This window comes from Mycobacterium sp. H4Y, from assembly GCF_000364405.1.
GTDB classification, from domain to species: Bacteria; Actinomycetota; Actinomycetes; order Mycobacteriales; family Mycobacteriaceae; genus Mycobacterium; species Mycobacterium intracellulare.
Window position 1 is genome coordinate 398,738 of the sequence record NZ_AKIG01000003.1, and the last position, 112,691, is coordinate 511,428.

A 112,691-nucleotide genomic window follows, 5' to 3' on the forward strand; every position below is an offset into this window, starting at 1 on the left:
GTCCAACATCGACGCCACCCTGATCCGGATGCTGGTCATCTTCGGGATCGTCACCGCGGTTGCGCTGGCGGCCGCGACGATCGCCGGGGTCGTGATCATCCGGCGGGCGCTGGCGCCGTTGCGCCGCGTCGCCCAAACCGCGGGCCAGGTCGCCGATCTGCCGCTGTCGCGCGGCGAGGTCGAATTGCCTGTGCGCGTACGCGAATCCGACGCGAACCCCTCCACCGAGGTGGGACAGCTCGGTGCCTCGCTCAACCGGATGCTCGACCACATCGCGGAAGCGCTGTCGGCGCGCCAGGCCAGCGAGACTCGCGTTCGCCAGTTCGTCGCCGACGCCAGCCATGAACTGCGCACGCCCCTGGCCGCGATCCGCGGTTATACCGAACTGACGCAACGGATGGGCGACGACCGCGAGGCGGTGGCGCAGGCGATGAGCCGAGTGGCGTCCGAGACCGAGCGGATGACGCGGCTCGTCGAGGACCTGCTGCTGCTGGCCCGGCTGGATTCCGGCCGGCCGCTGGAACGCGAATCGGTCGATCTGTCGCGGTTGGCGGTGGATGCGGTCAACGACGCGCACGTCGCGGGACCGGATCATCAGTGGGAACTCGACCTCCCCGAAGAACCGGTGGTCGTCACCGGCGACGCGGCGCGGCTCCACCAGGTCCTGACGAATCTGCTTGCCAACGCCCGCGTCCACACCGGCGCGGGCACCGTGGTGACGACGCGGTTGAGCACCGAGCCGTCGCACACCGTGCTACAGGTCATCGACAACGGGCCCGGCATTCCGGCGGCGCTGCAGTCGGAGGTCTTCGAACGGTTCGCCCGCGGTGATTCCTCGCGCTCGCGCAAGGGAGGCAGCACGGGGCTTGGACTGGCGATCGTCTCGGCCGTGGTGAGGGCGCACAACGGGACGATCGCGGTCGACAGCTCACCGGGCCGCACCGAGTTCACGGTGCGGTTGCCACCCAACGGATGGCAACCGCCCGCATCGGCCTAGTGTCGCGAGTCGTTAATTCGCTTGCAGTAGTTGGCGACGGATTCGAGGATTTGGTCGGCGGTTTTGGTCCAGACGTAGGGGCGCGGGTTGTCGTTCCAGTTTTGGATCCAGGCGCGGATGTCGGTGTTGAGTTGGCGTACCGAGGTGTGGGTGCCGCGGCGCAGTTTCTTGGTGGTCAGTTCGGCGAACCAGCGCTCGACGAGGTTGAGCCAGGACGAGCTGGTCGGGGTGAAGTGCAGGACGAACCGTGGATGGGCGGTCAGCCAGCGTTTGACCTGGGGCGTCTTGTGCGTGGAGGCGTTGTCCAGCACGACGTGGCAGTCGAGGTCGGCGGGGACTTCGGCGTCGATCTTTTTCAGGAAGGCCAGAAATTCCTGGGCGCGGTGACGCGAGTGCAGCGCGCCGATGACCTGGCCGGTGGCCAGATCCAGGGCGGCATACAGGCTCGATGTGCCGTGGCGCACATAGTCGTGGCTGGCCCGCGCCGGGGTGCCGGGCAGCATCGGGAACACCGGTGCGGTGCGGTTGAGCGCCTGGATCTGAGTCTTCTCGTCCACGCAGAGCACGACCGCACGTTCGGGCGGGTTCAGATACAACCCGACGACGTCACGCACCTTGTCGACAAATAACGGGTCCTTGGAAAGTTTCCACGAATCCTGTTTGTGCGGAGCCAATCCGAACGCCCGCCACACCCGCGACACCATCGACTGGCTCAACCCCAAATGTTGGGCCATCGACCGCGTCGACCAGTGCGTGGCATCGAGCGGCGCGGTCTCCAGCGTCGCGGTGATCAACGCTTCGATCCGCTCATCACCGACCACCCGGGGCCGACCCGGCCGCGGCTCGTCGAGCAACCCGTCGAGGCGATCGGTGGCGAATCGATTGCGCCACTTGGTCACCATTCCCCGCGTGATACCCAGATCGTGTGCTATCGCGGTATTACTCGAATCCCCTTCGCAGGCAAGCACGATCCGTGACCTCAGGGCCAGCGCCTGGGCGCTCTTCGGGCGGCGCGCCCATCCCCGCAACTGATCGCGTTCTTCATCGGACAACACCACAGGCACAGCAATCGGACCCGGCACAGGCCAAGTCTACTATCCGGATGCGGATTAACGACTCACGACACTAGCTAGCTGTTACAGGTCACATTGATTTCGAACGGCTTGTTCACCGGCTGCATGGGGTTGGCCATGTCCACCCCGGTGGCGGTGCCGCTGATCTTGTAGCTGTTGCCATCCTTGCTGGCGGTTGCATTGCCCTGCCCGGTGCCCGAGGTATAGCCCAGCGTCACGCCGTTGACATTGCCCAGCCCAACGGATTTCACCTGCGGGGGGTTGCCGTCGCTGAGCACGGCGGCGATGCCGGTCGCTGCGCCACCGATCGCGATGTTGATGGTGCCACCCGCATTTGTGCACACGACCGAACCGGACACGTTCTGGTCCTTGCCGTCGATCGTGACCTTCGTGCCGGCGGCGCCGCCGGTGCTAGCCGACGCGCTCGTACCCGAGCTACTGGCGGAACTGCTCGCGCTCGTTCCCGACTTGTTACCACCCGAACATCCGGAAATGCCCGCGGCGAGAATCGCCGCCCCGGCCACCGCGACCGTCAATTGACGCTTCACCTGTTCTCCTTTTTGCCCGATAGTTGCGGTCCTCGGCATTGAGGGCCGTCTGGGCAGTATGCGGGTTAACTGGACCGAGAATCCAGAACCCCGAGAAATTGTTGCTGTATTCATTATTCGTCGGTGAAATGCTTTCGGGGCCTGCAGCATCAATGGCAAGGTGGAGAAGGTGGATCACAAGCCTCCCACTCCCGTCATCGAGTCCGCCCACCGCGGACAGGTCCTGCCTTTCCAGGACGACGCCGATATCCGCGCCGCGGACCGCGGATTCATTGCGGCCTTGTCGCCGTGCGTGATTCGGGCGGCAGACGGCCGAATCGTCTGGGACAACGATGCCTACGCCTTCCTGGACGGACCCGCGCCGACGTCGGTGCATCCCAGCCTGTGGCGGCAGTCGACGCTGGCCGCCAAACAAGGCCTCTACGAAGTGGTGCCGGGCATCTACCAGGTCCGCGGGTTGGACATCTCCAACGTGACGTTCGTGGAAACCGACAACGGCATCATCGTCATCGACCCCCTGATTTCCACCGAGGTCGCCGCGGCGGCACTGGCGCTCTACCGCGAGCATCGCGGCGGCGACCGGCCCGTCGTCGCGGTGATCTACACCCACAGCCATGTCGATCACTTCGGCGGCGTCCTGGGCGTCACCTCGCAGGCCGACGTGGATGCGGGCACGGTGGCGGTGCTGGCGCCGGAAGGCTTCACCGAGCACGCGGTCTCCGAAAACGTCTACGCCGGACCGGCAATGACGCGGCGGGCAACCTACATGTACGGCACCCTGCTGCCGCGCGGGCCGATGGGTCAGGTCGGCTGCGGGCTCGGCCAGGCGCCGTCCACCGGCGAGGTCGCCGTCATCGTCCCCACCGTCGACATCGCAACTACCGGTGAAACACACACGATCGACGGCGTGGAGATCGAGTTCCAGATGGCGCCCGGCACCGAGGCGCCCGCCGAAATGCACTTCTATTTCCCGCGTTTCCGCGCGCTGTGCATGGCCGAGAACGCGACCCACAACCTGCACAACCTGCTGACCCTGCGCGGCGCGGTGGTGCGCGACCCGCACGCCTGGTCCGGTTATCTCACCGAGGCGATCGACGCCTTCGCCGGACCGCGCCGACGTCGTATTCGCCTCCCACCACTGGCCGACCTGGGGGCGCGACAGCATCGTCGAGTTCCTGTCCTTGCAGCGCGATCTGTATGCATATCTGCACGATCAGACGCTGAGGTTGCTGAACCAGGGTTACACCGGCGTCGAGATCGCCGAAATGTTCCAGATGCCACCGGCACTCGAGCGTGCCTGGCACACGCACGGCTACTACGGTTCGGTGAGCCACAACGTCAGGGCCGTCTATCAGCGCTACATGGGCTGGTTCGACGGCAACCCGGCCCGGCTGTGGCCCCACCCTCCCGAGGCGCTCGCGCCCCGGTATGTCGAGGCGATGGGCGGCATCGACCGGGTCGTCGACCTTGCGCAAAAGGCATTCGACTCCGGTGACTACCGTTGGGCCGCAACATTGTTGGATCATGCGGTCTTCACCGACAGCGCGCATGCCGGCGCCCGTGCGCTGTACTCGGACACGCTCGAGCAACTCGCCTACGGTGCCGAAAACGCGACCTGGCGCAATTTCTTCCTGAGCGGGGCGATGGAGCTGCGCGACGGCAACGTCGGCACGGCCACCACCACAACGTCGTCGTCCATGCTGACCCAGCTGACCCCGGAGCAGATCTTCGACAGCCTGTCCATCCGGGTCAACGGCCCGCGCAGCTGGGATCTCGACGTCGCCGTCGACGTCACCTTGGCCGACACGGCGGTCAACTATCGGCTCGCGCTGCGCAACGGGGTGCTCGTCCACCGCAAGGCGGCGCCCGACCCCGCGACGGCATCCGTTACGGTCAAGCTGCCCGGCAAGATTCGGCTCCTGAGCCTGGCGACGGGTGACTTCGCCTCAGCCGGTCTGGAGCTATCCGGTGACCGGGGCGCGCTGCAGGCCTTGGTGGATGTACTCGACGGGCCGGACCCGAGGTTCAACATCGTCACACCGTGACACGGCGTCACCCGACGTCGATCACCACCTTGCCCAGCACCTTGCGGTCGGCGACGTGCCGCAGCGCGGCGGCGGTCTCGGACAGCGGGAATCGCGCGCCGATGTATGGCCGGACCGTGCCGGCGGCGAACATCCGCGACAGCTCCTTGATGTCGCGGACGGCATTGTCGGGGTAATCGCTCATGAAGGTGCGGATCTCCATGCCCCGCACGCAGATGTCTTTGAGCAGAATGAGATTGAGCGGTATGGCCGGGATCGCGCCCGCCGCGTATCCCAGCGTGACGAAGGTGCCGCCACGCGCGAGCCCGCGCAGCGCCGGTTCCGAATACGATCCACCGACCGGGTCCAGGACGACCCGGGCGCTGTCGCCGGTGAGTTCACGGATCCGCGACTTCAGGTCCTCCCGGTCGTAGTCGACGGTCGCCTCGGCGCCGCGCTGCCGGCACAGCTCCAGCTTTTCCGGACTCGACGCCGCGGCCAGCACCCGCGCCTTCATCGCCACGGCCAGATCGACGGCGGCCAGGCCCACGCCGCCCGCGGCGCCGAGCACGACGACCCAATCTCCTTCCGCGACAGCGGCGGTCGAGCGCAGCGCGTGATAGGCGGTGCGGTAGGTCACCCCGAAGGCGGCGGCCGATGCGAAGTCGGCGTCGTCCGGCACGGGCTCGGCCTGGCTCGCATCGAGCAGCGCCAGCTCGGCGAACGCCCCGAAGGTGGTCCCGGACACGCGCTGTCCCGGACGGAACGGCGCGCCGTCGCCGGCGGCGATGACTTCGCCGGCGATCTCGTTGCCGGGGATGAACGGCGGGGGGATCTTCACCTGGTACTTGCCGGCGATGAACAGCACGTCGGGGAAGTTGACCGCGGCCGCGCGCACCCGCACCAGCAGCTGGCCCGGCCCGGGGGCGGGGTCGGGCACCTCGTCGATCACCAGGTCCTCGGGCGTGCCGTAGGAACGGCAGATCACCGCGCGCATCAATTGGCCCCCAGTCCACGCAAACAGAACCGCACCACATGTGCGATGTCGTCGGGCCCCGGCTCGTCGGCCGAGCCCACGTAGCGGCGCAGGGTCGCCGCCGTACAGCTGAACACCGCCTCGACGTCGCGTTCGACGTCGCTACTACCCAGCGCCGCAACGGGTTCGACGAGCAGCGCGCGAAGCGGCCGCATCATTTCCTGGTCGGCCGCGCGCCAACCCGTGCCGGCCGACATCTGTCCGGCCGCCGCTCGGGTCATGCTGATCAGATGCGGGTCGGCCACCTGCGCCAGCGTGCCCTCGATCCACCGCGCGACCTTGTTGCGGGGCTCGGACTCCTTGGACATCTGATGTTCGAGGTAGGACACGACGATGGCCACCCCGCGTTCCATGACGGCCAGGATGAGATCGTCCTTGCCGGCGAAATAGCGGTAGAACGCCTTGTTCGACGAACCCGCCTCGGCGACGATGTCGCTGACCCGGGGCGGCTCGGGCGCCACGCGTTCCATGACGCGCACCGCCGCCGCCAGGATGCGTTCCACCTCCTCGGTGGCTTCCCGCTGGCGGTCGTCCAGCGCCCGCTCGACGGCCGCGGCGACCCGGTTAGAGGTCAACGAGGTCACCGTATTTGGCGCGGGCGGCCGCCCGCCGCACGTCGAGCATCTCGCTGGGCCAGTCGCCTTCTTCGGCCTCGTACCCCTTGAGCAGCATCCGCGCCAGGTTGACCTTGTGCGCCTCGGTAGGGCCGTCCGCCAGGCCGAGCGCGATGCCGCCGAGCAACACGTTGACCAGGGGCAGCTGGTCGGTGAGCCCCAGCGCGCCGTGCACCTGGATGGCCCGCAGGGCAATCGATTTGAGCACCTGGGAGGCCAGGATCTTGCAGGCGGCGATCTCCGCTCGCGCGCCGCGCTCGTCGCCCTGGTCGATCAGCCAGGCGGCGTGCAACACCGTCAGCCGGAACGGGATCAACTCGGTGTAGGAATCGGCGATGAACTCCTGCACGAGTTGCTTGTCGGCCAGCAGACTGCCTTGCGTGAAGCGGCTTTTCGCCCGCCGCGACATGATCTCGACAGCACGCTGGGCCATCCCGATGGACCGCATCGCGTGATGCAGCCTCCCGCCGGCCAGCCGGGTCTGCAGGATCAGGAAGCCCTGACCGGGCTCGCCCAGCAGGGCGTCGGCGGGCACGCGCACGTCGTTGTAGTGCACCAGGGAATGCCCGGGCTCGTGCGGATCCGCGCCGACCAGGTGGTGGTTGGCTTCCAGGACCAGTCCCTCGGTGCCGGCCGGGATCAGGAACGTCGATGCGCCGGTGTGCACCGGCACGTCGGGATCGGTGATCGCGACGACGATGAAGAAGGAGGCGACGGAGGCGTTGGAGGAGAAGTACTTTCGGCCGGTGATGACCCAGTCGTCACCGTCTCGGACCGCGCGGGTGGTGAAGACCCGCGGGTCGGCGCCGCCTTGCGGCTCGGTCATCGAGAAGCAGGAGAAGATCTCACCCGACAGCAGCCCCGACAGGTAGCGGTCCTTCTGCTCCTGGGTTCCGAAGCGGGCGATGATTTCGGCGTTGCCGGTGTCGGGGGCCTGCGTTCCGAACACGATCGGGGCCCACGGGCTGCGGCCCAGGATCTCGTTGATCAGCGTCAGCTTGACCGCGCCGAAGCCCTGCCCGCCGAGCTCGGGCCCCAGATGCGGCGCCCACAGACCCTTGTCGCGGACCTGCTGCTTGAGCGGGTCGACGATCTTGCGCCGCTCGTCGTTCAGAGGCAGGAATTCGCAGCCGGGGAACAACACCTCCAGCGGCTCCACTTCCTCGCGCACGAACTCGCGGATCCACTCCAGCTTCTTTTCGAATTCCGGTTCGGTGGAAAAGTCCCAAGACATCGAATGCTCCTACTCGTTCGTTGGTGGCGACCCACTGCGCCCGGTCTCGCCGCGCTTGTGATCGCCACGTGTTAAGGAATGCCGCCGTCGGCGCGCAATATCGATCCGGTGGTGAAGCTCGAGGCGTCGGAGGCGAGAAACAGTGCGGCACCGACGATTTCGCGTGGATCGCCGGCGCGCTCCAACGCGAGATGCCTGAAGGGCTTCTCGGTCGCCTGGTCGAGATTCCACGCCTTGCTCACGTCGGTGAGAAACGGCCCGGCCATCAGCGTGTTGACTCGCACCGCCGGCCCGAAACCCTTCGCCAGCGCCTCGGTCATGGCGTTGAGCCCGGCCTTGGACGCGGCGTAGGGAATGATGTCCGGGGTCGGACGCAGCGATCCGGCCGTGCTCACGTTGATGATCGACCCCCGGCCCGCCGCCACCATGCGCTCACCGACCAACGCGGACAAGCGGAAGGGGCCCTTGAGATTCAGGTTGACCACGGCGTCGAACAGCTTCTCGGTCACGTCGGTGAGCTTGTCGTACAGCGGCGACATGCCCGCGTTGTTGATCAGCGTGTCGACCTTGCCGAAGCGCTCGTAGGTCGCGTCGACCAAGCCGTCGAGCTGGTCCCAGCGGCCCACGTGCACCTGATACGGCATCGCGGAACGGCCGGTCTCGGCCTCGATCTCCTTGGCCGTGGCGACGCAGTTGTCGATGTTGCGGCTGGCGATTACCACGTCCGCGCCGCAGCGGGCCGCGCCGAACGCCATCTCACGTCCCAGCCCGCGGCTGCCGCCTGTGATCAGGACGACCCGGCCGGTCAGATCGAAAAGCTGGTCGGCATAACCCATTTCAGCATCCCCTAGGTTGTCAGCGATCGGGCGAGGTCGGCCGCGGTGGCGATGAGCGAAAGGATCATCGGCCCGAACGCGTCGGTGATCTTGGGGTCGACCCCTCCTTTTTGGGGCTCGGTGCGCACGCCGGCCGCATACGTCTTCTCTAGCACGATGCCGAGCTTCCAGTTGGCCAGCACCAGGTAGTAGTCGATGTTCTCGGTCGACAACCCGCTGACGGTTTCGTAGCGCTCCAACAGCTCGCTGCGCGAGGGCATGCCGCGCATGTCGAGATAAAACCCGTCCTCGCGCGGGTTTTCACCGTCATAGCCCAGCAGGCACCACGCCAGGTCGAGCAGTGGGTCGCCGACCGTCGTCATCTCCCAGTCCACGATCGCCGCCAGGCGGGCCGGCGAACCGTGGGCGAACATCACGTTGGCGAACTGGTAGTCGCCGTGCATGATGCCCGCCCGGTAATGTGCCGGGCGGTTGCGGCGTAACCAGTCCGAGGCCTCGTCGAGGCCCGGCAGCTCGCGCACCTTGTAGGCGTCGAGGAACGCCAGCCAGCGATCGACCTGGCGCTCGTGGAATCCGTCGGGGCGGCCGAAGCCCTCGAGCCCTTGCGCGCGCCAGTCCACCCGCCCCAGCCTGGCGGCGCCCTCGACGAGTTGGAACGCCAGGCCGCGGCGGGCGGCGAGATCGGTGTCGAACGGCGGGGCCCAGCCGCCGTCCATCGGGCTCCACCCCTCGATCGCCTGCATGACGTAGAAGGGCATGCCGAGCACGGTGCCGGTGTCGTCGGCGGCGATCAGCGCCGCGTGCGGCACGTCGGTACCGGACAGCGCCCGCACCAGCCGGATCTCGCGCAGCAGGCCGTCGATGCGCGCGGCGTCGGCCCGGGCGCCGGGCATTCGCAGCACCATCCGGTGCCCGCCCCGCTCCACCAGACAGAGGGTGTTCTGCGAGCCGCCCTTCAGCTGGGTCAGCCGCGGCCGTTCGCCACCGCCGGGTGCGTCGTTCGCGTCCAGCCAGCGGGCGAGGACGTCCGCATCCAGCCCCGATTCAGTCACGCGCTCGGCCATCGCTGCACACCCCAATCTCCGTAGGGAGAATAGCATTCTCCACGGTGGCGGCAAGGCTTAGCCGGGCTTGTGAGCGCTCAGCAGGAAGCCGGGCGCCATAAAGTGGCCCTCGTCGTCGTGTTCGAGATGTGCCAGCGAGCCGTCCGAAGACTCGTCCTTGCCGTAGACCTTGGCCACGCGAATGTCATCGACCCGCCACAGCGTCGAGACGGCGTCGTGCAACTCGGTTTCGGTGAAGCCCGGCGGGCCCGGCCGGTCCGGGTGGGCCTGGTCCAACGCCCCCGCGGCGAAGGCCAGGATGTACAACGCCGCCCCGGGCGCCGCGGCCCGAAAGATCGACTGCACGTAATCCTGGCGCCGTTCCGGCGCCAGCGCGTGGAAAAGGCCGCTGTCCAGGATGGTGGAGAAGCGGCCGTCATAGCCACGAAAGGTGGTGACGTCGGCCTGCGCGAAGCTCGCGGTGTTCAGCCCCTGCTCGGCGGCCGCCGCGGCCGCCGCCTGGACCGCGGTCGCGCTCGCGTCGAGGCCGACGACGGTGTAGCCGCGCGCCGCGAGCGCCAGCGAAAGTGCGGCATGGCCGCAGCCGGAGTCCAGCACCTCGCTGCGGACGAGGCCCTGATCGATGAGGCGCGCCAGCTCCGGTTGGGGCCGGCCGATGCTCCACGGGGGCGGCGCCGCCTGCCGGTAGGCGGCGTCCCAATCCCGATCCGGTTGCGTCATAAAGAATCCTCCAGGGGATTGGCGGCACGCACGCGATGAGAAACTGGCGCTGCCACCTTCGAACGACAGGAAGAAATATGCAAGTGCTTCTGGTCCGGCACGCCCTGCCGCTGCGCAGCGAACACGGCCAAGGTTCCGATCCGGACCTGTCGGCGGAGGGGTTGGCCCAAATCGAGCGACTGCCCAAGGCGCTCGCGAGGTTTCCCATCTCGCGGGTGGTGAGCAGCCCGCAGCGCCGGGCCATCCAGACCGCCGAACCGGTCGCGGCGGATCGGGGGCTGACCGTCGAGATCGACGACCGCTTCGCCGAGTATGACCGCGACCTTCCCGTGTACATCCCCGTCGAGCAGATCCGCGCGGAGATGCCCGAGGAGTGGGCGCGCCTGGCCCAGGGGCATTTGCCCAGCGCGGTCGACGAGGATGCGTTTCGTGCCCGGGTGCGCGCAGCGGTCGACGGCCTCGTCGCGAGCGCCGAACCCGAAGACACCGTCGCGGTGTTCAGCCACGGCGGGGTGATCAACGTGCTGCTGCACGAGATCCTCGGGACGGCGCGACTGCTGTCCTTTCCCGTCGACTATGCGTCGGTCACGCGACTGTTGTTCTCCCGGTCCGGTCAGGCGACGGTCGCCGCGGTCAACACCACCGAGCACGTCTGGGATCTGTTGCCGCGAAACCAGCGGCTGCTCGACGATGACGCGAACCGCGGGACGGGCTGACCGGGACGCCGGCAAATCGCAGGTGGTGAACCGGGTCGTGGCCGGCGATGGTAGACAAGTTCGGTGACTTCAGCTGACCAACTCGAGGGGCTTGACCTGGCCTCGCTGGATTCCTACCTGCGTTCACTCGGGATCGGGCGCGACGGGGAGTTACGGGCGGAGTTCATTTCCGGTGGCCGCTCCAACCTGACGTTCCGCGTCTACGACGACGCGACCAGCTGGCTGGTGCGCCGACCGCCGCTGCACGGGTTGACGCCGTCGGCCCACGACATGGCCCGCGAGTACCGGGTAGTCGCTGCGCTGCAGGACACGCCGGTTCCGGTGGCGCGCACGATCGGGCTGTGCGAAGACGATTCGGTGCTGGGCGCCCCGTTCCAGATCGTCGAATTCGTTGCCGGCCAGGTGGTGCGCCGCCGCGCCCAACTCGAGTCGTTCAGCCACACCGTCATCGGCGGCTGCGTGGACTCGCTGATCCGGGTGCTCGTCGACCTCCACAATGTCGATCCCAACGCCGTCGGCCTGGCCGACTTCGGCAAGCCCAGCGGGTATCTTGAGCGACAGGTGCGGCGGTGGGGCTCGCAATGGGATCTGGTGCGGCTGCCCGAGGACCGTCGCGACTCCGATGTTCAGCGGCTGCATTCCGGTCTGGGCGAGGCGATTCCGCAGCAGAGCCGCACGTCGATCGTGCACGGCGACTACCGGATCGACAACACGATCCTGGATGCCGACGACCCGACAAAGGTTCGGGCCGTGGTGGACTGGGAGCTCTCGACACTGGGGGATCCGCTGTCCGACGCGGCCCTGATGTGCGTGTACCGCGACCCCGCGCTGGACCTGATCGTCAATGCGCAGGCCGCGTGGACCTCACCGCTGCTGCCGACGGTCGACGAGCTGGCCGACCGCTATTCGCTGGTGGCCGGTTTACCGCTGGCGCACTGGGAGTTCTACATGGCGCTGGCGTATTTCAAACTCGCGATCATCGCCGCCGGCATCGACTTCCGGCGCCGGATGTCGGATCAGGCTCGCGGCGCGGGCGACGCCGCCGAGCACACGCCCGAGGTGGTGGCGCCGCTGATCTCCCGCGGCCTGGCCGAACTGGCCAAGCTGCCCGGCTAGCGCGGTGGGGCCGTGTGGTGCTTTTTCGCCACGCGGCGCAGCTGCAAGATCCGAGCGGTGCCGACCGCCACCGTGATCAGACCGCCGACGACGGCGGCCAGCAAGATCGCCACACCCAGGGGCAGGGTCCAGTGCCAGCCCAAGAACCGAAAGTCCGTCGGCGCCGTGTTCTGGGTGATGAAAATCAGCAACAGAATCAGGATCACGAAGCCGGCGAACAGCGACGACCACAGCGCACCGGCGCGAGTGAATCCGATAGCGGGTTCCTTGGTGGATGCGCCGGTCTTGTCCCCGTGGGTGGGCTTGGGGGACGGCTGTCCGGGCGACGCAGGGTTGGGGCTGCTCATAATGTCATCTTTGCCCGATCCGGGCCAGAATGAAACCGATTCGGGCAACCGATCCTCGCAGGCCAGCGTGCGCCCGGTTGGGGCGTTAGGGTCGGCGGTATGACGCTAGCGCCGCGCCCGCACGGCGTGATCGTGCGCGCGGCAGCGCTGCTGACGGCGATGTGCGTTGTAGCGGCCTGCAGCAATTCCGACCCGCTGGGGGCGCAGGTCAAAAGCCCCTCGTCCATCGTTGTCGGTTCCGGGGACTTTCCGGAATCACAGATCATTGCCGAGATCTACGCACAAGCCCTGCAAGCCAACGGGTTTGACATCGGAAGGCGGATGGGGATCGGCAGCCGGGAGACGTATATCCCTGCGCTCAAGGACCATTCCATCGATCTGGTGCCCGAATACATCGGAAATCTGCTGCTGTATTTCGCACCGGACTCGGAGGCGACCACTCTCGATGTCGTCGAGCTGGAGCTCCGCCGCCGCCTCCCGGGCGATTTGTCGATCCTGACGCCCGCGCCCGCGACCGACACCGACACCGTCACCGTGACCAGTCAAACGGCGAACGCGTGGAACCTGAAGACCATCGCCGACTTGGCCGCGCATTCGGCCGAGGTGCGATTCGGGGCGCCGTCGGCGTTCGCGACCAGGCCGGCCGGGCTGCCCGGCCTGCGACAGAAATACGGGCTCGACATTCGGCCGGGAAACTTCGTCGCCATCGACGACGGCGGCGGCGCGGTCACCGTACGCGCCTTGCTCGACGGAAGGGTGAACGCCGCCAACGTTTTCACCACCTCACCGGCCATACCGCAGGGCCACCTGGTGGTGCTCGACGACCCGGAGCACAATTTCTTGGCGGGAAACATTGTGCCGCTGGTCAATTCGCAAAAGAACTCCGGCCTGCTCAAAGATGTACTGGACGCGGTGTCGGCGAAGCTGACGACCTCCGGGGTTGCCGGGCTCAACGCTGCGGTGTCGGGAAACTCGGGTATCGATCCCGACGAGGCGGCCCGAAACTGGATACGGGACAACGGCTTCAACCACCCGATCGGCGGATGACGTGATCACCTTCGATGAGGTCAGCAAGGTCTTCGGCGACGGGACCGCCGCGGTGGACCGCCTCAACCTGGACGTGCCCAGTGGAAAGCTGACCGTGTTCGTCGGGTCCTCCGGCAGCGGCAAGACCACGGCCCTGCGCATGATCAACCGGATGATCGAACCGACGTCGGGCACCATCGCGATCGACGGCGTCGACGTCGCCACCCGAGACCCGGTGAAACTGCGCCTCGGGATCGGCTACGTCATCCAGCACGCGGGCCTGATGCCCCACCAGCGGGTGATCGACAACGTGGCAACGGTTCCGGTGTTGCGGGGGCAGTCCCGCCGCGCCGCCCGCAAAGCCGGCTACGAGGTGCTCGAGCGGGTCGGGCTGGACGTCAAGCTCGCCCGCCGCTATCCCGCGCAGCTCTCGGGTGGTGAACAGCAACGGGTGGGCGTGGCCCGCGCCCTGGCCGCCGACCCGCCGATCCTGCTCATGGACGAGCCGTTCTCCGCCGTCGACCCGGTGGTCCGTCACGAGCTGCAGAACGAAATACTGCGCCTGCAAAGCGATCTGCACAAGACGATCGTTTTCGTCACGCACGACATCGACGAGGCGCTGCGGCTCGGCGAACGGGTGGCGGTATTCAAGGGCGGATCGTTACAGCAGTACGACGAACCGGCTCGGCTGCTGTCGCGACCCGCGAACGACTTCGTGTCGAGATTCATCGGTCTGGGCCGCGGCTATCGCTGGCTGCAACGCCTCGACGCGGCCGGACTGCCGCTGCACGACGTCGCGCGGATCACGCCCGAGACGCTTTCCGGGACGGGGCTTTCCGACGACTGGGCGGTGGTGGTCGACGGCGGGGGAGCGCCGCTGGGCTGGATCGACGCCGAAGGCGCGCGGCGACACCGCGACGGCGCACCGTTGTCGGACTGCATGAGCGGGGCGGGATCGCTGTTTCGGCCGCGGGGCAACCTGAGCCAGGCGCTCGACGCCGCGTTGTCGTCGCCGTCGGGGGTCGGCATCGCCGTCGACGACGGCGGCAAGGTGATCGGCGGGGTGCTGGCCGCCGACGTACTGGCCGCGGTGGAATCCCAACGGGGGAGCCGATAATGCACTATCTGCTCACCCATCTCGACGACGCCTGGTGGCTGACGATCGTGCACCTGCGGCTGTCGTTGGTGCCCGTGGTGATCGGGTTGGCGATCGCGCTGCCGCTGGGCCTGGCCGTGCAGCGCACGCGGATCGCCCGCACGCTCACGACCGCGGCCGCCAGCGTCGTGTTCACCATCCCGTCGCTGGCGCTGTTCGTGGTGTTGCCGATGATCATCGGAACGCGCATCCTCGACGAGGCGAACGTGATCGTCGCGCTGACCGCCTACACCGCCGCGCTGCTGGTGCGCGCGGTGCTCGAGGCGCTGGACGCGGTCCCCGCCCAGACCCGCGACGCCGCCGTCGCGGTCGGCTACCCGCCCATCACGCGGATCGTGAAAGTCGATCTCCCGCTTGCGGTTCCGGTCCTCATCGCCGGCCTGCGGGTAGTGGTGGTGACCAACATCGCGATGGTCTCGGTCGGCTCGGTCATCGGGATCGGCGGGCTGGGCAGCTGGTTCACGCAGGGGTATCAAACCGACAAGAGCGATCAGATCCTGGCCGGCATCATCGCGCTGTTCGCGCTGGCGGTCGTCATCGATGTGCTCATCGTGTGCGCCGGCCGGCTGGCCACACCCTGGGTCCGCGCCGTAGATACCGCCGGCCGCCGCTCGGTCGTCGCGCCCGTCGTGGGTGGCGCGCGATGAACTTCGTCGATCGGGCTATGTCGTATGTGTTGACCGTCGACAACTGGACCGGGCCGGTCGGACTCGCGGCCCGCATCCTCGAGCACCTCGAATACACCGCCATCGCGGTGGGCGCCTCGGCGCTGATCGCCGTTCCCGTCGGGCTCGTCATCGGGCACACCGGCCGCGGCACCCTGTTCGTGGTGGGCGCCGTCAACGGGCTGCGCTCCCTGCCGACGCTGGGCGTGCTGCTGTTCGGGACGTTGCTGTTCGGGTTGGGCCTGGGACCGTCGCTGGTGGCCCTGATGCTGCTGGGTGTGCCCGCGCTGCTGGCCGGCACGTACGCGGGGATCGCCAATGTCGACCCGACGGTCGTCGACGCCGCCCGGGCGATGGGCATGACCGAGGCCCAGGTGCTGCTGCGCGTCGAGGTGCCCAATGCGCTGCCGTTGATGCTCGGTGGGCTGCGCAACGCGACGCTGCAGGTGGTCGCCACCGCAACGGTGGCCGCGTATGCCAGCCTCGGCGGTTTGGGGCGGTACCTGATCGATGGGATCAAGGAACGCGAGTTTCACCTGGCCCTGGTCGGGGCGCTGATGGTGGCCGCATTGGCGCTGGTGCTCGACGGACTGCTGGCGTTGCTGGTGTGGGCGTCGGTGCCGGGCACCGGGCGCCTGCGACGCACTTACCGGACACTTCCGCAGCGGTTCGCGGGGACGTCTTACGGTAGATGAGTGAACGCAGCCCCCTCCGACCCGTCTCGCCGCGTGTGGCAGGCGATGCTCACCTGGCGCGCACAGGACGTCTCCCGGATGGAATCGGTACGACTCCAGGTGTCCGGCAAGAGAATCAAGGCCAACGGCCGCATCGTCGCGGCCGCCACCGAGGCCAATCCGGCGTTCGGCGCCTACTACGACCTGTTGACCGATGAAACCGGCGCCACCAAGCGGCTCGGGATGACCGTCACCCTGGCCGAGCGCGAACGCGTCTTCTCCTTCGCGCGCGACGAAGAGAACATGTGGTTGGTCACCGACCATCAGGGCGAGCACCGCGCGGCCTACAACGGCGCCCTGGACGTGGACGTGGAGTTCAGCCCCTTCTTCAACGCGCTGCCGATCCGGCGGCTCGGCCTGCACGAGCAGGCGGCGTCGGTCACGCTGCCCGTCGTCTACGTCAACGTGCCGGAGATGTCCATCATCGCGGACACGGTGAGCTACAGCAGCGCGGGCAGTCGCGGCGAGATCAAGGTGCACACGCCGATCGCCGACACCACGGTGAGCGTCGACGACGAAGGATTCATCGTCGACTATCCAGGCTTGGCAGAGCGGATCTGATCACCCCGCCCGCGCGGCCCGCGGCGGCCAATTCCTGGCGCCAGTTCTCCGCGCCGACGACGACGTGGAAGATGTCGCTGCGCGGGAAGCTGTCGTAACGCGTTCGCGCGGCGTGGCCCGCTTCGACGAGGTCGGCGACCGAGTTGTGGTGGGCCAGCGAATCGCGGGCGCGACTCAGCAGTTCGATGACGCGGTCGACCGTGGGCACCAGCTGGTCGCAGTTGCCCTCGCACATCGCCCGCACCAGATCCGGGGCGCTGGCCGCCACCCGGGTCCCGTCTCGGAATGACCCGGCGGCCAGCGCGAACGCCAACGGGACGTCCCCGGCGACGACCGCCAGCGCCTCGGCGAGCAGGTGGGGAAGATGCGAGATGGCGGCCGCGGCGGCGTCGTGTTCATCGGATCTGGCGGGCACCACCACCGCGCCGCAGTCCAGCGCCAACGTCATCACCATCGACCAGACCGTCGGGTCGACATGATCGTCGACGCTGACCACCCACGGCGCCCCGGCGAACAACCCGGCGTAGCCGGCGGTCCAACCCGAATGCGCGGTGCCCGCCATGGGGTGGCCCCCGACGAAGCGTTCCTGCAGACCCGCCGCGACGACCTCGTCGAGCACCGCCTTTTTGACGCTGGTGACGTCGGTCAACGGGCACGCCGGGGCCGTGTCCTTGATGTGCGCGAGCATGCCCGCCATCGCCGGCATCGGTACCGCGAGCACGATCAACGCGCCGGAGCCGGCGGCGCGGGTCAGGGTCTCGGTGAGCTCCGTGGAGGCGTCAAAGCCGTCGGCGGCCGCGGCCTGCGCGCCCTCCACGGAGCGGTTGTAGCCGAAGACTTCACGGCCCGCCGCCGTGGCGGCCCGCATGATCGAGCCACCGATCAGCCCCAGCCCGAGCACACACACCGGTGTCTTAGAAGGAGGGCTTGCCACATTCCAAGGTTGGCACATCCGTTCGGATAGGTCGCTGTCAGATGTCGCCGCTACCAGGCTCCATCTGGTCAGGGGCCTGGTCAGGGACTACCGTAAGCGGCCATGGGAGCACAACAACGGGCCTCCGCCCAGGGCCTGTCCGCAGATGTGCCGGACGGCTTCGGCGTCGCGGTCGTGCGTGAAGAGGGACAGTGGCGCTGTGCTCCAATGGCCCGCAAGTCGCTTACGAGCCTGGCGGCCGCCGAGACGGAGCTGCGTGAACTGCGCAGCGCCGGGGCTGTCTTCGGCCTGCTCGACGTCGATGACGAATTCTTCGTCATCGTGCGGCCCGCGCCGTCGGGGACGCGGCTGCTGCTCTCGGACGCCACCGCAGCGTTGGACTACGACATCGCCGCGGAAGTGCTCGACAAGCTCGACGCCGACATCGATCCCGACGACCTCGAGGATTCCGATCCCTTCGAAGAGGGCGACCTGGGGCTGCTGTCCGACATCGGGCTGCCCGAGGCGGTCTTGGGGGTCATCCTCGACGAGACCGACCTGTATGCCGACGAGCAGCTGGGCCGCATCGCCCGCGAGATGGGCTTCGCCGATCAGCTGTCGGCGGTGATCGACCGCCTCGGTCGGTGATCGCAAGCGCGGCGGAGCCGGGCGCAGCGGGTCGCCACCACTGATGGAGCCGGGCGCAGCGGGTCGCCGCCATCAGGATCGGTCGGTGATTCCTGACGAACAGCTGATCCGTTCCGCGCTGTCGGTCGCCGCGACGGCGGGTCCCCGCGATGTGCCCATCGGCGCGGTCGTGATCAGCGCCGACGGCACCGAGTTGGCCCGCGCCGTGAATGCCCGCGAGGCCCTGGGCGACCCGACCGCCCACGCCGAGATCCTCGCGCTGCGCGCGGCCGCCGAGGTGCTCGGCGACGGGTGGCGGCTCGAGGGCGCCACGTTGGCCGTGACTGTCGAACCGTGCACCATGTGCGCGGGTGCGCTGGTGCTGTCGCGCATCGGGCGGCTGGTGTTCGGCGCCTGGGAACCCAAGACGGGCGCGGTCGGATCGCTGTGGGACGTGGTCCGCGACCGGCGGCTCAATCACCGGCCGGAAGTGCGCGGCGGTGTCCTGGCACAGGAGTGCGCGGCGCCGCTGGAGGCGTTCTTCGCCCGCCAGCGATTGGGGTGAGAGGCATGCCGTTCGGTAAGCTGCTCGGCGGTGGCGTGTCCGAGCGGCCTAAGGAGCACGCCTCGAAAGCGTGTGACGGCTAAAACCGTCCGAGGGTTCAAATCCCTCCGCCACCGCCACAAACTACCGGCGCCCCGTCGCAGGTAGATCGTGCTCTCACGATGCACCGATCGTGCGCGCGCCGACCGGTCGCCACCCTCGTTGGCGCTCGATGGTTCGACCCACTAATTTTCCTGAGGTGACGTTCTCAGTTGCTCGTGCAGTCGCACGATGGATCACCCCGTTCCTGACGATCACCGCCGTCGCCGGCATCGGCCTTGTCTGCGACCCGGTGCCGGTCCGTCCCGCCCCGACGGTGCGTTTGGCCTCCGATGGCAACCCACTGGACGGGGCGCCGTTCTACGTCAACCCCACGTCGGCGGCCATGCGCGCCGCCCAGAGCGCCGATCCGCCGAGTGCCGAGTTGACCGCGATCGCCAATACGCCGCAGGCGTACTGGATCGTCCCGGGCGGTTCCGCAGCAACGGTCGGGAAGTACGTCGGCGACGCGGCCGCCGCCGGCGCCATCCCGGTGCTGGCGATCTACGGAATCCCCCATCGCGACTGCGGCAGCTTCGCCGCGGGCGGCATGGGGTCGGGCGCCGACTACCGGAGCTGGATCGATGGGATCGCCGGCGGCGTGGGCACCTCGCGGGTGGCGATCATCGTCGAGCCCGATGCGCTCGCCATGGCCGACTGCCTCTCGGGTGATCAGCGCCAAGAACGGTTCGATCTGGTTCATTACGCCGTCGACACGCTGACGAAGGATCCGAACGCGGCCGTGTACATCGATGCGGGTCACCTGCGTTGGCACAGTGCCGAGGACATGGCCGCCAGGCTGAATCAGGCCGGCGTCGGTCACGCGCGGGGCTTCAGCGTCAACACCGCGAACTTCTTCACCACCGAGGACGAAATCGGTTACGGCGAAGCGATTTCGGGACTCACCAACGGTTCGCACTACGTGATCGACACGTCGCGCAACGGTGCCGGACCGGCGCCTGATTCCGAGCTCAACTGGTGCAATCCCAGCGGCCGAGCGTTGGGCACCCCGCCCACCGCCTCGACCGCGGGTGCGCACGCCGACGCCTACCTGTGGATCAAACGTCCCGGCGAATCCGACGGGACGTGCGGCAAGGGTGATCCGCCGGCGGGCCACTTCGTGAATCAGTACGCCATCGATCTGGCCCACAACACCGGCCACTAGCAGGACCTTTGGCTTAGCCTCGCCGTCGGCGGCTGCCGAACGGATCTGTTATTCGCGACCGCCGATGGTTGCAAGTGGGTAACATTTTGTTATCTGAAACAGATAAAGCCAGTATGCGGTACGAGGCAAACATGACGAGGAAAGTTGCGTTCTACGCAATCTTCTCGATCTGCACTGCCTTCATTACTGTTTCCGGTGCAGACGGGTTCGTTGCGCACGCCGACGATGCGGGGAGCGCGGTGTACAGCGGCGTCAACCAGCTTCGCCAGGGATGCGGACCGATCACCGACGACCCGCGTCTGACGGAAGCCGCCCAGCGGCATGCCGACGACATGCTGCGCAGCGGGGTCAGCGGACACATCGGCTCGGACGGCTCGTCGCCGCAGGCACGGATCGCGCAGGCGGGCTATCGGAGCCGCTCCACGGGTGAAATCGTCTTCTGGGGCACCGGATCCGCCGCGAATCCCCGTGAGGCCCTGGACATGTGGATGCAAAGTCCCCCGCACCGGGCGATCATCCTGAATTGCGCATTCAACGCAGGCGGCTTCGCCACCGCACGGGACGGCAACAAAATGACCGTCGTCGGCGACTTCGCGGCTTCGTAAACCCTTTTGGGTCAAGCGGTTTCGGATCGCCGCCGTGGGCAAACCGGTTTAGTTGTGCCCTAAAAAGCCACGCTGCCAGAGGGTTTGAGCACAAATCCGTGCTCGCCGCTGCTGGTGTCCAGGCAGGCGACGAGGCGGTCAGGACCCACTACGCACGTCGCGTCGCGGAAGTTCACCTTCTGTCCGATGTTTAACAATGTCCCGTGGGTATACGGCACACCACATTTGTTACCTGTCATGCTGATCGCATATGTGGGTGCTGATCGTACGCCCGTTGCTTTGCCGACCATGCAGGGATTCGCGTCCGGCATGTCCCCTAGGCAATTGATGTCTTGCGATTGCCACACCGGTACGGGCTCGCCGGCCTCAAACCAACATTGGATGTTGTAAGGGGTCGAAAAGTAGGCGTACCGCAATCCTTTCGGCGGAATTTCGATGTAGTTATCGATTGATACCGGGGTGAACTCGTCGAGCTTAGGGAAGCCGGGCGGCTGTGCGACGGCGTGTTGCGACGGCGACGTACAGGACACGGACACCAAGACGAAGATTAAGGCAAACGATCGAGTAGTCAGGCGTGCGACGGTAGGCATTCGAAACCTCCTCCGAATCATGGTCGGACGCTGAAGCGGTCGCCTACCGCCTGATTGACAGTCACACGTGAGGCAGCCAACCAGAACCATGTGGCGACAGGACGAAGCCACGGCCTTGGGGGTCTTTGCATGCGGTCGTGCCTGAGTTATCGACCCCGCAAATGATGCCGTCGACGGTGATGGAATGCAGTGGGGGCAACGTCTTGAGTGGATGGCCATAGACCTGGCCGTTAGGCGCGATCGGGTCGCCGGATTGAGCCAGTCCAGAGGCGGTCCCAATCGCGTTCACCGTGCCGGCCCCGCTGGCTGGCGGGACCGCGGGAAAATTATTGCCTGTGCATTGTGCTTCCCCGGAGAAGAAATCGCACGTGATTCCATCCGGGGTAAGGAAATAGACCATGTTGAGCGGTGCACGCCCCGTGTTGGGAAGCCCAATCGTGTAGTCCGCAACCGTCACGGGTGAATACCCGCTGATGTCCGGAAATGCAGGCGCGTCGGCGCGAGCGTTGCAACTAGTCATAAACGCGGTGAGAACCCCGGCAGCGACAGCGAGCGTCCTACTGATCATTTCTGGTCCTATCGGCGGGTAGATTAGCGGTTTGCGTTTACCTGGAATTGCCGAGTGTTGTACGGGGTGTTGGTCGTTGTGTTCCATTGACTTACGAACAGATTCAGCTTATCCAGCGTGGATCCAGGCAGGATATACCCACCGTAGTTCTGGGGTACAAAGTTTGGCCCCTGCGGATTGCTCTGCTGTGCAACAACTGTCGGCCCGACGCTCAACACTTTAGTGGGTTCATCCACCACCCGAACTTCGACATTTCCAGTGCCCTGATTGAAACCCGACAGCACCGCCTTGCCGTCGACCTCCCTGAAACTGAGTTCGCCGAAGGGTGTGCGGCTTATCGGAGCGGTGGCGACTCCGCCGGCTTGGCCCCAGCCGGTTCCGTTCCAGGGCTGCCAACTGCCGCGATTGAACACTTTGTCAGGATCCGCGCGGTACATGGTGATGCCTCGGCTGCGGTCGAAGGAATCAGCGGCGATGTAGACTTTGCCGTCCGAGCCCTTATAGCCGCTGATCTGGGTGGGCGCCTCTCCCGCGGCGCGATACGAGCCTGGCACCATTGTCCACCCTTTGCCCGGGTCACCGTTGACTTCGACCAGCCACGAAGCCGCCGGCTTAAGGTTCCCCGTCGTGCCGGTCACCATCATGTACGTTTTGTCGCCCAGGGTGACCGTTCCGGCTGGCAACGTGTCGCTGATTCCGGCCTTGACCGCCTCCGACGGCATTGTGAAGAGCTCGCGGCCACTATTCTCGGGGCCCGTTAGTGGCGCACCAAAATGCGGACGTCCGTCGGCGTCGAAGGTCACCGGTACGGCCACAGATCGATAGTGTTCGTCCTCACCGACTTTGTTGCCGGAGAACGAATCCCCAAAAATCGCGAGATATTTTCCCGGCTGTCCGGGGATCTCGACCACTTCTCCTAAGTCCGCCGCCCCGATACCCGGGATGCCGGGAATGCCGCCGGTACCGGCGATCGGCCCGAGGTCTCTCACCTCACCCGGTTTCAGCGGGCTTTCGATCCACTCGTCTACAGCTTTCGGTGGGTCGTAACCGTCGGTATGCAGGGCACCCATGGCTCTACGGAGAGTGTCGGAGTACCCGTTGCGAATTGACGTCATTTGTTTGACGGCATCGCGGACGTCGTCCACGGCATCGGCGTGCGCGTCGTCGTACAGTCTCAACAGCTTCTGGCGTTCCGACTCGGGCAGATGGGAGGCCAATTCCTTCTTGATCGCGGTCATGAGGCTGTCGAGGCCTCGGAGCTCACTGTCCAGCAGGGCGATCTCTCGAGCTCCTTGTTTCTGCGCGTCGGCCAACGCGGCGGCGATCGTTTCCAATTCAGCACCGATCTTCGGCAGCTGCTCGGACTGCGCACCGAGCATTTTGGTCACCCGCTGCACTTCGTCAGAATCGTTGATGGGGTGGCCACCATCCTGATGGTTCCAGGCGGCGGCGAACCGTTTTCGCGCTTGCTCGAATGCATGGTCGGCTTCGGCGGTGTGTCGACCCGCGCCATGAAAGGCCTCCGCCAACTGCGAAATCTGTAACGGGCTACCCGCCTGCAAGTTCTGATTGATCGCCCACGGATCGCCGCCGGCCGACGCGATCAGTTCCGCTTCGCTCAGGTTCGCCAGCGTCATGGCGTCGCGGGCAGATGGCCAACACCGACGATCATCGCCGCCCCCTTCTGAGCTGGCATAAACGCTACTACTGGCAGCGCGACGGCGATCGTTGAATGGTCAAAGCCCAGGCGGGCCGGTTGGCCCGCCTCTGCTTGTCAGGCCTGGCTTCCGGCCAGCTTCCGGACGGTCAAAACCTCGATGTCTTGGAACGGACGTCCCTCGGGCCGGATCAAGTCGTGGAACCACACCTTCGGAACCGTCGTGGCCGGGTGATCCCACGTTTCCCAGGGGAAGTAGGTCTGGGTCTTGCCGGCAACCAGGCCCCAGTTGATCGCGCCGACGTTGAGGCGTTTGGCGACGGGCAGGATGCTCTGTACGGTGCTGCCCCGGGGCCGAGCCATGTATTCCGTGCACAGGATCGGCCGGCCCATCGGCGTCAGCTCGTTGATGCGCGACTCGAACCCGGCGGGCTCAGCGTAGGAATGGAAGGTGACCACGTCGGAGTTGGCGAGCTGGATGTCGCTGATTGCGCTGCGGCCCTGGGGTTGTCCCCAGTCGCCCCGCCACACTCCACTCGTGAGCGGCTGGCTCGGATCCACCGCGCGCGCCCACCGAAACACCTGGGGGAGCAGGTCGGCGACGAGTTGCTCCTTATCGCTTCTTTCGGTGTTGCGGTATTGGCGTGCCGGGTTGTCGGGTTCATTCCAGAGGTCCCAGCCCAAAACCCGGTTGTCGTTACGGAATTGGGTCATCACCGCGGTGACGTAGTCGCGCATCACCGGGACGTAGCGGGGGTCGCCGAGGCGCTCGGCACCCGGGCTCTGCGCCCAGCCCGAGTTGTGCACACCGGGGCGCGGCGCGCGCTGTCGACCCGCGCGGGGTTGCGGATCCCAGCAGGAGTCGAAGAAGACAAACAGCGGTTTGATGTGATGACGGGCCGCGATGTCGACGAATTGCCCTAGGCGCGTTTGGAACCCGCGCTGGTCGGCGGCCCACAGCTGATCATGGAGGAAGACCCGCGCGGTGTTGTGGCCATAGAACTGAGCCCAGCCGAGCTCGGTGTCGATGCGCCGCGGGTCGAAGGTATCGGCCTGAAACATCTCGAACTGGTTGATGGCGCTCGCGGGAATGTAGTTTGCTCCGACGAGCCAGCCCTGCGCCTGATACCACCGGTTGGCGCGATCGGGGGACCACCGGCCCGCCTCCTCCGCGGAGGCCCTGGGTACCCGGGTAACTGCGGCGCCCGCCGCCAACAGCAGAGGGAGTTTCAGGGCCGTTCGTCGTTCCACGATGTGACGATAAGTTTCCGGGGCGATTTCCCTGGGATTTGCTCAGCGCGTCGCGAGAGCTTGAGATAACAATTGTTCCCGCACCGTAATCGGGGTCGCCGAAAGTCGGCACCCACCCGCCATCGTGACCAATCCGTAACCATCGACTCCGGCGCGCCCCGGGCCGTCGTGCATGCCGGCCGGGTTAAAATGTCCCCGACTGTGCGCCAAAACCGTTGCAGGCCAACCGAACCCGATAGCCCTCTTATATGGAGGGCCTAGCGCAGCTTGCGGCCGTGGTTGTCTTTGACGCTGCCGGTGAAGATCAGGATCGCGTCGACGATCGCCCAGATGATCCCGCCGAGCAGGACCGGGAATCCCAGAAAACAGAACAGGCTGAAGACAATTCCGAACAGCCCCACGCACAGCTGGGCCACGGCGATCTGAGTCGAGTCGATGTAAAAGCGGCCGACACCGAACAGGCCGAGGAAGAGCTGAAGTAAGCCGGCGGTGGTGGCGGACTTATCCGACAGGGGCAGCCCGGTAACGGGATCACGGCCGAACGGCGCCTGCGGGTCGACGTAGCCCGGGTACCCGCCATAGCCCGGATAGCCCGGGTACCCGGGGTAACCCTGCGGCGACGGATACCCCGGCGGTGGCGGAGGCGGGCCCTGCGGATTCGGCTGCGGACCGTAACCGGGCGGCTGCCATCCCCACGGTGGTTCATCGGCGGGATTTCCGGGCGGGTTGGGCGGCGTCGACATCGATTCGAGTTAACACGCCCGCCGTTCGGCCGTCCACATCGGGCTCCAAGGCGCCGGCGCGGAAAATCCTTGGGCGCAGTCGGCAAATTGCTTCAAACTTCACCACCGCGAGAGCAATACTGGACGGGTGCCTGATCGAAATGTGCTGGGCGGTCCGCTGGAACCGTGCGGCACAGACCCGCTGACCGGTTTCTACCGCGACGGCTGTTGCTCAACCGGGCCTCAGGACCTTGGACGGCACACCATTTGCGCGGTGATGACCGCCGAGTTCCTGGAGCACCAGCGCTCCATTGGCAACGACCTGTTGACGCCGGTTCCCGAGTATCGGTTCCCGGGCCTGCTGCCCGGCGACCGCTGGTGCGTGACCGCGCTGAATTGGCTGCGGGCTCACCACGACGGGTGTGCGGCGCCGGTGGTGCTGGCATCCACGCACGAGAGCACCCTCGAGGTGGTCCCCCTGGAGGCGCTGCAGGCGCACAAGATCGACGTGCCCGACGATCTGGCCAACCTGTAGCTGGGTGACCGCTGGCCGGGATGGTGGGTGAACCACGGAATAGCGCCGCGTCTAGCCTCGGTGTCATCTTTCTCACCTGACGCGTCGAAGAGGGGTTGCGGTGGGTTCTGCGGTTGACGACATCGACTTCGACGACCTGACCGCGCCCCGGCTGACCGACGTCCAGCGCCAGATCCTGGAGTTCACCGAGGCCAAGCGCGTCGACCTCGACGTCGACCGGATGCTCGCGGAGGTCGTCGAACAGACCGGCCTAAAGACCGCAGCCGCCGATCTTGACGACGCCGACGGCTTCGCTGACCGGCTGCGCGCGCACGTCGCGGCGATCGAAGCCGACGATGGCCTGCGCCAGCTCACCCGCGGTTCGCTGCGGCAGCGGATCGTCCGCCTGCTGCGTAACCGGTTGTCGCTCACCGAGCTGATCACGCGGTACCCCGAGATCGAATCCATCCCGATCGAGAGGCCTTTCATCGTGGTCGGGATGCCGCGGTCGGGCACCACGCACCTGGTGAATCTCATTGCCGCCGACCCGCGCAGGCGCGCGCTGCCGTACTGGGAGAGCCAGGATCCCATCCCCGCTCGTGGGCAGGGGCCCGACGTGTTCGGCGTGGACCCCCGTTACGCGCGAGCCAAAGCAGAACACGAAGCGCTGATGGCCAGCGCGCCCGTGGTGGCCGCCATGCATGACCGCTTCCCCGAGGCGATCGAGGAGGAGGTGGAACTCCTCGACCTCGATCTGGCCTCCTATGTCCTGGAATGGCATGCGCGGGTGCCGGATTGGCGCGACTACTACCTGAGCCTCGACCAAACCCGCCACTATGCCTACATGCGCAAGGTGCTGCAGGCGCTCACCTTTCTGCGGGGTCCGCGCACCTGGGTCCTCAAGAGTCCGCAGCACTGCGAGCAGCTCGGCCCGTTGATGGCGACGTTCCCCGACGCGACGGTGGCTTTCACGCACCGCGACCCGGTCGCGGTGATCCAATCGGCGATCACGATGATGGCCTACTCGGATCGGCTGCGCCGCAACAGCATTGATCCGCAGTGGCTGCTGGAATATTGGAGCGATCGCGTGCATCGTCTGCTGAGCGCATGCGTGCGTGACCGCGACCTGGTGGACACCGAACGCAGCATCGACGTCAACTTTCATCAGCTGGGTGGCAACGAGATGCCGGTGCTCGAGCGGCTGTATCACTGCGGCGGTGTCGAATTGCCGCAGCAAGTGCGCGACGGCTTCCAGCGCTACCTGGACGGCAATCCACGAGGCAAGCACGGCCGCATCCATTACGAACTGCAACGGCACTTCGGCGTCTCCGCCGACGAACTCCGCGGCCGGTTCGGCTTCTATTTCGACAAGTTCGACGTCCGACCCGAATAAAGGAGTCAGCAGCGATGACCGAACCCGTCTATCGCGGCAGGCCCGGAGCCGACGCGATGCGCCCGGCGTCCGCGGAGAAGGCGGATGAGATCGCCCCGGGATTGTGGTGCTCGCCCGGGCTGTCCAACTCGTACCTGCTCACCACCGCGCAGGGCCGGGTGATCGTCAACACCGGCATGGGTTTCGAGGGGCCGGTGCATCGCGCCAACTTCGACGCCGTGGACTCCTCGCCGGTGCGCTACATCATCTTCACCCAGGGCCACGTCGACCATGTCGGCGGCCTGGACAGCGTGCGCGACCCCGACACGACCGTTGTCGCGCAAGCGAACTGGACGGCGTGGCGAGACGACAACGAACGACTGATCCCCTACCGCGCCAGCCGCAGCGCGTTCGCGTTCAAAGACACGCTGGCCGACGGCATCCAAGCCATCCAACGGCGCCTGGGGACCGCGCAGCTGGCGGGCCAGAGCGTGCCCGTCGTCGACCTCGACTTCGAGGACACGCTGACGCTGGAGCTCGGCGGCCGGCGGATGGAACTGATCTCGGTGCAAGGTGGGGAGACCACCGACTCGCTGGTGGTCTGGCTCCCCGACGAACGAATCTGCCTGTGCGGAAACACCTTCGGCCCCCTGTTCGGGCACATCCCCAACCTCGTCACCATGCGGGGCGACCGCTACCGGGACGCGTTGACGGCCATTGCCTCGGTGGAACGGGTCCGCGACCTGCACCCCGAGCTGCTCGTGACGGGTCACTTCGCGCCCGTCGCGGGGGCCGAGCGCATCAACGCCGAGCTGACCCGGCTGCGCAACGCCATCCAGTACATCCACGATCAGACGGTCGCCGGAATGAATGCCGGAAAGGATGTCCGCACCCTGATGCGCGAGATCACGTTGCCCGCGGAATACGAAGTGGGCCAGGGCTATGGGAAGGTCGCCTGGGACGTGCGGGCCGTCTGGGAGAACTACTCGGGCTGGTTCCACCACGAGTCGACCACCGAGCTGTACCCGGTCGGATTCGACGCCGTCGCGGCCGACGTGGTCGAGTTGGCCGGCGCCGATGCGCTCCTGGATCGCGCCCGGGCGCACCTGGCCGCCGATCGGGCACTGCACGCCATCCACCTCGCCCAGCTCGTGCCCGCCGAGCATTCGGGGGCTCGCGATGTGCTCCGGCAGGCGCATGAAAAGCTTCTCGCAAGCAGCACGAACTTCTGGGAAAGCGCGTGGCTGCGCAACCAGATTGCGAGGAACTCATAGCATGTTGCTGACGGTCCTGCGCTTCAATTTCGCCTCGCCGCAGGGGGATCCGCGCGTGCAGGGCGAACTGCTGTCCGCAGCGCTCGAACTGGCGCAGTGGGGTGAGTCGCACGGCATCACGTCGATCAGTGTCGACGAGCATCACGCGACCGGGCACGGGTGGAGCTGCAACCCGATCATGGCCGCGGCGATGTTCTTGGCCCGCACCTCGACACTGATCGCCAGCGTCGATTGCGCGTTGGGCCCGCTGTGGAACCCCGTCCGCCTTGCCGAAGACATCGCGCTCGTCGACAACATGAGCCGCGGCCGGCTGCACACCACGGTGGGCCTGGGATACCGCACGGTCGAATACGATGCGCTGGGAGCCGATTTCACGCGACGTGGCGCGCTGATGGACGGCCTGCTCGAGCGGATGCTGGCGGTGTGGTCCGACATTGGCACGTGGACCCGGCCGCATCCACCGCTGTACGTCGGCGGTGGCGCGCGTGCCACCGCGCGCCGCGCCGCCCGGTTCCGGCTGCCGCTCAGCCTGGCCGATCACCTGCCCGAGATCGCCGCCTACTACCGCGAGCTGTGCGCCGAGGCCGGCATGGCGCCGTTCATTCTCATGCCGGGACCGATCAACCGCGGAATGATCTACCTGCACGAGGACCCCGAGCGGGCGTGGGCGGAACTGGGCGACCACATCCTGTGGGAGGCAGTCACTTACGGCGGATGGTCCACCGATCAACGCTCGCTCATGCACCTTCCGGGTGTGCAGACCCTGGATCAGGTCAGGGCATCGGGGCGATACCGCTTCCTGACTCCAGATCAGCTGATCTCGGAGGTGCGCGAGGCGCAGAACTACGGGCCGCTCGTCATGCACCCCCTGGTCGGTGGCATGCCGGTCGACGAAGCGTGGAAATCGGTGCAATTGCTCACCGACAAGGTGCTGCCCGCGCTGGCGGGCTAGACGTCGCGGCGCTGCTCGAGCCAGTCGGCCAGCGAGCGGCCGGCATCCAAGACGTGCCGTTCGGCGATCGCACGGGCGCGTTCGGCGTCCTTGTCGCCCAGCGCATCGAGGAGCTGTTGATGTTCGTCGAGCGAATGCTTTTCGTGCTCGGGGAAAAGCGTGAGGAAGTTGCTCGGCACCACGCGCGCGACCTGCTTGATCTGGTTCAGCAGGCGAGGGGAGTGCGCCGCGCGATGGATCATCTGATGGAAATGCCAGTTGGCCTCTCCGATGGAGTCGTCACCGGATCGCGCGACCACGTCGGCGGCGAGTTCCCTGAGCGTGGCGAGTTCGGCGGGCTCGATCCGCTCGGCGGCCCACGCCGCGGCCTGCCCGGTCAGCACGCCGAGAATCGTGAAGCTGTCCAGGACGTCGCCCGGGCTGATGCCGACCACCGTCACCCCGCTGCGCGGGGCGACCTGAACCAGGCCCTCGAACGACAGCTCCAGCAACGCCTCGCGCACCGGCGTGCGGCTGGTCGCGAATTCCTCGGTGATGGCGTCGAGATCGACCCGGGAGCCGGCCGGCAGCACGCCGGTCAGAATGCGGTCGCGAAGCTCCCGGGCGGCGCGCTCTCGGACCGTCCCGGAGATGTCGATCCCTGAGGTCGAAGCCACCTGGGCATAATACCAAACGACAGATCTAGCATTTGATATCTGAAATATCAGATGTTACGTTTCAAGCATGCGCACCGACAAAATGGCCCTCGTGGCCTTCATGCAGGCCGGCAGCACCTCGGTCTACGCGGGCTCGTGGCGGCACCCCGCGACCGAACACCGGTACCTGGACGCGTCCTACTACGCGAAGATCGGCCGCCAGCTCGAAGAGGGTTGCTTCGACCTGATGTTCTTCGACGACCGCTTGGCCATGCCCGGCGTCTACGGCGGATCGGTAGGCGAGGCCGTGCATTACGGCGCCCGCCCGGTCAAGCTGGACCTCAGTGTGATTCTCGGGGTGCTGGCGCAGGCCACGTCGAAGATCGGGCTGGGCGCCACCTACTCGACCACCTACTACCAGCCGTTCCACGTGGCGCGCACGTTCGCCTCGCTCGACCACCTGTCGGGCGGCCGCGCGGCGTGGAACGTGGTCACCTCCGTCAACGACAGCGAGGCGCAGAACTTCGGGGTCGACGCCCACCTCGGTCACGACGAACGGTACGACCGCGCCGACGAATTCATGGACGTGGTGACCGGCCTGTGGGACACCTGGGAGGACGAAGCCGTCCTGCACGACCGGGCTTCCGGGCAGTTCGCCGACCCCAACAAGGTGCACGAGCTGGGACACGTCGGCCAGTTCTTCTCCGCCCGTGGACCGTTGACGGTGCCGCGGACCCCGCAGGGCCGCCCGGTCATCATCCAGGCCGGATCGTCGGGCCGCGGCCGCGAATTCGCTTCTCGGTGGGCCGAATTGATCTTCACCGGCGACCCGGGCATCGAGGTCGCACGCAACCACTACGCCGATCAAAAGGACCGCATCGCCGACGCGGGCCGCGATCCGGCCGCCGTGCGCATCTGCCCCATGGCCTACGCGGTGGTGGGCGAATCCGAGGCCCACGCCAAGGATCGCGAGGCCATGTTCCTCAACGACCTCGTGCATCCGATGGCGTCGCTGACGCTGCTGTCCGAGCTGATGAACTACGACTTCGCGCAACACGATCTCGACGACCCGGTGACCGACGAACTGCTCGCCTCGGTCTCCGGCATCCGCGGCCTGGTGCAGAACCTGCGCACCCATATCGGCGGGGACACGGTCACCTTGCGCGACCTCGCCAACCATCGCGCCACACTGCTGCAGGGGCCGCGCTTCGTCGGCACCGGCGAACAGGTCGCCGATCAGATGGCCGACTGGTTCGAAAGCGGCGCGTGTGACGGATTCGTCTTGGCCGCAACGCATCTGCCCGGTGCATTCGAGGACGTCGTGCGCATGGTGGTGCCGGAGCTGCAGCGCCGCGGCCTGTTCCGCACGGAATACGAATCCTCCACGCTGCGCGGCCATCTCGGGCTGCAGCGTCCGTCGAACAGCCGGGTGGCCGCCGGTGCCCATGCTTGACGGGCTGCGGGTGCTCGACCTCGCCACGTTGGCCGCCGCGCCGCTGGTGGCCACCTATCTCGGGGAGTTCGGCGCCGACGTGATCAAGGTCGAAGAACCGCGCCACGGCGACCCGATCCGCGGCTGGGGCAACCAGCGCGACGGTGTCGGCCTGATGTGGAAGTCGATCGCGCGCAACAAGCGGTCGATCACGCTCGACTTGCGGTGCGCCGAAGGGCAGGAGCTGGTGCGCCGCCTGGTGGAGCACGCCGATGTCGCCATCTTCAACACCCGCCCCCAGACCTTGCGCAAGTGGGGCCTCGACTACGAGAGCCTGCGCGCGGTCAACGAGCGGATCGTGATGCTGCACATCACCGGGTACGGGCTGAGCGGGCCGAAGAGCGAGCGCCCCGGGTTCGGCACGCTGGGCGAGGCGATGAGCGGGTTCGCGCACATCACGGGTCAGGCCGGCGCGCCGCCGACGCTGCCGCCGTTCATGTTGGCCGACGGCGTCGCGTCGCTGAACGCCGCGTACGCGGTGATGATGGCGCTGTATCACCGCGACGTGCACGGCGGGCCCGGACAACTGATCGACGTCAACCTGATCGACCCGCTGGCCCGGCTGCTGGAACAGACGCTGCTGGGCTATGACCAGTTGGGCCTGGTGCCCGAGCGGGCCGGCAACCGGTGGGACATTTCGGCGCCGCGCAACACCTATCGCACCGCGGACGGCAAGTGGCTGGCCATGTCCGGCAGTTCGCCGGCGTTGGCGCTGCGGGTGTTCCGGGCGATCGGCCGCCACGATCTGCTGGACGACGCCGACTTCTCCGACCCGCAGCGACGGTTGGCGCGCGCCCGCGAGGTCGACGCCGTGGTCGCCGATTGGGTTGCCACCAAAACACTTTCGGAGGCGATGGACGCCTTCGAAGCGCACGAGGTGGCCGCCGCGCCGGTCTATGACATCAGCGACCTGGTCGCCGACGAACAGCTGGCGCATCGTGGGGTGTTCATTTCCGTCGACGACCCACAACTCGGCCCCATGACGGTGCAGGCCCCCGTGCCGCGGTTCTCGTCGGCCCCCGGCACGGTCGGGCATCTGGGGCCGTGCCTCGGCGAGCACAACACCGAGGTATACGGGGATCTGCTCGGCATGAGCCACGACGAAATCGACGACCTGCGCGCCCGTGGCGTGTTGTGACACAAGGACACTGAAGGAAAGGCAACGATGACGAATCTTCTCCGCCGCTCCGAGCTCGCGGTGCCCGCCTGCAGCGACAACATGTTCGACAAGGCGGCCGGGTGCGGTGCCGACCTGGTGTTCCTCGACCTCGAGGACGCCACGCCCGCCGCGTTCAAGGAGGAATCGCGCGGCAAGGCGATCAACGCGCTCAACGACCTGGACTGGGGCCGCACCGTGCGGGCGGTGCGGATCAACGGCCTGGACACCCGGTGGTGCCACGACGACGTCATCGAGGTGGTGACCAGGGCCGGCCGCAACCTCGACACCATCATCATCCCCAAGGCCCGCACCGCCCGCGACGTGTGGTGGGTGGACGTCCTGCTCACCCAGCTGGAATCAAAATTGAACCTGGACAGGCGGATCCGGCTCGAGGTGCTGATCGAAGAGGTCGAAGGTTTGGCCAACGCCGAAGAGATCGCGGCGGCGAGCGATCGCCTGGACGCCCTGATCTTCGGGGTGGGCGACTTCTCGCTGTCACAGGGCGCGCGGGTGGACACCAACTTCGTCCCGCTGGGCGAGTATCCGGGCGAGTTCTGGGCCTACGCGCGCAACAAGGTGATCGTCGCCGCGCGCATCGCGGGCATCGACGCGATCGACGCGCCGTACCCCGACTACCGCGACCTCGCCGGGTATGAGCGCGACGCCCGGCGCGCGTCGCTGCTCGGCTACACCGGGAAGTGGGCCATCCACCCCGACCAGGTTCCGGTCGCCAACGAGGTCTACGCCCCGACCGCCGACGAGATCGCCCGCGCCGAAGCCAACGTCGCCGCCTACCGGGAGGCCGAGGCCAAGGGCCGGGGAGCCGTCGGGGTGAACGGCGTCCTGGTCGACGCCGCCCACGTCAAGCAGGCGGAGCAGACGCTGGCGCGCGCGGCCCTGATCAAGGCCAGGCACGTTTGATGGCGGCGACCCGCTGCGCCCCGCTACGGCCTATAGCGGCGACCCGCTGCGCCCGGCTACGGCCTATAGCGGCGACCCGCTGCGCCCGGCTACGCCGCGCTTGCGATCGCCGCGGCCGCGCTTGCGATCGCCGCGGCCGCGCTTGCGATCGCCGCTAGTCGATCACCACCAGGAGGTCGCCGCCCTCGACTTGTGCGGTGCGCGACACCGCGATTCGCGCGACCTTGCCGGCCTTGGGGGCGGTGACGGCGGCCTCCATCTTCATGGCCTCGATCGTCGCGATCGTCTGGCCGGCCTCGACCTCCTCGCCGACCTCGGCGGTGACCGTGACGACGCCGGCAAAGGGGGCGGCGACGTGATCGGGATTGGCGCGGTCGGCCTTCTCGGCGGCCGGGACGTCGGTGGCGATGCTGCGGTCGCGCACCACGACGGGCCGCAGCTGACCGTTGAGGATGCACATCACGGTGCGCATGCCGCGTTCGTCGGGGTCGGAGATGGCCTCCAACCCGATCAGCAGCTCCACACCGCGCTCCAGCTCCACGCGATGCTCGTCCCCCTGGCGCAGCCCGTAGAAGAACTGGTTGGCGCTCAATCCGGAGGTGTCGCCGTAGGCCTCGCGGTGGTCCTCGAGCTCTTTGGCCGGCCCGGGGAACAGCAGCCGGTTCAGCGCCGCCTGCCGTTGGGCGCCCGGTGTGGCCAACGCCTTTTCATCGTCGGCCGTCAGCGGCTGCTCGGGCTTGGCCGGGCCGCGGCCGTCTAACGCCTTGGTACGCAACGGCTCCGGCCAGCCGCCGGGCGGATCGCCGAGTTCGCCGCGCAGGAACCCGATGACCGAATCCGGGATGTCATAGCGCGCGGGATCTTCGGCGAAGTCTTGCGCGCTGACGCCCGCCCCGACCAGCGCCAGCGCCAGGTCGCCGACCACCTTGCTCGACGGCGTGACCTTGACGAGGTGCCCGAGGATGGCGTCGGCGCCGGCGTAGGCGTTTTCGATGTCCTCGAACCGGTCGCCGAGACCCAGCGCGATGGCCTGCTGGCGCAGGTTCGACAGTTGGCCACCGGGGATCTCGTGGTGGTAGACGCGGCCCGTCGGGGACGGCAGCCCGGATTCGAACGGCGCGTACACCTTTCGCAGCGCCTCCCAGTACGGTTCCAGGTCGCACACCGCCGGCAGCGACAACCCGGTGTCGTAGTCGGTGTTGGCGGCGGCGGCCACGATCGATGACAGCGCGGGCTGGCTGGTGGTCCCCGCGAGCGGGGCAGCGGCACCGTCGACGGCGTCGGCCCCCGCGTGCCAGGCCGCCACGTAACTCGCGAGTTGTCCGCCCGGGGTGTCGTGGGTATGCACGTGCACCGGCAGGTCGAACCGGGATTTGAGCGCCGAGACCAGCGTCGCGGCGGCCGGCGCGCGTAACAACCCGGCCATGTCCTTGATCGCCAGGACGTGCGCGCCCGCTTCGACGATCTGTTCGGCCAACTTGAGGTAATAGTCGAGCGTGTAAAGCTTTTCGGCCGGATCGCTGAGATCCCCGGTGTAGGACATCGCCACCTCGGCCACCGCCGCCCCGGTGTCGCACACCGCGTCGATGGCCGGGCGCATCGAGTCGACGTTGTTCAACGCGTCGAAGATCCGGAAGATGTCGATGCCGGTGGCCGTCGCCTCCTCGACGAACGCCGTCGTCACCGTCTCCGGATAGGGCGTGTAGCCGACGGTGTTGCGCCCGCGCAGCAGCATCTGCAGGCAGATGTTGGGCATCGCCTCCCGCAGCGCCGCCAGGCGCTCCCACGGGTCCTCTTTCAAGAACCGCAGCGCCACATCGTAAGTCGCGCCGCCCCAGCACTCCACCGACAACAGTTGCGGCATGGTCCGCGCGAGGTAGGGCGCGACCTTGATCAGGCCGCTGGTGCGGACGCGGGTCGCCAGCAGCGACTGGTGCGCGTCGCGGAACGTGGTGTCCGTGACGGCGACGCCGCGCGACTCGCGGAGCCAGGCCGCGAATCGCTGGGGTCCGAGCTCGGTCAGACGCTGCTTGGAGCCCGGGGGTGGGTCGGTCGACAGGTCGATGTCGGGCAGCTTGTCGTGCGGGTACACCGTCGACGGGCGCTCACCGTGGGGCTTGTTGACGGTGACGTCGGCCAGGTAGCTGAGGATCTTGGTGCCGCGGTCGGCCGAGCTGCGCGCGGTGAGCAGCTGCGGGCGTTCCTCGATGAACGACGTGGTGATGCGCCCGGCCTGGAAGTCGGGGTCGTCCAGGACCGCTTGCAGGAAGGGGATATTCGTCGACACACCGCGGATGCGGAACTCCGCGACCGCCCGCCGGGCGCGGCGCACCGCGGTGGGGAAGTCGCGGCCCCGGCAACTGAGCTTGATCAGCATCGAGTCGAAATGCGCGCTGATCTCCGCGCCCAGGGTGGTGCCGCCGTCCAGTCGTATTCCCGCGCCGCCCGGGGTGCGGTAGGCGGTGATGCGGCCGGTGTCCGGGCGGAAACCGTTCGCCGGGTCTTCGGTGGTGATGCGGCATTGCAGCGCCGCGCCGTGCGGGACGATCGAATCCTGGTGCAGGCCAATATCTTCCAGCGTTTGACCGGACGCGATGCGCAGCTGGGCGGACACCAGGTCGACGTCGGTGATCTCCTCGGTCACCGTGTGCTCCACCTGGATGCGGGGATTCATCTCGATGAACACGTGATTGCCGCGCTCGTCGAGCAAGAACTCGACCGTGCCCGCGCAGGTGTAGCCGATGCTTTGCGCGAACGCCACCGCGTCGGCGCAAATACTCATCCGCAGTTGTGGATCCAGGTTCGGCGCCGGGGCGATCTCGATCACCTTCTGGTGCCGCCGCTGCACGCTGCAGTCCCGTTCGTAGAGGTGCATCACGTTGCCGTGGTTGTCCGCCAGGATCTGGACCTCGATGTGGCGCGGGTTGATCACCGCCTGTTCGAGAAACACCGAGGCATCCCCGAAGGCGGATTCGGCCTCCCGGCTGGCCGCCTCGATCGCCTCCGGCAGCGCCGCGGGGTCGGTGACCCGACGCATCCCGCGGCCGCCACCACCGGCGACCGCCTTGACGAACAGCGGAAACGTCATCGACTCGGCGGCCGTCACCAGCTCGTCCACCGATGTCGAGGGCGCCGAGGACGCCAGCACCGGCAGGCCCGACGCCCGCGCCGCCGCGATCGCGCGCGCCTTGTTGCCGGTGAGCTCGAGCACCTCGGCGCTCGGGCCGACGAACGTGATGCCCGCCGCCGCGCACGCCGCCGCCAGGTCCGGGTTCTCGGACAGGAACCCGTAGCCCGGGTAGATGGCGTCCGCCCCGCACGCCTGCGCCGTGGCGACGATGTCGTCGACCGACAGGTAGGCGCGGACCGGGTGGCCCTCCTCGCCGATCTGGTACGACTCGTCGGCCTTGAGCCGGTGCACCGAATTGCGGTCCTCGTAGGGGTAGACCGCCACGGTGGCCATTTCCAGTTCGTAGGCGGCGCGGAAGGCGCGGATCGCGATCTCGCCGCGATTGGCGACCAGGACTTTTGTCAACACGGTACTTACGATAGAGCGCGTTGCGGCGGTCCGACATACTCGCTCAGCGGACGGATCAACGCGTTCGACGCGGTCTGCTCGATGATGTGCGCCGTCCATCCGGTGATCCGGCTCATCACGAAAATCGGGGTGAAGGCCCCGATGTCGAAGCCCGTCAGGTAATAGGCCGGGCCGGTGGGAAAGTCCAGGTTCGGCTTGATGCCATTGGCTTGGGCCATCCCCTTTTCCAGGACCTGGTAGATGTCGAGCCACCTCTGACCGTCGCGCGCCGCGGCGACGCGCGTGAGCGCCGCCTTCATGGTCGGCACCCGGGAGTCGCCGTTCTTGTAGACGCGGTGACCGAAGCCCATGATCTTGTCGCCGCGATCCAGCTTGCCAGACAACCACTCCGAAGCCCGTTCGGCGCTTCCGATTTCGATCATGTCGTGCATGACCGCTTCGTTGGCCCCGCCGTGCAGCGAGCCCTTGAGCGCGCCGATGGCGGCCGTGACCGCGCTGTAGATGTCGGACTGGGTCGAGGTGACCACGCGCGCGGCGAAGGTGGATGCGTTGAAGCTGTGCTCGGCGTAGAGCACCATCGACTGTTCGAACGCGTCGACGATCACCTGCTCCGGGACGTCGCCGAAGCACATGTGCAAGAAATTCTGGGCGTAGCTCATGTGGCTGTGGGGCGCGATGGGTTCCAGTCCGCGCCGGCGGCGCATGTCGGCCGCGACGACGGTGGGCAGCACCGCGAACATCCGCAAGGCCTTGGCGTAGTTGGCCGCCGGGCTGTTGTCGTCCTCGTCGGGGTCTTCGGCGCCCATCGAGCTGATGAAGGTGCGCACGACGTCCATGGGGTGGCAGGTGTCGGGCAATTTGGTCAGCAGCGACAGCTGGGACCGCTTCAGCCGACGCGCCGCTCGTTCCCGCTGGGTGAACAGCGCCAGCTGCTGCTCGTCGGGCAGCTCGCCGTGCCACAGCAGGTAGGCGACCTGCTCGAAGCTGCACGCGGCCGCGAGGTCCTGTACGGCGTACCCGCGGTAGGTCAGGGAGTTGGTCTCCGGGACGACCTTGGAGATGGCGGTGGTGTCGACGACGACGCCGGCCAGGCCTTTGTAAATGCGGGGCTGGTTGTCTTCGACGATGCTCATGGCGCGACTCCGTGGACGGAAAAGTTGTAGAGGTCGGAATCGAATTGGCTGTAATCGGCGTAGCGCAGCAATTCGTAGAGGCGGCTGCGGTGCTGCATCCGCTCGGTCAGGCCGGATTGTGTTCCGGTCTCGGCGATTTCGCGAAGGCCCGCCTCGACGGCGTGCATGGCCAGCCGCAGCGTGGTGACGGGGTAGATCACCACGTTGTAGCCGATGTCGGACAGCTGTTGGGTGGTCAGCAGCGGCGACTTGCCGAACTCGGTCATGTTGGCCAGCAAGGGTGTGTCCACCGCGGCGCGGAACCGCTCGAATTCCGTTGGGCTGCCCAAGGCTTCGGTGAAGATCAGGTCCGCACCCGCGTCGGCGTAGGCCTTGGCGCGCTCGATCGCCGCCCCCACCCCCTCGATGCCGGCGGCATCGGTGCGGGCGCAGACGATAAAATTGGGGTCGCGGCGCGCGGAGACGGCGGCCCGCAGCCGTTTGATCATCTCGCCGGCCGGCACCACGGCCTTGCCGTCGAGATGCCCGCAGCGCTTGGGGTTTTCCTGGTCCTCCAGGTGGCAGCCCGCGAGGCCGGCGTCCTCGAGCACCGTCACCGTGCGCGCCGCGCTCATCGGCTCACCGAAGCCGGTGTCGGCGTCGATCAGGGTGGGCAGGTCGCTCACCCCCGCGATCTGGGCGCCTCGCCCGCTGACCTCGGTCAGGGTGGTCAGGCCGATGTCGGGCAGGCCGAGGTCGGCCGAGAGCGCCGCGCCCGACACGTACACGCCGTCGAACCCGAGCTCGGCGACGAGCTTGGCCACCAGTGGTGAGAAGGCGCCCGGGAACCGTTGCAGCCGACCGCTTTCCAGCGTGGCGCGGAACCGCGCCCGCTTGTCGGTCGCCGGCACGGCCCCGCCGATCAGCCCGCCCATCAGAAGATCCCCGGCCCGATCGCGGGCGCCTTGTCGAGAATCAGCGGAGCGACCGTGATGTTGAGCGCGCCCAAAGCGCCCGCCTGCAGGTCCGCCAGGGCTTCGGCCGCCGACAGGAACCGCTGCTGCTCGCCCTCGCCGACCACGCCCTCGGCCAGCTCGGTGAACTTCCCGACGTACTGCTTGCGCTCGAATGGCCGCGCCCCCAGCGGATGAGCGTCGGCGACGGCGAGCTCGTCGACGATGACCTCGCCGTTTTTGAGGGTGACCTCCGCCCGCGCGCCGAACGCCTTCTCCGCCGGATCGGCGGAGTGGTAGCGCCGGGTCCATTCGGGATCCTCGACCGTCGAGATCTTGTGCCACAGCTCGACGGTGTCGGGGCGGCGCGCCCGCTGCGGCGCATACGAGCGCTCGTGATGCCAGGCGCCGTCCTGCAGCGCGACCGCGAAGATGTACATCACCGAGTGATCCAGCGTCTCGCGCGAAGCGTCGGGATCGAACTTCTGCGGATCGCCCGACCCGGTGCCGATCACGTAGTGGGTGTGATGGCTGGTGTGCAGCACGATCGTCGCGACCTGATTCAGATCGCCGATCCGTTCGCGCATCCGGCGCGCGAGGTCGATCAGCGCCTGACTCTGATACTCCGCCGAGTGTTCCTTGGTGTAGCTGTCGAGGATGGCGCGCTTGGGCTCGCCGGGCTCGGGCAGCGGGACGTGATAGGTGTGCTCGGGCCCCGAAAGCAGCCAGGCGATCACCCCGTCCTCGCCCTCCCAGATCGGGGCCGGCGCGCCCTCACCGCGCATGGCGCGGTCGACGGCCTCGATGGCGACCTTGCCCGCCCAGGCGGGCGCGTACGCCTTCCAGCTCGAGATCAGGCCCTTGCGCGACTGCCGGGTCGACGTCGTCAGGTGCAGCGCCTGGCCGATGGCCTGATAGATCGTCTCTTTGTCCAGGCCCAACATCGTGCCCAGGCCGGCCGCCACCGACGGGCCCAGGTGCGCGACGTGGTCAATCTTGTGCTCGTGCAGGCAGATTCCTTTGACCAGGTCGATCTGGATCTCGTAGGCGGTCGCGATGCCCCGGATCAGGTCGGCGCCGCCGATTCCCAGGTGCTGCGCCACCGCCACCAGGGCGGGAATGTTGTCGCCCGGATGCGAGTACTCGGCGGCCAGAAACGTGTCGTGGAAATCCAATTCGCGCACCGCGACGCCGTTGGCCCAGGCCGCCCACTCCGGGGAGTAGTCGCCCTCGATCCCGAAAACCTTGGCGCCCTTGGCCGCGGCGGGGTGCGCCCGCGCCTGAGCCCGCGCGACCGCCACCGGCCGGCGGACCACCGAGGCGGCCGAGACGGCGGCGTTGTCGATGATGCGGTTGATCACCATCGCCTCGACGTCGGCGGGCACGGCGACCGGGTCGGCCGCGACCTCGGCGATCTTCCACGCGAGGTGTTCACTGCGGGGGAAGTCGTCGGCGCTACGACGCGTCCGAACATCGTGAATGCGCATAACTCGCACAGTACGCAGGGCTGAAGTCGGCGTAAATCCCCTGTAAAAGCGTAATCTTGTGTCCTTGTCCGCGGCAGTTTGCGAATCTTGTGAAAGGAGTTGGGCGTACGGTGGGTTCCGTGGCGAAGACGTTCGCCGGCGCGCGGCTACGGCGATTGCGCGAGGAACAGGGGCTGACCCAGGTGGCGCTGGCCCGCGTCCTGGGGCTGTCGACCAGCTACGTCAACCAGCTGGAAAACGACCAGCGCCCGATCACCGTTCCGGTACTGCTCACCCTCACCGAACGATTCGACCTGCCGAGCCAGTACTTCGCGCCGGAGTCCGACGCCCGCCTGATCTCCGACCTGCGGGAGGTGCTCGCCGAGGCGCCCGCGACGGCCGGGCAGGTCGAGGAGCTCGTCGCCCGCATGCCCGCGATCGGTCAGACCCTGGTCAACCTGCACAGGCGGCTGCACGACACGACGGCCGACCTGGAGGCCCTGCACAGCCGCGCGAATTCGGAAGTCTCGGACGCGTCGTCGCTGTCCCAGCAGCCGATGCCGTTCGAAGAGGTTCGCGATTTCTTCTACGACCGCAAGAACTACATCGGCGAACTGGATCTCGCGGCCGAAGAGCTGTTCACCAAGAACCACTTGCGAATCGGCGGACTCGACGGCCAGCTCGCGGAGCTGCTCGCCGAACAGCTCGGCGTCTCGGTGGTGATCGACGACGGTCAGGTGTTGGATCCCAACTCCAAACGCCGGTTTGCGCCCGAATCGAAAACCCTGTACCTGGCTCGGTGGCTGCATCCGGGCCAGCGTGCCTTTCAACTCGCCACCCAGATCGCCCTGCTCACCCAGGCCAAGTTGATCACCGGGATCATCGCCGGCGACGACCAGCTCAGCGACGACGCCCGCAGTGTGGCGCGCATCGGGCTGGCCAACTATTTCGCCGGCGCCCTGCTGCTTCCCTACCTGAGATTCCTCGAGGCCGCCGAGGACGTCCGCTACGACATCGACCAGCTGGCACGGCGATTCGAGGTGGGATTCGAAACCATCTGCCACCGGCTGTCCACCCTGCAGCGCCCGAACGCGCGGGGCGTGCCGTTCATCTTCGTCCGCACCGACAGCGCCGGCAACATCTCTAAACGCCAATCCGCCACCGCTTTTCACTTCTCACGCGTCGGCGGCAACTGTCCGCTGTGGGTGGTCCACCACGCGTTCTCGCGGCCCGGCCAGTTTCTGACCCAAGTCGCGCAGATGCCCGACGAGCGCACCTACTTCTGGGTCGCGCGAACCACCACGACGGAGCCGAGCCGATACCTCGGCCCGGACAAGAGTTTCGCCATCGGACTGGGGTGCGACGTCGCGCACGCGGAGAAGCTGATCTACTCCGTCGGCATCGATTTGGGCGACGCCGAGTCGATCGTGCCGATCGGCGCCGGCTGCAAGATCTGCGACCGGCCCGCGTGCCCGCAACGCGCGTTCCCATACCTCGGCCACCCGGTGTACGTCGACCCCCACAGCAGCACCGATCTGCCGTACCCGCCGGCGATCACGCCTTGAGCGCGGTCAGGTCGGGCCGGCCGCCGAGGCGCTGAACGGTGGCGCTGGCGGCCGCGGCCGCAAGTTCACCGGCCTCCGGTGGTGCGGCGCCATCACGCAGCGCGGCGATCAGCCCGGCCACGAACGCGTCGCCCGCGCCGGTCGGATCCACCACGTCGACGTCGGCGAATTCGAAGAGCCGGCTGCCACCGTCCCACGCCACCAGGTCACCGACCTTCGGAACCGCGAGGGCGACCAGTCCCGGACCGCAGGCCAACAGGCGGTCGGCCAGCTCGCGCGCCTGCGCCGCCGTGCCGATCTCCCGGCCCGCGATGAGCGAGGCTTCCGTGGCGTCGGCGCGGATCACGTCGACCGCCGCGAGCAGGTCGGCCCGAATGTGCTCGGCGGGCGCGCCGTCGGCCACGACGCGCAGACCCCGCCGCCGAGCGCGTTGCGCGGCTTCCAACGCGGTGGCCGGCGGCTGCTGCAGCTGAATGGAAACGGTGTCGGCGGTGTCGAACACGGACCGATCGAGGTCGGCGACTTGGATCAGCGAGCTTTCGGGCACGTCTTCGAGGAGCATGCGTTCCGGCGGTTTTGGGACCACATCGATCAACAGCGCCGTGGTGCCGCGACGCGCGACGCCGCCGACGTCGATGCCGTCCCGTTGGGCCTGCGCCAGGACCGACGCCCCCGCATCGTCGTCACCGGCCACCGCGATGAGGGCGGCCGGCACACCCAGCTGCGCCAGGCCGACCGCCTGATTGGCGCCCTTGCCGCCCAGCAGCTCCTTGCGCTGCACGACCGTGGTGGAATCGTCGGTCGTCGGCGGCCCATCGGTACGCAGCACCAGATCGCGTGCGATCTGGCCGATCACGACAACGCCCATGGGTCCACAGTGCCCGGTCTTGACGGGCACGGCAACGCGATGATCGAGTGAGCCATGCCCAAGGTCGCGGTACTCGACGACTACGCGGGAGTGGCATTGCAGGTCGCCGACTGGTCACCCGTGCAGACACGCTCGGAGGTAACCGTTTTCGATCGCCACCTCTCCGAGGACGCGGCCGCCGAAGCGCTGCGGCCGTTCGACGTGGTGTGCACCCTGCGCGAGCGGATGGCGTTTCCGTCGACCCTCATCGCGCGGCTGCCGAACCTGAAACTGATCACCATCGTCGGCAAGAGCCTGCCGAACCTGGACCTGGCCGCCGCCACCGAGCACGGGATCCTGGTCGCTCACTCCGATTTCGCGCACCCCCGATTCAGGGCAATGCGCGATGCGACGCCGGAACTCGCGTGGGGCCTGATGATCGCGACGGTGCGCAATCTCGCCGAAGAGCATCGCAACATGCGCGACGGCGGCTGGCAGAGCGCCGCGGGTATCACGCTGGCGGGCAAGACGCTCGGCCTGCTCGGTCTCGGCAGGGTCGGCAAACGAATGGCCGAGTATGCCAAGGCGTTCGGCATGGACGTGATCGCGTGGAGCCAAAATCTCACCGCGGACACCGCCGCGAGCGTGGGGGCCCGGCGCGTGCAGAAGTCGGAGCTGTTCGCTGCCTCCGACGTGGTCTCCATCCATGTGGTGCTCTCGGAGCGCACCCGGGGGCTGGTCGCCGCGTCCGAGCTGGCCTTGATGCAGCCGCACGCCTACCTGATCAACACGTCGCGGGGTCCGATCGTCGACGAGGCTGCGCTGCTCGCCGCGTTGGAGTCGGGGCGCATCGCCGGTGCCGGGCTGGACGTGTACGACGTCGAACCGCTGCCCGGCGATCACCGTTTGCGGCGGCTGCCGAATGTGACGCTGTCTCCCCACCTGGGGTACGTCACCCGCGAGATGCTCGGCGCCTTCTACTCCGACACCGTGGAGTCAGTGGTGGCATGGCTGGACGGGACGCCCGTTCGGATCGCCAATCCCGAGGTGTTGCACCGACGCTGACCGCTCACTTCCGTTTCCAGTGCGGGCTTTTGACCGCGTCGAGAGCCTCGGTGACGTAGCGGTCGAGCGGCCGCGGCTTTCCCGATTGTCGTACCCATTGCTGGAAGGCGAAATCCGCCGCCGCGAAGGCCAGTTGGACCAGCAAGCCCGGACGCAGATCGGCGTCGGCGTTGACGCCCATTCGTTCGGCGATGAGTTTGGTCGCCCGGTCCTTGTCGGCGGGCCGGTGCACCGTGACCTTGTCGAGCAGGCCGGGGGCCACCAGCAGGGCTTCGCGCCATTCCTCGGTGTCGGCCTGCTCGAACGAGCGGGTGCGGGTGACGATGGCGTTGATCAGCGCGATGTCGGGTGGTTCGGCGGCCGGGCGGCCTTCGAGGAGGTTGACGATCGCGGCGCCGCCATAGCGCACCGGCGCGAGCAGCAGCTCCTCCTTCGCCGGCACGTGGCGGAAGAAGGTGCGCGGGGAAACGCCCGCGGCCGTGGCGATTTCCTCCGTCGTCACCGCGTCATACCCGCGCTCCACGAACAGCCGGAACGCCGCGCGCCGGATGTCGGCGCGGATCTGCGCGCGCTGCCGATCGCGGAGCGACTCTGGTCGGGTGGGCGAGGTCACCGGAAGCAGCCGATCCCGCCGTCGACGTGGATGGTCTGCCCGGTGATGAACGTCGCGTCACCGCCGAGCAGGAACGCCACCAGCGCGCCCACGTCGGTGCGGACGTTGCCGATGCGCTTCATCGGGACGCGGCCCACGGTCTTCTCGTATTCCTTGGGCGCGAACGACTTCCAGTACTTGACGCCGTCCGACTCGGCGAATGGGCAGATGACGTTGACGCGGATGTTGTCGCGTCCCCATTCGAGCGCCGCGACCTTGGACAGCCCGCGGATGCCTTCCTTGGCGGCCGCGTACCCGCCCCACTTGGGCTCGCCGCCGGTACCCGTCCCGGAGCCGAGGTTGACGATCGACCCGCCGCCCTCCCTGACCATCAGCGGGTGCACGGCCTGCATGAGCAGGAAGGTCGCCCGGGGCCCGACGTCGTAGCCGAGCGCGAGGTCTTCGGTGGTGATGTCGACGAACGCCTTGGGCTCGTTGGTGGCGATCGCGTTGTTCACCAGGCCGTGCACGGCACCGAAGGCGTCGATCGCGGCGGCCGCGATCCGCGGCGCACTGTCGGGGTCGCGCAGGTCGGCGACGAGCCGTTCGACCCGTCCGATCGCCCTGAGTTCGGTGGTGGTCGCCTCGAGGGCTTCCTCCTGGATGTCGACCAGCAGCACCGCCGCGCCGCGTTCGAGCAACGCGGTGGCCACGCCCTTGCCGACGCCCTGGGCGGCGCCGGTGACGATCGCGACGTGTCCGCGCATCGAATCGGGGTGGCTGTAGCTCATTCGGCGGGTCCCATCTGCAGCGCCACGCCCCGGTGCAGTTCGTAGGTGCTCCGCGCGCCGTTGGGCAGTTCGATGAACTCCACCGGGGTCCCGTCCGGATCCTTGACGAAAAACATTCGGACACCGCCGATCTCGAAGGGGTCCTGGTCGGGGGTGTAACCGGCGGAGACGATGCGGCGATGGGTGTCGTCGAGGTCGGGCACCGACAGCGAGACGTTATGGATCCCGGTGATGCCCCGTCGTGGTTTGTGTTCGGTCGGCTTGGTGCCGATCGACAGCAGCTCGACCATCAACCCGCCCAGCAGCCCGCCGACGACCCGCCCCTCCTGCTTGCGGGTCGCGTGCAACACCGCATCGAAAGGCTCTCCGGAGATGAGCGTTTCGAAGACCACGTCCATGCCCAGGACGTCGCGGTAGAACGCCAGTGCGCGGTCCATGTCGGTGACGCCGACGACGAGGTGACAGAACGACACGTCCTCGAGGGTCATGGCCTGCCCGCCGCGAGATTCGGGGCCGGGCGGCCGGCGAACAACGGCAGATCGAGGTAGGTCTTGATGCCCGGTTCGGCGGCGCAGACGTCGGGAACGGCGTTGATGCAGTGGTTGGCGGTGACCACGACGCCCGGATTCTTGATCAGCCCTTCGGCGATCGTCTCCGGCTGCAGCCCCTTGAAGGTGAGGCTCACGTCGGGGTCGCCGGTGATGTCGACCTCGAAGCGTTCGCCGCGCCCACCGAAATCCCAGGCGGGATCGAGGTTTTCCTCGCCCATCAGCCAGTTGACCGCCGCGGTGATGACCGGCTCGCCATCGACCAGCGCTTGCCAGCGGAAGCGGCGCGCCGCCACGGTGCCGACGGCGATCGGGAAGGGGTCGTAGTCGATCTCCGCGGTCGCCACCGCGACATCTTGGATGGTCCTGATGTTGGGGTCGATGCGAAAACCCATGTGATCGGCGATCATCCGCACCGACTGCTTGAAGCCCCCGTCGAGCAGTCCGGCCATCGGCCCCTGGGTGGCCTCCTCGGGCGTGCCGCCGAATCCCATGATGTGGCGGACCACGTCGGGTGCGTTGTAGGTGCGGATGTCGGAGAACTCCTCGGCGCGCACGTGCGTGATCGCCGACGACAACGAGGACACCATGAGCGGGAATCGCTCCGTGATGCCCCCGGGGTGGATCCCCGAACCATGCAGCGTGACACCGCTTTCCGCCGCAGCGTCGGCGACGGCCCGGTGGCGCGGGTTGTCCGGATCGGGGTAGACCCAGCCGACCGGTGTGACGACGTTCTTGCCGGACCGCAGAATCGCGATGACCTCGTCGTCGTTCGGGATCAGCGGGCTGTACATGACGCAGTCGGCGTCCAGCGCCAGCACCTCGTCGGCGCTGGTGGTGGCCGTGACACCGAGATCCTGGGTGCCGATGATCCGCCCGACGTCGACACCGTTCTTGTCCGCGCTATGCACCCAGCACCCGACGAGTTCCAGCTGTGGGTGATTGAGGACGCACTGGATCGCCGCCTTACCCACACCGCCGGTCGCCCACTGGATGACACGAAGTTTGGACGGGCTACTCATCATTGACCTCCCGGACTGCGGTGCGCGACCTTTACACATCGGCGAACAAAATGGCAGGCTATGACTTGCTGACAGTGACTGTCAATGATCGCCTACTTCGGGAAGGGTCTGTTGATGAGCGTCCTCGACGGGAAGATCGCGATCGTGACCGGCACCAGCCGCGGCGTGGGCGTCGGCATCGCCCACGAGCTGCTGCGGGCGGGCGCGACGGTCATCGGCTGCTCGCGTTCGCCGCTCGATGGCCTCCCCGGCATCGAAAAAGACTGGGCGCCGCGCGCTTTCCAGGAGGTCTGCGATCAGGGTGACTATCGGTCGATCGACTCGTTCGTCGCGGACGTCGTGGCCGCCCACGGCCGGGTCGACATCCTGGTGAACAACGCCGGCGGCACCGTTCCGGCGCCGCACGTCGAGAGCATTCCCGAACTGGTGCAACGCATTCAGGGCGCGCCCGCCAGCGACGACGAGTACGCGCGCACCGCCCTGTTCCATGCGTTCGCGGTGCAGATGAACCTGATCAGCCCGCTGTGGTTCGCCATCCGCGCCTATCGGCAGATGCAGACCCAGGACGGCGTCGGTTGCATCATCAACATCTCCAGCGGCGCGGGACATCCGGCGGGATCGCCGACGCTGGTCTCCTACGGCGCGGCCAAAAGCGGCCTCAACCACCTCACCCGATCCCTGGCCGAGGAGTGGGGGCCGAAGGTCCGCGTCAACTGCGTGGCGTTGGGCCCGACGATGACGGAAAACTTCCGGTCGTTTGTGCTGCCCAAGGACGATCCGACCGGCGAGAGGTACTTCGCCGCCGTTCCGCTGCGCCGCGCCGGCGAGCCCGCGGAGGTGGGGCGGGTGTGCGTGTTCCTCGCGGGCGGGCAGGCCGACTTCGTCAACGGCACCACCATCGAATGTGACGGCGGGATGCTGCCCGGTGTGCTCTATGACGCGGGGCTGAAGACGATCACCGACTTGTTGTGACCGGCTGGTAGCTGGAACCCTTCTGGGACAACGGGACTCGCCCGATCACCGTCCGCCCCACTGCCGCGTTCGCGGTCACCGCGACCGACCGGCGGCGAATCGGCTCGTCGCCGATCTGGGCAGACATGCACACAGCGGCGTCAGTCGCGGTCTAATGGGTGGATGGAACTGATGATGCCCACCGACGCGATCTTTCTCCTGGGAGAGTCTCGCGAACATCCCATGCACGTCGGAGGCTTGCAGTTGTTCGAGCCCCCGCCGGGTGCCGGGCGCGGCTTCGCCCGTGAGCTGCACAAGCAACTGACCGCTCAGCGGGAGTTCCAACCCACGTTTCGCAAGCATCCCGCGAAGTTCGTCGGCGGCATCGCGAACCTGGGGTGGTCGTATGACGACGACATCGATGTCGACTATCACGTCCGGCGTTCGGCGCTGCCGTCACCCAAACGGGTCCGCGAGCTGCTCGAGCTGACGTCGCGGTGGCACAGCACCCTGCTGGACCGTCATCGCCCGTTGTGGGAGACGCACATCGTCGAAGGCCTCAAGGACGGCCGGTTCGCCATCTACACCAAGGTGCACCATGCACTGATCGACGGCGTCTCCGCGCAGAAGCTGATGCAGCGCGCGCTGTCCACCGACCCCGACGACCCCGAGATCCGCGCCCCGTGGAGCCTGAGCAAACCCAAGCGCAGATCCAGCCCGTCGTCTCGCTTGGGTTCATTGGCCCGTGCGGCGGGATCCGTTGCGGCACTTGCTCCCTCGACGGTAGGACTGGCGCGCGCCGCGCTACTCGAGCAGCAGCTGACGTTGCCGTTCGGCGCGCCGAAGACCATGCTGAACGTCAAGATCGGCGGCGCTCGCCGCTGCGCCGCGCAGTCCTGGTCGCTGGACCGCATCAAAAGCGTGAAGCGGGCCGCCGGCGTCACGGTGAACGACGTCGTCTTGGCGATGTGTTCGGGGGCCCTGCGCTATTACCTGCTCGAGCAGAACGCGCTGCCGGACACGCCGCTGATCGCGATGGTCCCGGTGAGCCTGCGCACCGAGGAAGAGGCCGACGCCGGTGGCAACATGGTCGGAGCCATCCTGTGCAACCTCGCGACCGACACCGACGATCCCGCGCAGCGTCTGCTGACCATCAGCGATTCGATGTGCAGCAACAAGAAGGTCTTCTCGCAGTTGCCGCGGCTTCAGGCGCTGGCGCTGTCCGCCGTCAACACGTCGGCGCTGGCGTTGGCGGCGGTGCCGGGCTGGGTGGCGTCGACGTCGCCGCCTTTCAACATCATCATTTCGAACGTGCCGGGGCCCACGCAGCCGATCTACTACGGGGGAGCGCGGCTCGACGGCAACTATCCGCTGTCCATCGCGCTGGACGGCCAGGCGCTGAACATCACCCTGGCCAGCAACGCCGGCAATCTGGACTTCGGTCTGGTGGGGTGCCGGCGCAGCGTGCCGCACCTGCAGCGCCTGCTCGCGCATCTGGAATCCTCGCTCAAGGATCTGGAACGCGCTGTGGGAGAATAGAAGTCGATGGCAAAGCTGAGCGCGGGTGTGATGTTGTACCGGACCTGCGACGGCGTCGTCGAGGTCTTGCTCGCGCACCCGGGTGGGCCGTTCTGGGCCCGCAAGGACGACGGCGCGTGGTCGATCCCGAAAGGCGAGTACGCCGACGGGGAGGATCCCTGGGCGGCCGCGCAGCGCGAGTTCGCCGAGGAGCTGGGGTTGCCGGTGCCGGCCGGGCCGCGTGTCGACCTCGGTCAGCTGAAACAATCCGGCGCCAAGGTGGTGACCGCCTTCGCCGTGCACAGCGACCTCGACATCACCGACGCGCGCAGCAACACGTTCGAACTGGAGTGGCCAAAGGGGTCGGGCACGCTGCGGGAGTTTCCCGAGGTCGATCGGGTGGGCTGGTTTGCGGTGGGGGCGGCGCGCACCAAGCTGCTGAAGGGCCAGCACGGTTTTCTCGACCGCTTGATGGCGGATCCTGCTGTGGCCGGACTATCCGAAGGGACCTGACATGCAGACGCTGCGCACACCCGACGACCGGTTCGACGAGATTCCTGATTTCCCCTATGCGCCAAGGTATTGCGAACTGCCCGACGATGACGGCGGTGCGCTGCGCGTCGCCTGGATCGAAGACGGACCAGGAGATGCGGATCCGGTTCTCATGCTGCACGGCGAGCCGTCGTGGTCGTACCTGTACCGCAAGATGATTCCGATACTGGTGGCCGACGGTCACCGCGTCGTCTGCCCGGACCTGGTGGGCTTCGGCCGTTCGGACAAGCCGACCCAGCTCGACGACCACAGCTATGCGCGCCACGTCGAATGGATGCGCGCGCTGGCGTTCGATGTCCTCGACCTCCGCAACGTCACCCTGGTCGGTCAGGACTGGGGCGGGCTGATCGGATTGCGGCTCGCCGCAGAGCATCCCGAGCGGTTTGCCCGGATCGTCGTCGCCAACACCGGGCTCCCGAACGGGGACCAGCCGATGGCCGACATCTGGTGGCGCTTCCGGGAGGCCATCACCTCGGCGCCGGCGCTCGACATCGGCGCGTTTGTGCAGGGCGGCTGTCGCCGGCCGATGAGCGATGCCGAACGCGCGGGCTACGACGCGCCGTTTCCCGCTGACGAGTACTGCATCGGCCCGCGGGCCATGCCCGGGCTGGTGCCCACCTCTCCGGACGATCCCGCCGCGGCGGCCAACAAGGCCGCGTGGGCCAAGCTGTCGGTGAGTCCGACGCCGATGCTGGTCGCCTTCAGTGACAGCGACCCCATCACCGGGCCGATGGCCGCGATCTTTCAGCGCGAGATGCGCGGCGCGCAGGGGATCGCCCACCCGGTGATCCGCGGCGCCGGACATTTCCTGCAGGAGGACGCCGGCGAAGAACTGGCCCGCCATATTGTGGCGTTCCTGCGCCGCTGAACGGGCGCGGCCCGGCGGATCGGGTGCGGGCACAATGTCAGGATGACGACCGCGCCCACCGAAGCCACCGAATCCCAGGGGCTATTGCTGCAGCTGCTGGACCCCGCCAACCGGGCCGACCCGTATCGGCTGTGCGCGCAGTTCCGCGACCGCGGGCCGTTGCAGCTGCCCGACGCCAACCTGGCGGTCTTCTTGAGCTACCGCGACTGCGACGAGGTGTTGCGGCACCCGTCGTCGAGCAGCGAGAACGCCAACTCGACGGTCGCGAAGCAGCAGGCCGAGGCCGGCACCGCACCGCCCAGGCAGGGCCCGCCGGGATTCTTGTTCCTCGACCCGCCCGATCACACCCGGCTGCGCAAGCTGGTCAGCAAGGCGTTCGCGCCGAGGGTGGTGAGCGCGCTGCAACCCGACATCGGCTCGCTGGTCGACGGATTGCTCGACCGGGTCGCCGAGAAGGGCCACTTCGAAGTCGTCGAGGATTTCGCCTATCCCCTGCCGGTCGCGGTCATCTGCCGGTTGCTCGGTGTGCCCCTCGAGGACGAGCCGCAGTTCAGCCGCGCGTCGGCGTTGCTCGCCCAGGCGCTGGACCCGTTTTCGACGATCACCGGCGTGCCGGCGGAAGTCGCCAATGAGCGACAACAGGCCGGTACGTGGCTGCGTGATTACTTCCACGGCCTGATCGACAAGCGCCGGTCACGACCAGGTGAGGACCTGCTGTCGGGGTTGATCGCCGTGGAGGAGTCGGGGGATCAACTGACCGAGGAAGAGATCGTCTCGACCTGCAACCTGCTGCTCATCGCGGGTCACGAGACCACGGTGAACCTCATCGGGAACGCCGTGTTGGCCATGCTGCGCAACCCAGGTCAGTGGGCAGCCCTGGGCGCCGACGCCGACCGAGCGCCCGCGATCGTGGAGGAGACCCTGCGCTACGACCCGCCCGTACAGCTGGCCGGTCGAATTGCGCTCGCCGACATGGTGATTGGGGGAGTCGAGGTGCCCGCGGGTGATGTCATGATGCTGCTGCTCGCCGGCGCCAACCGTGACCCCGCCGAATACGACCGGCCCGATGTGTTCGATCCGGATCGGAAGAACCTGCGGCACTTGGGATTCGGCCGCGGGGCGCATTACTGCCTGGGTGCGCCGCTGGCCCGGCTGGAGGCCAGCGTGGCGCTGGCGGCGGTCGCCGCGCGTTTCCCGAACGCACGGTTGGACGGCGAACCGCAGTACAAGACCAACGTCACGCTGCGCGGACTGTCGCAGCTGACGCTCGCGATCTGATCGGCGCTCCCAGGGTTCAGCGCTCCCAGGGAGGGCTTTCGTCCATCTTCCTGTAGTACTTCGCCAGGTGGCTTTTGACCCGATCGACATCGGAGTGCGGCACGTCGATGCCGCCGCGCGCGCCGTCCATGATCGCGCCGGCGGCCATCAACCCGCGCGGCACCGCCTTGAGGGTTCCTCCGATGACGTCGGCGATCAGTAGCTTGTATCCGGTGAAATTGTCCTTGTTGTCGCCGTCGTACCAGACGTGGGCGTCGCGGTACTTCTGGTTCGGGGCGTCCTCGGCGCCGGCCCACTTGCGGACCCGTTTTTCCGCGGCGCCACCGTCCCATTTCCGGTCGCGGTCGGCCAACGGCAGGTCTTGAAACGCTGTGACTGACATACGGGCCGCGTGCCCGCTTCGGCGGGCGTTAAACGGCCGATCTGGAAGTTATCCACAGTTGGAAGTTCGTCCACAGGTTTGCTTTTGGGCCGACATCGGCGCGGTTTGGTCGGCCGGTTTTGTCGGTGGCGGTGGCGATGATGGCGTTATGTCTTCGATCGCATCTGCTGAGGCCGTGGTAGTGACTGCCAGTGACCGTCTTGAGGTGTTGTTCGAGGAGTTGGCGGAGTTGGCGGGTCAGCGCAATGCGATCGATGGGCGCATCGTGCAGATCGTGGCTGAGATTGATCGTGACGGGTTGTGGGGTGTGACCGGGGCGCGCTCGGTGCCGGCGTTGGTGGCCTGGAAGCTGGGCTGTTCGTCGGGCAATGCCCACACGATCAGCACCATCGCGGGCCGGCTGACGGAGTTTCCCCGTTGCGCGGCGGGCATGCGGGAGGGTCGCTTGTCGGCCGATCAGGTCGGGGTGATCGCCGCCCGCGCGGGCCAGGGATCCGATGCGCATTATGCGCAGCTGGCCGCGGTCGCCACGGTCAACCAGTTGCGCACCGCGGTCAAGCTCGAACCGCGACCTGCACCCCAACCGCGGCCGTGGTCGGGGCCCGAGCGCTCGCTGACCAAGGCCTCCGACGAGGCGGGCAGCTGCTATCGGATCACACTTCCCCACCACGACGCGGCGAAGTTCGACGCCGCGTTGGCGTCTCATCGTGATGCGCTGATCGCCGAGTGGAAACACGACCACGACGAGGGCCAGGGTGCGTCAGACCAGCGGCCCCCATTGCCGAGCACCGCCGATGCGTTCATGCGCCTGGTCGAGGCGGGCTGGGACGCCGAGGCCACCCGCCGCCCGCATGGGCAGCACACCACCGTGGTGGCCCACCTCGACATCGAACGGCGCGTGGCGGCGCTGCATCTGGGTCCGCTGCTCTCGGATGCCGAGCGCCGCTTGTTGACCTGTGATGCCACCTGTGAGGTGTGGTTCGAACGCCACGGACAGCCCATGGGGGCGGGCCGGACCGCCCGGGTGATCAACCGACGGCTGCGCCGCGCCCTGGAGCACCGCGACCGCGCGTGCGTGGTGCCCGGTTGTGGGGCCACCCGTGGTCTGCATGCCCATCACGTGTGGCATTGGGAAGGCGGTGGCCCCACCGAGTTGGCCAAACCTCTGGTGCTGGTCTGCCCCTATCACCACCGGTTGCATCACCGGGGCGCCATCACCCTCACCGGACCCGCCGACGGCCTGACCGTCACCGACGAGGCCGGCCAAATCCTGAGCCCGGGCTCACTCGCGCACCCACCCACCCGACCCCCGCCCGCGGTGCCACCGTGTCCGGGACCTACCGGTGAGCGGGCCGACTGGTGGTGGTATGACCCCTTCCAACCCCAACCACCACCGACAACCAACTAGCTGGCGGAATCAATCCTCCTACGGGATTGGGGCATCAACGGATTCGTTCGTTCGCGACCACGCCGACGCGCGCACCAATGCGAATCAAGCCCGGTGTTTTGGACAGGATCACCGAATTGGCATGGAGCGTTAACCACGCCCTTGGACAAGGCCACCATCGGCATATCGGCAATGTCCGCCGTGCTAGAGCGAAGTCTTCTTTGCCGAGTCGATTGCCTTGCGCCGCATACACCATTGGCAACGCAGGCTCCGGGCTACGAGTGAATGGGCCATTTTGTGCCATCGCCCGTTTGGTTCGTTCTACCTTGAGGCATGACTACAACCGACCGAGCGGACCAAGCATCATCGGTCCCTACGTCCCGCAAAATTCTTTGCATCGTCTACGGCGCTATCGCGGTCGCCGCGCTCATCGCGACGTGGAGCCAGACAATCACGTACGTTCACAGCCCGACCGACTTTTTCGTTAATTTCTGGCGCGACACCAAAACGACTGCGGCCTCGCGCAATATCACAGCCGACGCCCTGATGCTGGCCCTGAGTGCCGTCATTCTGATGGTGATCGAAGCCAGGAAATACAACCTGCGATTCGTCTGGCTGTACATTGTGGGATCGTTCTTCATCGCCGTCAGCGTGATGTTCCCGCTCTTCCTGATCGCGCGCGAATTGCGCCTGCGCACAGCCGACGTGCCACGCCTTGGCAGGACGGACACAATTCTGCTCGCGGTTGTCGCCGTCTTGACCCTGGCCCTGACTATCAGGATCGACATGGGGTGACCACTTAACGCGACCTTTCACTTGTACGACCGACAGTGGTCTGACGGCACCACGGTGTGGATCTGACCCCAAACTGACGTTGAACAGCCGCCCGGGCACTTGGCTCTTGTGTCCGAAGGTATGCCCGGGGGAGGCAAACTAACCAGTGCCGCAAGGCGTTTCAGATCCGCGGTAATCGCGGGTCGTGATGGCCGCAGCGTCGCGGAAGAAACCCTCCCTTTCAGCCCGGGCCGAGGCCCGGCACGATCTCGCCGAGGCTGAACGTCACCGGCTGTTCCAGCTGTTCGTAGGTGCACGAGCGCGGGTCGCGGTCCGGACGCCACCGATTGAACTGCGCGGTATGACGAAAGCGCCGACCCTCCATGTGGTCGTAGCGGACCTCGACCACGCGCTCGGGCCGCAGCGGCACGAACGAGAGGTCCTTGCCGGCGTTCCACCGCGAGTATTCGTTTTTGCGGGGCGTTCGCTCGCCGGCCTCGTGGGCGGCCCAGTTCCACGGATGGTCCGCGAAGTCGGTGACGAGCGGCTGCAGTTCGGCGAACAGGCGGCGCCGCTCGGCCATCGGGAAGGCGCCGATGACGCCGACCGAGGCCAGCTGCCCGTCGTCCTGGTAGAGCCCCAGCAGCAGCGACCCGATCGCGTCGGCGCCGGACTTGTGGACCCGATAGCCGGCGACCACACAGTCCGCGGTCCGTTCGTGCTTGATCTTGAACATCACCCGCTTGTCCGGCTGGTAGGTGACGTCCAGGGGCTTGGCGATCACGCCATCGAGGCCGGCGCCCTCGAACTCGTCGAACCATCGCTGCGCGGTGCCCAGATCGGTCGTCGCCGGCGTGACATGGATCGAGCGACCCGATCCGCCCACCGCATCGACGAGGGCCGCCCGCCGCTCACTGAACGGCCGCCGGGTGTAGTCGTCGCCGCCGAGCGCCAGCAGGTCGAACGCGATGAAGGACGCGGGCGTCGCCTCGGCGAGCATTCGCACCCGCGAGTCGGCCGGGTGAATGCGTTGCTGCAGCGCCTCGAAGTCCAGGCCGTGGTCGGTGGCGATGACGATCTCCCCGTCGATCACGCAGCGCTCCGGCAGCTCGGCCCTGACCGCGGCGACCAACTCCGGAAAGTAGCGGGTCATCGGCCGCTCGTTGCGGCTGCCGAGCTCGACGTCGTCGCCGTCACGGAAACAGATCGACCTGAATCCGTCCCACTTGGGCTCGTACGACGCGTGGGGCGGGATAGCGCGAACCGACTTGGCCAGCATCGGCGACACCGGCGGCATGACAGGGAGGTCCATAGCCTGATTGTGCTGGAATCGGTGGTATGGCTGCTGCAGAAGAGGTCGACGTCGACGGTGTCGCGGTCCGCCTGACCAATCCCGACAAGGTGTATTTCCCCAAGCTGGGATCGCGGGGCACCAAGCGGCACCTGGTCGAGTACTACCGCGCCGTCGCCGGCGGCCCGATGCTCGACACGCTGCGCGACCGGCCCAGCCACCTGCAGCGGTTCCCGGACGGCATCGACGGCGAGGAGATCTATCAGAAGCGGATCCCGCAGCACCATCCGGACTACTTGGAGACGTGCCAGGTGACGTTCCCGTCGGGGCGGACCGCCGACGCGCTGAAGGTCACCCATCCCGCCGCGATCGTGTGGGCGGCGCAGATGGGCACGATCACCCTGCACCCGTGGCAGGTGCGCTGCCCCGACACCGACCACCCCGACGAGCTGCGCATCGATCTGGATCCCCAGCCCGGCGTCGCCTTCGAACAGGCGCGTACCGTCGCGGTCGACGTGTTGCGGCCGCTGCTCGACGAGCTCGGTCTGGTCGGCTACCCGAAGACATCCGGGGGTCGCGGGATCCACGTCTTCCTGCGGATCGCCACCGACTGGGATTTCGTCGAGGTGCGCCGCGCGGGCATCGCGCTGGCCCGTGAAGTGGAGCGCCGTGCGCCCGACGCCGTCACCACCGCATGGTGGAAGGAAGAACGGGGCGAGCGCATCTTCGTCGACTTCAACCAGAACGCCCGGGACCGGACCATGGCGTCGGCCTATTCGGTGCGACGCACGCCGATCGCGACGGTGTCGATGCCGCTGACTTGGGACGAATTGGCCGGTGCCGAGCCGGACGACTACACCATGGCGACCGTGCCCGAGCTGGTCGCGCGCCGGGAAGACCCTTGGGCCGCAATGGATGATGTTGCCCAGTCGATCGCGTCGCTGCTGCAAATGGCCGAGGCCGACGAAGAGCGTGGCTTGGGTGACATGCCGTATCCGCCGAACTATCCGAAGATGCCCGGGGAGCCCAAACGCGTTCAGCCCAGCCGGGATACGGATCGCAGGAACGGGAAGAAGTAGCCCGAAATCCATTACGGGGTCAGTCGGAGGGCGATGGGCTACCCGGGTCACGCTGGGCCCGCGCTTACCCCTCTCGTATAGACGAACCACCGGACCATGCGAGCATCTCAAACGGTATCACTCGCCGGCAATGGTTGGACAGGAGCTTTTGCGCCCCAGTGGTTTAGGCGATACAGGCCCCAGTCACACGAATTTCTCTACCCGAACTGCCAGGGTTTCGGGGCTGACCGCTTTCAGCGCTCTTTCGCTCAGGCGATCAGTTTACCCCGAACCCGCACAGGCTCAGCAAGAAATTCGCGAAGAGCGTGCGCACGGCCCGAAGGATGCGCACGCCATCGCGTCGCTGAGGTGTCGGTCATGCTCAAAGTGACCGGAGCGGGCCCCAGCGATCGATGTAAACCGTTGGTGCCCAACGACTTCACGCCGCACGACCGCGTTAGCATTGTCACGGCGTCGTCCGATATACGAGGGGATGTATCGGCTTCGGCTGTGCGAGTAACTGGCACCCAATGCCATTAACGCCGCATTGGTAAGTACAAATGGGCCCTACCTGGTAATGGGTGCCAACGGCGGAAGCACCTGATGGCCGAAGTTCGGCCCTACAACGTGCAGGTGGCGACCGGTGAGCAGTCGACAGTAAGGGGCAGGGTGCAACCCGAGGCCGTCAGTGCGGTGAAGGTGAGGAGAAGGCCGAGAACAACCTTGTATTTCAATCCAGACATAACCACTCCCTTCGTAGGAGAATTCTTACGCCCGAGAAGCGTTATAGTACGTGAGTACAATGCGGAATGCCATGGGATTCAGTGAAATAGCGTCGATTTACGTCAACTGATTGAAGTCCATCGCGGCGGGCCAATTTTTAGACTGGAATGGCGCGTTTCCGCCGCACCGATGCCGGTCGCATGGTGCGAACTGGCAACACCGCGAAGGTGTTTCGTGCGGCAGGGGCGGAGACGGCATCAGGCCCGAAGAAAAGTAAGCTCCGTTGTTATGCCGGTGGCTTCTCGGGCGTGGACTGCGGCCTGCGCGCTGATGCTGTGGGCCGCCGCCTGCGTCATCGCGCCCGCAGCGGCCGAGCCGCCGGCCGCCGGTCTCGGCGAGAAGACGGTCGGCTGGGACACCTACCGCCGGTTGGATCGGCTGCCCTATCTGGACGCCGAATCGCAGACCTTGCAGGTGTCGAGTTTCGATCGCAGCGGCGGCGATTTCGACATTTCGACCGGTAACCGCAACGGCACCGGCGGGTGTTTGGCGCCGGGCGGCGCGGGCTGCGTCATCGCGGAGGATCACGGTGCCGGGGAAGTTGATTCGATCTGGTTTACCCGTGACGGGGGCAATGTGCGTGCCATCGGGCACATCCGCATCGAGCTGGATGGGCAGACCGTCGTGGACACACCGCTGCAAGCGCTGGTCGACGGCGAACTGGGCGCCCCGTTTGCGTGGCCGCTGGTGGCCAACGCCGCCCAGTCGCCGGGCGGGGTCTATATCAAGGTGCCGATGCCCTATCGGCGGTCGATGCGGATCAGCGTCGCGTCCCATCTGGAGTACTACCACGTCGACTATCGACAGTTCCCGAATGCCGATGGGATAACTACCTTTTCGCCTGCCGATCCCGCGCTCGATGTGCTGGACACCCTGCGCGCCGCGGGCACCGCCGACCCCAAACCGGCGACAGGCACTGCAACGCAGAGCAATCGGGTCATCGATCTTCCCGCCGGGACCGAACAAACCGTCGCCGAGGCGAGCGGTCCGGGCAGCATCTCGGCGCTGCGGCTGCGGCTGCCCGCCGCGGCGGATCAACTCCTGGCCGGATTGCGCCTGCGGATCGAATTCGACGGCCGGACCTTGGTCGACGCGCCCCTGGGGGAGTTCTTCGGCGCGGGACTCGGCGCCAACCCCGTACGATCGCTGATGTTCGCCGCCGACCCACAGCCCGACGGGTCGCTGGTCTTGTGGGATTGGTGGCCAATGCCTTTCGCGAACTCGACCCGCGTCACCCTCGTCAACACCACCGCCGCCACGGTGCCGGGGATCGCCGGCGACGTCACGACGACGCCCGACGCGCAATGGGCGGCGGCGCTGGCCAGCGGCCGCGCCGGCTACTTCACCGCCCGCGCCCATGCCGGCCCGACCATCCAGGGCCAGGACTGGGTGTTCGCCGACGAACAGGGCCACGGCAAATTCGTCGGCGTCAGCCACACCATACGGGGCCAGCGGACCAAAACGGCGTTCAGCGACGGCGCCCCCTACTTTCTCGAAGGCGCCGAGCGGGTCTACACCGACGGCGCCGCATCCCCGCAGTGGTACGGCACCGGCACCGAGGACCTCTACGAGGGTGGCTGGTACTTCAAAGACGGCACCCACTTCAGCGACCCGCTCAACGGCCAGCCCGACCAGCGCACGGCGACCGGCGGGTGCGCGGACTACTGCGTCGCCGTCTACCGGATCATGCTCGCCGACGCGATCGGGTATCACTCCGCGCTCCGCTTCGGCATCGAGCACGGCAAGCGCAACATGGTCCAACCCGACTACAGCTCAACGGCATTCCTCTACACACAGCCGGACGCGGTCCTCACCGGCAGCGACGACGTCCGCCCCGCCGACCCCGTCGATCGCGTCCTGCACGGCTACACCGATGCCGACGCCACCGATCAGCTGCTGGTCAGCGAATACGAGGGCACCGAGGACACCCTGCCCCTCGTCGGCTCGGTCCGCAGCACCCAGGGCGCGATCACGTTCCATGTCCAGGTTGATCCGGGCAACCACGGTGTCCTGCTGCGCCGCACGTCGGACCAGGCGACCGGCTTCCAATCGGCGGACGTCGCGGTGGACGGCGTGCCCGCGGGCACGTGGCTTCAGCCGCGCAGCAACACCTTTCACCGCTGGCTGGACGACACCTACCTGGTGCCGCGGTCGGTCACCGCGGGCAAAGCGCAGCTGACCATCACCCTCACGCCCGCGGCGGATTCGCCGCCCTGGACCGCCAGCCGCTACCACGTCGACGCCCTCACGGGCCCGGCCTAGAGAGCGGCGATCGCGGCGACGGCCTCGTCGGCGGTCACGATGGCCGAGGCGTAGTTGGGCAGATTGACCTCGAGGGCGGCGCGCATCTCGGTGTCCGAATAGTCGGCCGTGGCGTCGCGGACCACGGTGACGTCGTAGCCGAGCTCGGCGGCGAACCGGACCGTCGCCTCCACGCAGGTATGCGCGATCAAGCCCATGACGATGACCTGCTCGATGCCGTGGCGCTTGAGTTGCAGATCCAAATCGGTGTTGGCGAAACCGCTGGAACACCAGTGCTCGTGAGCGACGACGTCACCGGGTTGCGGTTCGAACCCGGGACGGATCTCGCCGCCCCAGGTGCCGTATTCGAACGTCTTGCGCGACCAGGCCGCCCGCTGCACCGGCGCGATGTGCTTCCACGTTTCGTAGTCGCCCGGCCGGTAACGGCGATGCAGGGCATAAAAGACGCGGAGGTTCGCGCCGCGCGCCGCGTCGAGCACCTGCTGCATGTGGGTGACGCAGCCATTGCCTTCGATGACGCCTTTCAGCCGGTCCCACACCTTCCCGCCCGGGGAAATGAAGTCGTTGTAGGGGTCGATCACCAGGAGCCCGGTCGCCGCCTTGTCGTATGCCACCGGATCATCATCGCGCACGGCTTGGCGACCTTGACGGATTCGCGGAGATGCTGCTAGACATGGCCTGCGCCACGATTTTGGGCGATCGCCCAAAATCGACGGGCGCAGGGATGCCCGCGGCTGCCCGAAGTGAGGAAATCGATGACCGTCACCAATGACACCGACGTCTACTACGACCCCTACGACGTGGGCATCAACGCCGACCCGTATCCGACCTATGCGCGGCTGCGCGATGAAGCCCCGATCTACTACAACGAAAAGTACGACTTCTGGGCGCTGTCACGGCATTCCGACGTCGAGCGCGGATTGGCCAACTGGGAAACCTTCTCCAACAAGCGAAGCGACATCCTCGAGCTGGTCCAGTCGAAGTTCGAGATGCCCGGCGGCGTGATGATGTTCCAGGACCCCCCCGAACACACGAGGCTGCGCGGCCTGATGTCCCGCGTCTTCACGCCGCGCCGGATGGCCGCCCTCGAGGACCAGATTCGGCAGTACTGCGTTCGGTGCCTGGACCCACTCGTCGGGTCCGGGGGATTCGACATCATCGCCGAGCTGGCATCGATGATGCCGATGCGGGTGATCGGGATGCTGTTGGGAATCCCGGAATCCGAGCAGGTCTCGGTGCGCGACGCCAACGACGCCAACCTGCGCACCAAGCCCGGCGCCCCCCTGAAGGTCGCCAACGCCGACTCCATCGCCGACGGCCGGATCTACGCCGACTACGTCGAATGGCGTTCGAAGAATCCGTCCGACGACCTGATGACGACGCTGCTCAACGTCGAGTTCGACGACGACCAGGGCGTGCACCGCAAGCTGACCCGTAAAGAGGTGCTGCATTACACCCAGGTTGTCGCCGGGGCGGGTAACGAGACGACCGGCCGGCTGATCGGCTGGCTGGCCAAGGTGCTCGCGGAGCACCCGGATCAGCGCCGCGAGGTGTACCGGGACCGGTCCCTGTTGACCCGCACCGTCGACGAGACGCTGCGCTTCGAACCCACCGGCCCCCACGTCGCCCGTTGGATGGCACGGGATTTCGAGTGCTACGGCACGACGGTGCCGGCCGGCAGCGCCATGCTGCTGCTGTTCGGCGCCGCCAACCGCGACCCCCGCCGCTACACCGATCCGGACACCTACAACATCCGCCGCGACAACATCTCGCACATCACGTTCGGCAAGGGCGTGCACTACTGCCTGGGCGCCAACCTGGCCCGCCTGGAAGGCCGCGTCGCGCTCGACGAGATCCTCAACCGTTGGCCGGAATGGGACATCGACTACGACACCGCACAATTGGCGTCGACGTCCACGGTGCGCGGCTGGGAGCGGCTGCGGGTCGTGCTGCCTTAACGGGCGCTAAGAGGGCAACTCGAAACGGTCGATGAGCCGGTTGACGAGGGCGACGGCTTCGTCATGGCCCGCCGTGGTGCCGAGCGCCTGTTCCAGGATCAGCATGCGGCCGATCGCCGCGATGATGACCGCGATCCCCGCGGGCGGAAATTCGCCCCGGTCCAATCCGTGTTCGCGGACGATGAAATTCAGTGCGGTGGTTTGCGTTTCGCGCCATCGCTCCGACCACGCCGCGATCTCTGCCCCGATGTCCTTGCGATGGTTGGCCAGCCCCATGAACTCCAACAGCAGCCGGGTGTCCTTCGGCTCGATGAGGGTTTGCCAGAAGGCGTGCAGTGGGCGGTCGGAGGCCAGCGCCTGCTTTTGGCGCTCCAGATAGGCGGCGGCCCCGCGCCGGAAGACGTCGAGGTATAGCTCGTCCATGGTGGGGAAGTAATAGTGGACCAGCGCGGGTTTGACGCCGGCCTCGTTCGCCACCCGCCGCGAGGTGGCCGCGGCGTAGCCGTCCTCGACCATGATCTGGATCGTCGCGTCGATCAGCATGTCGCGAGTGGTGGAGTCGCGCGCCTTCGGCCGTCGGGGGGCGGTCATGGTGTACGTCTTTCCCGCAGGGATGCGTAGCCTTTTGGGCAATCGCCCAAAAGCTTAGCCCAGGGTCGTGCCGACCATGATTAGGAACTGGCGCGACGGGGCAATGGAGGTGTCATGGCCCCCAGTTTCAGCGACGTCATCCGATCCAAGTACCTGCTGTTGACCACGTTCACCAAGGACGGCCGGCCCAAGCCGACCCCGGTCTGGGGGGCGCCCGACGGCGACGGCAAGCTGTTGGTGATCACCGACGACGGTTCGTGGAAAACCAAGCGGATCAACAACACGCCCAGGGTGACGATCGCCAAGAGCGCGGCGCTGGGCAAGCCCAAGAGCGACGAGGTCGAGGCCGTCGCCCGGGTACTGCCGAAGTCCGAGACGCGGCGCGTGTACAACGCCGTCCTCAAGCGGTACTGGTACCACGCGTGGTGGTTCTACGCGCACACGATCGTCCGCGGCGGCATCGACAAGGTGCACGTCGGCCTGGAGATCACACCCGCCTGAACGGCCCTGAACGGCGTTGCGGCTATTCGCTTTCCGCGCGCATCGCCGCGAACGTGTCCGCCACCGTCTGCTGTGGATCGCGATAGTTGATGCCCAGTTCTCGTTCGCTCGGGGAATCGTCGGACGCCGGCATCTGGGTGTAGTACTGCATTCCCGCCGAGGTGAACGGGGTCTCGAAGGGCAGGAAGCGATTCGCCCGATCAAGCACCGCCCCGGCCACCCGCAGCGCGGTGTCGGGGATCGGGACCGCCACCATCGGCGTCCCGGCCACCTGGCCGAGCAGGTTCGCGAGGTCCGCGGCGGGCACCCGGTGGCCGCCCGCGGTGTAGCGCCGCGGCCCGCGCCCGGGTTCGAGCAACGCCGCGTGCAGGGCGGCCAGGTCGCGGACGTCGACGATCAGCCATGCCGCGCTGCGCCCCGGGATCGCATGCATCTGCACGGCCGCTCGCACGCCCTCGCCGGCCTCACCGAACTGGTCGCCGACCGGCGGCCCGAGCACCATCCCCGGATAGGTGATGCTGACCGGCGCGCCCGCATCCTGCAGGCCGCGGGCATAGATCTCGACCTGCGCCTTGGACGTTCCGTAGCCGTCGGCCCCGCCCACCACTGGCAGGTCTGCCGTCAGCGTCTCCAGGTCCGGACGGAACAGCGCGGTGAAACTCGACACGTGCACGATCGGATCCAGACCGAGCTCGACGGACTGGCCAAGCACGTTCTGGGCGCCCTGCATGTTGGTGGCGAGCATCTGCGGCGTCTGGCGCGGATCCGTGGCCACCAGGGCGGCGCTGTGCACGACGGCGTCGCATCCCTGCAACGCGTCTCGCACCGCGACGCGGTCGGTGATGTCGGCGACGGCGAAGTCCGAGGTGTCCACACCCAGCTTCGCGACGGTGGTCTGCAGCTTCGCCGGGTTGCGGACCAGGAACCGCACCGAGTGTCCCGCGTCGAAAACGGCCTTGGCGGTCCACCCGCCGACAAAGCCCGTACCGCCCGTGATGAGGACCCGCATGCCGGCCTACAGGCGGCCGGCGACGAAATCGGCGGCCTGGCTGGTCATGCCGTTTCCCGGGTAGGAGGTGTGGGCGGCCAGGCCCCCGTCGCCGCCGCTGGCACAGACCGGATCGCCCGGCGCGCACAGTTGGATCGTCTTGGGCGCATACAGCGGCCCGATGGTGAGCGGCGGCGCGTTGTACTTCTGCAGGAACTGCCCCGTCGGCGTGCCAAACAGCGTGACGGCGGCGACGTGTTGCGCGATGGCCGGCGGCATCGGAGGCGGCACCTTGTCAGCGGGAACGCCCGGCGGCACGGTGGCCGAGGTGGTGTAGCCCGCCACCGCGGCGCCCTGCGAGTAGCCGCCGAGCACCTCGCGGGTGTTGGGGCAACTCGCCACCATGGACTCGATGTGCGAACTGGCGTCGCGGATTCCGTCGATGACGGTCCCCGGGAACGCGGGATTGTCGAAGTCGGTGCTGGCGGGGTAGTTCACCGCATACACCGTCAGCGACTTGGCACCGATCTCCGAGCGCAGCGCGTCCACGAACGGCCGGCCGATGCCGCCGATGCCGGGCGGCTCGCCGGATCCCCGGGCGAACACCACCTCGACGTCGGGACACGGTTCGGCCGTCGCCGAGGGCGCGCTCGCGACCGGTGAGCCGAATACGGCTGCCGCTGCCAACAAGGGCAGCGGCAGGCGGCGCATCGACCGGACGGCCAACACATTCCGGATTGTCATTACTTTTTGAACGCGTCCTTCACCTTTTCGCCGGCGTCTTTCAACGCGGACTTCGCTTGATCGGCCCGCCCTTCGTCCCGGGTTTGGGCATCGCCCGTGGCTTTGCCGAGGGCTTCCTTGGCGCGGCCGCCGAGGTCCTCGATCTTATTCTTCAACTTGTCTTCGGCGCTCATGGCGTGCTGGCTACCCGGGAGCAGCAGATATCGAAACACCGGCCCTGTCATCATGGACGCTGTGAGCACCGCGATCGTGGTGGCAGTAGTGGCGGGCCTGATGTTGCTGGGCATCGGCATGGTGGTCAATCAGCTGCTGCGGCTGCGCCGCTATCTGAGGGACGCGCCGCCCGATCAAATCCCCGGTGAGAATCCCGAGCCCCCGCGACAACCCGACTGATAGCTTCATTCGGATGACCGCTCCAGACGTCGCGGCGCAGTGACACCGTCGACCCTGCTGATCACCGGCGATGGTTTGCCACGCGGTGTGTCCGGCGCAGCCGACCCGCGCTTCGCCAACGTCGTCAAGCTGTTCTCCCAGCTGTTCCCCGGCCGCCGGTTCGGCGGGGGAGCCCTGAGCGTCTATGTCGACGGCGTGTCCGTCGTGGACGTCTGGACCGGGTGGTCGGACCGGGCCGGCACCCAGCGCTGGACCGCCGACACCGGCGCGATGGTGTTCTCGGCTACCAAGGGCATCGCGTCGACCGTGATACACCGGCTCGCCGACCGCGGCCTGCTGTCCTACGACGCGCCCGTCGCGCAATACTGGCCCGAGTTCGGCGCCAACGGGAAGGCCGAGATCACGGTCCGCGACGTCTTGCGGCACCGATCCGGGTTGTCGCACCTGCGGGGCGTCACCAAAACCGAGTTGATGGACCACCTGCTGATGGAGAAGCGGCTGGCGGCCGCGCCCGTCGATCATCTGCGCGGTGTGCAGGCCTACCACGCGCTCACCTACGGGTGGCTGTTGTCGGGTCTGGCCCGGGCGGTGACCGGTAAGGGGATGCGCGAGCTGATCCGCCAGGAGGTCGCCCGTCCGCTGGACACCGACGGGCTGCACCTGGGCCGCCCCCCGCAAGGTTCACCGACGACGGCCGCCGAAATCCTGATACCGCAGGGGCGGCTGCGTGCCCCGGTGTTCAACTTCATCGCGCCGCGACTGGCCGGCCTGCCCTTCTCCGGGGCGCTCGGCGCGATGTACTTCCCGGGCGTCATCTCGCTGATCAAGGGAGACACCCCGTTCCTGGACGGCGAGGTCCCGGCCGCCAACGGCGTGGTGACCGGGCGGGGACTGGCCAAGATGTTCGCCGCGCTGGCCAACGACGGCCGCATCGACGGCAAGAAGTTCCTGTCCGACGAGCTGGCACGGGGGCTCGCCGGGCAGGCGCGGCGGAAGTGGCCCGACGCAAACATGGTGGTGCCCATGCCTTTTCACCTCGGGTACCACGAGTCGCCGGTTCCCGGCCTGCTCCGCGGCTTCGGCCACGTCGGGCTGGGCGGAACGCTCGGCTGGGCCGACCCCGAGACCGGCAGCTCCTTCGGCTTCGTGCACAACCGGCTGCTGACGCCGCTGCTGTTCGACATGGGATCCTTTGCGCGCCTTGCGCGTCCGCTGCGCAACGCCATCGAGGCGGTCCGCGATCAGGAGCCGCTCGCGGTGCCGCCGCTGGGCGCGCGCTACGCCAAACCCGCCCGGCGGCGCAGCGCGGCGCTATGACCCGATGTGCGCGTTGCCGCGGGGCAGCGTCAGCGGGAGGTCTGCGTAGGTGGCGATGCCGGGTGCCGCGGCGACGACGGCGGGGATCGCGTTGATGGCCGGCATCGCGGTCATGATGTGGCCGAGGTCCATGAACTCTTCGATGGTGGTGGCTTCGAAGTAGGGCGGCGGCAGGAACCCCACCTTGGTGGTCACCGTGGGCTGCCCGTCGATCTGGATGACCCAGCCGTCCTGCTCGATCTTCCAGTCCGGGTCGAGCGTCTGCCCCTTGCGCCACCGCACGTTCAGGTCGATCAGGGTCTGTCCGTTGACGATTCCCTGCCAGCTGATGTACGTGCCCGCGACGTGTCCCGCGGGGATGGTCCAGGACGCCATCACGAGGTCCTCGGTGGTCTGGGCGAACTCGGCGACGCAGCGCACCTCGTCGAGCTCGACGCCGAGGGCGTCGCCCACCAGCCGGACGGCCTCGCCGAAGATGGCCGTCCCCTTCGCCGCCATCGCCGGCAGGTCCGGATGGTCGATCGGCTGGCCGAAGCCCACCGGCTTCTCTGTCTCGGGCGAGTCATAGAACGTGGTGTCGGCCGCCTCGTTGACCGTGACCTTGTCGATCCGGTTGCACACCATCGCCGACACGATGGCCAGCAGCTCGGCGAAACCCGGGCTGACGCCGGACCCGAAGATCGTGGAGCCGCCCTTCTGGCAGGCCTGCGCGATGCGCTCGCGGTCGTTGCCGAGGTTCCCGCCGGTGATGAACGACGCGGTGGTCACCACGTTGACGCCCGCGGACAGGATGCGGACCAGCTCGTCGACGTCGAACCACATCGGGTTGTAGACCACGCAATCCGGCTTGAGGGCCAGGAGCTCGTCGACGTCGTTGGTGGCCGCGACGCCCACCGGCGCGATCCCGACGAGCTCACCGGCATCGCGCCCGACCTTGTCCTTCGACCAGGCGAAGCACCCGACCAATTCCAGCGTGGGGTTGGTGACGATCGACTTCAGCGAGCTCTTGCCGACATTGCCGGTGTTCCACTGAACCACTCGATAGTTGTTTGGCACTCGCTCAGCATAGGGAATCGCGGGGGTTCTTAGTAGGCCTAATAGGAAGATTCGGCAGCCGACGTTGCCGCGGGAGGGTCGGTCGACCGAGGCCGCTAGTCCTCGTCGGCGGTTTGGTCGACGGTGTCGTCGACCGCGGTGCCGGCCCGAGTGCGCCTGCGCCGCATCCGGTGCGACCCCTTGCCCGTCGGGCGGCGGTTCTGCAACTTGGTCCGCGGCTCTTCGCTCTCCTCGGTCGCGTCGGCTACCGGCGCTACCTCGGTCTCGGCGGGCTCGTCGGGGGCTGCTTCGGCTGCTGCGTCGGTGGCCGCGTCCGTCTCGTCCGGCTCGCTCGCTTCGGCCTCTGTGACCGCGTCGGCCTCTTCGGCTTCGCCTGCTTCGTCGGCGCTGTCGGCCTCGTCGGCTTCGCCTGCTTCGTCGGCCTCCTCGCCCTTCTTGCGGCGGAGGCCCCCCTTCTTGGCCTTCTTGGGCTTTTTCGCCTTGATCGGTTTCGGCGGCGGCGGCGGCAACTCGGCGACAAAGGAGAGATAGAAGGCAAAGAAACCGAGCAACGCGATCGCGGCGGCCGCCCCGTAAATCCCGAACAACCACCGTCCGGCGACGTCCAGGCTCAGCCAGATCTCGCTGATCGCCGTCCCGACGATGAGCACACCGGCCAGCACGTGGGCCACGATCGAGGCGACCCGGATGGACAGCGCCATCTGCGGGGTGCCCAATTCCGGCTTGCGGGTGCGCAGCAGGGTGAACACCACCGGCAGCGCCGCGAGCGCGACAAGCGCGCCCGTCACGATGCGCAGCGCCGTCCCCAACGAATGCGCGGTGTCACCCATCAACTCAGGCCAGCGGGGCAAGACGAAGAAGAAGTAGAGGAAGCCGGCGGCGATCGTGAATGACGCGTGCCACAGGATGGCGACCTTGCGCCCCATAAGCCTCCTCATGCTGGGTTGGTTCGAGCCGGCCTGAGGGGACCGACTCGACACCAAACCGCTTTGTGCGTGTCCGCGGGGCGGACCGATGGCGGAGGATGCGGGATTTGAACCCGCGAGGGCTGTTAACCCAACCCGCGTTCCAGGCGAGCGCCATAGGCCACTAGGCGAATCCTCCGTGGCCATGGTAACCGAGGGCCAGACCGCGTTCGCCGGTTGCTCCGGGGAAGGTACTAGACTCTCGGTGGACCCCGCGCGGCGTCTATCCTGTGAACTCCCCCAGGGCCGGAAGGCAGCAAGGGTCAATGGGCTCTGTCGGGTGCGCGGGGTCCCCTAGGTTAAACGGGTGCCGACCCGCTGCGCCCGGCTCCGCCGCGCTTGCGATCGCCACAGGATTCGATTGAGTGGCGACCCGCTGCGCCCGGCTGGCCGCGCTTGCGATCGCCACCTCCCACGCCTTGATAGCGAAAGGGTCCATGGTGTCGCTGGAGTCCCTCGGCCCTGCCGAGCTTGCCGCCGCACACGCTCGCCACCAGCAGGATTACGCGGATTTGCAGGCCAAAAAGCTGGCCCTGGACCTGACCCGCGGCAAGCCGGCGCCCGCCCAGCTCGACCTGTCCAACCAGCTGCTGAGCCTGCCCGGCGACGACTACCGCGACGGCGAGGGCACCGACACCCGCAACTACGGCGGCCTGCACGGCCTGCCGGAGCTGCGAGCCATCTTCGGTGAGCTGCTCGGCATCCCGGTGCAGAACCTGATCGCGGGAAACAACTCCAGCCTGGAACTGATGCACGACCTCGTCGCGTTCTCGATGCTCTACGGCGGCGTGGATTCGCAGCGGCCCTGGAAGGACGAGGCCAGCGTCAAGTTCCTATGCCCCGTCCCCGGCTATGACCGGCACTTCGCCATCACCGAGACGATGGGCATCGAGATGATCGGTGTCCCAATGCTGTCCGACGGGCCCGACGTCGACCTGATCGAGGAACTGGTCGCCGCGGATCCCGCCATCAAGGGCATGTGGACCGTGCCGGTGTTCGGCAACCCCACCGGGGTCACCTACTCCTGGGACACGGTGCTGCGGCTCGTCCAGATGCGGACCGCCGCACCCGATTTCCGGTTGTTCTGGGACAACGCGTACGCCGTGCACACCCTGACCCACGACTTCGTCCGGCAGGTCGACGTCCTCGGCCTGGCGGCGGCGGCCGGCAATCCCAACCGCCCGTACGTTCTCGCGTCGACGTCCAAGATCACCTTCGCCGGCGCCGGCGTCAGCTTTTTGGGCGGATCGCTGGGCAACATCGCCTGGTATCTGCAGTACGCGGGGAAGAAGTCGATCGGACCGGACAAGATCAACCAGCTGCGGCACCTGCGCTTCTTCCGCGACGCCGACGGGGTGCGCCTGCACATGCTGCGGCACCAGCAGATCCTGGCGCCGAAGTTCGCGCTGGCGGCCGAGATCCTGGATCAGCGGCTCAGCGATTCCAAGATCGCCTCGTGGACCGACCCCAAGGGCGGCTACTTCATCAGCCTCGACGTCTTGCCCGGCACGGCGAAGCGGACCGTCGCGCTGGCCAAGGACGCGGGGATCGCGGTGACCGAGGCGGGCGCGTCGTTCCCGTACCGCAAGGATCCGAACGACACGAACATCCGGATCGCGCCGACCTTCCCGTCGCTTCCGGATCTGCGCGACGCGGTCGACGGCCTGGCCACCTGCGCGCTGCTGGCCGCCTCGGAGTCGTTGCTGGCCCGCGATCGAGTGTGAACCGACGACCCTGCCGCGCCCGCATCGTCGTCGGACGACGCCGGTAGCCTGCTGACCGTGGCCCTCTACCGCAAGTACCGTCCGGCAACCTTCGCCGAAGTGGTGGGGCAGGAGCACGTCACCGAGCCGCTGTCGATCGCGCTGGAGGCCGGCCGGATCAACCACGCGTACCTGTTCTCGGGTCCGCGCGGCTGCGGCAAGACCTCCTCGGCGCGGATCCTCGCCCGGTCGCTGAACTGCGCCCAGGGGCCGACGGCGACCCCCTGCGGGGTCTGCGACTCGTGCCAGGCCCTGGCGCCCAACGCGCCCGGCAGCATCGACGTCGTCGAGCTCGACGCCGCCAGCCACGGCGGTGTCGACGACACCCGCGAGCTACGCGACCGCGCGTTCTACGCGCCGGCGCAGTCGCGTTACCGGGTGTTCATCGTCGACGAGGCGCACATGGTGACCACCGCGGGGTTCAACGCGCTGCTCAAGATCGTGGAGGAACCCCCCGAGCACCTCATCTTCATCTTCGCCACCACCGAGCCGGAGAAGGTGCTGCCGACGATCCGGTCGCGCACCCATCACTACCCGTTCCGGCTGTTGCCGCCGAAGACCATGCGGGCGTTGATCGGCCGGATCTGCGAGCAGGAGGGCGTCGTCGTCGACGACGCGGTCTACCCGCTGGTGATCCGCGCCGGCGGCGGCTCGCCCCGCGACACCCTGTCGGTGCTCGACCAGCTGGTGGCCGGCGCCGAGGGCGCCCACGTGACCTACCAGCGGGCCCTGGGCCTGCTGGGGGCCACCGACATGGCGTTGATCGACGACGCCGTGGACGCTCTGGCCGCCGCCGATGCCGCGGCGCTGTTCGGGGCGGTGGAGTCGGTGATCGACGCGGGCCACGACCCCCGGCGTTTCGCCACCGATCTGCTGGAGCGGTTCCGCGACCTGATCCTGCTGCAGGCCGTCCCGGACGCGGCGGCCCGCGGCGTGGTGGACGGACCGGAGGACGTGCTGGAGCGGATGCGCGACCAGTCGACCCGGCTCGGGACGGCGACCCTGACCCGCTACGCCGAGGTGGTGCAGGCGGGGCTGGGGGAGATGCGGGGCGCGACGGCGCCGCGCCTGTTGCTCGAGGTCGTGTGCGCGCGGCTGCTGTTGCCCTCGGCCAGCGACACCGAAGCCGCGCTGCTGCAACGCGTCGAGCGGATCGAGACCCGGCTGGACATGTCCATTCCCGGCTCGGAGGCCACCGCGGGCCGGCCGGCCGAGCCCGCCGACCGGCCGGTCCGCTTCACCCGACCGTCCGCGGCTGCCCCCAAGCCCGAGCCGAAGCCCGAACCAAAGCCCGAGCCGAAGCCCGAGCCAAAGCCCGAGCCGAAGGCCGAGCCCGCGCCGGCACCCGAGCCTCCTCCGGCGCCCGCCCCCGCCCCCTCGCCGGCGGCCGAAACATCCTCTGCGCCCGGCGAACTCAACGCCGCAGCGGTGCGCAGCATGTGGTCGACCGTGCGCGACAAGGTCCGTCAGCGCAGCCGCACCACCGAGGTGATGCTGGCCGGCGCCACCGTCCGGGCGATCGAGGACAACACGTTGGTGCTGAGCCACGAATCGGCGCCGCTGGCCAAGCGGCTGTGCGAACAGCGCAACGCCGACGTCATCGCCGAGGCGCTCAAGGACGCGCTGGGAGTCAACTGGCGAGTGCGGTGCGAGGCCGGCACGCCGGCGCAGGCCGCGGCCAACCCGCTGACACCGCAGCCCGAAGAGCCTGCCCCCGAACCGGATTCGGCCCGGCGGGCCGAGGAAGAACACCTGCTCGCCGAGGCCGTCCGCGACCAGCCGTCGGGCCCGCGCCGCGACCCGGAAGAGGTCGCGCTCGAACTGCTCCAGAACGAGCTCGGCGCGCGCCGCATCGACAACGGCTGAGCGTCAGACCGTCAGGCCGTCCACCACGGCCGCAGCGGCAGGTCGTCGTCGCCCCGCGCGTCGGTCTTGGCCGCCAGCACGTGATGCAGCTGAAGGTTGTTCTGCTCGAACGCAACCCGTGACGCCGCCATGTACAGGCCCCAGACCTTCGCGGTCGGCAGGCCGACCTCGCTGACCGCGGCGTCCCAGTTCTCGACCAGATTCCGGCACCAGTCGCGCAGCGTCATCGCGTAGTGGTGGCGGAAGTTCTCCGCGTGCAGCACCTCGAAGCCGCAGTCCTGGACGTCGCAGGTGATGCGGCCCGAGCCGGTCAGCTCCCCGTCCGGGAAGACATAGCGATCGGTGAATCCGCCCGCGAACGACGTCGACGTGTTGTCGTGGCGGGTGATGCAGTGATTGAGCAGCAGGCCGCCGGTGCGCAGCTTCGACTTCAAGAAGCCGAAGTAGGCGGGGTAATTCTTGACGCCGATGTGCTCGGTCAGCCCGATCGAGGACACGGCGTCGAACGCCGCCTCGCCCACGTCCCGATAGTCGGTGTGGCGCACCTCGGCCAGGTCCGCAAGGCCTTCCTCGGCGATCGCCTTCTGCGCCCACTTCGCCTGTTCGGCCGACAGGGTGGCGCCGGTGGCCCGGACGCCGCGCCGGGCCGCGTAGCGCACCATGCCGCCCCAGCCGCAGCCGACGTCGAGCAGCCGGTCGCCGGCCTTCAGCCGCAGCTTCTCGAAGATCAGCCGGTACTTGTTCTCCTGCGCCTGTTCGAGTGTCGCGTCGGCATCGGGATACACCGCGCAGGTGTAGGTCATCGACGGCCCCAACACCAATTCGTAGAAGGTGTTGGACACGTCGTAGTGGTGGTGGATGGCCTCGGCGTCGCGGGTCCTCGTGTGCATCAGCCCGTCGGCGATGCGCCGCCACCTTGGCAGCGCCTCCTGCGGGGGCGGCGCAACCGGCAGCAACCGCTCGAACCCCAGCGACCGCACGACGTTGGCCAGCACCCGCACCGGGGGCCGCTTGAATTCCACCCGATCGGTGAGCGTCTTGAGCAGTTGGTACGGGTCGCCCGGATGAACGCCGTACGCCTGCAGGTCGCCCGACACGTAGGCGCGGGCGAGGCCGAGTTCGCCGGGGGCGGTCGCCAGATAGGTGGCGCCGCGGGGGCTGCGAAGGTCCAGGCCCAGTTCGGCGTCCTCGTTGCCGGCGATGCTGCCGTCGTAGGCGGTGAACTTCAGCGGATGTCGGCCGGTGGCGGCGAAGACCTCCAGGATCTCTGCCATGCTCAGTTTCCCGTGCGACGTGCGGTGGGGTTCCTTGGTAGTCGTCATCGCCGTTGCACCGCCTTTGCGTAGAGGTCGAGTAAACGAGAATCGGGGTCGTAGGTTTTCTTGACGGTGTTGTAGGCCTCGCCGCCGTACAGCTCGTCGAAGTCCTCGCGGGAGTAGAAGGAATCGGAGTACAGGGACTTGTGCCCGTCGAGTTCGCTCACCTTTTCTTCGATCATCCGGTTGGCGGCGCCCTCGGTCGCGCCCCCCGGCACCGACGACCAGAAGCCGACGTTGACGTACGTGTGATCCGGCCGCATCGGGTACAACGGCCAGCCGTCGCGGTCGCGAAGGCGCAACGGGCACAACCAGATTGGCGTGATTGGCACGTTGTCCAGGAACCACTCCAGGAAGTCGCAGGTCCGTTCGATTGGAATCTCGATGTCTTGCACCACCCGTTCGCGTGGGGGCCGCCCGTTGCGCGCCTCGATGCGGTCGGAGATCCCGAAGCGCCGGTCCAGGGAAATCAGCTTCCAGTAGAAGCTGCTGCGCCGATAACGGCGCGGCCAGAAGCGTCGCACCCGCGGGTCCTGCACGCCGAACGCGCGCGAGCACCAGAACCAATCGGTGTCCCAGCGCCAGAAGTAGTCGTGGATGGTCAGCCGGTCATCCTTGGTCGCATCCATGCCCGGGGCGTCGTGCCGGATGGACTGGTAGTAGATGTCCTTGCCGGTGTAGTCGCTGACCGGGCCGGGGGTGGTGGTCCGCCGGCCCACGCACAGGTAGCTTTCGTCGGCGCTGAAGACCACCCCGTCGAGGTAGTCGACCGGGGTTCCGCCCTGCCCGCCGGTGTCGACGATGCGTTCGGCCGCGGCGATCAGCGCGGGCAGCGAGCGGAAGCGGATGTGGCGCAGCGCGACGAACGGTGCGACGGGTTCCAGCTCGATCCGAAGCCGGGTCGAATACCCCAGTGTCCCATAGGAATTCGGGAAGGCGCGGAACAGGTCCGGGTGCTGGGTACGTGATGCGGTGAGCAAATCGCCAGCGCCGGTGAGGATATCCATCTCCAGCACCGATTCGTGCGGCAGCCCGTTGCGGAACGACGCCGACTCGATCCCCAGGCCGCTGACCGCCCCGCCGAGGGTGATGGTCTTCAGCTGCGGGACGACCAGGGGCGACAGGCCGTAGGGCAGCGTTGCGGCAACCAGGTCCGCGTAGGTGCACATGCCGGCGACGTCCGCGGTGCGGGTTTCGGGATCCACGCTCAGGACGCCGGTCAGCCCCGAGGTGTCCAAGCCGGGCGCGTCACGTTTGGTGCGGGCGCGGAACAGGTTTGACGTCGGTTTGGCCAGCCGGACCGCGGACGTTGTGGGATTGGATCGATAGCTTGCCAGCAGCCGGTCAACGCCCGACTTGTGGGCCGAGAGTGCAGATCCAAGGACAGGCACCACATATACCCTAGTCTTCGACAACAGCCCGTGCATCCGCCGCGAGCGGCGGCGCCGGGGAATTCATCACGAGGAGGGGTCGCCTTGGGACAGGTGAGCGCCGACAGCACCATCTTGATCAATGCCGAGCCTGCGGCGACCCTGGCCGCCGTCGCGGATTATCAGACGGTGCGTCCGAAAATTCTCTCGCCGCAGTACAGCGACTACCAGGTGCTGCAGGGCGGGCAGGGGGCGGGCACGGTCGCCAAGTGGAGGCTGCAGGCCACCAGATCACGCGTCCGCGACGTGCAGGTCAACGTGGACGTGGCCGGGCACACCGTCATCGAGAAGGACGCCAACTCGACCATGGTGATCAACTGGACGGTGGCGCCCGCCGGGCCGGGCTCCAGCGTCACCGTGAAGACCACCTGGACCGGCGCGGGCGGCGTCAAGGGCTTCTTCGAAAAGACCTTTGCGCCCTTGGGGCTGAAGAGGATTCAGGGAGAGGTGCTGGCCAACCTGAAGAAGGAACTCGAAGGCTAGCGCCGGGCGGGCGATCAGCGCGCCTGGCCCTGCGAGGCCAGGAAACCCGCGACGCCGCGGACCATCGCGTCGGCGTATTTCTGCCGGCCTTCCGCGGACTGCATCAGCGCCGAGTCCGCGGGGTTCTTCATGTTGCCGCACTCGACCAGAACCGACGGGTACTGCGCGAGGTTCAGGCCGGCGAGGTCCGAGCGTCCGTACAGCCCGTTCTGCCCGATGTAGTTGGCCGGCGGGATGCCCGACGCCTGCATCTGGTCGCGCATGATGCGGGCGTACTGCACCGACGGCCCGGCCTGCGCCTGGTTGAGCGGCGGCGCCGAATAGTTGACGTGGAACCCGCGCCCGGACGGCGGGCCGCCGTCGGCGTGGATGGACAGGATCGCGTTGGGGTGCAGCGCGTTGGCCATGCTGGCGCGCTCGTCGACGCAGGGCCCCAGCCCGGTGTCGTTGGCGCGTGCCAGGGCGGTCCGCACTCCCAGCGCGGTCAACTCGGCGCGGACCCGCAGCGCGGTGTCCCAGGTGAAGGTGTGCTCCTGATAGCCGGCGGCGGACGCCGTCCCGCTGGCCTGGCAGTCCTTGGTGCCGCCGCGGCCGGTGGGCACCTGCCGGCTGATCGATGCGTCATTGGAGCCGTTGTGACCCGGATCGATGAAAACCACCATGCCGGCGATGTTGGAGGGAACCCCCCACGCGGCCGGGGTGATCGCCGTCGAGGCGGCAACGAGCGCGCCGACCGCCAATTTGATCCCGACACGTCTGCTCAGTCGTAGGTCCACGGCGCAAAGGTAACGGCGCGCGGTTTACGCTGGGTGTTCCGAATCGCCGGAGACTCACGAGCGAAATCAAGTCGAGACCAAGATGCGAGGGGACTGTCATGCAACCCGGAGGCGATATGTCGGCGCTGCTGGCCCAGGCGCAGCAGATGCAGCAAAAGCTCATGGAGGCCCAGCAGCAGCTCGCGAACGCTGAGGTGCATGGTCAAGCCGGTGGGGGTTTGGTCAGCGTCGTCGTCAAGGGCAGCGGCGAGGTGGTCGCCGTGAAGATCGATCCCTCCGTCGTCGACCCGTCGGACGTCGAGACCCTGCAGGACTTGATCGTCGGCGCCATGGCCGACGCGTCCAAGCAGGTCACCCGGATGGCGCAGGAGCGGCTCGGGTCGCTGGCCGGTGGGTTCGGGCCGCCGCCGGGGCAACCGCCCGCGCCCGCGCCGGGGATTTAGATCCCGCCCTGACATGTTCGAAGGACCCGTCCAGGATTTGATCGACGAGCTGGGCAAGCTGCCCGGCATCGGGCCCAAGAGCGCCCAGCGCATCGCCTTCCACCTGCTGTCGGTTGAGCCGCCGGACATCGACCGGCTGACCGCGGTGCTGGCCAAGGTGCGCGACGGCGTGCGGTTCTGTGCGGTGTGCGGCAACGTCTCCGACAACGAACGGTGCCGGATCTGCGCCGATCCGCGGCGGGACGGGTCGCAGGTTTGCGTCGTCGAGGAACCGAAGGACGTGCAGGCCGTCGAGCGCACCCGCGAATTCCGCGGCCGCTATCACGTGCTGGGCGGGGCGCTCGATCCGCTGTCCGGGGTGGGGCCCGACCAGCTGCGGATCCGCGAGCTGCTGAGCCGGATCGGGGAGCGGGTCGACGACGTCGACATCACCGAGGTGATCATCGCCACCGACCCGAACACCGAGGGCGAGGCGACGGCCACCTACCTGGTGCGGATGCTGCGTGACATCCCCGGCCTGACCGTGACGCGGATCGCCTCCGGGCTGCCGATGGGCGGTGACCTGGAGTTCGCCGACGAGCTGACGCTCGGCCGCGCGCTGGCCGGCCGCCGGGCCATGGTCTGACGTTCGTCAGGCCTTGCTCAATTGGAACGACCGGGTAAAGGTCCTGCCCGCCTCCGGGCCGCACGCGTCCGTCGTCGTCTGCTGGCCCTCGCCGGCGAGCGACACGGCGTCGAAACTGTAGTTGACGGTCACCGGAGCGGAGGCGCCGTTCGGGCACGGCGCCTGGGACGTGCCGCTGTGCGTCCACCGCCCGTCGGCGAGGTGGAACTCCCAGCTGATAACGAACGTCCCGCCATCCTGGGAGGTCGCCAGGGTGCAGTCCGATCCGCACGGGACGAACAGCCAGGCGGTCGGCTTGTCGTTGTCCGCGTAGAGCACGTTGTACCGGCCGTTGAGCACTTCCGGGCTGGCGTGCGACGGCGCCGACGACGCGACGAACGCGGCGACCAGTGCGGCACCGGCGGCCAGTCTCGGGCGGATCTTCGTCATCTCGGCAACCCCCTAGCGCGCCGCTAACCGCTCGCGGCGCAGCAGGTCCACTTCCGGCATCGGCAGCGGCGGCAGCTCACCGACCACCGAACCCAGCAGCAGGTCGGCCAGCTGCGGGTTGCGGGCCAGGCACGGCCCGTGCATGTACGTCGCGATCACGCTGCCCTGCACCGCGCCGTCGAATCCGTCGCCGGACCGGTTGCCGGCGCCCTTGACCACCGCGCCCAGCGGCGACGCCGACGGGCCCAGCACGGTGCCCCCGCGGTGGTTCTCGAACCCGGTGAGGCGCTCGGTCAGGCCCGCCAACAGCGGCCTGGTCGCCAGCTCGCCGATGGTGCGCGCCGCTTGCGGCGACGTCGTCGCGTCCAGCATGCCCACGCCGTCCACGCGTTCCCCGGCCGAGGTCTCGTACCAGTGCCCGAGCACCTGGACGGCCGCGCAGATCGCCAGCACCGGCGCGCCGCGTTCCGCGGCGCGCAGCAGGCCCGGGTGCTTGATCAGGTGCCTGGTGGCCAGCCGTTGCGCATAATCCTCGGCCCCGCCCAGCGTGTAGAGGTCCAACGACTCCGGCACCGGGTCGGCCAGCGTGATCTCGACGATCTCGGCGGGGATGCCGCGCAGCAGTAGCCGCTGGCGCAACACCAGGGCGTTGCCGCCGTCGCCGTAGGTGCCCATCACGTCGGGCAGGACCAGCCCGATCCGCACCGTCGAGTCAGCCACGGCGCGCCAACGCTCGTTGCAGCTGGAGGAACGCGGTGTAATTGGCGACGACCTCCACCCGCCCGGGTGGGCACGACGCGATCGCGGCGACGGTGTCGTGCACCAAGGTGTGCTCGACCCCCGCGTAGCCGAGGCGCACCGCGAGGTCGGTGCCGCGCTCGCCGGCGGCCACGACTTCCGTCTGCTCGAAGTGTTCGAAACGCACGTCCCACAACCAGGACAGGTCCTCCCCGTCGGGCACCTGGCCGTTGACGGAGATGACCACCCCGGCGGCGCGCTTGTCCACCATCGACAGCGCCTCTTGCCAGCCCGCCGGATTCTTGGCCAGCAGCATCCGCACGTCGTGCTCGCCGACGCGGACGGTCCGGTAGCGCCCCGCGACCTCGTCGACGGACGAGACGGCCGCGACCGCCGCCGCCGGATCCGCGCCCAGGGCGACCGCGGCGGCCACGGCCTGGGCGGCGTTGCCCCGGTTCACCGCGCCCGGCAGCGTCAACCGCATCGGCAGGGAGAGCCCGTCCGGGCCGTGCAGCGTCTGGTCGTCGAACCACCACTGCGGGCTGGGCCGCTTGAAGTCGGCGCCGGTGGAGAACCAGTGGCCGCGCTCGCGGACGATGACCTCGCCGCTGCGCGGGCAGCTCACCGAGTCGTTCGACCACGAACCCCCGGCGGCCACCCACACCACGTTGGGGCTGTCGTAGGCGGCCGACGTCATCAGCACGTCGTCGCAGTTGGCCACCACCACCGCGTTCGGGTGCCGGGCCAGGCCCGCGCGCAGGGTTCGTTCGATGACGTTGATCTCGCCGACCCGGTCCAGCTGGTCGCGCGACAGGTTGAGCAGCACGACGACGCTGGGCTCGACGGCGTCGGAAACGTGGGGGACGTGCATTTCGTCGACTTCCAGCGCGGCCAGGGACGCGTGCCGGTTGGCGGCCAGCGCCGCCACCAGGCCGGCGTCCATGTTGGCGCCCTCGGCGTTGGTGGCGACCGGGCCCAGCGTCGCCAGCGCGGCCGACGTCATCCGGGTGGTGGTCGATTTGCCGTTGGTGCCCGTGACGACGACCGTGCGCCGCCCGGCGGCGAGCTGCCGGAGAACCGAGCGGTCCAGCGTCATCGCGATCAGCCCGCCGATCATCGCGCCGGCCCCGCGGCCGGTCACCCGCGACGCCCAGCGCGCGCTCGCTCCCGCGGCGAGGGCCAGGCGGGCGCGGGTGGTGACCACCCGGGAAGTTTAAATGTGTGCGGCCCGCGTTGGATTCCCGCACCGATTTCCCACCCGACACGGCGCCGCGTGACACCGATGATGTCGGTCGGCCGTGCCATCCTCAGTGCATGAGCGCGGTGTGCTGGGGGCGGCCTGCCAGCGAGCCGGACGCGGGCTGGGCCGTGATCGACGTCGAAACCTCGGGTTTCCGGCCAGGTCAGGCGCGGATCATCAGCCTCGCGGTGCTCGGTCTGGACGCCGACGGCGAGGTCGAACAGTCGGTGGTGAGCCTGCTCAACCCCGGCGTCGATCCGGGGCCCACCCACGTGCACGGTCTGACCGCCGCCATGCTGGAAGACCAACCGCAGTTCGCCGACATCGCTCCAGACGTGATCGACGTGCTGCGCGGCCGCACACTGGTGGCCCACAACGTGGCGTTCGACTACGCCTTTCTTGCGGCCGAGGCCGAACTCGCCGACATCGAACTTCCCGTCGACTCGGTGATGTGCACGGTCGAGCTGGCCCGGCGGCTGGACCTCGGCGTCGACAACCTGCGGCTGGAGACGCTGGCGGCCCATTGGAGCGTGACCCAGGAGCGCCCCCACGACGCCTTCGACGACGCCATGGTGCTGACCGGCGTGCTGGCCTCGGCGCTCAAGCTGGCCCGCGACGGCGACGTCTGGCTGCCGGTGCATCCGGTGACCCGGCGCCGCTGGCCGAACGGCCGGGTGACCCACGACGAGCTGCGGCCGCTCAAGGTGCTGGCCTCCCGGATGCCCTGCCCGTATCTCAACCCCGGCCCCTACGTGGGCGGGCGGCCCCTCGTCCAGGGCATGCGGGTGGCGCTGGCCGCCGAGGTCGGCCGCACCCACGAGGAACTCGTCGAGCGGATCCTGCACGCCGGTCTGGCCTACAGCGAGGCCGTCGACCGGGAGACCTCGCTGGTGGTCTGCAACGACCCCGCGCCCGAGCAGGGCAAGGGCTATCTGGCCCGGAAGTTGGGGGTGCCGGTGATCTCCGACGCGACCTTCATGGACTGCGTCCGAGCCGTCATCGGCGGCACCAGCATGGATGAATTCGCCGACACCACCAACTCCGACCCGCAGCTCGCGCTCTTCTGATCAGGCGCGTGCCGCGCGGTTGACCGCCGACACGACCGCACGCAGCGACGCCGTGGTGATCGACGGCGCGATGCCGACACCCCACACCGTGCGGCCGTTGACCGAGGCTTCCACGTAGGCCGCGGCCTGCGCGTCGTCACCGGAACTCATCGCGTGCTCGGAGTAATCCAGCACGGCCACGTCGAATCCGACATCGCCCAGCGCGTGGACGAACGCGGCCAGCGGGCCGTTGCCGGACCCACTGATCTCGGTCTCCACCCCGTTGATCTTGACGGTCGCGGCGATGCTGGTGACGCCGCTGTCCTCCTCCGAAGCGTCGACCCGCTGCTTCACCCGCTCCAGCGGCCACACCGGGGCCAGATACTCCTCGGAGAACGCGTCCCACATCTCCTTCGGCGAGACCTCGCCGCCCTCGCCGTCGGTGATCTTCTGCACCACCTGGGAGAACTCGATCTGCAGCCGCCGCGGCAGGGCCAGGCCGTGATCGGCCTTCATGATGTAGGCCACCCCGCCCTTGCCGGACTGCGAGTTGACCCGGATCACCGCCTCGTAGGTGCGCCCGACATCCTTGGGGTCGATCGGCAGATACGGCACCTGCCAGAGCATGTCCTCGACGTCGGTGTCCGCGGCATCCGCGTCGACCTTCATCTGGTCCAGGCCCTTGTTGATGGCGTCCTGGTGGCTGCCGGAGAACGCGGTGTAGACCAGGTCACCGCCGTAGGGGTGACGCTCGTGGACCGGCAGCTGGTTGCAGTACTCCACCGTGCGGCGGATCTCGTCGATGTTGGAGAAGTCGATCTGCGGGTCCACGCCGCGCGAGAACAGGTTCAGCCCCAGCGTCACCAGGCAGACGTTGCCGGTGCGCTCACCGTTGCCGAACAGGCAGCCCTCGATCCGGTCGGCACCCGCCTGGTAGCCCAATTCCGCTGCGGCAACGGCGGTTCCGCGGTCGTTGTGCGGATGCAGGCTCAGGATGACCGATTCCCGGTTGGCCAGGTTGCGGCTCATCCACTCGATCGAATCGGCGTAGACGTTGGGGGTGGCCATCTCCACGGTGGCGGGCAGGTTGAAGATGATCGGGTTTTCCGGTGTGGGCCCGATGATTTCGCCGACGGCGTCGCACACCTGCTTGGCGTACTCCAGCTCGGTTCCGGTGTAGGACTCCGGCGAATACTCGAACCGCCACCGCGTGCCCGGGTATTTGGCGGCCTCCTCGACGCACTTGCGGGCGCCCGCGGTCGCGATGTCTTGCACCGCGGCCTTCTCGGCGCGAAATACGACGCGGCGCTGCAGGATTGACGTCGAGTTGTAGAAGTGCACGATGGCCTGCGGCGCGCCCTGGCACGCCTCGAACGTGCGCTCGATCAGTTCCGGCCGGCACTGAGTCAGCACCTGGATGGTGACGTCGTCGGGGATGGCGCCGCCGGTGATGATCTCGCGGACGAAGTCGAAGTCGGTTTGACTGGCCGACGGGAACCCGACCTCGATCTCCTTGTAGCCCATGCGGACCAGCAGATCGAACATGCGGCGCTTGCGGGCCGGGCTCATCGGGTCGATCAGCGCCTGGTTGCCGTCGCGCAGGTCCACCGCGCACCACAGCGGCGCGCTGGTGATGACCCGGTCGGGCCAGGTGCGATCGGCGAGCCGGATCGGCTCGACCTCTTCGGCGAAGGGCCGGTACCGGCTGACCGGCATCGACGAGCCGCGCTGGGGGTTCCATGCGGGCTGCCCGGGCCCCGGCGGGCCCGCCGGTTTGACGATGCTGCGTGTCGAGCTGAATGCGTCGGAATTGGAAGTCACGGTAATTGCTCCGGGGATATCAGAAGGAACCTCAGACCGGCGCATCGCGAACACCCGCGACGGGAAGCCGGTCTGGATCAGACCCCGTCGCGGCGTCCGAGGAGGAGCACCCGCTGCACGTCCTGCACTTTACCGCTTTTAGCGCGTTGGTAAAAATGGCGCCGAGACAGCGGCGAATCCGCACTCCGGGCGACCGGGTATCGCGACGTAAATCACCATGCGGCGGCACGTATTCTGTTGTGGACTTATCCCCCAAATTGCAGTGCCCAGGGCCGGAGAGGCAGGGAAAAACGTGGCGCTCGTCGTGCAGAAGTACGGCGGATCCTCAGTGGCGAACGCCGATCGGATCCGGCGCGTGGCCGAGCGCATCGTCGCTACCAAGAAGCAGGGCAACGACGTCGTCGTCGTCGTCTCCGCCATGGGCGATACCACCGACGACCTGATGGACCTGGCCCAGCAGGTGTGCCCGGCCCCGCCGCCGCGCGAGCTCGACATGCTGCTGACCGCCGGTGAGCGCATCTCCAACGCCCTGGTCGCGATGGCCATCGAATCGCTGGGTGCGCAGGCCCGATCGTTCACGGGTTCGCAGGCCGGCGTGATCACCACCGGCACGCACGGCAACGCCAAGATCATCGACGTCACGCCGGGGCGGCTGCAGGCCGCGCTCGACGAGGGGCGCGTCGTGCTGGTGGCCGGGTTCCAGGGCGTCAGCCAGGACACCCGGGACGTCACCACGCTGGGTCGCGGCGGCTCGGACACCACCGCGGTGGCGCTGGCCGCGGCGCTGCGCGCCGACGTCTGCGAGATCTACACCGACGTCGACGGCATCTTCAGCGCCGACCCCAGGATCGTGCACAACGCCCGCAAGCTGGACACGGTCACCTTCGAAGAAATGCTCGAGATGGCGGCTTGCGGCGCCAAGGTCTTGATGCTGCGCTGCGTGGAATACGCGCGCCGCTACAACATTCCGGTGCACGTCCGATCCTCGTATTCGGAAAACCCAGGCACCGTCGTCGTCGGATCGATCAAGGACATAGCCATGGAAGACCCCATCCTGACCGGAGTCGCGCACGACCGCAGCGAGGCCAAGGTGACCGTCGTCGGCATCCCCGACATCCCCGGATATGCCGCCCGCGTCTTCCGGGCGCTCGCCGACGCCGACGTGAACATCGACATGGTGTTGCAGAACGTCTCCAAGGTCGAGGACGGCAAGACCGACATCACCTTCACCTGCTCGCGCGACAGCGGGCCCACCGCGGTGGCCAAGCTCGACGCGCTCAAGGACGAGATCGGGTTCAGCCAGCTGCTCTACGACGACCACGTCGGCAAGGTGTCGCTGATCGGGGCGGGCATGCGCAGCCATCCCGGGGTGACCGCCACCTTCTGTGAGTCCCTGGCCGAGGTGGGCGTCAACATCGAGCTGATCTCCACCTCCGAGATCCGCATCTCGGTGCTGTGCCGCGACACGGAACTGGACAAGGCCGTCGTGGCGTTGCACGAGGCGTTCGGGCTCGGCGGCGAGGAGTCGGCGACGGTGTACGCGGGGACGGGTAGATAGATGGTTGCCATCGGTGTGGTGGGCGCCACCGGCCAGGTCGGCCAGGTGATGCGCAGGTTGCTCGACGAGCGGGACTTCCCCGCTTTGAACAGTGGGGGGTCGGTGCGGTTCTTCGCGTCTTCGCGTTCGCAGGGCCGCAAGTTGGAGTTCCGCGGCCAGGAGATCGAGGTCGAAGACGCCGCGACGGCCGACCCCAGCGGGCTGGACATCGCGTTGTTCTCCGCCGGTAAGACGATGTCGCTGGTGCAGGCGCCGCGGTTCGCCGCGGCCGGGGTGACGGTGATCGACAACTCGTCGGCCTGGCGCAAGGACCCGGACGTGCCCCTGGTGGTCTCCGAGGTGAACTTCGCCCGCGATGCCGCCAACCGGCCGAAGGGCATCATCGCCAACCCGAACTGCACGACCATGGCCGCGATGCCGGTGCTCAAGGTGCTGCACGACGAGGCCGGCCTGCAACGGCTGGTGGTGTCGAGCTATCAGGCGGTCTCCGGCAGCGGGATCGCCGGAGTCCAGGAGCTGTCCACGCAGGCCCGCGCGGTCGTCGACGACGCCGAGCAGCTGGTGCAGGACGGCGGCGCCGTGCAGTTCCCGGCGCCCAAGACCTACGTGGCGCCCATCGCCTTCAACGTCGTGCCGCTGGCCGGATCGTTGGTGGACGACGGGTCCGGCGAGACCGACGAGGACCAGAAGCTGCGCCACGAGAGCCGCAAGATCCTCGGCATCCCCGACCTGGCGGTCAGCGGCACCTGCGTGCGGGTGCCGGTGTTCACCGGGCACTCGCTGTCGATCAACGCCGAGTTCGCGCGGCCGCTGTCGCCGCAGCGTGCCCGCGAGCTGCTCGACGGCGCGCCCGGCGTCAAGGTGGTCGACGTGCCGACCCCGTTGGCGGCCGCCGGCGCCGACGAATCCCTCGTCGGCAGGATCCGGCGGGATCCGGGGGTGCCCGACGGCCGCGGCCTGGCCCTGTTCGTCTCGGGAGACAACCTGCGCAAGGGGGCGGCGCTGAACACCATCCAGATCGCCGAGTTACTCGCCGCCGAGTTGTGAATCCGCGAGTGAGTTCCGCGACGCGGTTCTCGCTACTTGTGGCATCTTTGCTTGCGCCGCAATGGTTTTGGGCCGCGCATGCCGATCCGCCGGCGCCCGCCCCGGAACCGATCCTGCAGCCGCTGGCGCCCGGTCAGGTGCTGCGGATCGGTCCGACCGCCGGAACCGGAACTCCCACAGGCGATTACGGCATCGGCGCGACCGACCTGTGTGAATTCGTCGAATTCCCCACCGAACTGCTGCAGGTCTGCGGCGACAGCTTCGCCGGCCAGGGCGTCGGGTTCGGCGGCTGGTATGCGCCCGTCGCGCTGCGCGTCGACACCGCGTCGGTCGACGACCCGGCCGGGGTGCGCTACACCGGCGTCACCGGGATCGCCCACCCGCTGCTGGCCGACCCCGCTCCGCCGGATTCCTCGCAACTGCCCGCCGGGGTGGTGCAGATCAACCGGCGCAACTACCTGATGGTGACGACGACGAAGGACCTGGAGCCGCAGAGCTCCCGGCTGGTGACCGCCGAACCGGCGCGCGCGGGCTGGCAGACGATCCCGGGTTCGAAGCGGCCCGCCTCGTATCAAGGCGGCTCGCAGACGCAGATCAGCGGGTATTACGACCCGATCCCGACCCCGGAATCGCCGAGCGGGTGGGTGTACATCGTGGCCGACAGCTTCACCCGTCGGGACCCCGTGGTCCTGTATCGCGCCACACCGCAAACGTTCACCGACCGGTCCCGCTGGCAGGGCTGGGCGGCCGGCGCGAGCGGGGGGTGGGGCAAGCCGCCGACACCGCTGTGGCCGGACGCGGTGGGCGAGATGTGCATCAGGCAGATCGACGGCAAGGCCGTGTTGTCCTACTTCAATGCCGTCACGGGCAACATGGAGGTCCGGGTGGCCGACGACCCGACGGCGCTGGGTGACGCGCCGGTCACCACGGTGGTGCAGCACGACGAGTGGCCGGAGCCCGCGGAAAGCCTGCCGCCGCCGTACGACAACCGGCTCGCGCAACCGTACGGCGGCTACATCTCGCCCGGTTCCACGCTGGACGAGCTGCGAATCTTCGTGAGCCAGTGGGACACCCGCGCGCGAGTGGCCGCGCCGTACCGGGTCATCCAGTTCGCGGTCAATCCGTTCAAGCCCGAGTAGGCGCTTCGCCCGCTGAGCGGCGGCGATGGTTCACAGCTCCTACATAAGTAGCGCATAGCCGCCACTACTGTTAACGGCTTCATCATTTGTCTCATGAGTGAAACACCTGAAACCCCCACCGTGCGGACCTCCACCGCAACTGCACCGGCCGCCGCTGCAGCGGCCTATCGGGCCCCGCGGGTCTTCCAACTCGCCGCGTGGGTCGCCATCGTCGCCGGGATCGTGTTCATCGTCGCGGTCATCTTCTTCACCGGCTTCATCCTCGGCCACCGCGGCGGCCATCACGGCCATCACCACCACAAGCACCACCACCACGCGATGCTGCATCACCGCGGCCCCGGCGGGCCCGGTGGACCGGGCGGCGGCACCCAGGGCGGCCCGGGCGCACCCACGGGCCCGGGCGCGACCACCGCGCCCGCCAGTCCGTCGCCCGTGCGGCCCAGCGGCATGGCCCCGGGACAGCTCCCGGCGTCGATCTTCCACTCCGCGGCGGCCTCGCACGCAGCGCCGGGGCAGGCCCCCAGCGTCATTGTGCTGACCAACTAAAACCCCCAACCCACTCGTGGCCCGGCGCTCTCATCGAGCGTCGGGCCACGTCTCGATTCCAGGCAATTTGCCGCCGGGGCCTGTTCCGGACATCGCGTGCGGGGCAATATGGCATGGCATGAGCGAGACACCCGAACCGCAAGCCGAGCCGACCCCCGCCGCCGCGACCACTCCGCCCGCGCCGCCACCGCCGCCGCGGGTCAAGCCGCCGCGGCTCTACACGGCGGCAGCCTGGGTGGTGATCGTCGCGGGCATCGTGTTCATCCTCTCCTCGGTGTTCTTCGTCGGCGCCTTCATTTGGAAGCACCACTACCACTGCCACCATCACCACGGCATGTTTCACCCGGGCGGCCCCGGCCCGGGCAACGGGCCGTGGGGACCCGGCCCCGGGCCGGGCAATGGCCCCTGGGGACCCGGTCCCGGTGGTCCCGGATCGTGGTACGGCGGCCCCGGTGGTCCCGGGCCCGACAATGGGCCCTGGGGGCCCGGTCCCGGCGGCCCCGGTTTGATCGTTCCGATGCCCCCGGGCGGCCCGGGCGGGCCCGGCGGTCCCGTCTCCGGCCCCGGCATCAGCGGACCCGGTCAGCCGACGGCCGTCAGCCCGGCTCCCGGCTCGCCGGCGCCGCGCCCCTGACGCGGTCGCGAAACGCTTGGCGCACAAGGTCGGCGCTTGACGGGGGCTGACCGAACGTCGTGGCGTTTGGCATGATCGCCTCATGACCATGCGGGCCACGCAGGTGCACCGCGCCGTACTCACCGTCGGGTTCGCGGTGGCGGGCACCGTCGCGCCCGCAGTCGCCGCCGCGCACCCGTCGGAGCCGGGCGTGGTGAACTACGCCGTCCTGGGCAAGGGGTCGGTCGGCAACATCGTCGGCGGACCCATGGGCTGGGAGTCGGTGTTCACCCAGCCCGGACAGGGCCCCTGGGTGGACCTCCCGGAGTGCAACAACTGGGCGGACATCGGGCTGTCCGAGGTCTACGACGATCCCGATCTGGCGTCGTTCAACGGGGCCGTCACGCAGACGTCGGCGAATGATCAAACGCACCTGGTCAAGCAGGCGGTCGGGGTGTTCGCCACCCCGGACGCCGCGGCCCGGGCATTTCATCGGGTGGTGGATCGAACGGTCGGCTGTTCGGGTCAGACGACCGCGATACACCTGGACAACGGCAGCACGCAGGTGTGGTCCTTCGACGGCGGGCCGGCCGGGCCCGCCGACGAGAACTGGACCAAGCAGGAGGCGGGCACCGATCGGCGCTGCTTCGATCAAACCAGGCTGCGCGAAAACGTGTTGCTGCAGGCGAAAGTGTGTCAGTCCGGCAACGCCGGGCCCGCCGTGAACGTGCTAGCTGGGGCGATGCAGAACGCGCTGGGTCAGTAGCGCAGCGATCGGGTATCCGTCCTTGCCGTCTGGCCATCAGCGCGGGAGGGGAATATGTCGGGGGCGTCTGATAGATGAAGCACTAGACGAAGTAGTGCCGGATATCGTTCGATTAGCTGCGCAGGGAAGCGGTCCGCAGGTGCGTGTTCAGCCTTCGCCGGGCCCGAAGGGATCGTGATATGACGTTCGCCCCGATCACTGCGGCGGCTCCGCGGTCGACCGGCGCCGACCCCGCCCCGGAGCTGAAAATCGCCGAGCTCACCGACTCCACGGCCGTCGCGCAATACATCGCCGACGGCTGCCTGGTGGACGCCCCGCTGGGACGGGTGGGTCTGGAACTCGAGGCCCACTGCCACGACCCGGCCGCCCCGCACCGCAGGCCCGGCTGGGACGAAATCGCCGCGGTGCTCGACGGGCTCCCCGCCCTGCCGGGCGGCAGCAGGATCACCGTGGAACCCGGTGGCGCGGTCGAACTCTCCGGGCCGCCGGCCGACGGCGTCCTGCCCGCGATCGAGGCCATGCGACGGGACCAGGCCGTGCTCCAGCCGGCGTTTGCCGAGGCCGGCCTGGGCCTGGTCTTCCTCGGCGCCGACCCGCTGCGACCCCCCCAGCGCATCAACCCCGGCGCCCGCTACCGCGCCATGGAAAGGTTCTTCGCCACCAGCCGCTCCGGGGAAGCGGGCGCGGCGATGATGACGTCCACCGCATCGATCCAGGTCAACGTCGACGCCGGGCCGCGCGAGGGCTGGGCGGCTCGGGTTCGGCTGGCGCATGCCTTGGGGCCCACCATGATTGCGATCACGGCCAACTCGCCGATGCTGGGCGGCGACTTCACCGGCTGGGTCTCCAGCCGGCAGCGGGTGTGGGGGCAGATGGATTCCGCGCGCTGCGGACCCATCCTGGGCGCCAGCGGCGATGACCCGGGCACCGACTGGGGGCGCTACGCGCTCAAGGCCCCGGTGATGCTGGTGCACACGCCGGGCGCCGAGGCGGTCACGCAGTGGGTGCCCTTTGCCGACTGGGTCGACGGCCGGGTATTGCTCGGTAATCGCCGCCCCAGCGTCGCCGATCTCGAATACCACCTGACGACCTTGTTCCCGCCGGTCCGCCCCCGGCAGTGGCTGGAAATCCGCTACCTGGACAGCGTCCCGGACGCGTTGTGGCCCGCGGTGGTGTTCACCCTGGTGGCGCTGCTCGACGACCCGACCGCGGCCGACGCCGCGGCCGAGGCCGTCGCACCGGTGGCCACCGCCTGGGACATCGCGGCCCGGCTCGGGCTGCGTGACCGGCGGCTCTACGCGGCCGCCAACGCGTGCGTGGCCATCGCGGCCGAAAGGGCGCCGGCCGAAGTCGGCGACGCGATGCAGCGGCTGGTCGACCTCGTCGAACAGGGCCGGTGTCCCGGCGACGATTTCGCCGACCGGGTGATCGAACACGGCGTCGCCGCCGAGGTGTCGCGGGCGGCGCGAGGGGGACTGTGACGGTGACGTCACGCCAGGCGCTTGCCGACCAGTTGACGCGGACGCGGACGCGGACGCTGCGGCTGGTCGACTTCGACGATGCCGAACTGTGCCGGCAGTACGACCCGCTGATGAGCCCGCTGGTGTGGGATCTGGCGCACATCGGCCAGCAGGAAGAGCTGTGGCTGCTGCGGGGCGGGGATCTTGCCCGGCCGTCGATGCTGTCGCCGGCCGTCGAGGGTCTCTACGACGCCTTCGTGCACTCGCGCGCCAGTCGGGTCGACCTGCCGCTGTTGTCGCCGGACGAGGCGCGCGCGTACTGCCGGACGGTGCGGTCCGCCGTGTTCGACGCCCTGGACGCGCTGCCCGACGACCCGGCGGGCGACGAGGCGGCGTTCGCGTACGCGATGGTGGTCAGCCACGAAAACCAGCACGACGAAACCATGCTGCAGGCATTGAATCTGCGCAGCGGCCCGCCGCTCCTGCGCGGCACGTCGATGCTGCCGCCCGCCCGCCCGGGCCTGGCCGGCACCTCGGTGCTGGTGCCCGGCGGCGAGTTTGTGCTCGGCGTTGACCCCGCCGCCGAGCCATTTTCGCTGGACAACGAGCGTCCCGGCCACGTCGTCGACCTGCCCGCGTTCCGGATCGGCCGGGTTCCGGTCACCAACGGCGAATGGCGGCACTTCATCGACGACGGCGGCTACGACCAGCCGCGGTGGTGGTCGGAGCGGGGCTGGCGGCATCGCCAGGCCGCCGGCCTGACCGCACCGCAGTTCTGGAATCCTGACGCCGCCACCCGCACCCGGTTCGGCCACGTCGAAGACATCCCCGCCGACGAACCCGTCCAGCACGTCAGCTATTTCGAGGCCGAGGCGTACGCGGCCTGGGCCGGCGCGCGGCTGCCCACCGAGATGGAATGGGAGAAGGCCTGCGCATGGGACCCCTCCGCCGGCGCCCGGCGCCGCTACCCATGGGGCGCCCAGGAGCCGTGCGACGCGCTGGCCAACCTCGGCGGCACCGCGCTACGGCCCGCACCCGTCGGGGCCTACCCCGCCGGCGCTTCCGCGTACGGGGCCGAGCAGATGCTCGGCGATGTGTGGGAGTGGACGAGCAGCCCGCTGCGGCCCTGGCCCGGGTTCGTCCCGATGCTCTACGAGCGCTATTCACAGCCGTTCTTCGACGGCGATTACCGGGTGCTGCGCGGCGGATCGTGGGCCGTGGAGCCGAGCATCCTGCGCCCGAGTTTTCGCAACTGGGATCACCCGTACCGGCGCCAGATCTTCTCCGGCGTCCGGTTGGCCTGGGACGTGCCGAAGGAGATCGCCTGATGTGCCGGCATCTGGGGTGGCTCGGGGCCGACGTCACGGTCTCCTCGCTGGTGCTCGACCCACCGTTCGGGCTGCGGGTGCAGGCCTACGCGCCGCGCCGCCAGAAGCATTGTCTGTTGAACGCGGACGGCTGGGGCGTCGGGTTTTTCGATGCTGCGTCGGATGGCGCCGCGCCCCGGCGCTGGCGCAGCCAGCTGCCGCTGTGGGGCGACGTGTCCTTCGAGTCCGTCGCGCCGGCGCTGCGCAGCCACTGCGTGGTGGCCGCGGTGCGCTCGGCGACCGTCGGCATGCCGATCGAAGTCAGCGCGACCGCGCCGTTCACCGACGGGCAATGGTTGTTGTCGCACAACGGAATCGTCGACCGGGCGGCGCTGCCGGCGACGTCGCAGGCCGAATCGGTCTGCGACAGCGCGATGCTGGCGGCCGTCATCTTCGAGCGCGGCCTCGATGCGCTGGGCGACACCATCGCCGAGATCGCGGCGGCCGACCCGCGCGCCCGGCTGAACATATTGGCCGCCAACGGTTCTCGCATGCTGGCGACGGTGTGGGGGGACACGCTGTCCATCCTGCGCCGCCCGGATGGTGTGGTCCTGGCCAGCGAACCCTATGACAACGACTCCGACTGGGAGGACGTGCCGGACCGCCACCTCGTCGAAGTCACCGCCGGCGGAGTCACGATGACCCCGCTGGATCATCCGAAAGGGTCTTGATGACGCTGTCGCTGTCGAACCACCTCGCCGCCGACTCGGCCTACCACGCGTTGCGCCGTGACGTGTTCGAAGGCCTGCAGAAGACGCCGAAGTCGTTGCCGCCCAAGTGGTTCTATGACGCCGTGGGCAGTGACCTGTTCGACCAGATCACCCGGCTGCCCGAGTACTACCCGACCCGCGCCGAGGCCGAGATCCTGCGTGCGCGGGCGGCCGAAATCGCGTCGGCCAGCGAGGCCGACACCCTGGTGGAACTGGGCAGCGGCACCTCGGAGAAGACGCGGCTGCTGCTCGACGCCCTGCGCGCGCGCGGTTCGCTGCGCCGGTTCGTCCCCTTCGACGTCGACGCCAGCATCCTGTCGACGGCCGCCGCGGCCATTGCGCAGGAATACTCGGGAGTCGAAATCAAGGCCGTCTGCGGCGATTTCGAAGAACACCTGACCGAGATCCCGGCGGACGGGCGGCGGCTGTTCGTGTTCTTGGGGTCGACGATCGGCAACCTCACGCCCGGGCCGCGCGCGGACTTCCTCGCCGCGCTGTCCGCCCAGATGCGGCCCGGCGACAGCCTGCTGCTGGGCACCGACCTGGTCAAGGACCTCGAGCGGCTGGTGCGCGCCTACGACGATTCCGCCGGGGTGACGGCGGCGTTCAACCGCAATGTTCTTGCGGTGGTAAACCGGGAACTGGACGCCGATTTCGACGTCGATACTTTCGCGCACGTCGCGCGGTGGAACCCGGCCGAGGAACGTATCGAGATGTGGTTGCGGGCCGATCGCGGCCAGCGGGTGCGTGTCGGTGCGCTCGAGCTGATCGTGGACTTCGAGGCCGGCGAGGAGATGCTGACCGAGGTGTCGTGCAAGTTCCGCCCGGAAAAGGTGAGTGCCGAACTGGCCGCCGTGGGACTGCGTCGCACGCAATGGTGGACCGACGGCGCGGGTGACTTCGGGTTGTCGTTGGCCGTGAAGTGACCGCCGGCGACTCGCTGGCCGACCGATGGCGGGCGGCACGCTTGCCCATGGCCGGCCTGCATCTGGACAACGCCGCCTGCTCGCGGCAGAGCGTCGCGGTGATCGACGCCGCCGCGCAGCACGCCCGCAACGAGTCCGAAGTCGGCGGGTATGTCGCGGCCGAGGCGGCCGCCCCGGTGCTCGACGCCGGACGTGTCGCGTTCGCCGCGCTGACCGGGATGACCGACGCCGAGGTGGTGTTCACCACCGGCTCGCTTCACGCCTTGGATCTGCTGTTGGGCGCCTGGCCGACCAAGCACCGAACGGTAGCGTGCCTGCCCGGCGAATACGGGCCCAACCTGGCCGTGATGGCCGCCCACGGGTTCGACCGCCGGCTGCTGCCGACCATGGATGACGGCCGCGTCGCGCTCGACGACGCGGCGCGGGCCCTCGACACCGACCGGCCGGACCTGGTGCACCTGACCGCGGTGGCCAGCCATAGCGGTGTGGTGCAACCGGTTTCGATGGTCGCCCAGCTCTGCCGGGAGCTCGGGCTGCCACTGGTGATCGACGCGGCGCAGGCGCTGGGGCAGGTGGATTGCGCGGCCGGGGCCGGCGCGACGTATTCCTCGTCGCGCAAGTGGGTCGCCGGCCCGCGCGGTGTCGGGATACTGGCGGTGCGCCGGGAGCTGATGGAGAGCCTGCGCCCCAGGCTGGCGGCACCGCAGTGGGCGCGCGCATCGGGGTCGCCGACGGTGGCCCAGCAGCTCGAATTCGGCGAAGCCAATATCGCTGCGCGGGTGGGGTTTTCGCTGGCGCTGGGGGAGCACCTGACCTACGGGCCGGCGGCCGTCCGCGCACGCCTGGCCGCCCTCGGCGGCCTGAGCCGCACGGTGCTGGCCGACGTCGCCGGGTGGGCCGTCGTCGAGGAGGTCGAAGAACCCAGCGCCATCACGACTTTGGCGCCGACCGACGGCGCCGACCCGCAGGCGGTGCGGGACTGGTTGCTCGCCGAGCGACGGATCCTGACGACCTTCGTCGGCGTGCAGCGGGCGCCGCTGGAGCTGCCGGGGCCCCTGCTGCGGATCTCGCCGCACCTGGACACCACTGCCGAGGACCTGGAGACCTTCGCCGAGGCGCTCATCGCCGCGACGGCGGCGACCGCAACCGGCTAGCCGGCCTTGTGCGCCGTCAGCAAGTAGGCCGGCATCTTGATCCGGCCCTGCTCGTCGCGATCGTGCGGCGGGAATTCGAAAGGCGCGTCGGCGATGTTGACGGCGTTCGACAGGATGAAGGAGGGGCGAATCTCGTCGATTTCCCAGTACTTGCTGACCGCGGCGCGCAGTTCGTCTTCGTCGACCTCGTTGGGCTTGGGTTCCATCTCGGCGGGGAAGGCGCCCTTGGCGAACACCAGCACGAAGTAGCCGGCGCCCGGTGCCGCGGCGCGGTGGACCGAGCGCAGGTAGCCGTCGCGGCCCTCCACGGGCAGCGAGTGAAACAGCGTGCTGTCGACGACGGTGGCGAACCGTCCGTCATACCCGCTCAGCGACGTGATGTCGGCCTGCACGAAGCTGGCCGTGGTCAACCCGCGCTCCTGGGCGGACTTGGTGGCCGCCGCGACGGCGGTCGGTGTGAGGTCGACGCCGACCACGGTGTAACCCTGGGCGGCCAGGCTCAGTGAGAGCTCGGCGACTCCGCAGCCGGCGTCCAGGACGTCGCTGCGGAACTTGCCGGCCGCGGCCAGCGCCGCCAGTTCGGGTTGCGGCTCACCGATATTCCACGGCGGCGGACCCTCGAAGTGGGCCTGCTCGCGGTAGGCACTGTCCCAGTCCATCACTTGATCAGACGACATGGTTGTCAACCTACTCCCAGGTGTGCACCGGCTCGTTGGCGTGCATGTACTCGCAGTAGCGGCGCAGCATCTCGGCCAGCGCGGCGGCCCGCCCCATGCCCGCGTCCTGCAGGGCCCGCACGGTGGAGACCTGCCAGGTGGCGCCGTTGCGGCCAGCGCGGGCGCGGCCCTCGATGACCCCCAGGAACCGGTCGCGGACCTCGGGGTCGACGCCCCAGCGCCGCAACCCGTCGTCGGCCATCGGCAGCAACGTGTCGAGCACCAGGTCGCGTGCGCTCACCTCACCGAGCCCGGGCCAGTGCAGCCGGGCGTCGATGCCGTGGCGCGCCGCCGCCAAAAAGTTGGCCTCCGCCACGGCGAAATCCATGCGGTCCCACAACGGGCTGTCCGCCTCGGACAAGCTGCGCAGCATCCCGTAGAAGAAGGACGAATTCGCCAGCATGTCAACGACTGTCGGTCCGGCCGGCAACACCCGATTCTCCAGTCGCAGATGTGGTCGCCCGTCGACCACGTCGTACACCGGGCGATTCCACCGGTACACGGTGCCGTTGTGTAGCCGCAACTCGGACAGCTGCGGGGTGCGCCCGGCGGCCAGCTCGGCGACCGGATCCTCCTCGGACACCTCGGGCAACAGGGACGGGAAGTACCGGATGTTCTCGCGGTACAGGTCGAGGACCGAGGTGATCCACTGTTCACCGAACCACACTCGCGGGCGCACGCCTTGGGTTTTCAGCTCTTCGGGTCGGGTGTCGGTGGATTGGGTGAACAGCTCGATGCGGGTTTCCGCCCAGAGTTGGTGGGAGAAGAAGAACGGCGAGTTGGCGCCCAGCGCCAGCTGCGGACCGGCGACGATCTGCGCGGCGTTCCAGTTGGCGGCGAACGTCTCCGGGGCCAATTGCAGGTGCAATTGCATGCTGGTGCAAGCGGATTCGGGCGCTATCGTCGCGGCGTGCCAGTTCAGCGGTTCTGGGCCGTCGATGTCGATGGGCAGGTCTTCGCCGCGGGCGGTGAAGATCGAGTCGTTGAGGGCGGCATACCGCGTCGACTCGCTCATCCAGTCGTGATCGAGGTGTTCGGGCATCAGCGTGGGCAGGATGCCGATCATGACGATGTGCGCACCGTCGGCGGCGCCGGCCTTGATCTCGGCCTCGTTCAGGCTGGCCCGCACCTCGGCCTCGAGATCCAGCCCCGTGTGTCCGGGCAGCGCGTGCGGCGGGACGTTGAATTCGATGTTGTAGGCGCCCAATTCGGTCTGGTACGCGGGATCGCCGATGGCGTCCAGGACGTGGCGATTGGACATGGCCGGCTGGTAGTCGGCGTCGACCAGGTTGCACTCGATCTCCATGCCGGTGAGCGGCTGGTCGGAATCGAAGCGTGACTGGGCGAGCATCGTCTCGAACACGTTCAGACACGCCTGAACCTTGCGCCGGTATTCGCGGCGGTGTGCGCTGTCGTACGTGGTGCGCTTGACCTCTTCGCCCACACCGCAGATGCAACAGGGTTACCGCCCGTAACGCAAGCTCTCCGGCGTCGCGGTTGTGGCCTCGCCCGCCGGGCGGGTAGACCATGATGGACTTTTGCCGCAAAAGTGTCAGAGCTCACGGGTGGAGGAGAGCAGTTGGCCGAGTTCGCCGAATTCGTGGCCGCCATTGACCAGGGGACGACCAGCACCCGCTGCATGATCTTCGATCACGAGGGTGCCGAGGTGGCCCGCCACCAGCTCGAGCACGAACAGATCCTGCCCCAGGCGGGCTGGGTCGAGCACGACCCGGTCGAGATCTGGGAACGCACCTCCTCGGTGCTGACCTCCGTGCTCAACCGCGCCAACCTGGCGCCGAAAAACATTGCCGCGCTGGGTATCACGAACCAGCGCGAGACGACGCTGGTCTGGAACCGCAAGACCGGACGGCCCTATTACAACGCGATCGTCTGGCAGGACACCCGCACCGACCGGATCGCGTCGGCACTGGAAGGCGACGGCCGGGGCGAGGTGATCCGCCGCAAGGCGGGACTTCCCCCGGCGACGTACTTTTCCGGCGCAAAGCTGCAATGGATCTTGGAGAATGTCGACGGGGTGCGCGACGCCGCCGAGCGTGGCGACGCGTTGTTCGGCACCCCGGACACCTGGGTGTTGTGGAACCTGACCGGGGGTCCGCGGGGCGGCGTGCACGTCACCGACGTGACCAACGCCAGCCGGACCATGCTGATGAACCTCGAGACCCTGGACTGGGACGACGAGTTGCTGTCGTTCTTCGCGATCCCGCGCGCGATGCTGCCGCGGATCGGGCCGTCGTCGTCGCCGCAGCCCTACGGGGTGACGGCCGAGACCGGCCCGGCGGGGGGAGAGATTGCGATCACCGGCGTGCTGGGTGACCAGCACGCGGCGATGGTGGGGCAGGTGTGTCTGGCCGATGGGGAGGCGAAAAACACCTATGGCACCGGCAATTTCCTGCTACTGAACACCGGCGAGACGATCGTGCGGTCCGACAACGGGCTGCTGACCACCGTCTGCTACCAGTTCGGGGACGCCAAACCCGTTTACGCACTTGAGGGTTCGATCGCGGTGACGGGCGCGGCCGTGCAATGGCTGCGCGATCAGCTGGGCATCATCAGCGGGGCCGCGCAAAGCGAGGCGCTGGCCCGCCAGGTCGACGACAACGGCGGCGTCTATTTCGTCCCGGCGTTTTCCGGGTTGTTCGCCCCCTACTGGCGATCCGACGCCCGGGGCGCGATCGTGGGGCTATCCCGATTCAACACCAACGCGCATCTGGCCCGGGCCACCCTGGAGGCGATCTGCTACCAGAGCCGCGACGTGGTAGACGCGATGGCCGCGGATTCCGGTGTGCGCCTTGAGGTTTTGAAGGTCGACGGCGGTATCACCGGCAATGACCTGTGCATGCAGATCCAGGCCGACGTGCTGGGCGTGGACGTGGTGCGTCCGGTGGTCGCCGAGACGACGGCTCTGGGCGCCGCGTACGCGGCCGGCCTGGCCGTGGGGTTCTGGGCCGGCCCGGCGGACCTGCGCGCCAACTGGCAGGAGGGCCGGCGTTGGTCGCCGGCCTGGAACGACGAGCAGCGCGCCGAGGGGTACGCGGGCTGGCGCAAGGCCGTGCAGCGGACCCTGGATTGGGTCTCCATCACCTGAGGTGACCCGATCCAGGGTCCGCTGGCTCGGAATCAGTCTTCGCCGAGGATGCCGTAGATCTCGCGCCGCGCGTTGTTGAGAATGTCGACGATGCGCTGCTGTTGCTCGGCGGAAGCGGTGTGGGCGGACTGCCCGACCGCGCCGAACAACTGGCCGACGGCCGCCCTCAGGCTCATGTGACCGGGGTCCGCACCTTCGGTGATTTCGTCCCACGGCGGGGTCTCGATCTTCTCGGCCGCCCCGCGGCCCTGCTCGGTCAGCTCGAAAAGTTTCTTGCTGCCCGCGGATTCGCTCGCGGTGATCAGGCCTTCGTCGTCGAGCAGCTGCAGGGTCGGATACACCGAGCCGGGGCTCGGCTTCCACAGCCCGTTGCTGCGTTCGGCGATCTGCTGGATCATCTCGTAGCCGTGCATCGGCCGCTCGGCGAGCAGCGTCAGGATGGCCGCCCGCACGTCACCGCGCTTGCCGCGGCCCGGGCCGCCACGGCGCCAGGCGCCGCGCCGTCCGCCGGGACCGAAACCGAAACCGGGGCCGAAGCCCGGCCCGAATCCGGGACCGAATCCGAACGGGCCTTCGTAGCCACCCGGGTGGCCGCCGCCGGCGTGGTCGCGGAGATGTTCGCGGAAGTCCCGCCTGGCCTGGCGCCGCGCCTCGTGCAGGGCGCGCCGGTCGACCGGGCCGGAGCCGAAGCCGAATCCGAAACCGGGCCGGCCGCCGAATGGTCCCTCGGGGGGAGTGAAGGGGTTGCTCATTTGTGTCCTTACGTTGGTGGGTCGCGCACCCAACGTGCGCTTCGGAATATCACGATATATCGGAAACTAACGCGATGCAACTGGATATGTTGAAAGATATCGGCTAGCGAAGCTGACCTGCGGAAATCCATGCCCATCCACGCCGCCCAAACCCGCGGGCCGGTTTGCAGAGGCCAGACGGCGGGTAGGAACTGTGGGATGGACGCTGACAACGACGTGACGGTCGATCGCACGGCCGCCGGTGCGGCCCCATCCGGGGACCCCGGTGGTGCTCCGCGCCGCAACGTCTGGCCCTGGGTCAACTGGGGGTTGGCGCTGGCGACGGTGCCCGCCGCGGCGATCGTGATGCTGTTCGCGCTCGGTGGCGTGCTGAGCACCGCCGGTTGCAGCGACACCAGCTGCCCCAACCTGGGCCACGGCGGCATCGACTTCGGCGTCGCCTTCTACGGCGCGCCCGCGGTGGCCGTCGTCGTCATCGTCATCTCGGTTTTCACCGCCAAACACCGCGGCGGCATCGCGGTCCCGCTGCTCGGGTGGGCGCTGCTGATCGCCGACGTCGTCCTCATGGCGGCGAGCGTCGCCCGCTAGCCGCGCTGCGTCAGTGCGGCGGTGCGAAACCGTCCGGAGGCGCGCCGTAGCCCGGGGCGGGTCGGCCCGGCTCCGGCCACGGCGACGGGTACCGCGGCGGCGCGCCCGGTGGCATGGGCGGCCAGCCCGGCGCCTGGGCGGTCGGGCGCAGCCGGGCCAGTTCGCGACGGTGCCGCTCGGCGAGGACGGCGGCCAGCACCAGTTCCGGCGGGGCCCCGGGGGGCGGGGGCGGCGCAATGCGCGCCACGACATCACCGGCGATGCGGTACGCCATCTGAGTGCGCAACTGGCGGTCGAGTTGCGGTGCGCGGGAAAGGAATTGGCGCGCCACTTCGGCTTGACCGACGGACAGTCCCGCCAGCTGCAGCGACGCCGCCCACCAGGCCAGCGCCGGAGGCATCGCCGGCGGGGGCCCCAGCCGGGGTCCGCGTTCGTTGACCACCACCGTGCCGGCGAAGATATCGCCGATCCGTTTGGCTTTGGGTGACAGGATGCTGCAGATGATGGCGGGGCTGCCGAAGAGCATCCAGATTTCCACCAGCGAGGCCAGGGCGCGAAACAGCGCCTGGCGGAAGCGTTCTGGGCCGCCGTCGTCGGACACGACGCGTAGACCCAGGGCGATCTTGCCCACCGAGCGTCCCCGCGTCGCGGTCTCAAGGATCAACGGGTAGCCCACAATTACCAGAACCGTGAATATAAGCAGGATGGCGTTGCTCAGCGCGGAGTCGAACTCGGTCAGGGTGGCGGCCCACAGCATCAGCCCGAGCAGGTAGCCGATCACCATGACGGCGATATCGATCAGCGCGCTCAACGTCCGCACCGGCAGCTGGGCGATCTGCACGTCCAGCACCACGGCGTCCCCGGTCACCACCGACATAACTTCGAACGGTACAGGCCGGGCGGGTGGGGGCGACCGCACTTGGTCATGCCAGCGGCGCCGCGCCCGCGGGGTGATTAGGCTGCCCAGGGTGGACGTCGACGCATTCGTGCTGGCCCATCGCGGCACGTGGGACCGCCTCGATCGACTGATCGGGCGGCGCCGGTCGCTCAGCGGCGCCGAGATCGACGAACTCGTCGAGCTCTATCAGCGGGTGTCCACCCATTTGTCGATCCTGCGCTCGGCCGGAAATGTCGGGTCGGATTCGATGCTGGTCGGCCGGCTCTCGAGCCTGGTCGCGCGGGCCCGTTCCGCGGTGACCGGGGCCCACGCGCCGCTGAGCAGTACGTTCACCCGGTTCTGGACGGTGTCCTTCCCGGTCGTCGCGTACCGCACGTGGCGGTGGTGGCTGGCCACGGCGGCGGCGTTCCTCGCGGTGGTCGTAGTCATTGCGCTGTGGGTCGCCGGCAGTCCCGAGGTGCAGTCAGCGCTCGGAACCCCTAGTGACATCGAGCAATTGGTCAATCACGACGTCGAGTCGTACTACAGCGAACATTCCGCCGCCGCCTTCGCGCTGCAGATCTGGGTGAACAATTCCTGGGTTTCCGCTCAATGCATCGCGCTGTCCGTCGTGCTGGGGCTGCCCATTCCCTTTGTGCTGTTCGAGAATGCCGCCAATGTGGGCGTGATCGCCGGCCTGATGTTCCCCGCCGGCAAGGGCGGCCTGCTGCTGGGATTGCTTGCCCCCCATGGGCTGTTGGAGCTCACCGCGGTCTTCCTCTCGGGGGCGGCGGGAATGCGGCTGGGATGGTCGGTGATGTCGCCCGGCGACCGGCCCCGCGGACAGGTGCTCGCCGAACAGGGCCGTGCCATCGTCTCGGTGGCCGTGGGCCTGGTGGCCGTGCTCGCCGTTTCCGGGTTGATCGAGGCGCTGGTGACGCCGTCGCCGTTACCGACGGTCGTACGGGTCGGCATCGGCGTCATCGCCGAGGCGGCGTTCTTGTCCTACATCGTCTACTTCGGTCGCCGCGGGGTCAGAGCCGGGGAAAGCGGCGACATCGACGACGCGCCGGATGTGGTCCCCACCGGCTGAGCTTCGCGAGACTGCAACTGCGGACGGCCCTACTCGGGAAATGCGTCGGTGGTTACAGTTTCGCGGTGCCGATCACAGGCGCCCGGTCGCTTTCATCGCCAGGTAGTGGTCGGCGAGCGCGGGCGCCAGTTCGGCGGGCGGGGCGTCGACGACCTCCACGCCGGTGCGGCGCAATCGTGTGGCCATGGCGCCGCGGTCGTTGCGGGATCGCTCGGCCGCGGCGGCGTCGTACACCGCCGCGGCATCCGATCGGCCGGCGGCCATCTGGTCGACCCGCGGGTCGGAAACCGCGGCCAGCAGCAGGTGATGCTTGGCCGACAGCTGCGGCAGCACGGGCAGCAGGCCCTCGTCGAGGGCGGTCGGATTGAGGTCGGTCAGCAGCACCACCAGCGAGCGCCGGCGGGCCCGCAGCGCGATGGCCGAAGCCATTGCCCGCCAATCGGATTCGACGAGCGTGGGCTGCAGGGGGGCCATCGCGTCGACGAGCTGGGCGAGCAGCTCGGTGCGCGACGCGCCGAAGACGCCGGCCCGGCTCACCCGGTCGTGGGCGAGGAAGTCGACGTTGTCGCCCGCCCGCGACGCGAGCGCGGCCAGCAGCAGCGCGGCATCCATCGACCAGTCCAGCCGCGGCCAGCCCGCGGGATCGGAGGTGGTGGGGTCGACGCCCACCCGGCCCGCCGCGGTGCGGCCCGTGTCGAGCACGATCACCACGCGCCGGTCGCGTTCGGGGCGCCAGGTGCGCACCACCACGTCGGCGCGCCGCGCGGTCGCGCGCCAATCGATCGAGCGCACGTCGTCACCGACGACATACTCTCGCAGCGAATCGAATTCGGTGCCCTGCCCGCGCACCAGGGTGGGCAGTAGGCCGTCGATCTCGCGCAGCCTGGCCAGGCGCGACGGCAGGTGCTTGCGCGACAGGAACGGCGGCAGCACCCGGAGCTGGCCGGGCACCGATTGCGAACCCTGCCGTCCCGCCAAGCCCAGGGGCCCGATCGATCGCGCGGTGATCACCGTCGCGCGCTGATCGCCGCGGCGCTTTGGCTCCAGCCGGGTCGCGACGTGCTGATCGCCCCCGGCCGGGATGTCCACCGCATGGGTGCGCGGCCGCGCGCGGGCGCTGGGCGGCCAGGCGTCGCGGACCTGGCCGCGGAACCGCCGCCGGCCGTCGTTGTGGATGGACAGCTCACAATCCACCTGTTGACCGAGCCGGGCGGAGCGATCCGGGGAGCGCACGTAGCGCAGGGCGGTGGTGCGGGCCGCCAACCCGACGTCGACGGCAACGGCGATGGCCAGCGCCACCAGCAGGGCCACGAAAGCCGTTGCCGGCCAAGGCGAGACAGCGATGGGCAGGACGCAGATCAGCGCGACCAGTCCCGTGCGTCCGGTCAGGATCACTAGCGGGGCACCGGAACCGACGCCAGAATCCCGTCGAGCACGCCATCGGACGTGGCCCCCTCGAGTTCGGCTTCGGGCCGCAGCATCACCCGGTGCCGCAGCGTCGGGCGGGCCATGGCCTTCACGTCGTCGGGGGTGACGTAGTTGCGGCCCGACAGCCAGGACCAGGAGCGCGCGGTGGCCAACAGGGCGGTCGCCCCGCGGGGGGACACGCCCAGCTGCAGCGCGGGGGAGGATCGGGTGGCCCCGACGATGTCGACGATGTAGCCGAGCACCTCGTCGGCGACCAGCACGTGTCGCACGGCGTCGCGGCCGGCGGCCAGGTCGGCCGGCCCCGCCACCGGCTTGATCGCCGACAGATCGCGGGGATCGAAACCGTGCGCGTGCCGGTGCAGGATGGCGATCTCGGCGTCCCGCGGGGGCAGCGTCACATTCAGTTTGAGGAGAAAGCGATCCAGCTGGGCCTCGGGCAGCTGGTAGGTGCCCTCGTATTCGACCGGGTTCTGGGTCGCGGCGACGATGAACGGGTCCGGCAGCGGCTGGGGTTCGCCCTCGACGCTGACCTGGCGCTCCTCCATCGCCTCGAGCAGCGCGGCCTGGGTCTTGGGTGGGGTGCGGTTGATCTCGTCGGCGAGCAGCAGGTTGGTGAACACCGGACCGGGCCGGAACACGAACGCGGCGGTGCGCGCGTCGTACACCAGGGAACCCGTCACGTCGCCGGGCATCAGGTCCGGCGTGAACTGCACCCGCTTGAACTCCAGCTGCAGCGCCGCGGACAGCGCCCGGACCAGCAGCGTCTTCGCCACTCCCGGAACGCCTTCCAGCAGCACATGCCCGCGGCACAGCAGCGCGATCACCAGGCCGCTGACCACGCCCTCCTGCCCGACGACGGCCTTGGCGAGCTCGGCGCGCAACGCCAGCAGCGCCTCGCGAGCGGATTCGGCGGTGGGGGACGAGGCGGTATCGGCTTGTGGACCGGAAGGGGACTGTGTCACGGGCGTGCGACCTGCCTTTCGATGTCGTCGAGCGCACGGGCAAGTTGTAACAGGTCGTGGTCGGTCGTCGGGGGCGGACCGAACAGATGGTAGGAGACGAACCCCGGATCCGAACCGGTGCGCTGGGCCGCGGTGGACACCACGGTCGCCGGGTCGGCGCCGGCGCCCAGGCCGAGCCGCGGCAGCAGCCGCTGCAGTGTCGCCGTGCGCAGCGCCGCGGCCGCGCGATCGCGTGCCCGCCGGGACCGATACAGCCGGCCGCGACCCTCGACGGTCTCCGACGCGCGCACCACGACGGGCAACTCCTCGGCCACCAGCGGGCCGGGGCGGCGGCCCTTCCACGCGGCGACCAGCAGCACCACCAGCGCCAGCTGCCACACGATCCAGCTCACGTTGGGTGGAATCAGGTCGAAAAGTGATGCCTTGGTGGAGGTTTCACCCTCGACGTGATGGGGCGCGTACCACACGAGCCGGGGGCGGTCGCCGGCCAGGTTCATCGCGAGCGCCGCGTTGCCAGCGTGCAACAGGCCGCCGTTGGTCATGAAGTCGGTGCTGCCGACGGCGGTGACGACCCGTCCGCCGTCCCGGAAGCGGATCAGCGCGCCGTCGTAGCAGCGGGTCATCGTCCGGCCGTCCTTGGCCTTGAAGGTGTTGGTCGGGCCGAACCGCACCGAGCCGGACCGAACGGCTTCGCGCAGCGTGCAATTCGGGTCGCTGTCGAAGCCGCTGGCGCCGGACACCTCCACGCCCGGCAGCAGCGCCTCGCGGGCCCGCGTCGTCGGTTCCACCAGCAGCAGGTCGGAACGGATCCTCGCCAGCCGGTCGGTCACCGCGTCGGTCAGGTACTGGCTCTGTGCCACCAGGATCAGCGCGTCCGGGCGCGCCGCCCGTTCGACGTCGGCGATGGTGTCGGCCACGACGACGTCCACACCGGCGTCGCGGAGCAACTCCACCAGCGCGTGGGCGCCGTCCGGGCCGGTCGACGCGGGGTCCATCCGCGCGCCGGGGCGCGGCGCGGTCAGGTAGGCATCGACGCCGGCGATGACGGCCAGCACCAGCAGGGTGACGACCACCCAGCGCCACGAGCGCCGGCGCCGGGGCGCGGTCTGGGTGCGGGCATCGCTGATCGTGGCCATCACCGCACCTGCGCCCACGACTCGGGGACGGCGGGCCGCCCGGCCTCGGCAGGGACACCCTGCCAGCGGGACCGCAGGTGATCGTCGAGGTCGGCGATCATCTGGTAGGCGGCCCGGGTTCCGGGCTGCTCGCCGTAGGTGACGTCGTTGAAAGCCGTTGCCGCTTCGGACAGTTCGCCGGCCAGATGGGGCAGCGCGGTGCCGGCGTCGCGCGCCAGCTCGTTGGCCGTGCGGCCGGGGGCCGCCGCCAGCACACCGGTCTCCTCGAGCTGGCGGGCGACGGCGCGCAGCCGGTGGCGTATGGCCGACGCCCAATCACCTTCGGCCGCATAGCTTTCGGCCGTCGCGCGATGCTGGGCGGCCGTCAGCTGCGCGGCTTCGAACAGCTGCTGGTCACCGCCGCGGCGGGCGCGCATGGTGCGCCGCGCGACGTGGAAGGCAACAAACACCGCGATCGCCAACAGGATCAAAAGCACTGTCGCCGTGAACCATCCGCCCGGCACCGTGGCGGTCTTCTGCAGCATGCGGTATATCAGGTCGTTGAGCCAGTCGAGGAACTGGTCGGCCGCCGACCCCTTGGAATAGATCGGCTTGTTGAGTTCGTCCTGCGCGGCGTGGTGCGCGGCATCGCGGTCGATGTCGATGGAAGGCATGCTCAGCTAGTCCTCGCTCGGCCGTTACAGCGGCCGCGTGAGCCAGAGGTTGTCGGTGGACGCGGCCGCGTAGGGCCCCTGGGCGGCGCCGGTCTGCAAGACCAGGTCGAACGCCTCGGCGCGCATCCGGCGGTCGGTGTAGAGCAGGACGATGACTCCGGCGTTGAACGGTGCGGTAATGATCTCGCCGATCGCCGCCCCGACGGAGAGGATCGCGGTGCTGATCAAAAAGGCGGTGCCGGACGAGGTGATCTGGAAAAACTGACCGACGATGCTGAACGGCACCGCGACGGCGTTGGCGACGATCGAGGCCACCAGGAAGGTGAGCGTGCGGATGCCCAGCACTCGCCAGAACCCGTTGCGGATCAGCCTGAACGATCGGGTGATCGCGTCGAGCACGGGCAGCCGTTCCAGCACGATCAGCACCGGGGCGAACAGCACCACGGTGTACAGGTACACCAGCGCCGCGAGGACGACCAGCACCAGCGGGATGCCGAGCACCACGGCCGCCGCGGCGCTGCCGATCGCCGCCAGCACCCCGATGATCACCGCGACCAGCCCGGCCAGGGCCGCCACCACGACAGCCTCGACCAGGGCCAGGCCGAGCAAGGCCGGCAGCCGCCCGCGGATCCTGGTCCAGGTTTCACCGATGGTGATCGGCGACCCGAACACCGCCCGCCCGACGATGACGGTGAGCATTCCGGACAGCAGCATGCCGCCCAGCCAGCCGACGAGGAGGCCGGCCCCCACCGACGCCGTCCAGGCGCCCAGGACCCCCGCGGTCAGGGTGTCGGGCTCGCCGGTGGTGGTGAACCGGTCGTGGGCGGCCAGCGGTCCGAAGAAGGCGACCTTGGTGATGATCTGCATGACCACGACGACGATGGCGGTCAGGCCCAGCGTCGCTTTCGGATTGGCGCGCACGTAGCCGACCGCGCCGTTGAAGATGTCGCCGAGGGTCAGCGGGCGCAGCGGGATGATGCCGGGCTTGACCGTTCCGTAGCCGGGCGGCGCGCCGAAGGCGGGTGGGGTGCTGTAGCCCGGCGGCGGCCCGTAGCCGGGTGGGACGCCGTGGCCGGGTGGGGGCGGATAGCCCGGCGGGGGACCATAGGTCGGGTAGACCGGGGGCGGGCCGTATTGAGGTGGCGGGCCGTATTGAGGTGGCGGGCCGTATGCGGGCGGCGGGCCAACCGGATGACCAGGCGGCGGCGCGGTCACCGAACGCCGAGGCCTTGCAAACTAGCTCCGCGGCCGGGCGCGTCGTTCGTCATGGGCTCCATCCTGTCGGCGGTCGTGGCATTTCACAATGTTGACCGGTGTTGACCGGCATTGACCGCGTTGTCCCCCGCGCCCGCGCGTAGCGTCTCACACATGGCGGAACTCAAATCGCGGCTCCGGGCGGACCTGACCGCGGCGATGAAGGCCCAGGACAAGCTGCGAACGGCCACGCTGCGGATGCTGCTGGCCGCGATCCAAACCGAGGAAGTGTCCGGTAAGCAGGCCAAAGACCTCACCGACGAGGAGGTCATCAAGGTGCTGGCCAAGGAATCGCGCAAACGCGGCGAATCCGCCGAGATCTACACCCAGAACGGGCGCGGAGACCTGGCCGCCAACGAGCACGCCGAGGCCAGGATCATCGACGAATACCTGCCCACCCCGCTCACCGAGGCCGAGGTGGCCGACGTTGCCGACACGGCGATCGCGCAGGTGGCCGAGGAAATCGGCGAGCGCCCCGGCATGAAACAGATGGGCCTGGTGATGAAGGCCGCCACCGCGATCGCGGCCGGCAAGGCCGACGGCGCCCGATTGTCGGCCGCCGTCAAAGAGCGCCTGTAGCCCGACCGGTTCGGTGGACTCGTTTGCCCTCGGGGCACCCGGGTACCCAACTGCGCATGACCAATTTTGGCTACACTTTGATGACCGAGCAGAGTGGACCCAAAGAGCTTGTCCAGTACGCCATTTCGGCCGAACAGCGCGGTTTCGACTTCCACGTCTGCAGTGACCACTTTTCACCGTGGCTCAGCTCGCAGGGGCACGCGCCCAACGCCTGGGCGGTCCTGGGTGCGGTGGCACAGGCCACCGAACGGGTAGACCTCTACACCTACGTGACGTGCCCGACGATGCGGTATCACCCGGCCATCGTCGCCCAGCAGGCCGCCACCGTGCAGATCCTATCCGACGGCCGGTTCACGCTGGGCCTGGGCAGCGGCGAAAACCTCAACGAGCACGTCGTGGGCAGGGGCTGGCCGGCCGTCACCCGCCGCCAGGACATGCTGCGTGAGGCCATCAAGATCATCCGGGAACTGTTCGGCGGGCAGCTGGTGGACTTCACCGGCGACTATTTCCAGGTCGACTCCGCGCGGCTGTGGGACGTCCCCGACGTCCCGGTCGGCATCGGGGTGGCCATCGGGGGCACCAAGGCGATCGACAAGTTCGCCAAGCTGGCCGACCACCTGATCGCAACCGAGCCCAAGGCCGAACTCGTCCACGGCTGGCACGGCGCCCGGCAGGCCGCGAACCTCGCCGGCGGCGGCCGGGTGATCGGCCAGATACCGGTGTGCTGGGACCCCGACCGTGACACCGCCGTCAAGCGCGCGCACGACCAGTTCCGCTGGTTTGCCGGCGGCTGGAAGGTGAACGCCGACCTGCCGACCCCGGCCGGTTTCGCCGGCGCGACCCAATTCGTCCGCCCCGAAGACGTCGCCGGCACCATTCCCTGCGGCCCCGACCTCGACGCGATCGTCGAAAGCGTCCGGCCCTACTGGGAAGCCGGATTCACCGACATAGCGCTCATCCAGGTCGGCGGGGACACCCAGGAGAGGTTCCTCAAAGAGGCCGCCGAGCCGTTGCTCGCCGCGCTGCGCGAGGCAGCGAACTGATCGGCGGACAGGCGATGACGAGCGACCAATCGGACGGCACCACAGCCACATTGGTCTCCGCGCTCGGCGGTGCCAGCTTAGCCCTGGGCATCAGCGAACTGGTGGCGCCGAGTCGGGTCGCCGCGATCGCGGGTGTCGACGACACCGCCCGGTCGCGCCGGGTGATCCGCGCGCTTGGGGTGCGCGAATGCGGCCACGGCGCGGCGCTGTTGGGGGGCCCCGACAAGCTGGTATGGACCCGTGTGGCCGGGGATGTCCTGGATATGGCCCTGTTGATCGCGGGTGTGGCCGCCCGCGGCCCCGGGCGGCGGCGCCAGGGCATCGTCTGCGCCGCCGCCCTGTCCGGGATCGCCGGCCTGGACCTCTACACGGCGATGCGAACTCTTTGATCCGACGCGAATCGTCGATCGCAGGAAGGAAAACGGCGATGTCAAACGAATTGCAAGGAAAGAGAATAGCTTTTCTCGCGGCCGACGGCGTGGAAAAGGTTGAGCTCGAACAGCCGCGCGCGGCGCTGCAAGAGGCCGGGGCCAAGGTCGAGGTGCTCTCGCTCAAGGACGGCGAAATCCAGGCCCGCAACCACGATCTCGAGCCCGCCGGGACCTTCGCCGTCGATCGGAAAGTGTCCGAGGCGTCGGTGGGCGAATTCGACGGCCTGGTGCTGCCGGGCGGCACGGTGAACCCGGACAAGCTGCGCATGGACGACGACGCCGTCTCGTTCGTCCGCGATTTCGTCAGCTCGGGCAAACCGGTGGCCGCCATCTGTCACGGACCCTGGACCCTGGTGGAAGCCGGTGTGGCGGTGGGCCGGACGCTGACGTCCTACCCGAGCATTCGCACGGATCTTCGCAACGCGGGCGCCCAGGTGGAAGACGACGAGGTCGTCATCGACGGCAATTTGATCTCCAGCCGGTCACCGTCGGACCTCCCCGCGTTCTGCGCGGCGATCCTCAAACAGTTTGCCCAGGCGACGGCCGGTTAGCCGCGGCGATGCCGGGCCGGTCGGTTTGAATGCCCCGGTTTGCGGGCATCATCCCGCCAAGCCGTGATCAGCGGCTATCCGTATAGGGTTCTCGAAAGGCCAACCGTGACGACCACATATCCCGAGCCCGCCGTCTTGCCCACCCAGAACGTGTATCGGCCGCAGGAGGACTCCAGACTGCTGGTCGATGTGATGCACGAGACCGGTCTGATCCCGGGACGGCGCGTTCTGGACCTGTGCACCGGCAGCGGTTTCGTCGCGATAGCGGCGGCGGAGATGGGTTGCGCCGACACGACCGCCTTCGACATCTGCCCGCAGGCCGTTCGCTGCGCCCGGGAGAACGCCGCGGCTGCCGGAATCGACATCGACGTTCGCGAGGGGTCGTGGATAACCGCGGTGGAGTGCGCGCCGTTCGACGTGGTGGTGTCGAATCCGCCCTACGTGCCGACCCCGCCCGGTGCCGAGCTGGAAGAGATCTGCCCGGAAGCCGGACCGTCGTGGGCCTGGAATGCCGGCCGAGACGGACGCCTGATCCTCGACCCGCTGTGCGAGTCGGCTCCGAAGTTGTTGCGCGACGGTGGATCCCTGCTGATGGTGCACTCGGCACTCGCCGGTGTCCAGCAGTCGCTGGATTCCCTCAAGTGGGCCGGTATGGACGCGGCAGTGGTTGCCTCGAAATGGATTCCGTTCGGCCCGGTGATGACATCCCGGGCGCAGTGGTTGGAAGACGTCGGCCTGATACCGCGCGGACGCCGGGAAGAGGAACTGATCGTGATTCGGGCCGAAAAGCGATGAGTCCCACCAGGGTTCAGGTGGTGCCCAACGGCCCGGTGCTGGTTTCGGGTCCGGTGCGCATCGAGATGCCCGGCGGCGAGGTCGTTCAGTCCGACCGGTTCATGGTGGCGATCTGCACCTGCCGTCGCAGCGGCAGGTACCCCTTGTGCGACACCAGCCACCGCAGATGCAAGCGCCTGAGCAAGACGACCGCTACGTCAGCGGCCGCCGCAACGACGTCCGATCCTGCTTCCACGACGCCATAATCGTTTCCGCCAAGCGGTTTTCGACCGCGGCGTGCGCGCGGATCCCGAAGATGACGTCCTGCTCGAGCTGCGGCTCCCGGGCGACGAGATCGCCGACCACATCCGCGCGCACGACGTGTTCGTGTACCGCGTCGGCCTCGACGTGCTCGCTGTAGAAATTGATGCAGGCCGCGGGCGCCTGCAAGCGCTCCAACGCCCGCACCATGCGCTGGGATCCGGGCGGCGAGGTGATCTCGGTCGACGCGAAGTGCCCGATCGCGGCGCCGCGCAACGAGCGGTGCAACCCGAACAGCGACATCAGATTGACCACCGCCAGCGATTCGGGGGGAACCGCGTCGACGTAACCCCAATACGTCGCGTCCAGCCCGGCCGCGGTCAGCAGATCGGCGAACAGTTGCTGGTGCAGTCGGGGGCCCTGCCCGGCGCCGTACTCGTCGAACTCCACCGCCACGAAGGCCGCTTTGGCGGTGCCCATCAGGCGCGGGATGGCCCAGGCGTGCGGATCGCCCTCTTTGAGGTGATACAGCGAGCGGTGCACGAAGTATTCGCACATCTGCTGCCACGTCCCGGTGTCACGCAGGTAGTACGACGGGCCGGTGCCGTCGACGGGTTCGATCGAAATCGCTTCCATCTCAGCCGCGGCCGTCTGCTCGGGTTCGATCGGCCCGACGTCGCGGCGCACACCGGCCAAGAACACGCGCTCCAGCTCGGCGCGCAGCGCCAGCAGCGCCGGGTTCCACTCCCACGCGGGGTCGACACCGGCGAAACCGCGGTAGTGCAGCTCGTAGCAGACGGACAGCGCCAGCTGCAGATCCAGACCGTACGGGTCGGAATCGCGCACGGATGCGCCGATGCGCGCGAAATGGTCAACCGACGGCGGGCCCGCCAGCGCGCAACGAACGGCTGTCGACAGGGGCCCGTGTGCCTCGGGCAGGACGGGTTCAGTCATGGTCGATGAGCGGGTCACGCCGGTGACTACCCGTAACCGGGGCCCGGCAAACGGCGCCGCAACACTTTTCGACGCCCACTAGCCGGATTCAGCCGGCAGTCTGAAGGTGATGTCGAGGGTGGTGCCGGTGGCCGCGGTGTCGAGCTGCGTCGCATCGCTGAGCGCCCTGATCAGGGGCAAGCCGCGCCCACCGTTGACCGGGTTGGCGGCCGGCGCCTTCCACGAACCGTAATCGGTGATCCGGGTGCGCACTTCGCCGTCGCCGAGGCTGGCCTCGACCACCATCGTCCCCGCGACGAATCCGCGGTAGGCGTGTTCGACGCAATTGGTGCAGGCCTCGTTGACCACCAGCACGATGTCGGCGGCCAGGTCCCCCGTGATGTGAGCGGCGCGCAGCCAGTCCGCGAGGCGGTACCGGATGCGAACCAATTGGTCTGCGGTGGCGTCCCTTTCGATGCGTAGCGGCGTCTGGTGGTGGCGGTAGATCACCATCGCGACGTCGTCGTCATAGCCGCCCGCCGGCGCCAGTTCACGAAGCATCTCGTCGGCGACGGTGTCCAGCGGTAGTGTCATCGTCTGCGCCAGAACGTCTGCCGCGCGGGCGATTCCGTCGTCGATCGACTCGTGTTTGCGTTCCACCAGCCCGTCGGTGAACAACATCAGGGTCGAGCCGGGCGGCAGCACCCGGGTGGCCTGCGGGCGCGGTTCATCGCGGCGGACCGCGAGCGGCACCGAAGCGGCGTCGGTCAACAGGGTCGTCGTGCCCGGCTCGGGGCCGATGAGCACGGCTGGCATGTGCCCGGCGTTGCTGTATTGCAACAGCCCGGTTTCGGTGTCCAGGATCGCGAGAAACACGGTGGTGCAGTAGGCGTTCGGGATGAGCGACGCCGCCGAGTCCAGCTGATCGAGCAGCACCGCCGGCTCGGCGCCGTTGATCAACAACGCTCGCGCGGAACTGCGCAGCTGGCCCATGATGGCGGCGGCGGGCAGGCCGCGTCCCACGCAGTCGCCGACGACGATGCCGATGCGGTGCTCGCCGATCGGCAGCACGTCATACCAGTCACCGCCGATCTCCAAGGGCAGCACCGCGGGTTCGTAGCGCACCGTGAAACCCGGCGGGGGCTGGATGGGCGGGAGCATGGCACGCTGGAGTGTCAGCGACGTCTCGCGGGCGCTCTCGAACTGACGAACGTGCTGCATCGCCAGACTGAGGTGGCTGATCAACACGGTGACCAGCAGGCGGTCTTCGCCACTGACCCAGCGGGGTGTGCGCAGCTCGAGCCACAACGCCAGGTCCCCGGTGCCGGAGAGCACCGCGACCAATCCCTGGGCCTTACCGGGATGATCAGGCGACTCAACGGTTTTCGCGGTCAGCGGTAGTTGCTGGCGCGCGTCGGAGAAGGTGTGACGCAACCAGGTATCCAGCTTGCGCCACGACGTTGCCGCGGGCTCGCCCGCGGTGTGGACGGTCGGGTCGCCCTCGCCGCTGGGCCACATGACCGCGACCACGCGCTGCACGTCGATCGCCGCGCGGCACTCGTCGAGCGTGATCGACAGCAACTCGTCCACGCTCCTGGCCACCGCCACCGCCGTGGCCAGGCGCAACACCGCGCTCTCCCGCGCCGCGA

The 112,691-nt window shown here is 68.3% G+C and carries 112 protein-coding genes, 2 tRNA genes, 1 other RNA gene and 1 pseudogene (2 of these 116 running past the window's edge); 63 read left to right on the forward strand and 53 right to left on the reverse strand.

The genetic code is table 11. The features are described from left to right. A protein-coding gene (locus W7U_RS22770) for a HAMP domain-containing sensor histidine kinase (protein ID WP_014383651.1) crosses the window boundary here: on the forward strand, nt 1-997 show its 3' portion. Its footprint begins 518 nt before the window's first position; 997 of the gene's 1,515 nt are visible here — the last part of the coding sequence; its start codon lies off the left edge, out of view; its stop codon occupies nt 995-997. Here the strand turns inward: W7U_RS22770 and W7U_RS22775 are convergent. Both W7U_RS22775 and W7U_RS22780 read right to left on the reverse strand, forming a co-directional pair. Next, nucleotides 994-2,079: an IS630 family transposase gene (locus W7U_RS22775; protein ID WP_036429555.1), complete on the reverse strand. Its 1,086-nt coding sequence runs from the start codon at nt 2,077-2,079 to the stop codon at nt 994-996. The genes W7U_RS22770 and W7U_RS22775 overlap by 4 nt on opposite strands. Before the next feature lie 47 nt (nt 2,080-2,126). Continuing rightward, entirely contained in the window at nt 2,127-2,618 is a 492-nt protein-coding gene (locus W7U_RS22780; RefSeq protein ID WP_008263112.1) for a lipoprotein LpqH, read from the reverse strand. Between the two features lie 169 nt (nt 2,619-2,787). Here W7U_RS22780 and W7U_RS22785 point away from each other — a divergent pair. After that, nucleotides 2,788-4,663, forward strand: a pseudogene (locus tag W7U_RS22785) (alkyl sulfatase dimerization domain-containing protein). A gap of 7 nt (nt 4,664-4,670) precedes the next feature. Here the strand turns inward: W7U_RS22785 and W7U_RS22790 are convergent. The 6 genes from W7U_RS22790 to W7U_RS22815 form a co-directional block, all read right to left on the reverse strand. Then, the gene (locus W7U_RS22790) at nt 4,671-5,639 is read right to left on the reverse strand and encodes an NADPH:quinone oxidoreductase family protein (RefSeq protein WP_008263114.1); all 969 of its coding nucleotides are present in this window, start codon (nt 5,637-5,639) and stop codon (nt 4,671-4,673) included. Further along, entirely contained in the window at nt 5,639-6,262 is a 624-nt protein-coding gene (locus W7U_RS22795) for a TetR/AcrR family transcriptional regulator (protein WP_008263115.1), read from the reverse strand. Before W7U_RS22795 ends, W7U_RS22790 begins: the two co-directional genes overlap by 1 nt. Continuing rightward, nucleotides 6,243-7,526, reverse strand: coding sequence for an acyl-CoA dehydrogenase family protein (locus W7U_RS22800; RefSeq protein ID WP_008263117.1), 1,284 nt, complete (start codon nt 7,524-7,526; stop codon nt 6,243-6,245). Before W7U_RS22800 ends, W7U_RS22795 begins: the two co-directional genes overlap by 20 nt. Before the next feature lie 71 nt (nt 7,527-7,597). Further along, nucleotides 7,598-8,362 (reverse strand): glucose 1-dehydrogenase, encoded by a 765-nt coding sequence (locus W7U_RS22805; protein WP_008263119.1) that lies wholly within the window; start codon nt 8,360-8,362, stop codon nt 7,598-7,600. Nucleotides 8,363-8,373: 11 nt separating this feature from the next. Then, nucleotides 8,374-9,426 carry a phosphotransferase family protein gene (locus tag W7U_RS22810; protein WP_008263121.1) on the reverse strand — a complete coding sequence of 351 codons (1,053 nt, stop codon included), beginning with the start codon at nt 9,424-9,426 and terminating at the stop codon, nt 8,374-8,376. A 57-nt stretch (nt 9,427-9,483) separates the two neighbouring features. After that, nucleotides 9,484-10,146 (reverse strand): class I SAM-dependent methyltransferase, encoded by a 663-nt coding sequence (locus W7U_RS22815; protein ID WP_008263123.1) that lies wholly within the window; start codon nt 10,144-10,146, stop codon nt 9,484-9,486. Nucleotides 10,147-10,223: 77 nt separating this feature from the next. On the opposite strand from W7U_RS22815, the gene W7U_RS22820 reads away from it, so the two are divergent. Further along, the gene (locus W7U_RS22820; RefSeq protein ID WP_008263125.1) at nt 10,224-10,862 is read left to right on the forward strand and encodes a histidine phosphatase family protein; all 639 of its coding nucleotides are present in this window, start codon (nt 10,224-10,226) and stop codon (nt 10,860-10,862) included. Nucleotides 10,863-10,925: 63 nt separating this feature from the next. After that, nucleotides 10,926-11,978, forward strand: a complete 1,053-nt coding sequence (locus tag W7U_RS22825; RefSeq protein ID WP_008263129.1) for a phosphotransferase family protein — start codon at nt 10,926-10,928, stop codon at nt 11,976-11,978. On the opposite strand, the gene W7U_RS22830 is transcribed toward W7U_RS22825, so the two are convergent. Beyond that, complete coding sequence (locus W7U_RS22830) at nt 11,975-12,325, reverse strand: lipopolysaccharide assembly protein LapA domain-containing protein (RefSeq protein WP_008263131.1); 351 nt, start codon at nt 12,323-12,325, stop codon at nt 11,975-11,977. The two genes, W7U_RS22825 and W7U_RS22830, sit on opposite strands and share 4 nt — an antisense overlap. A gap of 99 nt (nt 12,326-12,424) precedes the next feature. Here W7U_RS22830 and W7U_RS22835 point away from each other — a divergent pair, with 99 nt between their 5' ends. From W7U_RS22835 to W7U_RS22855, 5 genes are read left to right on the forward strand one after another with little or no spacing between them, the layout of a single operon-like run. Then, entirely contained in the window at nt 12,425-13,372 is a 948-nt protein-coding gene (locus tag W7U_RS22835; protein WP_008263132.1) for an ABC transporter substrate-binding protein, read from the forward strand. A 1-nt stretch (nt 13,373) separates the two neighbouring features. Next, on the forward strand, nt 13,374-14,468 hold the full coding sequence (locus W7U_RS22840) for an ABC transporter ATP-binding protein (protein ID WP_008263133.1): 1,095 nt from the start codon (nt 13,374-13,376) through the stop codon (nt 14,466-14,468). Then, nucleotides 14,468-15,154, forward strand: a complete 687-nt coding sequence (locus W7U_RS22845) for an ABC transporter permease (RefSeq protein ID WP_008263134.1) — start codon at nt 14,468-14,470, stop codon at nt 15,152-15,154. The genes W7U_RS22840 and W7U_RS22845 overlap by 1 nt, the downstream gene beginning before the upstream one ends. Further along, a complete protein-coding gene (locus tag W7U_RS22850; protein ID WP_008263135.1) occupies nt 15,151-15,867 on the forward strand; it encodes an ABC transporter permease in 717 nt (238 codons plus the stop codon). Before W7U_RS22845 ends, W7U_RS22850 begins: the two co-directional genes overlap by 4 nt. Then, nucleotides 15,868-16,467: a putative glycolipid-binding domain-containing protein gene (locus W7U_RS22855; protein WP_008263137.1), complete on the forward strand. Its 600-nt coding sequence runs from the start codon at nt 15,868-15,870 to the stop codon at nt 16,465-16,467. Here the strand turns inward: W7U_RS22855 and W7U_RS22860 are convergent. Continuing rightward, nucleotides 16,430-17,374 (reverse strand): prephenate dehydrogenase, encoded by a 945-nt coding sequence (locus W7U_RS22860; protein ID WP_008263141.1) that lies wholly within the window; start codon nt 17,372-17,374, stop codon nt 16,430-16,432. The genes W7U_RS22855 and W7U_RS22860 overlap by 38 nt on opposite strands. A gap of 129 nt (nt 17,375-17,503) precedes the next feature. On the opposite strand from W7U_RS22860, the gene W7U_RS22865 reads away from it, so the two are divergent. The 5 genes from W7U_RS22865 (at nt 17,504) to W7U_RS22885 (ending at nt 20,420) form a co-directional block, all read left to right on the forward strand. Beyond that, entirely contained in the window at nt 17,504-18,028 is a 525-nt protein-coding gene (locus tag W7U_RS22865; protein ID WP_026071065.1) for a tRNA adenosine deaminase-associated protein, read from the forward strand. 85 nt (nt 18,029-18,113) lie between these two features. Next, complete coding sequence (locus W7U_RS22870; protein ID WP_008263147.1) at nt 18,114-18,572, forward strand: nucleoside deaminase; 459 nt, start codon at nt 18,114-18,116, stop codon at nt 18,570-18,572. Between the two features lie 29 nt (nt 18,573-18,601). Then, nucleotides 18,602-18,691: transfer RNA gene (locus tag W7U_RS22875), tRNA-Ser, on the forward strand. 119 nt (nt 18,692-18,810) lie between these two features. Beyond that, nucleotides 18,811-19,815 (forward strand): glycoside hydrolase family 6 protein, encoded by a 1,005-nt coding sequence (locus tag W7U_RS22880; protein WP_008263149.1) that lies wholly within the window; start codon nt 18,811-18,813, stop codon nt 19,813-19,815. A 131-nt stretch (nt 19,816-19,946) separates the two neighbouring features. Then, nucleotides 19,947-20,420 (forward strand): CAP domain-containing protein, encoded by a 474-nt coding sequence (locus W7U_RS22885; RefSeq protein ID WP_026071064.1) that lies wholly within the window; start codon nt 19,947-19,949, stop codon nt 20,418-20,420. 59 nt (nt 20,421-20,479) lie between these two features. On the opposite strand, the gene W7U_RS25850 is transcribed toward W7U_RS22885, so the two are convergent. The 4 genes from W7U_RS25850 to W7U_RS22900 all read right to left on the reverse strand — a co-directional run bounded on the left by W7U_RS25850 (nt 20,480) and on the right by W7U_RS22900 (nt 25,229). Continuing rightward, the gene (locus W7U_RS25850; RefSeq protein WP_225330913.1) at nt 20,480-21,010 is read right to left on the reverse strand and encodes a hypothetical protein; all 531 of its coding nucleotides are present in this window, start codon (nt 21,008-21,010) and stop codon (nt 20,480-20,482) included. A gap of 591 nt (nt 21,011-21,601) precedes the next feature. Then, entirely contained in the window at nt 21,602-23,215 is a 1,614-nt protein-coding gene (locus W7U_RS22890; RefSeq protein ID WP_008263153.1) for a DUF4185 domain-containing protein, read from the reverse strand. Nucleotides 23,216-23,352: 137 nt separating this feature from the next. Continuing rightward, entirely contained in the window at nt 23,353-24,486 is a 1,134-nt protein-coding gene (locus W7U_RS22895) for a cellulase family glycosylhydrolase (protein WP_008263154.1), read from the reverse strand. A gap of 257 nt (nt 24,487-24,743) precedes the next feature. Continuing rightward, complete coding sequence (locus W7U_RS22900) at nt 24,744-25,229, reverse strand: NINE protein (RefSeq protein WP_008263155.1); 486 nt, start codon at nt 25,227-25,229, stop codon at nt 24,744-24,746. A gap of 127 nt (nt 25,230-25,356) precedes the next feature. Between W7U_RS22900 and W7U_RS22905 the strand changes: the two genes are divergently transcribed. From W7U_RS22905 to W7U_RS22920, 4 genes are all read left to right on the forward strand, one after another. Next, nucleotides 25,357-25,743: a DUF2237 domain-containing protein gene (locus W7U_RS22905; protein WP_008263157.1), complete on the forward strand. Its 387-nt coding sequence runs from the start codon at nt 25,357-25,359 to the stop codon at nt 25,741-25,743. 100 nt (nt 25,744-25,843) lie between these two features. After that, on the forward strand, nt 25,844-27,115 hold the full coding sequence (locus W7U_RS22910; RefSeq protein WP_008263160.1) for a sulfotransferase: 1,272 nt from the start codon (nt 25,844-25,846) through the stop codon (nt 27,113-27,115). A gap of 14 nt (nt 27,116-27,129) precedes the next feature. After that, nucleotides 27,130-28,368, forward strand: a complete 1,239-nt coding sequence (locus W7U_RS22915) for an MBL fold metallo-hydrolase (RefSeq protein ID WP_008263162.1) — start codon at nt 27,130-27,132, stop codon at nt 28,366-28,368. Nucleotide 28,369: 1 nt separating this feature from the next. Beyond that, complete coding sequence (locus W7U_RS22920) at nt 28,370-29,320, forward strand: LLM class flavin-dependent oxidoreductase (RefSeq protein ID WP_008263164.1); 951 nt, start codon at nt 28,370-28,372, stop codon at nt 29,318-29,320. Here W7U_RS22920 and W7U_RS22925 read toward each other — a convergent pair. After that, the gene (locus W7U_RS22925) at nt 29,317-29,976 is read right to left on the reverse strand and encodes a GntR family transcriptional regulator (RefSeq protein ID WP_008263165.1); all 660 of its coding nucleotides are present in this window, start codon (nt 29,974-29,976) and stop codon (nt 29,317-29,319) included. The two genes, W7U_RS22920 and W7U_RS22925, sit on opposite strands and share 4 nt — an antisense overlap. A gap of 67 nt (nt 29,977-30,043) precedes the next feature. Between W7U_RS22925 and W7U_RS22930 the strand changes: the two genes are divergently transcribed. From W7U_RS22930 to W7U_RS22940, 3 genes are read left to right on the forward strand one after another with little or no spacing between them, the layout of a single operon-like run. Then, entirely contained in the window at nt 30,044-31,408 is a 1,365-nt protein-coding gene (locus W7U_RS22930) for an LLM class flavin-dependent oxidoreductase (RefSeq protein ID WP_008263166.1), read from the forward strand. After that, entirely contained in the window at nt 31,401-32,585 is a 1,185-nt protein-coding gene (locus tag W7U_RS22935; protein ID WP_014710815.1) for a CoA transferase, read from the forward strand. Before W7U_RS22930 ends, W7U_RS22935 begins: the two co-directional genes overlap by 8 nt. Before the next feature lie 27 nt (nt 32,586-32,612). Continuing rightward, nucleotides 32,613-33,527, forward strand: coding sequence for a CoA ester lyase (locus W7U_RS22940; RefSeq protein ID WP_008263168.1), 915 nt, complete (start codon nt 32,613-32,615; stop codon nt 33,525-33,527). 154 nt (nt 33,528-33,681) lie between these two features. On the opposite strand, the gene W7U_RS22945 is transcribed toward W7U_RS22940, so the two are convergent. Genes W7U_RS22945 through prpD form a run of 4 tightly spaced genes read right to left on the reverse strand, consistent with a single transcriptional unit; the run spans nt 33,682 to nt 40,617 of the window. Beyond that, on the reverse strand, nt 33,682-37,065 hold the full coding sequence (locus W7U_RS22945) for a pyruvate carboxylase (protein ID WP_008263169.1): 3,384 nt from the start codon (nt 37,063-37,065) through the stop codon (nt 33,682-33,684). A gap of 5 nt (nt 37,066-37,070) precedes the next feature. Further along, entirely contained in the window at nt 37,071-38,198 is a 1,128-nt protein-coding gene (locus W7U_RS22950; protein ID WP_008263172.1) for a bifunctional 2-methylcitrate synthase/citrate synthase, read from the reverse strand. Next, complete coding sequence (prpB, locus tag W7U_RS22955) at nt 38,195-39,112, reverse strand: methylisocitrate lyase (protein WP_008263173.1); 918 nt, start codon at nt 39,110-39,112, stop codon at nt 38,195-38,197. The genes W7U_RS22950 and prpB overlap by 4 nt, the downstream gene beginning before the upstream one ends. Next, nucleotides 39,112-40,617 (reverse strand): 2-methylcitrate dehydratase PrpD, encoded by a 1,506-nt coding sequence (gene prpD, locus W7U_RS22960; RefSeq protein ID WP_008263180.1) that lies wholly within the window; start codon nt 40,615-40,617, stop codon nt 39,112-39,114. The genes prpB and prpD overlap by 1 nt, the downstream gene beginning before the upstream one ends. A 110-nt stretch (nt 40,618-40,727) precedes the next feature. On the opposite strand from prpD, the gene W7U_RS22965 reads away from it, so the two are divergent. After that, nucleotides 40,728-42,161: a short-chain fatty acyl-CoA regulator family protein gene (locus tag W7U_RS22965; RefSeq protein WP_008263181.1), complete on the forward strand. Its 1,434-nt coding sequence runs from the start codon at nt 40,728-40,730 to the stop codon at nt 42,159-42,161. On the opposite strand, the gene W7U_RS22970 is transcribed toward W7U_RS22965, so the two are convergent. Next, nucleotides 42,151-43,029, reverse strand: coding sequence for a PfkB family carbohydrate kinase (locus tag W7U_RS22970; protein ID WP_008263182.1), 879 nt, complete (start codon nt 43,027-43,029; stop codon nt 42,151-42,153). The genes W7U_RS22965 and W7U_RS22970 overlap by 11 nt on opposite strands. Before the next feature lie 54 nt (nt 43,030-43,083). Between W7U_RS22970 and W7U_RS22975 the strand changes: the two genes are divergently transcribed. Continuing rightward, a complete protein-coding gene (locus tag W7U_RS22975; RefSeq protein WP_008263183.1) occupies nt 43,084-44,073 on the forward strand; it encodes a D-2-hydroxyacid dehydrogenase family protein in 990 nt (329 codons plus the stop codon). A 4-nt stretch (nt 44,074-44,077) separates the two neighbouring features. Here W7U_RS22975 and W7U_RS22980 read toward each other — a convergent pair whose 3' ends face one another. From W7U_RS22980 to W7U_RS22995, 4 genes are read right to left on the reverse strand one after another with little or no spacing between them, the layout of a single operon-like run. Beyond that, on the reverse strand, nt 44,078-44,686 hold the full coding sequence (locus tag W7U_RS22980) for a TetR/AcrR family transcriptional regulator (protein ID WP_008263185.1): 609 nt from the start codon (nt 44,684-44,686) through the stop codon (nt 44,078-44,080). Continuing rightward, nucleotides 44,683-45,456: an SDR family NAD(P)-dependent oxidoreductase gene (locus W7U_RS22985; RefSeq protein WP_008263187.1), complete on the reverse strand. Its 774-nt coding sequence runs from the start codon at nt 45,454-45,456 to the stop codon at nt 44,683-44,685. The genes W7U_RS22980 and W7U_RS22985 overlap by 4 nt, the downstream gene beginning before the upstream one ends. Next, nucleotides 45,453-45,944, reverse strand: a complete 492-nt coding sequence (locus tag W7U_RS22990) for a VOC family protein (protein ID WP_008263189.1) — start codon at nt 45,942-45,944, stop codon at nt 45,453-45,455. Before W7U_RS22990 ends, W7U_RS22985 begins: the two co-directional genes overlap by 4 nt. Further along, nucleotides 45,941-47,026, reverse strand: coding sequence for a dihydrodipicolinate reductase (locus W7U_RS22995; RefSeq protein ID WP_036429879.1), 1,086 nt, complete (start codon nt 47,024-47,026; stop codon nt 45,941-45,943). The genes W7U_RS22990 and W7U_RS22995 overlap by 4 nt, the downstream gene beginning before the upstream one ends. 114 nt (nt 47,027-47,140) lie before the next feature. On the opposite strand from W7U_RS22995, the gene W7U_RS23000 reads away from it, so the two are divergent. The 5 genes from W7U_RS23000 to W7U_RS23020 all read left to right on the forward strand — a co-directional run bounded on the left by W7U_RS23000 (nt 47,141) and on the right by W7U_RS23020 (nt 52,193). Continuing rightward, nucleotides 47,141-47,998 (forward strand): SDR family oxidoreductase, encoded by an 858-nt coding sequence (locus tag W7U_RS23000; RefSeq protein ID WP_036429882.1) that lies wholly within the window; start codon nt 47,141-47,143, stop codon nt 47,996-47,998. Between the two features lie 162 nt (nt 47,999-48,160). Next, nucleotides 48,161-49,516: a wax ester/triacylglycerol synthase family O-acyltransferase gene (locus tag W7U_RS23005; RefSeq protein WP_008263192.1), complete on the forward strand. Its 1,356-nt coding sequence runs from the start codon at nt 48,161-48,163 to the stop codon at nt 49,514-49,516. Between the two features lie 6 nt (nt 49,517-49,522). Then, nucleotides 49,523-50,008: an NUDIX domain-containing protein gene (locus tag W7U_RS23010; RefSeq protein WP_008263193.1), complete on the forward strand. Its 486-nt coding sequence runs from the start codon at nt 49,523-49,525 to the stop codon at nt 50,006-50,008. Nucleotide 50,009: 1 nt separating this feature from the next. Further along, nucleotides 50,010-50,915 carry a haloalkane dehalogenase gene (locus W7U_RS23015; protein ID WP_008263194.1) on the forward strand — a complete coding sequence of 302 codons (906 nt, stop codon included), beginning with the start codon at nt 50,010-50,012 and terminating at the stop codon, nt 50,913-50,915. Between the two features lie 42 nt (nt 50,916-50,957). Next, entirely contained in the window at nt 50,958-52,193 is a 1,236-nt protein-coding gene (locus tag W7U_RS23020; protein ID WP_008263199.1) for a cytochrome P450, read from the forward strand. A 16-nt stretch (nt 52,194-52,209) separates the two neighbouring features. Here W7U_RS23020 and W7U_RS23025 read toward each other — a convergent pair whose 3' ends face one another. Next, nucleotides 52,210-52,575: a hypothetical protein gene (locus W7U_RS23025; RefSeq protein WP_008263200.1), complete on the reverse strand. Its 366-nt coding sequence runs from the start codon at nt 52,573-52,575 to the stop codon at nt 52,210-52,212. 148 nt (nt 52,576-52,723) lie between these two features. Between W7U_RS23025 and W7U_RS23030 the strand changes: the two genes are divergently transcribed. Together W7U_RS23030 and W7U_RS23035 are read left to right on the forward strand one after the other, a co-directional pair. Further along, the gene (locus W7U_RS23030) at nt 52,724-53,983 is read left to right on the forward strand and encodes an HNH endonuclease signature motif containing protein (protein ID WP_008263201.1); all 1,260 of its coding nucleotides are present in this window, start codon (nt 52,724-52,726) and stop codon (nt 53,981-53,983) included. A gap of 312 nt (nt 53,984-54,295) precedes the next feature. Beyond that, entirely contained in the window at nt 54,296-54,757 is a 462-nt protein-coding gene (locus tag W7U_RS23035) for a DUF2834 domain-containing protein (protein ID WP_008263202.1), read from the forward strand. A gap of 220 nt (nt 54,758-54,977) precedes the next feature. On the opposite strand, the gene W7U_RS23040 is transcribed toward W7U_RS23035, so the two are convergent. Beyond that, entirely contained in the window at nt 54,978-56,048 is a 1,071-nt protein-coding gene (locus W7U_RS23040) for an ATP-dependent DNA ligase (RefSeq protein ID WP_008263203.1), read from the reverse strand. 26 nt (nt 56,049-56,074) lie between these two features. Between W7U_RS23040 and ligD the strand changes: the two genes are divergently transcribed. After that, nucleotides 56,075-57,106, forward strand: coding sequence for a non-homologous end-joining DNA ligase (gene ligD, locus W7U_RS23045; protein ID WP_008263204.1), 1,032 nt, complete (start codon nt 56,075-56,077; stop codon nt 57,104-57,106). A gap of 599 nt (nt 57,107-57,705) precedes the next feature. On the opposite strand, the gene W7U_RS26950 is transcribed toward ligD, so the two are convergent. Beyond that, the gene (locus W7U_RS26950; protein ID WP_255348941.1) at nt 57,706-57,828 is read right to left on the reverse strand and encodes a hypothetical protein; all 123 of its coding nucleotides are present in this window, start codon (nt 57,826-57,828) and stop codon (nt 57,706-57,708) included. A gap of 310 nt (nt 57,829-58,138) precedes the next feature. Between W7U_RS26950 and W7U_RS23050 the strand changes: the two genes are divergently transcribed. Continuing rightward, nucleotides 58,139-60,130: a glycoside hydrolase family 172 protein gene (locus tag W7U_RS23050; RefSeq protein ID WP_008263205.1), complete on the forward strand. Its 1,992-nt coding sequence runs from the start codon at nt 58,139-58,141 to the stop codon at nt 60,128-60,130. On the opposite strand, the gene W7U_RS23055 is transcribed toward W7U_RS23050, so the two are convergent. Continuing rightward, nucleotides 60,127-60,762, reverse strand: coding sequence for an isochorismatase family cysteine hydrolase (locus W7U_RS23055; RefSeq protein ID WP_008263207.1), 636 nt, complete (start codon nt 60,760-60,762; stop codon nt 60,127-60,129). The two genes, W7U_RS23050 and W7U_RS23055, sit on opposite strands and share 4 nt — an antisense overlap. 123 nt (nt 60,763-60,885) lie before the next feature. On the opposite strand from W7U_RS23055, the gene W7U_RS23060 reads away from it, so the two are divergent. Further along, nucleotides 60,886-62,088: a cytochrome P450 gene (locus W7U_RS23060; protein WP_008263209.1), complete on the forward strand. Its 1,203-nt coding sequence runs from the start codon at nt 60,886-60,888 to the stop codon at nt 62,086-62,088. A gap of 6 nt (nt 62,089-62,094) precedes the next feature. On the opposite strand, the gene W7U_RS23065 is transcribed toward W7U_RS23060, so the two are convergent. Continuing rightward, the gene (locus W7U_RS23065; RefSeq protein WP_008263214.1) at nt 62,095-62,679 is read right to left on the reverse strand and encodes a TetR/AcrR family transcriptional regulator; all 585 of its coding nucleotides are present in this window, start codon (nt 62,677-62,679) and stop codon (nt 62,095-62,097) included. 114 nt (nt 62,680-62,793) lie between these two features. Between W7U_RS23065 and W7U_RS23070 the strand changes: the two genes are divergently transcribed. Further along, on the forward strand, nt 62,794-63,180 hold the full coding sequence (locus W7U_RS23070) for a PPOX class F420-dependent oxidoreductase (RefSeq protein WP_008263216.1): 387 nt from the start codon (nt 62,794-62,796) through the stop codon (nt 63,178-63,180). 22 nt (nt 63,181-63,202) lie between these two features. Here the strand turns inward: W7U_RS23070 and W7U_RS23075 are convergent, their stop codons facing one another. From W7U_RS23075 to W7U_RS23085, 3 genes are read right to left on the reverse strand one after another with little or no spacing between them, the layout of a single operon-like run. Beyond that, entirely contained in the window at nt 63,203-64,189 is a 987-nt protein-coding gene (locus tag W7U_RS23075) for an SDR family NAD(P)-dependent oxidoreductase (RefSeq protein WP_008263218.1), read from the reverse strand. A 6-nt stretch (nt 64,190-64,195) separates the two neighbouring features. Further along, nucleotides 64,196-64,912: a cutinase family protein gene (locus W7U_RS23080; protein ID WP_008263220.1), complete on the reverse strand. Its 717-nt coding sequence runs from the start codon at nt 64,910-64,912 to the stop codon at nt 64,196-64,198. Further along, nucleotides 64,912-65,085 (reverse strand): CsbD family protein, encoded by a 174-nt coding sequence (locus W7U_RS23085; RefSeq protein WP_008263222.1) that lies wholly within the window; start codon nt 65,083-65,085, stop codon nt 64,912-64,914. The genes W7U_RS23080 and W7U_RS23085 overlap by 1 nt, the downstream gene beginning before the upstream one ends. A gap of 61 nt (nt 65,086-65,146) precedes the next feature. Here W7U_RS23085 and W7U_RS26580 point away from each other — a divergent pair, with 61 nt between their 5' ends. Beyond that, nucleotides 65,147-65,305, forward strand: a complete 159-nt coding sequence (locus W7U_RS26580; protein WP_014710822.1) for a hypothetical protein — start codon at nt 65,147-65,149, stop codon at nt 65,303-65,305. A gap of 39 nt (nt 65,306-65,344) precedes the next feature. Then, the gene (locus W7U_RS23090; protein WP_008263225.1) at nt 65,345-66,622 is read left to right on the forward strand and encodes a serine hydrolase domain-containing protein; all 1,278 of its coding nucleotides are present in this window, start codon (nt 65,345-65,347) and stop codon (nt 66,620-66,622) included. Here the strand turns inward: W7U_RS23090 and W7U_RS23095 are convergent. The 3 genes from W7U_RS23095 to W7U_RS23105 form a co-directional block, all read right to left on the reverse strand. Continuing rightward, complete coding sequence (locus W7U_RS23095) at nt 66,617-67,678, reverse strand: ABC transporter substrate-binding protein (protein WP_036429769.1); 1,062 nt, start codon at nt 67,676-67,678, stop codon at nt 66,617-66,619. The genes W7U_RS23090 and W7U_RS23095 overlap by 6 nt on opposite strands. A 95-nt stretch (nt 67,679-67,773) precedes the next feature. Then, nucleotides 67,774-68,604 (reverse strand): hypothetical protein, encoded by an 831-nt coding sequence (locus tag W7U_RS23100; RefSeq protein WP_008263229.1) that lies wholly within the window; start codon nt 68,602-68,604, stop codon nt 67,774-67,776. Nucleotides 68,605-68,693: 89 nt separating this feature from the next. Next, nucleotides 68,694-68,782 (reverse strand) — tRNA-Ser (locus W7U_RS23105). A gap of 65 nt (nt 68,783-68,847) precedes the next feature. Here W7U_RS23105 and ffs point away from each other — a divergent pair. From ffs to W7U_RS23115, 3 genes are all read left to right on the forward strand, one after another. Continuing rightward, nucleotides 68,848-68,942, forward strand: an RNA gene (gene ffs, locus W7U_RS25105) — signal recognition particle sRNA small type. Between the two features lie 141 nt (nt 68,943-69,083). Continuing rightward, a complete protein-coding gene (locus W7U_RS23110; RefSeq protein ID WP_029383892.1) occupies nt 69,084-70,367 on the forward strand; it encodes an aminotransferase class I/II-fold pyridoxal phosphate-dependent enzyme in 1,284 nt (427 codons plus the stop codon). A 57-nt stretch (nt 70,368-70,424) separates the two neighbouring features. Then, nucleotides 70,425-72,272: a DNA polymerase III subunits gamma/tau gene (locus W7U_RS23115; protein ID WP_008263232.1), complete on the forward strand. Its 1,848-nt coding sequence runs from the start codon at nt 70,425-70,427 to the stop codon at nt 72,270-72,272. An 11-nt stretch (nt 72,273-72,283) separates the two neighbouring features. Here the strand turns inward: W7U_RS23115 and W7U_RS23120 are convergent, their stop codons facing one another. Beyond that, on the reverse strand, nt 72,284-73,594 hold the full coding sequence (locus W7U_RS23120) for a class I SAM-dependent methyltransferase (protein WP_020188345.1): 1,311 nt from the start codon (nt 73,592-73,594) through the stop codon (nt 72,284-72,286). Beyond that, a complete protein-coding gene (locus W7U_RS23125; RefSeq protein ID WP_008263238.1) occupies nt 73,591-74,982 on the reverse strand; it encodes an FAD-binding oxidoreductase in 1,392 nt (463 codons plus the stop codon). Before W7U_RS23125 ends, W7U_RS23120 begins: the two co-directional genes overlap by 4 nt. An 81-nt stretch (nt 74,983-75,063) precedes the next feature. On the opposite strand from W7U_RS23125, the gene W7U_RS23130 reads away from it, so the two are divergent. Continuing rightward, nucleotides 75,064-75,501 carry an SRPBCC family protein gene (locus W7U_RS23130; RefSeq protein ID WP_008263240.1) on the forward strand — a complete coding sequence of 146 codons (438 nt, stop codon included), beginning with the start codon at nt 75,064-75,066 and terminating at the stop codon, nt 75,499-75,501. A 14-nt stretch (nt 75,502-75,515) separates the two neighbouring features. Here W7U_RS23130 and W7U_RS23135 read toward each other — a convergent pair whose 3' ends face one another. Beyond that, nucleotides 75,516-76,277 (reverse strand): Rv3717 family N-acetylmuramoyl-L-alanine amidase, encoded by a 762-nt coding sequence (locus W7U_RS23135; RefSeq protein WP_009952026.1) that lies wholly within the window; start codon nt 76,275-76,277, stop codon nt 75,516-75,518. Nucleotides 76,278-76,375: 98 nt separating this feature from the next. Between W7U_RS23135 and W7U_RS23140 the strand changes: the two genes are divergently transcribed. Both W7U_RS23140 and recR read left to right on the forward strand, forming a co-directional pair. Further along, on the forward strand, nt 76,376-76,720 hold the full coding sequence (locus tag W7U_RS23140) for a YbaB/EbfC family nucleoid-associated protein (protein WP_026071056.1): 345 nt from the start codon (nt 76,376-76,378) through the stop codon (nt 76,718-76,720). A 13-nt stretch (nt 76,721-76,733) separates the two neighbouring features. Continuing rightward, nucleotides 76,734-77,345, forward strand: coding sequence for a recombination mediator RecR (recR, locus tag W7U_RS23145; protein WP_008263246.1), 612 nt, complete (start codon nt 76,734-76,736; stop codon nt 77,343-77,345). A gap of 6 nt (nt 77,346-77,351) precedes the next feature. Here the strand turns inward: recR and W7U_RS23150 are convergent, their stop codons facing one another. The 3 genes from W7U_RS23150 to W7U_RS23160 are packed head-to-tail and all read right to left on the reverse strand — an operon-like array spanning nt 77,352 to nt 79,716. Continuing rightward, nucleotides 77,352-77,774, reverse strand: a complete 423-nt coding sequence (locus W7U_RS23150; RefSeq protein ID WP_008263248.1) for a hypothetical protein — start codon at nt 77,772-77,774, stop codon at nt 77,352-77,354. Nucleotides 77,775-77,786: 12 nt separating this feature from the next. Further along, complete coding sequence (locus tag W7U_RS23155; protein ID WP_008263251.1) at nt 77,787-78,494, reverse strand: glutamine amidotransferase; 708 nt, start codon at nt 78,492-78,494, stop codon at nt 77,787-77,789. Then, nucleotides 78,487-79,716, reverse strand: coding sequence for a Mur ligase family protein (locus tag W7U_RS23160; protein ID WP_008263254.1), 1,230 nt, complete (start codon nt 79,714-79,716; stop codon nt 78,487-78,489). Before W7U_RS23160 ends, W7U_RS23155 begins: the two co-directional genes overlap by 8 nt. A 110-nt stretch (nt 79,717-79,826) precedes the next feature. On the opposite strand from W7U_RS23160, the gene W7U_RS23165 reads away from it, so the two are divergent. Then, entirely contained in the window at nt 79,827-80,819 is a 993-nt protein-coding gene (locus tag W7U_RS23165; protein WP_008263256.1) for a DEDDh family exonuclease, read from the forward strand. Here W7U_RS23165 and leuA read toward each other — a convergent pair whose 3' ends face one another. Beyond that, the gene (gene leuA, locus W7U_RS23170) at nt 80,820-82,625 is read right to left on the reverse strand and encodes a 2-isopropylmalate synthase (protein WP_168160329.1); all 1,806 of its coding nucleotides are present in this window, start codon (nt 82,623-82,625) and stop codon (nt 80,820-80,822) included. A gap of 286 nt (nt 82,626-82,911) precedes the next feature. Between leuA and W7U_RS23175 the strand changes: the two genes are divergently transcribed. From W7U_RS23175 to egtE, 11 genes are all read left to right on the forward strand, one after another. Continuing rightward, entirely contained in the window at nt 82,912-84,177 is a 1,266-nt protein-coding gene (locus W7U_RS23175) for an aspartate kinase (RefSeq protein WP_008263260.1), read from the forward strand. Continuing rightward, the gene (locus W7U_RS23180; protein ID WP_008263261.1) at nt 84,178-85,224 is read left to right on the forward strand and encodes an aspartate-semialdehyde dehydrogenase; all 1,047 of its coding nucleotides are present in this window, start codon (nt 84,178-84,180) and stop codon (nt 85,222-85,224) included. Next, nucleotides 85,221-86,363: a DUF4185 domain-containing protein gene (locus W7U_RS23185; RefSeq protein ID WP_085976419.1), complete on the forward strand. Its 1,143-nt coding sequence runs from the start codon at nt 85,221-85,223 to the stop codon at nt 86,361-86,363. The genes W7U_RS23180 and W7U_RS23185 overlap by 4 nt, the downstream gene beginning before the upstream one ends. Before the next feature lie 120 nt (nt 86,364-86,483). Then, on the forward strand, nt 86,484-86,909 hold the full coding sequence (locus W7U_RS23190; protein WP_008263265.1) for a hypothetical protein: 426 nt from the start codon (nt 86,484-86,486) through the stop codon (nt 86,907-86,909). Nucleotides 86,910-87,027: 118 nt separating this feature from the next. After that, a complete protein-coding gene (locus tag W7U_RS23195) occupies nt 87,028-87,543 on the forward strand; it encodes a hypothetical protein (RefSeq protein WP_008263266.1) in 516 nt (171 codons plus the stop codon). A gap of 82 nt (nt 87,544-87,625) precedes the next feature. Further along, entirely contained in the window at nt 87,626-88,288 is a 663-nt protein-coding gene (locus W7U_RS23200; RefSeq protein WP_008263267.1) for a sensor domain-containing protein, read from the forward strand. Between the two features lie 179 nt (nt 88,289-88,467). Beyond that, nucleotides 88,468-89,769: an ergothioneine biosynthesis glutamate--cysteine ligase EgtA gene (gene egtA, locus W7U_RS23205; protein ID WP_008263269.1), complete on the forward strand. Its 1,302-nt coding sequence runs from the start codon at nt 88,468-88,470 to the stop codon at nt 89,767-89,769. Nucleotides 89,770-89,771: 2 nt separating this feature from the next. Beyond that, entirely contained in the window at nt 89,772-91,076 is a 1,305-nt protein-coding gene (gene egtB / locus W7U_RS23210; protein ID WP_071196532.1) for an ergothioneine biosynthesis protein EgtB, read from the forward strand. Continuing rightward, nucleotides 91,076-91,786 carry an ergothioneine biosynthesis protein EgtC gene (gene egtC, locus W7U_RS23215; RefSeq protein ID WP_008263273.1) on the forward strand — a complete coding sequence of 237 codons (711 nt, stop codon included), beginning with the start codon at nt 91,076-91,078 and terminating at the stop codon, nt 91,784-91,786. The genes egtB and egtC overlap by 1 nt, the downstream gene beginning before the upstream one ends. After that, the gene (gene egtD, locus W7U_RS23220) at nt 91,786-92,751 is read left to right on the forward strand and encodes an L-histidine N(alpha)-methyltransferase (protein WP_008263276.1); all 966 of its coding nucleotides are present in this window, start codon (nt 91,786-91,788) and stop codon (nt 92,749-92,751) included. Before egtC ends, egtD begins: the two co-directional genes overlap by 1 nt. Before the next feature lie 47 nt (nt 92,752-92,798). Then, nucleotides 92,799-93,905, forward strand: coding sequence for an ergothioneine biosynthesis PLP-dependent enzyme EgtE (gene egtE / locus W7U_RS23225; RefSeq protein WP_241767553.1), 1,107 nt, complete (start codon nt 92,799-92,801; stop codon nt 93,903-93,905). Here the strand turns inward: egtE and W7U_RS23230 are convergent. Both W7U_RS23230 and W7U_RS23235 read right to left on the reverse strand, forming a co-directional pair. Then, nucleotides 93,902-94,582 carry a class I SAM-dependent methyltransferase gene (locus W7U_RS23230; RefSeq protein ID WP_008263279.1) on the reverse strand — a complete coding sequence of 227 codons (681 nt, stop codon included), beginning with the start codon at nt 94,580-94,582 and terminating at the stop codon, nt 93,902-93,904. The two genes, egtE and W7U_RS23230, sit on opposite strands and share 4 nt — an antisense overlap. 10 nt (nt 94,583-94,592) lie before the next feature. Next, nucleotides 94,593-96,065, reverse strand: coding sequence for a hypothetical protein (locus tag W7U_RS23235; RefSeq protein ID WP_008263281.1), 1,473 nt, complete (start codon nt 96,063-96,065; stop codon nt 94,593-94,595). Between the two features lie 135 nt (nt 96,066-96,200). Between W7U_RS23235 and glpK the strand changes: the two genes are divergently transcribed. Beyond that, on the forward strand, nt 96,201-97,727 hold the full coding sequence (gene glpK, locus W7U_RS23240; protein ID WP_008263282.1) for a glycerol kinase GlpK: 1,527 nt from the start codon (nt 96,201-96,203) through the stop codon (nt 97,725-97,727). Between the two features lie 32 nt (nt 97,728-97,759). Here glpK and W7U_RS23245 read toward each other — a convergent pair whose 3' ends face one another. Beyond that, the gene (locus W7U_RS23245; protein ID WP_008263283.1) at nt 97,760-98,479 is read right to left on the reverse strand and encodes a PadR family transcriptional regulator; all 720 of its coding nucleotides are present in this window, start codon (nt 98,477-98,479) and stop codon (nt 97,760-97,762) included. Between the two features lie 198 nt (nt 98,480-98,677). Here W7U_RS23245 and W7U_RS23250 point away from each other — a divergent pair, with 198 nt between their 5' ends. After that, nucleotides 98,678-99,067 (forward strand): hypothetical protein, encoded by a 390-nt coding sequence (locus W7U_RS23250; protein WP_008263284.1) that lies wholly within the window; start codon nt 98,678-98,680, stop codon nt 99,065-99,067. A 10-nt stretch (nt 99,068-99,077) separates the two neighbouring features. Here W7U_RS23250 and W7U_RS23255 read toward each other — a convergent pair whose 3' ends face one another. After that, nucleotides 99,078-99,944 carry an RDD family protein gene (locus tag W7U_RS23255; protein WP_008263285.1) on the reverse strand — a complete coding sequence of 289 codons (867 nt, stop codon included), beginning with the start codon at nt 99,942-99,944 and terminating at the stop codon, nt 99,078-99,080. A 91-nt stretch (nt 99,945-100,035) separates the two neighbouring features. On the opposite strand from W7U_RS23255, the gene W7U_RS23260 reads away from it, so the two are divergent. After that, the gene (locus W7U_RS23260; protein WP_008263286.1) at nt 100,036-101,037 is read left to right on the forward strand and encodes a stage II sporulation protein M; all 1,002 of its coding nucleotides are present in this window, start codon (nt 100,036-100,038) and stop codon (nt 101,035-101,037) included. Nucleotides 101,038-101,109: 72 nt separating this feature from the next. Here W7U_RS23260 and W7U_RS23265 read toward each other — a convergent pair whose 3' ends face one another. From W7U_RS23265 to W7U_RS23285, 5 genes are read right to left on the reverse strand one after another with little or no spacing between them, the layout of a single operon-like run. Then, the gene (locus tag W7U_RS23265; protein ID WP_008263287.1) at nt 101,110-102,432 is read right to left on the reverse strand and encodes a DUF58 domain-containing protein; all 1,323 of its coding nucleotides are present in this window, start codon (nt 102,430-102,432) and stop codon (nt 101,110-101,112) included. Continuing rightward, on the reverse strand, nt 102,432-103,427 hold the full coding sequence (locus W7U_RS23270; protein ID WP_008263288.1) for a MoxR family ATPase: 996 nt from the start codon (nt 103,425-103,427) through the stop codon (nt 102,432-102,434). The genes W7U_RS23265 and W7U_RS23270 overlap by 1 nt, the downstream gene beginning before the upstream one ends. Next, complete coding sequence (locus W7U_RS23275) at nt 103,424-104,563, reverse strand: DUF4350 domain-containing protein (RefSeq protein WP_036429781.1); 1,140 nt, start codon at nt 104,561-104,563, stop codon at nt 103,424-103,426. The genes W7U_RS23270 and W7U_RS23275 overlap by 4 nt, the downstream gene beginning before the upstream one ends. Next, entirely contained in the window at nt 104,563-105,216 is a 654-nt protein-coding gene (locus tag W7U_RS23280) for a DUF4129 domain-containing protein (RefSeq protein ID WP_008263290.1), read from the reverse strand. The genes W7U_RS23275 and W7U_RS23280 overlap by 1 nt, the downstream gene beginning before the upstream one ends. Before the next feature lie 24 nt (nt 105,217-105,240). After that, nucleotides 105,241-106,431: a hypothetical protein gene (locus W7U_RS23285; protein ID WP_008263291.1), complete on the reverse strand. Its 1,191-nt coding sequence runs from the start codon at nt 106,429-106,431 to the stop codon at nt 105,241-105,243. 153 nt (nt 106,432-106,584) lie between these two features. Between W7U_RS23285 and W7U_RS23290 the strand changes: the two genes are divergently transcribed. The 6 genes from W7U_RS23290 to W7U_RS25865 all read left to right on the forward strand — a co-directional run bounded on the left by W7U_RS23290 (nt 106,585) and on the right by W7U_RS25865 (nt 110,114). Continuing rightward, complete coding sequence (locus W7U_RS23290) at nt 106,585-107,049, forward strand: GatB/YqeY domain-containing protein (protein ID WP_008263292.1); 465 nt, start codon at nt 106,585-106,587, stop codon at nt 107,047-107,049. Nucleotides 107,050-107,105: 56 nt separating this feature from the next. Next, entirely contained in the window at nt 107,106-108,092 is a 987-nt protein-coding gene (locus W7U_RS23295; RefSeq protein ID WP_008263293.1) for an LLM class F420-dependent oxidoreductase, read from the forward strand. A gap of 14 nt (nt 108,093-108,106) precedes the next feature. After that, nucleotides 108,107-108,481 carry a hypothetical protein gene (locus tag W7U_RS23300; protein ID WP_008263294.1) on the forward strand — a complete coding sequence of 125 codons (375 nt, stop codon included), beginning with the start codon at nt 108,107-108,109 and terminating at the stop codon, nt 108,479-108,481. Between the two features lie 38 nt (nt 108,482-108,519). Then, complete coding sequence (locus W7U_RS23305) at nt 108,520-109,074, forward strand: type 1 glutamine amidotransferase domain-containing protein (RefSeq protein ID WP_008263296.1); 555 nt, start codon at nt 108,520-108,522, stop codon at nt 109,072-109,074. Nucleotides 109,075-109,179: 105 nt separating this feature from the next. After that, a complete protein-coding gene (locus tag W7U_RS23310; protein ID WP_008263297.1) occupies nt 109,180-109,869 on the forward strand; it encodes a HemK2/MTQ2 family protein methyltransferase in 690 nt (229 codons plus the stop codon). Next, entirely contained in the window at nt 109,866-110,114 is a 249-nt protein-coding gene (locus tag W7U_RS25865; RefSeq protein ID WP_080587974.1) for a CDGSH iron-sulfur domain-containing protein, read from the forward strand. Before W7U_RS23310 ends, W7U_RS25865 begins: the two co-directional genes overlap by 4 nt. On the opposite strand, the gene W7U_RS23315 is transcribed toward W7U_RS25865, so the two are convergent. Continuing rightward, the gene (locus tag W7U_RS23315; RefSeq protein WP_008263299.1) at nt 110,062-111,063 is read right to left on the reverse strand and encodes an iron-containing redox enzyme family protein; all 1,002 of its coding nucleotides are present in this window, start codon (nt 111,061-111,063) and stop codon (nt 110,062-110,064) included. The two genes, W7U_RS25865 and W7U_RS23315, sit on opposite strands and share 53 nt — an antisense overlap. A gap of 78 nt (nt 111,064-111,141) precedes the next feature. Further along, nucleotides 111,142-112,691 carry the 3' portion of a SpoIIE family protein phosphatase gene (locus W7U_RS23320; RefSeq protein ID WP_008263300.1) on the reverse strand. Its footprint extends 667 nt past the window's final position, so the window shows 1,550 of its 2,217 coding nt (coding positions 668-2,217); the start codon falls outside the window, past its right edge — the gene reads right to left on this strand; it ends in the stop codon at nt 111,142-111,144.

What these genes read in the sequence shown, in the direction of transcription:
- W7U_RS22830 (WP_008263131.1), bottom strand. Translation starts at nt 12,325, where the DNA reads ATGAGCAGCCCCAACCCTGCGTCGCCCGGACAGCCGTCCCCCAAGCCC.
- W7U_RS22885 (WP_026071064.1), top strand. Translation starts at nt 19,947, where the DNA reads ATGACGAGGAAAGTTGCGTTCTACGCAATCTTCTCGATCTGCACTGCC.
- W7U_RS23140 (WP_026071056.1), top strand. Translation starts at nt 76,376, where the DNA reads ATGCAACCCGGAGGCGATATGTCGGCGCTGCTGGCCCAGGCGCAGCAG.
- W7U_RS22950 (WP_008263172.1), bottom strand. Translation starts at nt 38,198, where the DNA reads ATGAGCATCGTCGAAGACAACCAGCCCCGCATTTACAAAGGCCTGGCC.
- W7U_RS23290 (WP_008263292.1), top strand. Translation starts at nt 106,585, where the DNA reads ATGGCGGAACTCAAATCGCGGCTCCGGGCGGACCTGACCGCGGCGATG.
- W7U_RS23245 (WP_008263283.1), bottom strand. Translation starts at nt 98,479, where the DNA reads ATGAGCAACCCCTTCACTCCCCCCGAGGGACCATTCGGCGGCCGGCCC.
- W7U_RS22890 (WP_008263153.1), bottom strand. Translation starts at nt 23,215, where the DNA reads ATGACGCTGGCGAACCTGAGCGAAGCGGAACTGATCGCGTCGGCCGGC.
- recR (WP_008263246.1), top strand. Translation starts at nt 76,734, where the DNA reads ATGTTCGAAGGACCCGTCCAGGATTTGATCGACGAGCTGGGCAAGCTG.
- W7U_RS23250 (WP_008263284.1), top strand. Translation starts at nt 98,678, where the DNA reads ATGGACGCTGACAACGACGTGACGGTCGATCGCACGGCCGCCGGTGCG.
- W7U_RS22990 (WP_008263189.1), bottom strand. Translation starts at nt 45,944, where the DNA reads ATGACCCTCGAGGACGTGTCGTTCTGTCACCTCGTCGTCGGCGTCACC.
- W7U_RS22815 (WP_008263123.1), bottom strand. Translation starts at nt 10,146, where the DNA reads ATGACGCAACCGGATCGGGATTGGGACGCCGCCTACCGGCAGGCGGCG.
- W7U_RS23065 (WP_008263214.1), bottom strand. Translation starts at nt 62,679, where the DNA reads ATGACCGCCCCCCGACGGCCGAAGGCGCGCGACTCCACCACTCGCGAC.
- W7U_RS22790 (WP_008263114.1), bottom strand. Translation starts at nt 5,639, where the DNA reads ATGCGCGCGGTGATCTGCCGTTCCTACGGCACGCCCGAGGACCTGGTG.
- W7U_RS22935 (WP_014710815.1), top strand. Translation starts at nt 31,401, where the DNA reads ATGCTTGACGGGCTGCGGGTGCTCGACCTCGCCACGTTGGCCGCCGCG.
- W7U_RS26950 (WP_255348941.1), bottom strand. Translation starts at nt 57,828, where the DNA reads ATGTCTGGATTGAAATACAAGGTTGTTCTCGGCCTTCTCCTCACCTTC.
- W7U_RS23020 (WP_008263199.1), top strand. Translation starts at nt 50,958, where the DNA reads ATGACGACCGCGCCCACCGAAGCCACCGAATCCCAGGGGCTATTGCTG.
- ligD (WP_008263204.1), top strand. Translation starts at nt 56,075, where the DNA reads ATGGCTGCTGCAGAAGAGGTCGACGTCGACGGTGTCGCGGTCCGCCTG.
- egtE (WP_241767553.1), top strand. Translation starts at nt 92,799, where the DNA reads ATGGCCGGCCTGCATCTGGACAACGCCGCCTGCTCGCGGCAGAGCGTC.
- W7U_RS23000 (WP_036429882.1), top strand. Translation starts at nt 47,141, where the DNA reads ATGAGCGTCCTCGACGGGAAGATCGCGATCGTGACCGGCACCAGCCGC.
- egtA (WP_008263269.1), top strand. Translation starts at nt 88,468, where the DNA reads ATGACGTTCGCCCCGATCACTGCGGCGGCTCCGCGGTCGACCGGCGCC.
- W7U_RS23195 (WP_008263266.1), top strand. Translation starts at nt 87,028, where the DNA reads ATGAGCGAGACACCCGAACCGCAAGCCGAGCCGACCCCCGCCGCCGCG.
- W7U_RS25850 (WP_225330913.1), bottom strand. Translation starts at nt 21,010, where the DNA reads ATGCCTACCGTCGCACGCCTGACTACTCGATCGTTTGCCTTAATCTTC.
- W7U_RS22850 (WP_008263135.1), top strand. Translation starts at nt 15,151, where the DNA reads ATGAACTTCGTCGATCGGGCTATGTCGTATGTGTTGACCGTCGACAAC.
- W7U_RS23070 (WP_008263216.1), top strand. Translation starts at nt 62,794, where the DNA reads ATGGCCCCCAGTTTCAGCGACGTCATCCGATCCAAGTACCTGCTGTTG.
- W7U_RS22845 (WP_008263134.1), top strand. Translation starts at nt 14,468, where the DNA reads ATGCACTATCTGCTCACCCATCTCGACGACGCCTGGTGGCTGACGATC.
- W7U_RS23180 (WP_008263261.1), top strand. Translation starts at nt 84,178, where the DNA reads ATGGTTGCCATCGGTGTGGTGGGCGCCACCGGCCAGGTCGGCCAGGTG.
- W7U_RS22920 (WP_008263164.1), top strand. Translation starts at nt 28,370, where the DNA reads ATGTTGCTGACGGTCCTGCGCTTCAATTTCGCCTCGCCGCAGGGGGAT.
- W7U_RS23035 (WP_008263202.1), top strand. Translation starts at nt 54,296, where the DNA reads ATGACTACAACCGACCGAGCGGACCAAGCATCATCGGTCCCTACGTCC.
- W7U_RS23255 (WP_008263285.1), bottom strand. Translation starts at nt 99,944, where the DNA reads ATGTCGGTGGTGACCGGGGACGCCGTGGTGCTGGACGTGCAGATCGCC.
- W7U_RS23100 (WP_008263229.1), bottom strand. Translation starts at nt 68,604, where the DNA reads ATGGGGCGCAAGGTCGCCATCCTGTGGCACGCGTCATTCACGATCGCC.
- W7U_RS23150 (WP_008263248.1), bottom strand. Translation starts at nt 77,774, where the DNA reads ATGACGAAGATCCGCCCGAGACTGGCCGCCGGTGCCGCACTGGTCGCC.
- W7U_RS23300 (WP_008263294.1), top strand. Translation starts at nt 108,107, where the DNA reads ATGACGAGCGACCAATCGGACGGCACCACAGCCACATTGGTCTCCGCG.
- W7U_RS22985 (WP_008263187.1), bottom strand. Translation starts at nt 45,456, where the DNA reads ATGAGCTACAGCCACCCCGATTCGATGCGCGGACACGTCGCGATCGTC.
- W7U_RS23295 (WP_008263293.1), top strand. Translation starts at nt 107,106, where the DNA reads ATGACCAATTTTGGCTACACTTTGATGACCGAGCAGAGTGGACCCAAA.
- W7U_RS23040 (WP_008263203.1), bottom strand. Translation starts at nt 56,048, where the DNA reads ATGGACCTCCCTGTCATGCCGCCGGTGTCGCCGATGCTGGCCAAGTCG.
- W7U_RS23120 (WP_020188345.1), bottom strand. Translation starts at nt 73,594, where the DNA reads ATGACGACTACCAAGGAACCCCACCGCACGTCGCACGGGAAACTGAGC.
- W7U_RS23010 (WP_008263193.1), top strand. Translation starts at nt 49,523, where the DNA reads ATGGCAAAGCTGAGCGCGGGTGTGATGTTGTACCGGACCTGCGACGGC.
- W7U_RS23315 (WP_008263299.1), bottom strand. Translation starts at nt 111,063, where the DNA reads ATGACTGAACCCGTCCTGCCCGAGGCACACGGGCCCCTGTCGACAGCC.
- W7U_RS23075 (WP_008263218.1), bottom strand. Translation starts at nt 64,189, where the DNA reads ATGCGGGTCCTCATCACGGGCGGTACGGGCTTTGTCGGCGGGTGGACC.
- W7U_RS23305 (WP_008263296.1), top strand. Translation starts at nt 108,520, where the DNA reads ATGTCAAACGAATTGCAAGGAAAGAGAATAGCTTTTCTCGCGGCCGAC.
- W7U_RS23050 (WP_008263205.1), top strand. Translation starts at nt 58,139, where the DNA reads ATGCTGTGGGCCGCCGCCTGCGTCATCGCGCCCGCAGCGGCCGAGCCG.
- W7U_RS22915 (WP_008263162.1), top strand. Translation starts at nt 27,130, where the DNA reads ATGACCGAACCCGTCTATCGCGGCAGGCCCGGAGCCGACGCGATGCGC.
- W7U_RS22805 (WP_008263119.1), bottom strand. Translation starts at nt 8,362, where the DNA reads ATGGGTTATGCCGACCAGCTTTTCGATCTGACCGGCCGGGTCGTCCTG.
- W7U_RS22800 (WP_008263117.1), bottom strand. Translation starts at nt 7,526, where the DNA reads ATGTCTTGGGACTTTTCCACCGAACCGGAATTCGAAAAGAAGCTGGAG.
- W7U_RS23275 (WP_036429781.1), bottom strand. Translation starts at nt 104,563, where the DNA reads ATGGCCACGATCAGCGATGCCCGCACCCAGACCGCGCCCCGGCGCCGG.
- W7U_RS22940 (WP_008263168.1), top strand. Translation starts at nt 32,613, where the DNA reads ATGACGAATCTTCTCCGCCGCTCCGAGCTCGCGGTGCCCGCCTGCAGC.
- W7U_RS23085 (WP_008263222.1), bottom strand. Translation starts at nt 65,085, where the DNA reads ATGAGCGCCGAAGACAAGTTGAAGAATAAGATCGAGGACCTCGGCGGC.
- W7U_RS22820 (WP_008263125.1), top strand. Translation starts at nt 10,224, where the DNA reads ATGCAAGTGCTTCTGGTCCGGCACGCCCTGCCGCTGCGCAGCGAACAC.
- egtD (WP_008263276.1), top strand. Translation starts at nt 91,786, where the DNA reads ATGACGCTGTCGCTGTCGAACCACCTCGCCGCCGACTCGGCCTACCAC.
- W7U_RS23060 (WP_008263209.1), top strand. Translation starts at nt 60,886, where the DNA reads ATGACCGTCACCAATGACACCGACGTCTACTACGACCCCTACGACGTG.
- W7U_RS23005 (WP_008263192.1), top strand. Translation starts at nt 48,161, where the DNA reads ATGGAACTGATGATGCCCACCGACGCGATCTTTCTCCTGGGAGAGTCT.
- W7U_RS23030 (WP_008263201.1), top strand. Translation starts at nt 52,724, where the DNA reads ATGTCTTCGATCGCATCTGCTGAGGCCGTGGTAGTGACTGCCAGTGAC.
- W7U_RS22865 (WP_026071065.1), top strand. Translation starts at nt 17,504, where the DNA reads ATGGGAGCACAACAACGGGCCTCCGCCCAGGGCCTGTCCGCAGATGTG.
- W7U_RS22975 (WP_008263183.1), top strand. Translation starts at nt 43,084, where the DNA reads ATGCCCAAGGTCGCGGTACTCGACGACTACGCGGGAGTGGCATTGCAG.
- W7U_RS23025 (WP_008263200.1), bottom strand. Translation starts at nt 52,575, where the DNA reads ATGTCAGTCACAGCGTTTCAAGACCTGCCGTTGGCCGACCGCGACCGG.
- W7U_RS22900 (WP_008263155.1), bottom strand. Translation starts at nt 25,229, where the DNA reads ATGTCGACGCCGCCCAACCCGCCCGGAAATCCCGCCGATGAACCACCG.
- W7U_RS22995 (WP_036429879.1), bottom strand. Translation starts at nt 47,026, where the DNA reads ATGAGTAGCCCGTCCAAACTTCGTGTCATCCAGTGGGCGACCGGCGGT.
- prpB (WP_008263173.1), bottom strand. Translation starts at nt 39,112, where the DNA reads ATGGGCGGGCTGATCGGCGGGGCCGTGCCGGCGACCGACAAGCGGGCG.
- W7U_RS23200 (WP_008263267.1), top strand. Translation starts at nt 87,626, where the DNA reads ATGACCATGCGGGCCACGCAGGTGCACCGCGCCGTACTCACCGTCGGG.
- W7U_RS22930 (WP_008263166.1), top strand. Translation starts at nt 30,044, where the DNA reads ATGCGCACCGACAAAATGGCCCTCGTGGCCTTCATGCAGGCCGGCAGC.
- W7U_RS22810 (WP_008263121.1), bottom strand. Translation starts at nt 9,426, where the DNA reads ATGGCCGAGCGCGTGACTGAATCGGGGCTGGATGCGGACGTCCTCGCC.
- W7U_RS22835 (WP_008263132.1), top strand. Translation starts at nt 12,425, where the DNA reads ATGACGCTAGCGCCGCGCCCGCACGGCGTGATCGTGCGCGCGGCAGCG.
- W7U_RS23015 (WP_008263194.1), top strand. Translation starts at nt 50,010, where the DNA reads ATGCAGACGCTGCGCACACCCGACGACCGGTTCGACGAGATTCCTGAT.
- prpD (WP_008263180.1), bottom strand. Translation starts at nt 40,617, where the DNA reads ATGCGCATTCACGATGTTCGGACGCGTCGTAGCGCCGACGACTTCCCC.
- egtC (WP_008263273.1), top strand. Translation starts at nt 91,076, where the DNA reads ATGTGCCGGCATCTGGGGTGGCTCGGGGCCGACGTCACGGTCTCCTCG.
- W7U_RS22970 (WP_008263182.1), bottom strand. Translation starts at nt 43,029, where the DNA reads ATGGGCGTTGTCGTGATCGGCCAGATCGCACGCGATCTGGTGCTGCGT.
- W7U_RS25865 (WP_080587974.1), top strand. Translation starts at nt 109,866, where the DNA reads ATGAGTCCCACCAGGGTTCAGGTGGTGCCCAACGGCCCGGTGCTGGTT.
- W7U_RS23165 (WP_008263256.1), top strand. Translation starts at nt 79,827, where the DNA reads ATGAGCGCGGTGTGCTGGGGGCGGCCTGCCAGCGAGCCGGACGCGGGC.
- W7U_RS23280 (WP_008263290.1), bottom strand. Translation starts at nt 105,216, where the DNA reads ATGCCTTCCATCGACATCGACCGCGATGCCGCGCACCACGCCGCGCAG.
- W7U_RS23230 (WP_008263279.1), bottom strand. Translation starts at nt 94,582, where the DNA reads ATGTCGTCTGATCAAGTGATGGACTGGGACAGTGCCTACCGCGAGCAG.
- W7U_RS23080 (WP_008263220.1), bottom strand. Translation starts at nt 64,912, where the DNA reads ATGACAATCCGGAATGTGTTGGCCGTCCGGTCGATGCGCCGCCTGCCG.